The sequence below is a fragment of the Pseudoalteromonas luteoviolacea genome (genome assembly GCF_021654285.1).
Taxonomy (GTDB): Bacteria; Pseudomonadota; Gammaproteobacteria; order Enterobacterales; family Alteromonadaceae; genus Pseudoalteromonas; species Pseudoalteromonas luteoviolacea_J.
The window spans coordinates 1-115343 of sequence record NZ_JAKFZS010000014.1 but is presented as its reverse complement, the minus strand read 5'-3'; the positions used below and the strand labels follow the sequence as shown (position 1 = coordinate 115343).

The window sequence follows — 115343 nt, the reverse complement described above, 5'->3', positions numbered from 1 at the left end:
TGATTTCCATGCCGGTCTTAACATGGCCGCAGTGCATAAAGCCCCTGTTATCTTCTTTGCCCGTAATAACGGTTACGCAATCTCGACACCTGCAGATGAGCAGTTTAAAGGTGATGGTATTGCTGCACGTGGTGTTGGCTATGGCATTAAAACTATTCGTGTTGATGGCGCTGATACGCTAGCTGTGTACGAAGCGACTAAAAAAGCCCGTGAAATTGCAGTCACAACAGGTGAGCCTGTGCTCATCGAGTCAATTGCATATCGCCTTGGCGCTCACTCTACTTCTGATGATCCGTCGGGTTATCGTACTAAAGACGAAGAAGCTGAGTTTAAAAATAGCTGCCCAGTTGCCAGATTTAAAGCGTGGTTATTGAAACAAAATTGGTTAGACGAAAAAGAAGACGAAGCAATTAAAGACAAAATCCGTGAAGAAATTTTGGCGGCACTAAAAGTGGCTGAAAAAGTACAAAAACCAGCACTTGAAGAACTTGTTTCTGATGTTTATGACACGCCAATTCCAGCGCTAAAAAAACAATACGAAGAATTAAAAGAGCATATCAAACAATACCCAGATGCCTATCCAGTAACAGCAGGGAGAATTAAATAATGGCTAAAATGAATATGTTACACGCCATTAATTCGGCGCTTGATATTAGTATGGCAGAGCACCCTCAAGCTTGTATCTTTGGTGAAGATGTTGGCTATTTTGGCGGGGTATTCCGTGCAACATCTGGATTGCAAGAAAAGTATGGTAAGCATCGTGTATTTAATACACCATTGACAGAGCAAGGCATTCTTGGTTTTGCCAACGGCCTTGCAGCATTTGGTGCGCCAGCGTTAGCTGAAATTCAGTTTGCGGATTATATCTTCCCGGCATTTGACCAAATCGTGAATGAGTCAGCGAAATTCCGTTACCGCTCTGGTAATGAGTTTAATGTTGGTAATCTGACTATTCGTACACCGTACGGTGGTGGTATTGCCGGTGGTTTGTATCACTCTCAATCTCCAGAAGCGTATTTTGCACATACACCAGGTTTGAAGTTGGTTGTGCCTCGTAACCCTTATCAAGCAAAAGGCTTACTAAGAGCTTGTATCAAAGACGATAACCCTGTGATTTTCTTTGAGCCTAAACGTTTATACCGTGCATCGGTTGGTGAAGTACCAGAAGAAGATTACACAATTGAAATCGGTAAGGCGGAAGTTGTTAAAGAAGGATCTGACATCACAGTACTTGCTTGGGGTGCACAGATGGAGATCATTGAACAGGCTGCTGTGAAAGCAGAAGAAGCAGGTATCAGCTGCGAAATTATCGATCTTCGCTCAATTTTACCTTGGGATGCTGAAACACTAATTAAGTCTGTGACTAAAACAGGCCGTTTGGTGATAAGTCACGAAGCGCCAATTACAAATGGTTTTGGTGCTGAAATCGCTGCGACTATCCAAAAAGAGTGCTTTTTGCACTTAGAGTCACCTATTGAACGCGTATGTGGTCTAGATACCCCGTATCCTTTAGCTCTTGAAAAAGAATATGTACCAGATGCTTTAAAAGTGTTTGAAGCAATCAAGAAGTCAGTGGAATTTTAAGGATAAGTCATGTCTAAAGAGTTTATTTTACCAGATATCGGCGAAGGCATCGTTGAATGTGAAGTTGTAGAGTGGTTAGTCGCTGTAGGTGACACAGTCAAAGAAGATCAGCCAATCTGTGATGTGATGACAGACAAAGCTTTGGTACAAATCCCGGCAGTACATGATGGTGTAATTACTCAATTGCATTACGCTAAAGGTGATATTGCAAAGGTGCACGAGCCATTGTTTGCGATGAATGTGGAAGGTGATGCCCCTGTAGAAGAAGTGACAACAGAGGCTTCAGCAGCAAAAGAGCAACCAGCAGCAACACAAGGCGCTCACTTAGAGGATTTCATCTTGCCGGATATTGGTGAGGGTATTGTTGAGTGTGAGATTGTTGAGTGGCTGGTAAGCGAAGGTGAAGAAATTAAAGAAGACCAAGCTGTTTGTGATGTAATGACAGACAAAGCGCTTGTTCAAATTCCAGCGAAGTATGATGGTGTTGTGGAAAAATTATATTATCAAAAAGGTGATATAGCACAAGTACATAGCCCATTATTCCAGGTGCGTTTAGCACAATCTAATGGTGCGCAAGCAGTACCTGCTAAATCTGTTGAAGAGGAGCTTGCAATCCACAAGCCTCAACCTGTTTCTTCTTCAACGCATTCAACTTCGTCTTCACAGCCTGTTATTAACGGTAAAGCGGTCGCTTCACCTGCCGTAAGGCGACGTGCACGTGAAATGGATATTGATATTCGCCAAGTGCCTGGAAGTGGCAAGAATGGTCGTGTCTATAAAGAAGACCTTGAAAAGTTCTTGAGTGTGGGCGTAAGTCCAGCTGCACCAGTTGCTAGCGAAGCGGCTCCTCAGCCTGCAACAACCACAGTGAGCACTGTAACTGGTGGTGCAAGAGTTGAACCGATTCGTGGTATGAAAGCCGCTATGGCTAAGCAAATGGTTGCGTCTGTATCCACAATTCCTCACTTCACTTACAGTGATGAAATTGACTTAACAGAACTCATTGCACTGCGACTTTCTTTGAAAGAGCAATATGCAAAGCAAGGCATTAAGCTCACTATGATGCCTTTCTTTATTAAAGCCCTGTCTCTTGCCATTAAAGAATTCCCAATCTTAAATTCGCAAGTTAATGATGAATGTACAGAGCTTACATACTTTGATGATCATAACATTGGTATGGCCGTTGATAGTAAGTTAGGTTTGTTAGTGCCAAATATTAAGGGTTGTCAAAATAAGTCTATTGTTGATGTTGCTGAGGCGGTAACTAAGTTAACTGACGCAGCAAGAGAAGGGCGCGTATCGCCAGATGACCTGAAAGGCGGCACAATTTCTATATCGAACATTGGCGCAATTGGCGGCACAACTGCGACACCAATTATTAATAAACCAGAAGTAGCCATTGTTGCGCTTGGTAAATTGCAACATCTTCCACGCTTTGATGCTGATGGAAACGTGGTTTCACGTTCGATTATGCAAGTGAGTTGGTCTGGTGACCATCGAGTTATTGATGGTGGTACGATTGCTAGATTTAACAATTTGTGGAAATCATACCTTGAAGAACCTGCGAAAATGATGATGGCGATGCGCTAAGTCAGATTTGTAAAGGTCCTTTACATGCCCTAAAAGTTCACGCTTTTGGGGCATTTTTGTGTTTGAGTTAAATATTTATGTGATGTAAATTGTTTATCTGCATTGATATGTTCCAACCTAGTCTAAAAGCCCGTATAATTCACACCTTAAAATTTTTACCCGTAGCAATTAAAAAGCCGTCCGTTTTAGGCTTGAGAAGTCGTGATGAATCAAAAAGACGATAGAAAAGAAATACTTGAATTTAATAAGTTGCAGAAAAAACTGCGTAGAAATGTTGGTAACGCAATAAAAGATTACAACATGATCGAAGAAGGTGATGTTGTGATGGCTTGTATTAGCGGTGGTAAAGACTCTTTCGCAATGCTTGATATATTACTTAACCTGCAAAAAGCGGCGCCCATTAAATTCGAAGTCATCGCAGTAAACTTGGATCAAAAGCAACCAGGTTTCCCTGAGCATATTTTGCCTGAATACTTTGAAAGTTTGAATATTCCTTATTATATCGTTGATAAAGATACGTACTCAGTTGTTCGTGAAAAGGTGCCTGAAGGCAAAACAACATGTGGTCTATGTTCTCGTTTACGTCGAGGCACATTATATTCATTTGCAGAAAAAATTGGCGCCACTAAGCTTGCCTTAGGACACCACATGGATGATATTGTTGAAACCATGTTTTTAAATATGTTCCATGGTTCGCGCTTAAAAGCGATGCCACCTAAGTTGAGGTCTGATGATGGCCGTAACGTGGTTATTAGACCGTTAACATACTGCCGCGAAAAAGACTTAATAAAATACGCAGAGCATAGAGAATTTCCAATTATCCCTTGTAATTTGTGTGGTTCTCAAGAAAACCTACAAAGACAAAATATCAAAGCAATGTTGGTTGAATGGGATAAAAAGACACCAGGTCGTGTAGACAGTATTTTTAAATCACTACAGAACGTTAGCCCAAGCCAGCTAGCAGATACAAACTTGTTTGATTTTGAAAACCTGCCAATCGACAGGGAAAATGATCGAGATGAGTATCAATTTAGTGAAGCGACAGTGTCATCAACAAATATTGATGAGTCTTTGTTTATTGATGTGACAAATATCTAATTAATATTGTGCCAAGTATTGCGGTCAGCGGTACTTGGTGCATTATTATCTCGCTTCCTTATTTTTCATTAATTTACTGAGCTTTATCTCCAAATAGCTTGGCAACCATTTTTGCATCACTGTTTTAAACTCTTGGCTATTAACTACAGTATTAGCAACAGAATCAATTTTTTTGATGATCTGTCTGCCTGCTTCATTGTCTGTGCAACCAACATACCCATGAACAATAGGGTCTACGTCTTCGAGCAGCAGTTGCACTACGTCTTTGGTATTCGTTTGTTTGTGAAGATAAAAATGTTCGCTGGGATAGCCAATGACTGCATCGACACGACCTTTTTTGAGCATGTAGGTTAAACTTTCAAGTGCATCCTGACCAGGCCGAATAACTACCTGATTTTTTTGAATTGAAGTGATAGCTTGGTCCAACACTCTGCCATATGAACGCTGCATTACAACGCCAAGTACTAGCTTGTTTTCTTCAATGAAGGGTTTTAATTGGATTTTTGCTGTGTCTTTTAAACCTAATGCTTGAAGTGTTTTAGTTGTGGTTGCGATGGTGGGTGACAACCCGATGGTGGTATAGTTTTCACTAAAGCGAATGAATTTTTGGCGTTGTGGCGTTTTGTACAATGATAACATGCAAAACGTATTACGTTTATCGCTCAGAGCCCTAATAGCACGGCTGGCCGGAAAGTAGACTTTATTATTTTCATAAGTAGGTAGATATTGGTGAAATAAATCAATGATTAACTCATCTCTGCCAGTACCTTCGTCTGCATCATTGATCATGTAGTAGGGAGGAAAATCAGTGATGATCCAGTCAATGCTCTTGCTTTCTGCCACACCGGTTAACAACATTAATAGTAGCAATGCTTTGCGCACATTTCACCCTCTTATAATTGTCACCATTAAAGCTTAGCAAAGATCATTAAATTGCCAACCGGTATAAGAGTAATTAAGTTAAAATCTTTGTTTATTATTTGTGATTTATTTTACAACTTGTGTCTTTTTGCTACATTAGAATACGAACACCAACCTTAAAGCAATTTAAAGTGGTGGCCAATGGATTTTGAACAAGGATTGGTCTTTTATTTGTGATTACAAGTGTTTTAAAGTCGTACTTAGGTTAGTATGCAAGGTTGGCGAGCTAAGTTAATTTCAAAAACAAGAGAAAAACTATGAATACGCTTATCGTCAGTGATATTTTTGGGCAAACCAAATGCTTAGAAAGCTTCGTTAATGAATTAGATGGTAGTACCTCAATTTGCTCTCCTTACCCGTTTAGACAAGGTCACTTGAATAGGGATGAAGAAACGGCATATAAGCAGTTCATGGATTCTGTTGGGCACGATAAATATTTTCAAAAAGTAGTTGAAGCAATTTCTGATAAACAGCCGGACTTGGTCATCGGCTTTTCAGCCGGTGGAGTTGCATGTTGGAGAGCGTTAGCTGCGATGCCGATTAAGAGTACTACAAAGTTGATTGCATTTTACCCGGGCCAGATAAGGAACTATTTGCAGCTGAACCCTAAGTGTGATGTTGATATATATTTTCCTTATCAAGAGGCTCATTTTGATATTAAGCCGGTCATACATCATTTGTCGAGTATGCCGGGGATTAATTGTTATAGAACCCGCTATGAACATGGGTTTATGAATTCTCTCTCGCGTAATTTTGATACGGCAGCTCTGGAGCATTTTACGGCTTTGTGCCAATACAATATTGATGAAGCAATTAAGTTGAAATTAGCCAACCGAAGGATAAAAAGTGGACTAGAATTGACTATGTAAATCATAATGAAAAGGAGTTATGTATGTCAGATCAGCCTCGTATTCCTTACAGACACTTCCCTGGTAACCCAATCGCAAAGCCGCCATGCAGAATGCTAAACGCAATGATGTATGGCTTTTTTGTTAAAGGGGACTTGGAAATCATTCAAAGCTATATAGATTCAACACTTAACAGCGTACCCAGTGAAACAATTGCGTTTAGGGCATTATCATCATATTGTCTATTAACGTTCACAGATATAGAAAATATTGCGTCTAAAGTACCGCCATTTAGTAATTACGGCTACATGCAAGAGACGGACATCATTGTTTGGTTGCCGATTGCACAGATCAGCAAGCAAGAGAATAAGATGACGCATTTATATTGGTATCCAGCATTTATTACGGTCAACAATATCAATGCGTTAGTGAATGGCCGCGAGACTTGGGGATATAACAAATATTTGTGTAAGTACCAAATGCCAGATAACCAGCATCGTGCAGACCACTTTTCTCTTAGCCTCGAGACGTTTCAACCATTTGAAGCAGACAAAAAAATGGCTTGGTATGAGCTTTTGTCTATTGACCGGGTAGCGGATGATGACACTTGGTTCGAAGAAGCGATAGAGATTGGCAAAGAAGTAGCTGAACTCATTCAAGGCAGTGTGCATGATTTAGGCGTTAGTATAGACTTTTTTAAACAGCTATTTAGTGGCTTTACTAACCCGCAACTTGCCCAAATTTTATTTAAACAGTTTCCTGATGGATTTGCAGAAAACAGCGTGTATAGTGCGGTTGTTCACTCCCCTTCAACAGTGAAAAAGGTACATAAACTCGGTTTTCTTAAAGATGAATATAAAGTCACTTTTAACCAAGTTGATGCATTTCCCTTAGAAGAGATGTTTGGGATCAAAGTGGGCGAGCAGTTCGCCAGACTGCCTTACTTTTTGTGTATGGATTTTGATCAAGACGGTGCCCATGAAATCGTCACTGCCGATCTGTGAAGTGAGTAAGGACATAACATGACTAAAGAACGTATCGCTATATTAGGTGGTGGCGTGTCTGCGATGACTGCTGCTGTTTACTTAACTGAAAAAGAAAATTGGCAAGATCTTTATGATATCACTGTTTATCAGTTAGGTTGGAGGTTAGGAGGGAAAGGAGCAAGTGGCAGAAACGCACATTTTGGCGAAAGAATTGAAGAACATGGCTTGCATGTATGGTTTGGCGCATATGTTAATTCATTTCGCGCGATTGAGACTGTGTATGATAAATTAAACAGGCCGGCCACCGTGCCAATTCATACTTGGCAGCAAGCGTTAAAGCCCCATAGTTTTGTTGTTTTACAAGAGTATATTGACAATCAGTGGGAGACCTGGCCCGTTGATTTTCCGTTGATTGATGGAAACCCCGCTGATGGTACATTAGACCTTCACTTTTGGCAGTTGATAGAGCTGGTTGTTGCATGGTTACACAAGTGGATTGATGAGTTAGAAGAGGCGATAGAAGCGTCTAATCGTCAAACGCAGCTGCAAACTCGTAAGCAACGTGATAGAAGTCTATTACAACATTTGGCCGCAGAGATCTCGGACGCATTTGACAGCGTTGAAGACTCTGTTAAGTCTTTTTTTGATAGTGCTATCGATGAAGCGCAAGACATCTTGTCGACCCCTAAACTACTTATATCTCAGCTACATGATTTGATGAGCTTGCGAGCGAAGGATAAAAATCTATCAAATTCAAAAGATAGACTTGTCACTTGGTATATTGTCAGAAAGTTAAAGCGTTGGCTGCGCTCAGAGGCGTTAGAGCTGATTGATGATAATCCTGCTGTGAGACGTGCATATATCTGTGCTGATTTAGCCATTGCGATGACAGTTGGCATGATTAGGGACAGAGTACACGCTAATGGATTTGGTGTGCTGAATAAGTACGACTTTAAGTATTGGCTTGCTAGAAACGGTGCAGATAAAAAATACGCTGTTGAGTCTGCGCCCGTGCGTGGCTTCTATGATCTTGTTTTTGGTTTTGTCGATGGGGACTTTAAAAATGGCGACGTAGAGGCCGGCGTTGCTTCTTTGGCTATGTTGCGCATTATGCTTTGTTACAAAGGCGGTGTGATGTGGAAAATGCAGGCGGGGATGGGTGATATCATCTTTTCACCAATCTACGAGTTACTTAGCCAAAGAGGTGTTAAGTTTGAGTTCTTCAATCAAGTTGAAGGGCTTAAACCTGGACAAGATGAAAATGGCAACTATGTCGTAGATGAGATTTCTATTATTGAGCAAGTTGATCTTAAAAATGGTCAATATCAGCCATTTGTAGATGTGAAAGGTTTACCTTGCTGGCCTTCACAGCCAAACTTGGATCAAATTGTTGATGAGCAGGCCGACCTTATTCGACAACACAAGGTGAACTTAGAATCATTCTGGACTGACTGGCCAGCAATATACGAGCAACATTATCAGCGGCCTTTGCCGCGTAAGACTCTTACAAGAATGCGTGATTTTGATAAAGTCGTTTTTGGTATTTCTGTTGGGTCGTTAGAACACCTTTGTCCAGAGCTCCTCGAGTTAGACTATGGCTTTGAACAGCAAAGCAGTAAGGTAAAGACTGTCGCAACTCAAGCGTTTCAGGTTTGGTTAAATAAAACGGATGAGCAGTTAGGCTTTAACTATACACCGACCAGTGAAGAGCGCCCTATATTAAGTGCGTTTTCTCAGCCATTTGATACATGGGCGGCAATGTCTAATTTACTTGGCGTAGAGGATTGGCCTTCATCGGGGCCTTGTAATATCGCTTATTTTTGTAGTGCTTTTACTTGCGACTATTATCCGCCAGCATCAGAGCATACTTTTCCTACAGAACAAACAGCCAAAGTTAAGGTTAATTCACTCAATAAATTGAACCATGAAATGCAGCCGTTGTGGCCATCCGCATACAATGATGTAGGTCAGTTTATTTGGGATGTCATTTACGACCCAAGTGCTGCTCCAACTGAGCAAAGGTTTGACTCACAATATTGGCGCGTCAATGTTGACCCAAGTGAACGATATGTTCTGTCAGTGACAGGTAGCAGTGATTTTCGCTTAGCGACTGATGGTACAGTGTTCAAAAACTTATTTATAACAGGTGATTGGATCAAAACGGGTGTTAATGCAGGGTGTGTAGAAGCTGCTGTGATGGCCGGTATGCAAACATCACGTGCTATTTGCGGTTTGCCTGAGGAAATAAGTGGTGAAAATGGCTTTGAGCCAGATGGGACATGATAGATAATATTAGGTAAGTTACAGAAAAGACCTGCAATTTTATTGGAGGTCTTTTCTTTTGGGCTATACTCAGTAGTGCAAAGTGAATACTGCAATAACTAACGAGAACGGACATGTTTAAACTCTCTGCCATTTCTATATCCATAATGCCTGTGCTTCTAAGTTCATTTCTATCTTATGCAGCAAATGATTCAATCGAGATTATTGAGGTTCATGCACAAAAACGAAAGCAAAACATCGAAGATGTGAGCGTATCGATTTCAACAATTAGCGCCGATCGTATTGCCCGTCAGGGTATCAAAGATGCGACAGAGCTGGGTCATTTTGTCGCAAATTTAAAAATTAGCCAAAATGCAGCTGAAGGCACGCCGCCAGCAATTAATATCCGTGGTATTGGCTTGCTAGATTACAACACAGCAAATACCTCACCAATTGCCATGTATGTGGATGGTGTATCTGTCGGTTCGGCCAACAACCAAATAGCTAACTTGTTTGATATTGAGCAAGTTGAGGTTTTAAAAGGCCCACAAGGAACTTTATTTGGTAGGAATAGTACCGGTGGTGCATTACTTGTAAGAACTAAACGTCCTGATGCGGGCAACTATGGTTATGTTAGCTTGGGAGCGGGTACTGATGATTGGCGAAGAGCGCAAGGCGCTTATAACGCAACAATTAATGATGAAAGTGCCATTCGTTTCGCTTTTAATCATGCGGACTATGAATATACAAGTTATAACCTGTTTGAAACCTCTCCAGAAGCGGGCTTAGAACAAAGTGATTTACGACTAAGTTACTTGGGAGAGTGGGATAATTGGAGCGCCTTTGTGAAAGGGTATTACGGTCATTGGGAGGGCATAGTACAGCCGGTAGGTAATATTGGCATATTCAAAGATCCAAACCCGGCAGCCCCTGTAAAATGTTCACCTAGTCAGGCTGGAAGTACAGGGTGTGTAGACAGTTTTGGCTTTAATGATGGCAGCGATGATTTTTGGGCTGTAAGTGTAAACAATGACTCTCCACATTTAAGTATTTATAAAGGTTGGACAGCTGAACTACAGTGGCAACTACAAGAAGATGCGTTTGTAACTTATTCAAATGGTTTTAATCGTCTTGATAGAGACCATACATTTAATTGTGATGGCAGCCCTCAGCGTTTATGTGAAGGCGAGCTGGGCTTGAAAAGTGAGCTTGTAACTAATGAGCTTAGATATCAAAGCCAATTAGGTGAGGACTATTGGACGATTGGCCTCTTTCAATATCAAGAGCGCATCTATCAAAATAATCACAATGATATCTTAAGAGACTTCAGAGGTGTTCTTGCGCCGGAGTTAACAACAACCTTTTTTTACGACAATGAGATTGTCACAAAATCGATTGCTTTGTTTTCCCAATATGAGTGGCAGCTGAACGAGCAGCATATGCTAACGATTGGCGCGCGCTATTCAGACGAGTCGGTTGAATATGACTCTGTTTCACGATTAAACTTTATCACAACGCCAGGGGAGCTTGCGGGCTCATTGATTCCTTTTTATACAGTCAATGGAGAGGTCAAAGACGATGGTTTTTCGGGGAAAGTTGCCTGGAATTATACACCGCATAATGATTTGTTAATTTATTATGCCCTGGCAAATGGCACCAAAAGTGGAGGCTATAATGGAGGCCTACTGTCATCTAAAGAACAAGCTGAGTTAGCGGATTATGGCCCTGAAGAAACACTCTCTCATGAAGTCGGTTTTAAGCTCTCTGAAGAAGATGCCTATTTACTTTCTGGCGCGATTTTCTATTACGATTATAAAAATCAGCAAGTGTTCATGAATCAAGCCTCTTCAACACCCAATGCGCCACCTTTGCAGCTTTTGGAAAATGTTGGTGAGTCGACCATTTATGGTGCTGAGCTTGAGCTAGAATACCTCTTCAGTGAGGCATTAATTTCGCGACTAGCCATTGGCTATATCCCGGAAGCAAATTTTGAAGAGTTTATAGATCCGCTTGGTAACCGATTAACTGATAATAGACTCCCTTTTACGTCTGAATGGAATATTACTGCAGAGCTTGCATACTCTTTTGAATTAAATAGTGGTGAGTTGGCAACCGTTATTGGTGTTGATTATCAATCTGAATATTACTTTGATCAAAACCAGAACCCATATGCGATGCAAGCTAGCTATGCATTGTGGCGTGCAAATGTCACCTATCAGTATCAGCAATGGCAGATCGGTTTATGGGGTAAAAATTTATTCGATAAAGAGTACAGTCATTTAAAGTTTGATCTCAGTTCTTTCCTTGGCATGTTAGAAGACTTTAAGGGTGAGGGGCAAAGAATTGGTGTTGATGTTACATATAGCTTTTAGAGCGCTCTCAGCTTATTAATATGGGTTTTAAGTCAATAATGTATCTGATAAGACTGACTCTTAGCTTAATTATTTTAGTTATGTCGCACTCAGTGAGTGCTCAGCAGTACGTGTACAATGGTATTGAAAAAGGTGTCAATCTGCATGACAAGGGGTTGGTGCTTGCAGCAAAGGATGACACCCGTTTCCCAGAATCATTTGATGATGTGGTGAACTGGGCAAGTCGTCTAGAGAAACAAGAAGAACGAGCATTATTTTCTGGGCGCTATTGGCTTGTTACTCAAATCAAAAATGTTTCTAACTATGAACAGTTGGTTTTGTACCCTTACAACACTGTTTTATCCAATATTGAGACAAGGATATACTCAAAAAATGATATTAAGCGCTACTATTCCGGTGGGATGGTACCTAATGAGTTTGCGTTCCATTATGGTAACACCGTAGAGCTGTTACCAGACAATGACTATTATGTCGTTACTTTGTTTGAAAGTGATTATTTTTATACGCCTATTAAGTTAGAACTAGTCCCTGTCAAAGACTTTAAAGAGCAAGTTGTGATTGATAACTTAATCATGATTATTTGCTTTAGTGTGGGTATTGTATTGGGCCTCTATAATTTACTCATTTATATTGGCTCTAAAGATTTAACACACCTCTATTATGCGATATTTGCAGCAACTATGGTGTTTGCATGGAGCCACTTTTTTCATATATCAGATCAGCTTTTTGGCTTCTATTCGGCCCACTTGCATTGGTTAGGTTTTACATTATCTCCAATCAGTAATGCATTGTTTTATAATTGCTTACTTAAATTGAAAGAAAAGCACCCAAATTTATCTTCGGCCTCTATTTGGGTTGGGGTAATTGCTGCGATAGGTACGCCTTTCAGTATTTTATTTCCTGGATTTGGTTTTCTATGGGCGACACTGTCAACAGGTGTTGCACTGTGTTTAGGTCTTTATATTGGTATTTTAAGGATCTCAGAAGGGTTTAAGCCTGCTCGCTACTTCATCTTAGCTTATGTATGCATGGCAGTACCCAACATGATTGGTAATTTCACCAATTTGGGGTTATTACCACCGATAGCGGTTAATTTGTATCTACTCGGTTTGGTGGGTGTGGCACTGGATGCAATGTTCTTGGCATTTGCCGTTGCTGATAAAGTGCGTTTAACCAGTGAAGAAAATATCGAACTGAATAAAAACTTAGAAGCGAAAGTATTGAAGCGCACTTATGAGTTAGAACAGTTAGCATCAGAATTACGTGACGCAAGTGAAGCGAAAAGTCGTTTCTTGGCCAATATGAGCCACGAGATAAGAACGCCCATGACTTCAATTATTGGTTATGCAGATGGCATTATTCTCGGGGATATTAAACCACACGAACGTAATCATGCGATTACCGTCATATTACAAAACTCTCGGCATGTACTCGGATTAATTAATGACATTTTAGATATGTCGAAGATTGAGGCAAACAGACTTGAGGTTGAATTGATCGAGGCCAATTTATTTCAGTCTATTGCGCATGTTGAATCCCTACTTGGCAAACAAATAAGAGATAAAGGGTTAGAGTTTGATTTAAATTATCAATTCCCTTTGCCAGATTATGTTGTTATTGACCCAACGCGACTTCGGCAAATACTGCTGAATTTGACATCAAATGCGTTGAAGTTTACCTCGGTTGGTAAAATTTCAATTGAAGTAAGCTGCAAGGACGACAGGCTATTTATCAGTGTTAGAGATACCGGTATTGGCATGACAACAGAAGAACAAAAAGAATTGTTCAGTGCATTTTATCAAGCGGATTCATCTACAACACGTAAATATGGCGGAACGGGACTAGGACTTAATATCTCAAAGAGCTTAGCTCAAAAGTTAGATGGTGATATTGTCGTTGAAAGTGAAGTTGGATCTGGAACTTCATTCACCTTGTCATTGAGTTTATTCACCACTGAACGAACTAAGTGGGTAAACTCGTTTGAAGAGATACATCATCAAAATGAGCCTTACATACAGGCTGATCCAGAGTTAGATTCTGAGGAGCTTAAAGGTGAAGTATTATTGGCAGAAGACCACAGTGATAATTGTCGCCTGATAACTCGGATTTTAGAAAGAATGGGCTTGAATGTAACGGCGGTAGAAAATGGTCAGTTAGCAGTACAAGCAGTTTTAGACTTTGAATTTGATCTGATCTTGATGGATATTCAAATGCCCGTTATGGATGGTGAGCAAGCATTTAACTTTATTCAAGCAACAGGGTGTACTGCGCCTGTAATTGCTTTGACAGCAAACACCATGAGTCATGAAGTTGAAAGGTATATTAAACTCGGGTTTACTGACCATCTCGCGAAGCCAATAGACAGAGCACAGTTTGCTAAGAAAATTTCACATTATTTGAATATAACAGTAGACGATGACCTTAATTTACCAGATGAAGAGTTTAAGCAGCTCAAAATGCAATATATTGATGGTTTGCATGAGCAGTTAGTTCAACTTCAAAATCAGTTAAAATATAAAGATTATGAGGGCCTTGCACGTTCTATTCATGCGCTCAAAGGTACTTCGGCGATGTTTGATTGTCATGAAATATATCAAACGGTATCCCAAATCGATGCCTTATTGAAACAAGAAAACTGGCAAGATGTAGAAAGGGCACTTTCTAGGTTATTTGAACTGATTAATAAGGTGATCGATGAATCTGATTGTGGTCAAGCAGTTTAGGGTTTGACTCACAACTTGAAGAATTCGAATTTGAGGTTTTCATCACCAAAACTTTATAATTGCTTAAAAATAATGACAATAAAATAGGGGATAGATTATGAAGTATTTAACGTTATTGTGCGCGCTTGCAAGTCCACTTGCCTTGTCAAATCCTTTGATGGGGACTTGGGAGTTTGTTAGTGGTGAATATGCGACTAAAGACGGCAGAGTGAAAGCGTCTGCGCCTCAAGTCACTTCAACTAAAATCATTAACAATACACATTTTAGCTATATCACCAGTAGCGACAACAAGTTTCATTATGCTGGCGGCGGCACTTATCAGCTTAAAGACAATTATTTTATTGAGACGGTAACACTTGGCAATGTTGAGAGTTTAATCGGTCGTAAGATGGCATTCACTTATGAAGTCAAAGGTGATCTTTGGCATCATAAACTTGTTGAAGATGGTAAATTTGTTGAATATGAAATCTGGAAACGAGTGAAGTAACACCTCCTGATTTAGATACGACAAGCAGCATTTAAAAATGACAACGTGAGTTAAGCTACGACGAATATAGCTTAGCTTAACGTCTTTTTCGCTTTAAACGAAATTTCTCTCCATAAAGTTCAATTTTTGATGTAAAAAACTGTATTAAGCATGTTCTGATGAACTAACATTTAGATTAGTTGGAAAACGTAGTTATTTCTGCATTTTATGATTGAGTTGCAATTAATTATCAATTTGTTTGAATAATTATTCTTGTTTAGCGCCTTAAAACTCATCCTAAAGTGGGTCATAGATCAACAGTAACTGACAAGTGTTAACGTCAATTACTTTGTCCAATTGTATTTTTTCGCATAAGTTATTTGTACAGGTTAGGCAAAGAAGGTATGCAATTATGAAATCTTACACCTCCTTATTTATGGTGTCTTTACTAGCTGGCTGCTCATCATCTGAAAGTGATAGCCCCAGTCAAGTGAACAATTCATCTCAGCAAGAAACATCGACTCAGGAAACTGAAAACAGTCAGACAAATGCATCGACAGATAATAGTAGTGATACAAACTCAAATGTGAATAATGATTCATCAGGGCAAACAGATACCGGTGATAGTAGTGGCAGTACAGATAATGATGTGACGAATAATCGTGGCGTATATTTCCCGCAATCATTGGCTGTCGCATCTCCGTTTTCAGATAGCAGTGATGAACAAGATAGGCAGTATGTTTACAGAGTACTAGAGGCGAGAGGCCCAGCATCACCAACATATTTTTGGGCTACGAGAAGAATTGATGCATTGTTAAGTGGTGAAACACCCTTGAGAGATGTATTTCGAGTTCGTTCTTTTTATAGAAATAGTGAAAATGCGGATTGTTTTGGACCCCAAGTGAGCTATCAGGGCCACCCTGATGCCACTGATCCTAGTATGAGCTCAGGTACTTTACCGACGGGGGATCTTGGTTTGTGGCTAGCCAGTGCAAAAAATGGAAATGCGTGTGCTGTTGCTCAAACTAATGCTCAACTGCGAGCAGTGAGGGAGCGATCAAGAATGGCATTGATGACTTTGGCTAGTATGGTGTCTGCTGCTATTGATGACGGTTCGGGTTTACCATCTGACGGCAGCTCGATTGATTTGACCACGCAAATGAATAGTAAGGGATTAGCTGATATCAATTTTGATACTGCGAGCATAGAGTTGACGTCTGGTGTGTGGGAATATCGCGTTAATCTAGCCTATACAGTGTCGGGGTCGGATTATGGAATTACGTTATCTATGATACATACACCGGGTAGTGATACCATGAATTATACTGGGCTATTAAACTTTACAGTTGAAGGCGAAGTCGGCGTAACAGGAATAGAGTTCCCCGGTGGTAATTGTAGTCAAAATGAACGCACATTGGTGGGTTCCCTAGCTTACGAACGAAGTGCAGAGCAGATGTCTTTGCAATCAAGATCGGCAATCAATTGTGGTCATGGTATTAATGGGGCATTTAACAGTGACCAACAAGTGGATGTGAAAAACAAATACCATAATACCGATAACCCAGATGGTTGGAGTGAGAATTTTGCAATTTTCGGTGCGAATTTTAATCTAACGAGTTTAGCGGGTGATTATGCATACGCATGGCAAGCGGGTGTGAATGATTCAAATAGTCGGATCTTAAATATTGGATTTAATGATGCATCTTTAGAAAACGGCGAAGCGCATTTTGGCTATGGTACTGATATTGATGTGACAGATGGCATGGTACAAGGGTTTATTTGTAATTGGGCTGGGCCTAATAATAACCACACCTTACAAGATTTTACTCAAAGACAATTTTTTGAATATGATTCATCGACGAATACGTATTTAGGTACCGATCATCGTGCAAATATTGAATATGCACCGACTAATTCTTGTGAATATGATGGTACAGCTAGCTTTGTATTCGATATTGATGCAAGTGGTGTTTTAGGTGACATTGCCAGTGAATCAGCAAGCGTTACTTTCGTAACAGACTTGTGGTCACCCACGGACCCTTCGCTATCAGTTGCTGAATCTGTGTTAGCAAGAGGGCTATCAGTTCCTGATGTGCCATTCACTTGGCCAGTAGATGAATAATTTTGATGAGAAAGAGAAGGCTGAGCCTTCTCTTTTTATATGCATTTAGCGGGTTTAGGCAAACCTGCAATCTTAGTAGCTTGCTTCGCAGGGCCTTTCGGAAAAAGTTTGTACAAGTAGATGCTCTTGCCTTTATCTTCACCCAGCTTTTTGGCAATCGCTTTTACAAGCATTCTAATTGCTGGACTAGTGCCATATTCTTCATAAAAGCTACGTACAAATCGAATGACTTCCCAGTGAGCATCGGTCAATGTAATATTTTCACCAGATGCAATGACTGGTGCCAGGCTTTCATCCCAGTCTAAGTGATTTAATAAGTAGCCTTCTTTATCTGTTTCTATCGTTCTATCGTTTACTTCTAACATAATTACCACGTTAAAGATTTGTCACTGCATTCAATGAGGTCAACCCAACTTAAGTCATCAACAAGTGTGATGGAGTTGTCAGGTAAAACGCCACGGGCTAAAGCGCACGTTTCTAGCATAAATATAGGGGCAGGGCAGTTAATTAAGAATTTTGATTGATCATAACAGGCGTCTTGCTGAAGCAACACTTTATCTGTTTCGCTAATTAGACCCATATCAACATTGTTATAATAGCTTATCGGTTTAGAAAAAATATGTACTATTGAATTCATAACTTAACCACGTGATCTTGTTCGCTTAACAGTGCTTGTTGTTGATTTATGTTTAACGCATCTGCGTCTATGGCCAATTGTTCTTTTGATATGGACAAGTCACTAAGTGCGTTCTCGCACACAAATATGCTATCCACATCATAAATCTCGAGTGTTTTAAGTTGTTTCAAAAAGTCTTTTATGCCAAGTTGGTTAGGCTTTTGACCTTCTTTCAATGCAAGCACAGAAGGGCCTCTGAACAACCAACTTACCTCTTGATCAATGGCTGCAAAAATCAGAGCCATATCTAAACTGTCGCGGATAATTTGTTTGTCAAACGGTGAAGCGTCACAGATAACTAATACTTTTTTTGTCATTTGAATTGCACCCACTTATCGGCTTTGCATGTTTCCATAGCGAATTCTGCTAAGCCAGCGACAGTGAATATGCCTGTGTCAGATGTATTGATACCGCGTTTTTCAGCTGCAGTAACGCAGAGTTTTAACGGAATACCCAAGTCATGGAGGTTTTGCCAGACTGTGCTTACTTGCAGCTCGTCGCTTGCAAGCGCAAAATACTGATTTGCATGAAGTACTGCATCTTGATACAGAAAAATGCATTTAATCGAGTGCTGTTGTTGGAGTGTAGCGCGTGCAAAGCGCTCAATACATTGCAAAGTATCATGATCAGCAGGACCGCAATGTACCGAAATAATAAATTGGCTCAAAGAAAACCCATAAAAAAAGCCCCTAATGGGGCTTATTTTATCAGAATGATAAGATTAGTCATCACTTGACATAACGCCTAATAGCATTAATAGAGAAGTGAATAGGTTGTAGATAGCAACGAACAGGCCTACTGTCGCTAAGACATAGTTAGTTTCGCCACCATTTACGATTCTGCTTGTTTCAAACAAGATCATTGCAGACATAAGTAATACAAACACAGCGTTGATAGCAATGAATACAATTGGGCTACCGATGAAGATATTTACGATAGAAATACCAATAGTTACTAAAATACCAATTGTTAAAAAGCCACCCATGAAAGAGAAGTCTTTCTTAGTTGTCAAAGCATAAGCTGATAAACCGAAGAAAATCAATGCAGTTGAACCAAGTGCTTGTGCAATCAGTAATCCACCATTTGGTAGGTTTAAGTACGAGTTAAGCATTGGACCTAAGCCAAAACCTAGAATACCAGTGAATAAGAAAACCAGGCCGATAGCAGAAGAAGAGTTTGCCTTCTTTTGGATAACAAAAATAAGACCCATAGCAACAAGAGAACAGACAAGACCTGTAAATCTAGGTAATGCCATAGTCATAGAGATTGCAGCAGTTAAGGCACTGAATGCCAAAGTCATTGCTAAAAGAAAGTAAGTGCTCTTAAGCACTTTATTTGTTTCAGTCGTTGACATTACTGCTTTTTCAGTAGTGTACGAATGATTGAACGCCATATTATAGCTCCTTAATAGAAACACGATGTTCCGATAATTAAACTTTCCAAAGATTACCAAGAGTTACATAGTTGAGCAAACCTTTCTCGAATAGTAGACCATTTTTTGAGGTAAATAGTTCAAAGATAACAAAAGATTGATAAAAAATTCGTCAAGCTAGCTGGAATTGTCGTCAAACGAGCTGAATTTTAGCCAAACGATAAAAAAAGCAAAAAAAAAGCTTCACATTCTCAAAAGGTTTCCCTATTATTCGCCCCGCTGCGGAGAGATGGCTGAGTGGTTGAAAGCACCGGTCTTGAAAACCGGCATACGTTAATAGCGTATCTAGGGTTCAAATCCCTATCTCTCCGCCACTATTTGTATTGTGCTTATGCATAATAAAAGTTTCGGAGAGATGGCTGAGTGGTTGAAAGCACCGGTCTTGAAAACCGGCATACGTTAATAGCGTATCTAGGGTTCAAATCCCTATCTCTCCGCCACTATAATGATTGATTTGCAGTGATAAAGTAAGACAGTTCAATCAAAAATTTCGGAGAGATGGCTGAGTGGTTGAAAGCACCGGTCTTGAAAACCGGCATACGTTAATAGCGTATCTAGGGTTCAAATCCCTATCTCTCCGCCACTACAATAAACATCACGTTTAAAATGTGTTGTTTTACAAACTTGGAGAGATGGCTGAGTGGTTGAAAGCACCGGTCTTGAAAACCGGCATACGTTAATAGCGTATCTAGGGTTCAAATCCCTATCTCTCCGCCATATTAAGCCCAAGCTAAGTTAGCTTGGGCTTTTTTACATTCAAAATATATTTAGCTTAATTTAGTAGCATGCGACCAAAGTCTTATTGATGGGATTTCACTAACAAAGAAGACTTCACTAACGACATATTCTTGTAAGGAATTTGAAATGAAAAAAGTCGCAACTGCAATTGGCGTTTCAATGTTATCGCCTCTTATCATTGGCAGCGTATTAGGTGCATACTTTTATATTTCGACAGGACAAGGGCAGCTTTTTTTTCAGCTGCTAACCACTGCGATTTCAAATGCACATATTGTGGGTATGGTCATGGCGTTATGTGTTTTACCGGCGTATTTATTTTTGTATAAACGCGACAAGCTATCGTATTCGGCCTTAACAACAACAGCTCTACTAGGCGGAACTGCATTTACTTACGTGCTTGCAGTCTCTACGGGGCCAATACTCATTGCAAATGCGGTTATGAGTGCGTTTGCATCCGCACTTTTTTTATACAGTCTCAGAAGGCAATAACATTTCCTTTGAGTGTAAATTGAACAGTTGCAGTTAGATTGAGGATAAATTGGGACTTTTTCCTCTGAAAAGGTTTCATTTATTGGCTTGAAAGAGTACCTTTACTGTTTATATGTAAGAATGTTCAGTATTAATAATGCAAAAGCAAAAATTTTATGAGCTGTTAAATCAACAGGCAAAAGGGTTAATTGAAGGCGAGCACAACCACATTGCTAATATGGCGAATTTAAGTGCCTTGCTGTTTACCAACATGGAAGATATTAACTGGTCTGGTTTTTATCTTATGGATGGTGACAATGAACTCGTATTAGGCCCATTCCAAGGTAATCCTGCATGTATTCGTATTCCGGTTGGTAAAGGCGTTTGTGGCACCGCAGTGTCAGAGGCTAAAACTCAACTAGTTGAAGATGTGCATGCCTTTGCAGGTCATATTGCATGTGATGCGGCGTCTAACTCTGAAATTGTAATACCTATATATAAGCAGGGTAAAATATTTGCTGTGCTGGACATTGACAGCCCTAGTTTGGCAAGGTTTGATGAACAAGATAAACTGGGCTTAGAGGCGTTAGTTAAAAGCTTCGAGGAAACACTTTAAAATGAAAGATATGCTTAATGTACAAGATTACTTGTTTTCTAATTTTGATGTTGGGGATTGGGAAGGTGACGAAGAGCAAGTAGCAGAAACGCTCAACGAACTTATCCACTTCGCTTGGGAAAGATTACCGGAAGATCTTGGAAGTGAGCAAATTGATCAAATTATTAATGGTATTTGGGAACATCTACGCGGTGACATGGCTTTAATTGAAACCGAATTGGATGAACTCTTAGACTGGGTTACACACTATATTAATTCATCACTAGATGAAGATATTTAAATAGGTTTAGACATGGAAACCACAAACAAGCTAAAAGATATTAATGAGGTTCTGGAGTTTTTATACTCAGAATTCCCTCAGTGTTTTAAACAAAAGGATGGTATAAAGCCACTTAAGGTCGGGATCTTTAAAGATATTGCTGAGAAGATCGAAGGCTCTGATAAAGTGAGCAAAACACAAGTAAGACAAGCTTTGAGAAAGTACACGTCAAGTTGGCGCTACTTAGAAGCTGTGACTAAAAATGAGTTTCGTGTCGATTTAGAAGGTGGTCAAGCTGAGAAAGTTGAGCAAGAGCACGTTGAGCACGCACAAAAAGCATTAGAAGAAAGTCGTGCGAAAATGGCTAAGCGCAAGAAGCAGCAAAGACCTCGCAATGACGGTGACACAAAATCTTACAAATCAAAAGGGCCTGGTCAACCACGCCATGCTAACAAAAAGCCTAGAGTTAATAAGAAACCAGCTCAACAACAGCAGCGCAGAAGCTCTGGAAAAGTTGAACCTCTTCCTGCAAATGAGGTCAAGGTTAATAACAAAGTAAAAGTTAAACTTGGTCAAGCGCTAGTTAACGCAACGATTACTGAAGTCAATAAAGACGAGGTACATGTTGAACTTGTAACTGGTATGCAGGTTAAGACAAAGGCTGATAGTCTATTTATTCTATAAGGAGTAGTGTATGAGTAAAAGTTTACCACTCATTGGGGCAGTTGCATTGTTTGTTGCAAACACGTGTTTTGCAGCTAATAGCGTTGTAACAGAAAAAGACATACCTGTGCTAAAACCTGAATTACAGCACGCAACAGCTACGAAAAGAGTGACAGATAAATTTACTCAGAACCACTACAAACGTTTTAAACTGAATTCAACGTTGTCAGAAGAAATTTTTGATAGATATGTAGAAACCTTAGACTACAACAAGTCTATTTTTTTGCAGTCGGATGTTGATAGTTTTGAACAACATAAAGCAAAGTTTGATGAAGCCCTCGCTGATGGTAAGTTAGACTTTGCTTTTGAAATGTTCAATGTGAGCTTACAGAGACGCTTTGAGCGATTCCAATATGCCATTTCTTTATTAGATAAAGAGATGAAATTTGATACGCCAGATGCGTTTTACTTTGACCGTGAAGAGGTCGTTTTTGCTAAAGACCAAGCCGAACTCAATGAGTTTTGGCGACAAAGGGTCAAATCTGATGCCCTGCGATTAAAGCTAACGGGTAAGGATTGGGAAGGCATTAAAGAGATTTTAACTAAGCGCTACAAAAACGCTCAAAAGCGATTAGTTCAAACCAATAGTGAAGATGCATATCAAATTGTTATGAATGCATTCGCTAGAAGCATCGAAGCACACACATCTTACCTTTCTCCTCGTAGAGCTGAGCAATTTAAGATGGATATGGACCTTGAACTTGAAGGGATCGGTGCTGTATTAAGTTACGATGAAGATTACACCGTTATTCGCAGCTTGGTTCCAGGTGGGCCTGCTGATAAAACGGAACAGATAAAAGCAGACGACAAAATCATAGGGGTAGCCCAAGATGGTGAAGAGTTTGTAGATGTGATCGGTTGGAGACTAGATGACGTGGTCGATCTGATAAAAGGGCCAAAGGGCACTAAAGTCAGATTGCAATACCTTAAAGGAAGCGATTCACACGGTACTCCGAAAGTTGTTGAAATTGTTAGAGACAAGATCAGGTTAGAAGATCGCGCCGCTAAGTCATCGGTTTTCGAAGCGCAGTACTCTGATTTAACGAGTAAGATAGGTGTGATTGAAATACCTAGTTTCTATAACAACCTTTCTGAAGATGTTCTTAAAGAAATCAATTCCCTTAAGGCAGAGAAGGTTGACGGTATTATTATTGACCTTAGACAGAATGGTGGTGGCTCACTTTACGAAGCTAAGAAGCTGTCTGGACTGTTTATTGATAAAGGGCCAATCGTACAAATTCACACTGCGCAAAATCGTTTAGACGTACAAAAAGATCAAGACGGTAAAACATATTACAGCGGCCCGATGACAGTGTTAGTTGACCGCTATAGTGCTTCAGCATCTGAGATTTTTGCAGCTGCAATGCAAGATTATGGCCGTGCAATTGTTATTGGTGAGCAAACATTCGGTAAAGGTACTGTGCAGCAACATAAAGGGCTGAGAAGAACTTACGATTTGTTCGAAAACCCACTTGGTAGCATTACCTACACAATTGCTAAGTTTTATAGAATAAATGGTGGCAGTACTCAGAATAAAGGTGTGATCCCAGATATTTTATTGCCGTCTTTTATTGAGCCAGAAGAGTGGGGCGAAAGCCAAGAAGACAACGCATTGCCATGGGATAGCATTGCCCGTGCCAAGTACAATACCATTGATGATTTGTCATCGGTCATTGCGCACTTAAATGAAAAGCATATTAAGCGTATAGCCAAAGAACCCGAGTTCTCATACGTTTACGACGACATTAAGCGTTATAAAGAGCAAGAAAACGAAGTGTCAATTTCATTAGTCGAAGGGCAAAGAAAGAAAGAGCGTGAGGAAAGAGATCAAAGAGCGCTTGCCAGAACCAATGAACGTTTGAAGCGTTTAGGCCTAGAAGCAATCAAAGATTTGGATGATGTACCGGACGTTATTTCGGAGCTAGACCCTTATTTGGAAGAGACAGCATTAATCACGCAAGATATGATCAACTTTGGCAAGATTGTAAAGAACGATATTTGACCTATTTAATGGTTTGGTATTACGAAAAAAGGCGCAACAGCGCCTTTTTTCGTTACTCCTGAACGCAAATTTGTTATTATCGTCAGCCGCAACAAGACAACATAGACTATGTTTATCAATCCGTCTTGATAATCGATACTGACAAGTACGCGTTTACTTATTATCAAACCGGATTGGTAAAAGAGTGGAAATACTCGGTCAAATAATAATACGCACCAAAATGAGTGCGAGGGGTACATAAATTTGAAACAACCAAAAACAGCATCTTCGTGGGATGCTTTTATACCAATCATTGTATTGGTCAGCTTATTGGGCGCCGCAGTTTATCTGTATGGAGACAGTTCATCGTCTGGACCTAACCAAATCGCGTTATTGTTCGCAACGTTTACAGCAGCATTAATCGGCTTAAAAAATGGCTTCACATGGAAAACGCTTGAAGAAGCGATGATCAAAGGTATCACGATTTCGTTGGGCGCGATTTTGATCTTGCTCATGGTTGGTGCTTTAATCGGTACTTGGCTTTTATCTGGTACGGTCCCGACATTGATATATTATGGATTGCAGATCATTAACCCGTCTTGGTTCTATGCTGCAAGCTGTTTAATCTGTGGTATTGTCGCGATGAGTATTGGTAGCTCTTGGACCACAGCTGCTACAATTGGTGTTGCATTGTTAGGCGTGGCCAACGGTTTAGGGCTTGACCCAGTTGTGACCGCGGGTGCCGTGATATCTGGCGCCTATTTTGGCGATAAACTCAGTCCGTTGTCAGAGACAACTAATCTAGCACCAGCAGTGGCAGGAAGTGACCTGTTTGACCACATTCAACATATGCTATGGACAACGGTACCAAGTTTTGTGATTGCATTGATTATTTTTATTGTGATGGGCTTTAACGCAGATGTTGCAAGTGATGCGAGTAAAATTGACGCAATTAGCACTATTTTACAAGACAACTTTAATATCAATATTTTGATGTTAGTACCACTGGTTATCCTACTTGGACTTGCAATTAAGAAGATGCCAGCCTTTCCTGCGATTTCAATTGGCGCTGTTGTTGGCGCTGTGTGGGCATTACTTTTCCAAGGAGATTTAATTGCGAGCCAAATAGATGCGTCTCAAGGTGAACTTGTTGGGCAGTTTAAGCTGATTTGGGCAACTTTTTTTGATGGGTTTAGTGTTCAAACTGGCGATGCAAAAATGGATGATTTACTCAGTGGTGGAGGTATGTCAAGCATGTTGACAACAACATGGTTGATCATGACAGCCCTGATGTTCGGTGCCATCATGGAGAAAACAGGCTTACTAGAAGTTTTTGTTCGTAGTATTCTTCGCATAGCGAAAAGCACCGGCTCACTTATTGCTTCAACAATAGCAACATGTTTTGGTACGAACCTTGTTGCAGCCGACCAATATATCGCGATTGTGGTCCCTGGTAGAATGTTCAAAGAAGAATACAAAAAGCGTGGTCTTCAGAGCGTTAATTTATCTAGGACGCTTGAAGATGGTGGAACGATTACTAGCCCGTTAATACCATGGAATACCTGTGGTGCATATATGCAAAGTGTACTATTGATTAACCCATTAGATTATGCAGTTTACGCTTTCTTCAATTTAATCAACCCGCTTTTAGCAATCGTTTATGGCTATCTTGGTGTCAAAGTCTTAAAGCTAAAACCAAGAGAACAAGATTAAAATAGGCAGGCTCCAAATATTGGGGCCTTTTTTATTGTCTAAACAGTCAGATAACCCATCTAAACTTATTTGCAAGCTACATTTCCCTCATTTAATATTATAAAATCTCGTTTAACTTATGTATGTGTCCTTAATGGATGCATGTGTATATATATTAGACACTTGCATGATTTAGGTAGCAAAGATTGGCGGATAGGTGGTGTTAATCATATTGCGCTATTTTATGCGATGAAGGAATTTTAATGACACAAAAACCGCAAGCTAAATTATTGGCAGATTATCAGCCACCAAGTCACCAAGTGGATCATATTGACCTCACATTTAACTTATCACCGTTAAAAACCCGTGTAATCGCAAAGTATGAATTGCAAGCGAATGGTGCGCAATCATATGTTCAGCTTGATGGCGTTGATTTAACGCTTATTTCACTCAAAGTTGATGGCCAGCCACACTCTGATTTTACCCAGCTAGTTGATGGAATAAAGATCAACTCTGTGCCTGCATCCTTTTCCCTCGAAATAGAAACTGAGATTGCCCCTGAACAGAATACGTCACTTGAAGGGTTATATCTTTCTGATGGTGCATATTGCACGCAGTGTGAAGCTGAAGGCTTTAGGAAAATAACCTACTTCTTCGATAGGCCTGACGTATTAACGACTTATAAAGTTACCGTAATAGGGGATAAATCATTTCCGTTTTTACTTTCCAATGGTAATCAAGTTGATTCGGGAGAGCTAGAAGGTGGGCGACACTTCGTTGCTTGGGAAGACCCGTTTAAAAAGCCATCTTATCTATTTGCGCTGGTTGCAGGTGATTTTGATACCCTTGAAGATAAGTTTGTGACTAAAACAGGTCGTGAGGTTAAGCTGCAGTTATTCGTCGACAAGGGCAATTTATCAAAAGCCCCTCATGCGATGACGTCTCTGAAAAAGTCGATGAAATGGGATGAGGAGCGTTTCAATTTAGAATACGACCTTGATATCTACATGATTGTTGCAGTCGACTTCTTTAATATGGGCGCAATGGAAAACAAAGGTCTGAATGTTTTTAATAGTGCTTGTGTACTTGCTAATCAAGAAACAGCGACGGATAGAGATTATCACGTTATTGAATCCATTGTTGGTCATGAATACTTCCATAACTGGACCGGTAACCGTGTAACTTGCCGCGATTGGTTTCAGCTGAGTTTAAAAGAAGGTTTGACTGTTTTTAGAGATCAAGAGTTTAGCAGTGACTTAGGCTCTAGAGCATTAAACAGAATTGACGCTGTTAATGCGATGCGCACGCATCAGTTTGCAGAGGACGCGGGCCCTATGGCGCATCCTATCCGCCCTGAAAAAGTGATAGAGATGAATAACTTTTATACGGTGACTGTTTACAATAAAGGCGCTGAAGTGATCCGTATGATGCATACCTTGCTGTCGGAAGAAGGCTTTCAGCAAGGCATGAAGCTATACTTTGAACGTCACGATGGTCAAGCTGTAACGTGTGATGATTTTGTCAACGCTATGGCTGATGCAACAAATACCGATCTGAGTCAGTTTAAATTGTGGTATCAACAATTTGGTACGCCAACATTACATGTTAAAACCAAATATGACGCACAAGCAAAAACATATCAAATAGACATCACCCAGACTCACGCAAAGAACGATCCGGTGACCGAGCCTCTACATATCCCCGTAGCGATTGAATTACTTGATGAGAATGGTAAAGCGATTGCACTCAAGGGGGCACCTTTAAAGCAAGGTAAAGTACTCGAGTTAACTGAAGAGAAGCAAATTTTTGTGTTTGAGGATATCGGTTCTGAACCAACTCCTGTTCTATTAGAAGACTTTTCTGCGCCGTGTTTACTTGACTATGAGTACTCTCTGTCTCAGCTGAGTCATATTGCGAAATATGCATCAAGCTATTATGCAAGATGGGAAGCGATGCAAATCTTGTTTACTCAGCAAATACGCGCTTATGTCGATTCTGAAGAGAAAAACCAAGCTATGTTTGGTGAGCTATCTTCTGTTCTAGTAAGTCTATTCGCAAATAAGCCAGATGATTTAGCAATTTTGGCAGAGTACATTTCAGTGCCAAACTTTGACACATTGTCAGGTGGTTACGATATTGTGCCTGTCGATGCTTTATGCCAAGCGATCGAACGTCTTGAACGACAAATTGCAGACCTATTAGAAACTCAGTTAGTTCAGTTTTATCAGAGTGTTAAGGACAGCGGTGGACTAAGTGCCGAAGACGTTGCGGTCAGAGCGTTACGTAATAAAAGTCTCTACTACCTGTCACTTACGACTGCAAATGTATCTGATTGGCTGAAAGAGCAGGCTAGCTCCTCGAATATGACAACGAAACTGGGAGGGCTAAAGAGTGCCCTAAACGCTCAGCATCCACAGTCAACAGAATTAATGCAAGAGTTTGATACACAATGGAATCATGATTTACTTGTCATGGATAAATGGTTTGCACTGCACGCAACAAGTCAGTCAGATAAGTGCATAGACGTGATCCTATCATTGTATGAACACCCATGCTTTGATAAGTCCAACCCGAATAGAGTGAGATCTTTGGTTGGTACTTTTGCAAGGATGAATCCTAAACAATTCCATAGACCTGACGGTAAAGGCTATGAATTATTAGGTAACTTAATCGCTGAGCTTAATGAACTTAATCCACAAAATGCATCAAGAATTATTACTCCACTCTTATCTTTTAAGCGGTTTGATGAAAGCCGACAAGGAAAGATGCGAACACAACTTGAGCGTTTAGCAGGAATTTCAGACTTAAGTGATGATCTGTATGAGAAAATTGATAGAGCATTAAACTGATACATGCAAGAATATTACTTTTATTTAAGACTGACCTATGAGCAATGCCTTGCTTATTATGAAGGGGATATTGAATCTATTCAGGTTGTGGAAGATGGTGGGAAGAGTATTCGCTTCCCAGCAGCACACATCAGAAGGTTTGTATCCAGCATTGGTGTGAATGGGCGTTTTAGATTACAGCTTGACGATAGCAACCGATTTATCGCACTTGAAAAGGTGACATAAGCTCTAAAAAGGCTTTGTGAGATAAAGTATTTTTGTTAATTCGGTTTGTTTTAAACTTAAATTACGTGTTATAACTATTCTGGTAAGACGTCTTACCAAGGTTAAAAGACGGGCTAAAAAGTTAAAAATGCACCGAACGAACGCGTAAAATTTGTAATTTTCGATTTTCGCTTCTATCGTTACGACAACAAAAAACAATAACTTGATTAGATTTACCCGCCATAAGGGGGAGAAATAATGATAAAAAAAGCGCGCTTTACTAAGAACAAGATTATGCTTGGACTTGGAGCAGCCATTTTCGGAACGGTTGGCATGCATGCGCAAGCCGCTAATTTCCAAGTCGGTGATTTTGAGATAACGTTCGATTCAACGTTCTCATATGGACAAAGTATTCGTGTTGAAGACCGAGACTTTGGAATTATCGGTAAGAGTAACCACCCTAGGTTTAATTGGAGTGGGTACAATGCCTCAACTGGCAATACCTTGTATTCTTCTTCACAAGTTTGGAGCCAAGAAGGTGCTTACTCTAACAATGGTGATGCAGGCAACTTAAACTTTGACGCTGGTGATACTTTTTCTCAACAGTTAAAAGGCACACACGAATTTGCCATCACTAAAGATAATTATGGTTTCTTCTCTCGCTTTATGTACTTCTATGACTTTGCGATGGAAGACGGTGATTTTGCTTACCGTAACCCAGTGTCTGGTCAACATGTAGACCCATGTGCAGATGACGATACGAAAGAACAGGTTTGTTCTGACGCTAGATTGTTAGATGCCTTTGTGTGGGCTGATTTTGATTTAAACGACGGCAATAATCCGCTGTCTATTCGTCTAGGTCAACAAGTAATCAACTGGGGTGAAAGTACATTAATATCGCATGGTATTAACGTAAACCCTGTTGATATCGACCGTTTGAAAGCGCCGGGCTCTGAGTTAAAAGAAGCATTTATCCCTGTCGGTATGCTTTGGGCTTCATTGGGCATTACTGAAAATGTCACTCTAGAAGCATTTTATCAATACCAGTGGCACGAGACTCGCTTGCCAGCGACAGGTAGTTATTTCTCGACGAATGATTTTGCATCAGCAAATGGTTATTCGCAAAATGTACAACTTGGTTTCACGTCAAACCCAGATATCGACTTACATCATCTAACTGAAGCTTTAAATTCTTTGCAGTCTAACTGGGTTGGTGCACTTGCTGCACAAGGTTTAGACGTCACAGATCAAAACGTATTGAGCAGTCCTGATGCATTGCAAATGCTATCGTCTATGTACCTTGCTTATCCAACAAGAGTTGCGTTAAAAGGTAAGGGTGACGCGGGTAAAACAGATGCTGATGACAGTGGCCAATTCGGTATTCGTTTAGGTATGTTTGTGCCTGAGCTGAATGATACTGAGATTGCGCTTTATCATATTAATTATCACAGTCGTCGACCGCTGATTTCTGGTAAGGCATCAGACTTCACTACTGGCGCAATTATGCAGGATCTTGCTTATATTCAAACGAATGAGATCACTGAAGACAATATCACCAACCTGAACGCGTTCACGCAAGCGGTTATTGTTTATCCTGAAGACATTAAACTTTATGGCTTGAGCTTTAACACAGCAATTGGTGAAACTGCTTTCTCTGGTGAATTTGCTTACCGTCAAGACGAGCCACTTCAAATTGATGATGTAGAGCTTTTATATGCTGGTATGGTTGAGCAGTTAGCTGCAGCAGGCATTCGCGAAGATTTTGAAGGCTTCTCTCAATTAAGCCAAGGTAATGATGTTTCTTATGTTCAGCCTGGCGAAGTGGCACAAGGTTTCGTATTGAAAGATACGATGCAGCTACAATTCACAGCAACGCATTTATTCGGTCCATCACTTGGCGCGGATAGCTGGGCGGTTGTTGGTGAAGTTGGTGCTGTTACGATTAAAGACATGCCTTCTTATGATGAATTACGTCTGAATGTTGCGGGTACTGGTCGAAGTGGCACAATTGAGGGGATAGAAGGTCGTAACTACGATTTGATCCATCAAGCAGTGTCTAATGGACCTGAAGTTAACCCATTCCCAACGGCTTCTTCATGGGGTTACCGTCTTATCGCGAAAGGTGAATACAACAATTTATTCTCAGGTGTAAACTTCTCACCACGAGTTGTGTTTTCACATGACGTAAACGGAACCACACCAGATCCAATGTTCTTGTTTGTTGAGGATAGAAAGTCGATGGGTGTGAACCTTAACTTTAGCTATCAAAATGCATGGTCATTTGATTTAGGGTACAACACGTTCTGGGGCGGTGGTGCAACAAACACATTCTCAGATCGCGATTTTGTATCATTTAATATTAAGTACTCAATTTAAGGGCTTTCGATATGTTTAGAAAACCTACACTACTAGCAGCATCAATAATGACAATAATGGCTGCACCAATTGCTTTAGCGAAAATGACACCTGAAGAGGTTGATCGCTTAGGTAAAGACTTATCACCAATCGGCGCTGAAGTTGCGGCTAATGCTGATGGCTCAATCCCTGCTTGGACTGGTGGTATAACCAAGCCACCTGCAAACTTTAAGCCTGGTATGCACCATCCAGATCCGTATGAGGACGACAAGATCTTATTTACTATCGATAAGAGCAATCTTGATAAATATAAAGATAACTTGAGCCCTGGCCAAATTGCTTTATTTGAAACGTACCCTGATACGTTTAAGATGAATATCTATCAAACGCGACGCAGCGCAGCTTATCCGCAGTTTGTATACGATGCGACTAAAAAGTACGCATCAACGGCTGAGCTGATTGAAGGCGGTAACGGGATTAAAAATACAGCGATTGGTATTCCTTTCCCAATTCCAGAAAATGGCTTAGAAGCGATTTGGAACCACTTATTAAGATATCGTGGCTTGTCTATTGAGCGTAACGGTGGTCAGGCAATGCCAACGGCTTCTGGCTCTTATAACATCATTGGTTTTGATGAGAAGCTACTGGTTAAGTATTCAGATCCAAGTGCAACACCAGAAGAGCTACAAAAATCTAATGTGTTATTTAAGTTCAAGCAGAAGGTAACTGAGCCTGCGCGATTGGCGGGTACAGCATTACTTGTGCACGAAACAATGGACCAAATATTAACACCACGACAAGCATGGACGTACAACACAGGTCAGCGTCGAGTTCGTCGTGCACCTAATGTTGCATATGATGCACCGGGAACAGCGTCTGATAGCTTACGTACAACAGATGACTTTGATATGTTCAACGGTTCTCCTAACCGTTATAACTGGACATTAAAAGGCAAAAAAGAGATGTACATTCCGTACAACAGCTATAAATTACATAGCGACTCTTTGAAGTATGAAGATATTTTGAAGGCCGGTCACATTAATCCAGAGCACGTACGTTATGAAAAACACCGTGTATGGGTTGTTGAAGCAAACCTCAAAGAAGGCACACGTCACATTTATAAAAAGCGTGTATTCTTCATTGATGAAGATAGCTGGCAAATTCATGTAGCTGACTTATATGATAACCGTGATCAAATGTACCGCGTTGCGATGGCACATGGTATTAACTATTACGACGTACCGACACATTGGAGTACACTAGACGTATACCACGACTTAAACTCTCGTCGTTATCTAGCAATCGGCCTAGACAACGAAGAAAAAATGTATGACTTCACACAGTCATTCCAAGACAATGAGTTTACTCAAAGTGCACTTCGTCGAGAGGGAAGACGTTAATATAACGTCTTTCGGGATCAATTAATTTGGTCTTTCTACACTCTATTAAAACTGGACATCAATATGTCCAGTTTTATCCCCCCAGTCATTCACGACATTTTTATTTGAGTATTCATAATGATTAAGAAGTTAATTGCAACCTCGATTGCAGTGTTCGTTATGCAAAGTGAAGCTATTGGCAGCGCCTCAGAAGCGTTGAGAGTTGCACACCCAGAGAAAACCTTGCTAACTGATATCATCAATAGCGGAAAGAGACTTGTTGCCGTAGGGAAGCATGGGACAATAGTGTACAGTGATGATGGTTCAAGTTGGGAGCAAGCGCATGTACCAATCCAATCTCTCTTAACTGCTGTGGAATTTACATCGGCAAAAAGAGGCTGGGCGTGTGGTCATGACGCTTCGATTTTAAATACCACCGATGGTGGCGTCTCTTGGCAAATCCAACAGTACTTGCCTGATCTAGAAAAACCTTGTTTAGATATTGAGTTTGTAGATGATAAGCAAGGATTTGCAATTGGTGCATACGGCATGATGTATCAAACACAAGATGGTGGTAAAAGCTGGACTAAACGCTTTTTAAATGAGTTTGTACACCCTGATGATGTTGAGTATTTAGCTGAACTAAAACAAGACGATCCGCAGGCTTATGAAGAAGAAACGCAATTTATTTTACCTCACTTCAATCGAATGCTGATTGATGGCAACGATATTTTTCTTGTTGGCGAGATGGGTCTATTTGCGGTAAGCCGTGATTTAGGCACAACATGGACAAGAATTGACGAATTTTATTCAGGCTCACTGTTTGCTGTAAACAAAAACAAACAAGAACAGCTTATTGCAGCAGGCTTACGTGGCAACACATTTATTTCTGATAGTAAAGACGTGTCTTTTTCACCTATCAATGTGGAAAAAGCCGCGACGATTAACAGTATTGTTTCAACTGATACTGCACAAATTATGCTGGCGAACAGCGGTTTCGTTTTTACTATAGAGGGTAAAAATGTGAAAACAAAACAGCTGAAAAACGGTAAATCTATTCTTTCAGGTGTGCTGCACAATGGTCAATTAGTGCTTGCTACAGAAGAGGGTATTCAAACAATCGAGGTTGATCGCTAATGCAGTCTATTTTAAATCAGCTAGTGTATGTCGTTTTTAGGCATCGTTTTATGGTTATAGCACTGTTTGCGCTAGCGACGGTCTTTTTAGGTTATAAGTCTACACATATCCAGCTTGATGCATCTTTCAATAAAAATATACCTTTAAACCATGATTACATGAAGGTGTATTTAAAGCATGAAAAACAATTTGGTGGTGCGAACAGTATTTTAATATCTGTATGTGATGCCGACGGTGATATTTTTAACCCTGAATTTTTTACACAGTTAAAAGCCGTTCACGACCAACTTTATTTTATCCCTGGCGTGAATCGCCCATTGGTAAACTCTATTTTTGCACCGAGTGCACGATTTGTAGAAGTTGTTGAAGATGGCTTTGCAGGTGGCCCAATTATTCCTGCGAACTTCACAGCTGATGCAACAGGTCTTGCTGTGGTGAAGCAGAATATTGAAAAAGCCAAAGTGGTTGGCCGTATGGTTGCGAGTGACTATTCTTGCGCCATGGTATCTGCTCAGCTTATGGAGACAGATCCGCAAACACAGCAAAAGTTGGACACGCTCGCATTTGCAAAAAAATTAGAATCGGAGATCCGCGCACCTTTAAGCACAGATAAAGTATCAATTCATATCATTGGTTTTGCCAAGATGGCAGGGGATATTGCTGATGGTGCAAAAGATGTTGTGTTCTTTTTCGCAATCGCCATTTTATTTACTTTCATCATGGTTTGGCTATTTTGTAAAAGCTTTAAATTGACATTGCTACCTATTGCCTGTTCGTTGATTGCGGTAGTTTGGCAGTTAGGTTTGTTATCTGTACTTGGCTTTGGTCTAGATCCAATGTCTATTCTTGTGCCATTTTTGGTCTTTGCAATTGGTGTAAGCCATGGTGTGCAAATGATTAACGCCATTGGTAAAAAGGTGTCTGAAGGCGTGAGCAGTAAGGTGGCTGCTGAAGCAAGCTTTAAAGCGTTGCTTATTCCGGGCGGTATCGCGCTGTTATCTGATACGATTGGTTTTATGACTTTACTCGCTATCGATATTGGTATTATCAGAGAGCTTGCCATCACAGCAAGTTTAGGTGTTGCGGTTATCATCTTTACGAACCTAATTTTACTGCCTGTCCTTGCTTCTTACTTTAAGTCGTCAAAAATGCATCGCGTTGATGATGGAAAAGCCAAAGCGAATAACGTGTTCACTAAGCTAAGAGAAAGCCTTGTTTTAGCCACGGATAGACGCTATGCCGCGGTTATTTTATTGGTATCAGCTGGGCTATTTGCATTTGGTTATTGGCAGTCAAAAGACATGCGTATTGGTGATTTACATGCTGGTGCACCGGCTCTGCATGAAGATGCGCGCTATAACCTAGATACTTTCTTAATTTCAGATCGCTATGAGATATCTTCGGATATTTTAAAAGTATTAGTAGAAGCGTACCCAGCGGCATGTACTGAACACGATACAATGGATCGAGTAAGTCGATTTCAGTGGCGAGTGGAAAACTTAGACGGTGTGCAATCCGCAGTTTCGTTGAGCTCTGTAGCACAAGCGGTCAATGCTGGTTACAACGAAGGTAACTTAAAATGGCAAACCTTGCCAAGAAATGGTGCGTCTTTAGTTCAAGCGACTTCTCGCGTTGAAACGAGCACGGGCTTATTGAATGGCGACTGTTCTGTTATGCCGATCATCATCTTTATGGACGACCACAAAGCTGAAACTATTGACCATGTTGTGTCGCAAATTAAGCTGTTTGCTAAAGAAGAAGGGACAGATCGTGTTAGCTTCAAACTCGCATCTGGACCAATTGGTGTGATGGCTGCAACAAATGAATCTGTCGCTGCTGCACAATTACCAATGATGATCTATGTTTATGGTGCGGTGATTATTTTATGCCTTATCAGCTTCAGAAGTATAAGAGCAACAGTTGCAGTTGTTTTACCTCTGTATATTGTTTCGACCTTGGCGCAAGCGCTGATGGTTAAGCTTGAGATTGGTTTAACTGTATCCACATTACCTGTGATTGCATTGGGTGTAGGTATTGGTGTCGACTATGGTATTTATATCTTGTCGTCAATGATGACCCAATTAAAACAGGGCATGCCATTGTCGGCTGCGTATCGCAATGCTTTGGCTGAACGAGGAAGCGCTGTATTGTTCACAGGAATTACCTTGGCCATAGGTGTGAGTACGTGGATTTTCTCTGCATTAAAGTTCCAAGTAGACATGGGCATACTGCTCACCTTTATGTTCTTGGTAAATATGTTGGGCGCAGTGCTTTTATTACCTGCGATAGGGACTTTTATCTGGCCAGACCAGAAAAAAAAGTGTGAATAATTGTGCTCTTAAATGGCCTTAATTGGCCATTTATATCTACAATTTGTGAATATATGACCAACTGGCTGAAAAGCCTCAAATGTTTTTGTCAAAAAAGCTTTTTATTAGCGCCAGAAAGGTTAAAATCCTCTGGACTCCACGCTAATAATTGGCTGTACAAATAATCTACCGTTCAAAGGTGGTATAGATTAAGGAACACATAATGACACAAAGTGAAGGTCCAGCATCGGTTATCCTTGATAACGTTTGCAAGTTGATCCAGAAAAAAGTTCATGCCGATAACGTGTCGCTCGTTGAAACATTCGCCAAAGCCTTGTACAGCAACATGTCTAAAGAGGACTTGGCTAATCGTAACGACAGCGACCTGTACGGTGCTGCTCTGAGTCTGTGGAATTCTCTTGAAAAGAATACTTCAGAAGACGCAGTTATCCGTGTATTCAACCCTGAAGTTGCGAAAGATGGCTGGCAATCGTCTCACACGATTGTAGAGATCATTTCAGATGATATGCCATTCTTGGTTGACTCAGTACGTATGGCGTTAAGCCGTAAGAATATTGCTTCGCATCTACTTTTACACTGTCCTCTCAAGATCAACCGTGACCAAGAAGATAAAATCTCAGCTGTTTCAGGTTTAAAAACTGAACAAGAATCTTCATCTACTAAAACTGTTTTTTTTATTGAGATTGACCGTCAAACAGACGAGTCGGTCATTGCTGACTTTACGCAAGAATTAGAATCAGTGTTAAAAGATGTTTCTGTTGCGGTTGAAGACTGGTTACTTATCAGAGATAAGCTGGTTGCAGTTGGTGAAGATATTCCTAATCGCAAACACAGCTCTTCTGAACAAGAACTCAGTGAAGCGGTTGAATTCCTTGATTGGCTTGCACGTGATAACTTCACGTTCATGGGATACCGTCAGTATGACCTTGTGCCAGTTCAAGGTGACTACGAGCTTAAGCCTGTAGCAGGTTCAAGCTTAGGTCTAATGAAAAACTCTTCTGAAAGTAGTCGTCTGTTATCAGAACTACCAGAAGTTGCGCGCCTTGAAGCTCGCAGTAAAAACTTATTGATCTTAACCAAGACAAACTCTCAATCTCGCGTTCATCGTCCAGCACATATTGATTATGTTGGTATTAAGCGTTTTGATAAAGAGGGCAATGTGATTGGTGAAGATCGTTTCATCGGTCTTTTCTCTTCAAGTTTTTACAACAACAGTGCTTCTGACGTTCCTGTATTAAAAAGTAAAATTGCGCGCATCATGGAGCAGTGTGATTTTGCTAAAGGAACTCACGCTTACAAAGCAGTGCTTAATATCTTAGAGACGTATCCACGTGATGAGCTAGTGCAGGCTCGTGAATCTGAGTTATTAGATGTTGCAACGGGTGTATTGCAAACCCAAGAGCGTGATATGTGTCGTCTGTTCGTTAGAAGAGACGTATATGGACGTTTCTTCTCTTGTATGGTCTATGTACCGCGTGAGAGATACAATACCGCGCTTCGTCGCGAAACTCAGAAATTGTTAGGCGATGCCTTTGGGTCTAACGAAAAAGTTGAGTTCACTACATTTTTCTCAGAGTCTACATTAGCAAGAACGCATTATATTGTTCGTGTAGCTGACAACAACATTAAGTACAACGTGAAAGAAATCGAAAATAATTTAGTAGAAGCTGCCCGTACTTGGGAAGATAAACTACAAACAGCTTTGCTTGCGGGCGAAGGTGAAGCACGCGGTAACGAGTTAAACCGTAAATATGCAACGGCTTTCCCTCGCGCATATAAAGACGAAGTTTTGCCAAGCGCTGCTGTCGTTGATATCTCAAAACTTGAGAAGTTGAGCGATGAGAACAAGCTTGAAATGTTGTTCTACAGACCTCAAGAAGAAGCGAATTCACAAATCGTTCGCTTAAGCTTGTTCCATAAAGATGAGCCAATTCACCTGTCAGACGTGATGCCAATGCTAGAAAACTTTGGCTTACGCGTAATCGGTGAAACTCCGTTTGCGGTTAAGACAAGTGATGGTCAAGTAAATTGGATCATGGATTTCTCTATGCTGTTAGACAGCAAAGGGTTAGCAGATTTTGATAAAGTATCAGCACGTTTTCGCGCTGCACTTATCAACGTTTGGAACAACCGTCTTGAGAATGATGGCTTTAACCGTTTAGTTTTAAAAGCGGGGTCTACTGGCCGTGAAGCATCTATCCTTCGTGCATACGCTAAATATATGCGCCAGATTGGTGTGACTTTCTCACAGTCTTACATTGAAAATACGTTCGAGCATTATCCTCACATCGCAAACCAATTGGTTGAGTTGTTTGAGAAGAAATTCTGCCCACAGAAGAAAGTTGCGCAGAAGTCACTTGATAAGCTTGTAGAGAAAATCTACCACGAGCTGGAAAGTGTAGCGAACCTTGATGATGACCGTATCATTCGTCTTTACGTAGCAATGATTGATGCGACGCTAAGAACGAACTTCTATCAAAAAGAAGCGGATGGCTCTAACAAATCATACGTTTCATTCAAAATTCAGCCAAGCGCAATTCCAGAAATGCCGTTGCCATTACCTGCATTTGAAATCTTTGTATACTCTCCACGTATCGAAGGTGTTCACTTACGTGGTGGTAAGGTTGCGCGTGGTGGTTTACGTTGGTCTGACCGTCGTGAGGACTTCCGTACAGAAGTGCTTGGTCTTGTTAAAGCACAGCAGGTTAAGAATACTGTAATTGTACCTGTTGGCTCTAAAGGCGGCTTCGTATGTAAACAGCTACCAAATGACCGCGAAGGTTTCTTCCGTGAAGGTCAAGAGTGCTACAAGATTTTCATCCGTGGTCTGTTAGACATCACTGATAACATCATTCACGGTGACATTGTGCCACCTGTAGATGTAGTTCGTCATGATGAAGATGACCCATATCTGGTAGTTGCTGCCGATAAAGGTACGGCGACATTCTCAGATATCGCCAACGGTATTGCTGATGAATACAACTTCTGGCTAGGTGATGCATTTGCATCTGGTGGTTCAATTGGTTATGACCACAAGAAGATGGGTATCACAGCTAAAGGTGCTTGGGAGTCAGTTAAACGTCATTTCCGTGAAATGGACATTGACTGTCAAACAACTGATTTCACAGCCGTTGCTATTGGTGATATGGCAGGTGATGTATTCGGTAATGGTATGTTGCTATCTGAGCACACGCGCTTAGTGGCTGCATTTAACCACATGCACATCTTCATCGATCCAAATCCAGATGCAGTGAGCTCTTACAAAGAGCGTGCACGTATGTTCGAGCTACCACGTTCATCGTGGGAAGACTATGATGCAAGCTTAATCTCTCAAGGTGGTGGTATATTCTCTCGTGCAGCGAAGTCAATCACACTAACACCAGAAATTAAGAAAATGCTTGGTACTAAGAAAGCAAGCATGACACCAAATGAGTTGATTAAAGCGCTTCTAATGATGCCAGTTGATCTACTTTGGAATGGTGGTATCGGTACTTACATCAAGGCGAAAAACGAAAGTGACGCTGATGTAGGTGACAGAGCGAATGATGCACTACGTATCAATGGCTCTGAGCTTGGTGCTAAGATCTTCGGTGAAGGCGGTAACTTAGGTGCTACGCAACTTGGTCGTATCGAGTTCGCAGCTAAAGGCGGTCGTATTAACACTGACTTTATCGATAATGTTGGTGGTGTTGCGTGTTCAGATAACGAAGTAAACATTAAGATTTTACTTAATGGTCTAGTTGCTGAAGGTGACCTTACGAAGAAACAGCGTGACGAATTGCTATATGCAATGACTGACGAAGTGTCTGAGCTTGTACTTGCTGACTGTTACCGTCAAACACATACATTGTCTGTGACTAAGTCAAAAGGTCCTGCGACACTTAAAGAAAAGATCCGCTTCATCCACGCACTTGAAAAAGACGGTAAGCTTGATAGAAACATTGAGTTCTTACCAAGTGATGAAGAGCTAGCAGAGCGCGCAGCAGCTGGTCTTGATTTAACTCGTCCAGAGCTTTCTGTTCTAGTTTCTTACTCTAAGATGGTACTTAAAGAAACATTAGTGGTTGATGAAATCACTGAAAACCCTTATTACCGTCAGTTATTAGTAAACTCTTTCCCTGTGCCTCTTCGTGACCGCTTTAACGCGGCAATGGATGAGCACCCGCTGAGAAAAGAGATCATTGCTACTAAGCTTGCTAACAACATCGTAAATGATATGGGCTTGAACTTCATGATCCGCATGCATGAAGAAACAGGCGCAACAGAAGCTGAAATTGCACTTTGTTACTCAATTGCATGTGCGACATTTGAGATGTCAGAAACATGGGCTGAAATTTCAGCGCTTGATAACAAGATCCCATCAGCAGTACAAACAGAAATGTTGTATCAGTTACGTCGTACAGTTCGTCGTGTTACGCGCTGGTTCTTACGCCACCGTAACAAAGCGCTTAGCATTGAAGAAACAATTGAGTTCTTCGCACCGACATTTGCAGACTTAAGCGCTAATCTGACAACTTACATGGTTGAAGAAGAAAGTGCGCGTCTTGCTGAGAAAGCAGCTGAGTTAACATCAGAAGGTGTTCCACAAGCATTAGCGGATCGCATCGTATCGCTATCTAGCTTGTTCTCAGTGATGGATCTTGCTGAAGTTGCAAACAACGCGAAGCGTGATATCTCAGTAGTATCTAACACCTACTTCAAGTTAGGTGCAAACATGGGTCTACACTGGTTCCTAGACCAAATCACTGCTCAACCAGTAGCTAACCACTGGCAGGCACTAGCACGTGCTTCATACCGTGAAGAGCTAGACTGGCAGCAGCGTGCATTGTCTGAAGTTGTTTTAAACAGCTTTGAAGGAGACGGTGAAGTTGACGCACTTATCAATCAGTGGATGGATAATCAGTCTTCACTTCTACACCGTTGGCAGCAAATGCTAGCGGAGTTTAAGACTTCTCAGAACCACGACTTTGCGAAGTTCTCAGTAGCGTTAAGAGAATTAATGTTACTAAGTCACAACTGTGACACTTCCAAATAAAAATTAACACGTTAAAATACCCCGGCAATTGCTGGGGTATTTTTTTGCCTCAAACTGTTACCAGGAACTTAAGGAGTCTCGATGTTTTACGATTTAGCACGTCGTTATATGTTTAATAAAGATGCGGAATGGGCCCACGATTTTGCTTTAGGCAACTTGCGCCGTTTCAAAAATACCCCATTAAGTCTTGCTTGGTCACAGTCTCTTCCTAAAAAGCCAGTTAACTTTTTAGGCTTAGAATTTGATAACCCAGTGGGATTGGCCGCTGGTTTAGACAAAAATGCTGAATGTATTGATGCATTTGGCCAAATGGGTTTTGGGTTTATTGAAGTAGGTACTGTTACACCTAGGCCTCAAGCTGGTAATGATAAGCCACGTATATTCCGTCTTCCAGAAGCACATGCTGTGATTAACAGAATGGGCTTTAACAATAAAGGCGTAGATAATTTAGTTGCTAACGTAAAAGCTTCAAATTATACCGGGATCCTTGGGATCAACATTGGTAAAAACAAAGATACACCAAACGAGCAGGGCAAAGATGATTATATCCATTGTATGCGCAAAGTTTTTGAGCATGCATCGTACATCACAGTAAACATCTCTTCTCCGAATACCCCAGGTCTTCGTGATCTACAGTATGGTGAAGCGCTAGATGGCTTATTACAAAGTCTTAAAAATGAGCAGGTAGACTTGATTGAAAAGCACAAAAAGTCAGTCCCAATGCTTGTTAAAATTGCGCCAGATGTTGATGCGGTGCAATTAACGCAAATAGCTGAATCACTTGTAAATAATCGTATTGATGGTGTTATTGCGACGAATACAACGTTAGCAAGAGACGCAGTGCAAGGCTTAGAATTTGCAAATGAAGCTGGCGGTTTATCAGGACGCCCTGTGCGTGAAAAGTCAACGCATGTTGTTCAAGAACTAAAACGCCTTACAGAAGGCAAGTTGCCTATCATTGGTGTGGGTGGGATTGACAGCGCTGAAGCTGCGCAAGAAAAGCTCAACGCAGGCGCAGATCTCGTTCAATTGTATACCGGTTTTATTTACGAAGGACCACAATTGATCAAAAGGATCGTAAATTCTTTATAAGGATCAGTCATATTACAAAATGATCCTAAACAAATTGTTATTATAAATATTTTTACACTTGCAAAAATCGCGATATACTTCGCGTTACTGGATGAATTAATTTAATAGTAACGCGGAGGGCGATTTTGCAAGCATCAAAAGAGTGGCGTTGGCTCCAATGTCGCGCACAAAACCGTTTGCTTGTTGATTTAGGCGACGAGCTTCAACTCTGCACGCCGTATCGTCTGCGCCAGCTTACTGCCGATTCTGATTCCAGCCCCACATTCAGCGTAGAAGAAGCTGCATTTTATCAAAGTGTGTTTGATTACTTGTGCACTTATTCTGTTTGGTCAGAAGCGCAATGCTGTCAGATTGCACTTAATGCTACCGCTGCTAAATTCCATTTGTTACCAGTTCAAGCCAAGAGTTGGTTTTTCCAAGCTTATATTGGTAATGAAGTTTTGTGTAATGCGGTTATTAGTCTTAAATCTAAAGTCATGACAGGCGAGTGTTTGATAGTTGACCATGAACGCGATGCAAGCTTGTGTATCAATCTAACTGCGAACTTTCAGTTAGATGAAAATATCAGTTTAGAGCAGTTTCAGGCCATCAAGGTTTTAAACGATCGCATTCACCCTGTATTGGCGAATAATAAAGTCAGTAGAAGGGCTTAATCCAATCCCAGTCTGTACATAGCTGTGTTATACTCGCGTCAATTGAAATTACAGGGTTATCACATTGCAGTTTATTGCGCTTACATCGATTGGCATCGAAAATCTACTAGTCGAAGAACTTCAATCTTTCGAAATTAAAGTTACTAAGCAAAGCATTGGTTCGGTTCGCTTTGAAGCAGACAATCTTACCGCTCAGAAATTTTGTATGATGACGCGATACTCAACACGCGTTATGTTATTAATTGATGAGCACGAAGATATTAAAAATAAAGATGACCTGTATAAGTTTGCTCGTTTTCAAGGTTGGCAAGAGTGGTTTGGCCCGTCACAGACGTTTGCTGTTGAGTTTAATGGCACGAATAAAGAATTAAAAAACACACAGTTCTCCGGCTTGGTCATTAAAGATGCAGTTGTTGATTATTTCCAAGATCTTTATGAGCAACGCCCATCTGTTGATAAACAAGACGCTAACGTTCGAATTATTGCTAAGCTCAATAAGCAAAAAATTGCACTATATCTTGATTATTCAGGTCCAAGATTGTCTGACCGAGGCTATAGAACCAAACAGGGTAAAGCCCCAATTCGTGAACACTTAGCAGCAGCGCTTGTTACTCGAAGTGGCTGGTTGAATGATACTTCAAAGCCTTTGTTTGACCCTTGTTGTGGCTCTGGTACATTGTTAATTGAAGCCGCGAGCATGGCTTTAAACTTGCCTACAAACCTGCATAAGGCATTTGCTTTTAAGCGTCTTCCTAGCTTTAGAGAAGCCAAATTCAAAGAAATCCAAAAAGAACTTAAAGCGGAAAAAGTCGATTCAAAATTGTGGCTAATTGGTCATGATATTGATGGCAGAGTGTTAGACACAGCTAAGTCAAATGCAAACCGTGCAGGTGTTGGCGAACTCATCCAATTTAAAGAAGCGGATGCGGGCAAGTTGCAGTCTGTTGCAAAACGCCCTGGTACCATTCTAAGTAACTTACCGTATGGTGAGCGTTTGGGTTCAATGGCTGAATTGATTAACCTATATCGTAATATGGGTGTGAGCTTCAAAAAGCATTATCGCGATTGGAACGCTGCACTGCTTGGTACTGATGATGAGTTATTTAGATTACTTAAGCTCGCGTCTAAAAAGCGCTATAAGTTTAAGAATGGTCCAATTGATGTCACCTTGTATATGTATGAGCTGAATGAAAAGCAAGTTGCTCAGAACCAACAAGCTTCAGAACTGCATTTTGAGCAGTCTCGTGCATTTGCTAACAGACTTAAAAAGAATAAGCAGGGCCTAAAAAGTTGGTTGAAAAAAGAGTCTGTTGAAGCTTATCGTTTGTATGATGCTGATATCCCTGAATATAACGTCGCCGTAGATGTATATGGCGACAACGCAGTGATCTTTGAGTATGCAGCACCAAAAGAAATCAACGCCGACGTTGCTGATAAACGTTTACAAGATGTGATTTCTTTAACTGCCGAAACTCTAGATATTTCGCCGAGCAACTTAGCGGTTAAGGTACGCAAAAAGCAGCGTGGTGATGAGCAATATACTTCATATGAGAAGCAAAATCGTTATCAAGTTATTGAAGAGTTCGGTGCAAAATTTAAAGTTAATTTGTATGACTATTTAGATACGGGTCTGTTTTTAGATCACCGCCTTGCACGTCGATTTATCCAACAAAACTCAAAAGACAAACGCGTTTTAAACTTGTTTGCTTATACGGGCTCTGCGTCGGTTCACGCAGCACTCGGTGGGGCAAAGTCGGTTACTACTGTCGATATGTCAAAAACTTACCTTAAATGGGCCGAAGAAAACTTTGCACTTAATAACCTTAAAAATCCACGTTTTAGGTTCGAGCTAGCAGACTGCTTAAAGTGGTTAGAACATGCGAAGGGTCAATACGATTTAATTTTCTTAGATCCGCCTACTTTTTCAAACTCAAAGAGAATGAAAAATGTGTTTGATGTTCAACGTGACCATATCCAATTATTAACTTGGGTTAAGAACATTTTAAGTCCAGATGGCGTGCTGCTGTTCTCTAACAACAAGCGCGGTTTTAAAATGGATGAAGTTGCACTGATGGGGTTGGGCTTGAAAGCGGAAAATATCTCAACGGAAACATTATCTCCAGACTTTAAACGCAATAAACAGATCCACAATAGCTGGCTTATTACACATGGCTAAAGTGGTTTTATATCACACTGATGGATGTCATTTATGTGAACAGGCACACGGTTATGCTGTGTCTGTGCTTTCAAGCGGTGACATTCACCTTCAAGATATCTTGGATGATGAAAGTTTGATGTCGCAATTTCAAACTTCTATTCCAGTAATTAAAAATATAAAAACAGGTAAATTGCTCTACTGGCCATTTACCCAACAACAAATTCAAGAGTTAATACAAGAAGATGGATTTAATTAGAATTGCTAAAGCACAACTTGCTTTTGGTTCTCATCCGCTACTAGACAATGCAGACGCCTTGATTGAAGCCGGTGAGCGGGTCTGTATTGTTGGTAGAAACGGTGCTGGTAAGTCAACCTTACTAAAAGTACTTGATGGGCAGGTGTTATTGGATGATGGTGAAATAAACCGTCTTACAGGTCTTAAAGTATCACGTCTTGAACAGGATCCACCAAAAGGGGCGCAGGGCAGTGTTTTTGATTACGTGGCTCAGGGCTTACCGGATGTCGCGAGTCTTTTAATTGAATATAACCATGTCAGCGAAGCGCTCCAAACAGACCAATCTAACAGTTTATTGAATAAGCTTGAGCGCTTATCAGCTGAAATTGAAGCAGCAGATGCGTGGCGCTTTGAAAGCCGAATTAATTTGGTCCTAAGCCAGCTTCAGTTGACCGCACAAATGCGCCTTGAAAAGCTTTCTGGTGGCTGGCTTAGAAAGGTTGCGCTAGCCAAAGCGCTTGTCAGTGACCCAGACTTATTACTACTTGATGAACCGACTAACCACTTGGACATGGCAAGTGTGGAATGGTTAGAGTCATTTTTGAAAGATTTCAAAGGTGGCATCGTGTTTATTTCTCACGATCGTGCATTCATTAGAGCCGTAGCGACACGTATTTTAGATTTAGATAGAGGTAAGCTGGTTTCTTACCCTGGTAATTATGCTAAGTATCTCGAGCAAAAAGCTCATGATTTAAAAGTCGAAGAGGCGCAAAATGCGTTGTTTGATAAAAAACTCGCTGAAGAAGAGACTTGGATAAGGCAGGGGATCAAAGCGCGTAGAACACGTAATGAAGGTCGTGTTCGTGCGCTAAAAGCGCTACGTGTTGAGCGAAAACAGCGAATTGAGCAAGTAGGTAAAGCGGACTTTAACATTGAATCTGCTGAGCGCTCTGGCAAGTTAGTATTTGAAGCAAACTTTGTTAATCATGCATTTAAAGATAAGCCAATTGTGAAAGATTTTTCTACATTGGTTATGCGTGGTGATAGAGTCGGCTTAGTAGGCCCGAATGGCATTGGTAAAACGACGTTATTAAAGCTACTTTTTGGCAAATTATCAGCAGACAGCGGAAAAATTAAACAAGGTGTTAATTTAGAAGTTGCTTATTTTGATCAGTATCGAGAAAAACTTGATGAAGAAATGACTGTTCAAGATAACGTTGCTGAAGGTAAGCAAGAGGTATCTATTGGTGGTCGAAGCCGACACGTATTAGGCTATTTGCAAGATTTCTTATTTCCACCAGCACGGGCTCGTACACCTGTTAAGGCGTTATCAGGTGGTGAGAAAAATCGACTTCTCTTAGCTAAGCTGTTTTTAAAGCCATCAAATGTATTGGTGCTGGATGAGCCAACCAATGATTTGGATATTGAAACGTTAGAACTATTAGAGGAAATCATTACTCAATATCAAGGCACAATATTAATTGTTAGCCATGATAGGGAGTTTATTGATAACACCTGCAATAGTGTTTGGGCTTTTGAAGGCGATGGCGTTGTAACTGAGATTGTTGGTGGTTACAGCGATTTTGAGGCGTATCGTGATAACAAACTTGCTCAACAAAAAGAGCTCGAAAAATTAGACAAAGAAAAGTCTGTAACCTCACCAGCTAAGCGCGATACAAGCAAAAACAAATCTAGTAAGCTCAGTTACAAATTAAAACTTGAATTAGAGGCTTTGCCGGGTAAAGTAGAGGAACTTGAAACCGCGCTAGAAAATCAGCAAGAGTTAGTGAACTCGCCTGAATTTTTTAAACAAGAATCTGATGTAACACAACAAGCATTGAACCAACTTGCGGATTTGGAGTCCAAGCTCGAAGCCGCGTATGAACGTTGGGAAGAATTAGAAGCTTTACAGAATCAGCAGTAAGGATTGAAATGAAATATTCACTTTTAGCAGCCAGTATTGGATTGTGCTTTTCAGGGCAGCTGTTAGCTGCAACATATCAATTGACGGAGTTGCCATCACATAATTCCTCGACGGATACCAGTTTAAATGACGCCAACGAATCTGGTGAAGTCATTGGTAGAGCTGCTGGGCTATTTAACATTAAAATTGATACCAGCTACATTGATTTTAATGATGATAGTATCAAAAATGCCTACAATGATTTAAAAGAGTTTCGTGAGAAAATTGAAGACCCAATTGAATTCACATTAGATGATATACAAAACAATAACGCTGTAGAGACAGATGCTGACGCACATGAATTTATGCGTTCGTATTTAAATAACCGATCTGGTAATGGCGAATTTCAAAAGATTAACTCTGGTATATCGTTAACTTTCTCAACCACTACTGCAGATGAAAAAGTCCTTTTTGATGTTCAAAGAGAGTATACAGACAATGAACTTTCTCGTTCTGTGGTTACCTATTTAAGTGGCATTGCTTCTGATGGTGCTATGGTGGGCTGGGGAAGCGCCCCTTATTCTAAGAGGACTGACTTTGTAAAAGATGGTGAGTCTGAACCAACTGTATTTTTTGAACGCGCATTTTCTTCTCGTGCAGTTTTCATAACCCCAGGTGGAGAAATCGTTGAGTTACCGCCCGCTTTTGTCGGTGAATATGGTGGTTACAGTGTAGCGAACCATGTAGAAAAATTGGATGATGGCACATATTTGGTCGTTGGGCAAAGTTCTACTGATGTTGCAATAGACGGTCAACAACGCTTTGATGATATTTGTAACGGCGAGAATAAGCCAGTTAATGTATGTGTTTGGGAACTTCAAAATGGCTCAATCTACTATAATCGTCATGCCTACCAGTGGAAGCTAGATGCAAACTTCAACCTGATTGAGGGGGAGTCAAAACTTTTAGGGTTAGGTATTGAGCGTGAAGAGAATGAAGAGAGAGTTCATTTAGGTACTGCTTTGTCAGCGAATCAGTCTGGTTATGTTGTAGGTCACTCGCAAACTCGTAAAGATGGTGACTATATCAGTAGGCAAAGAGCGGGTTATTATAAGGATGGAAAGTTTACTCAAATCATAGAACACGATAAGTATTACGAGGCCAGCCGTGGTGTCGATATCAATAACAATAATATCGTAATTGGCTATCGCTTTGACGAGCTGAGTACTTTTCAGCAAGTAAAAGGGTATTACTATGATATTAATAGTAAGTCTTTTACAGAAATGAAGTCTTTCTTTAACAGCTCTAATATGTTTCCGAGAGATGTAAATGATGCAGGCTTTATTGTTGGTCAGGCTGAGGTGGGCACTATTGGTGACAGCCCAAGACGAGAAGCTTTTTTATATAATATTGCAAGTTCAGAGCTTCAAAACTTAAATGATTTGCTACCATGTCCAAGTGATGATTTTAATTATCGAGTTGGCGATGCAGTTAAGATCACAGAAGACAACCGTATTTATGCTCTAGCGACAAAAACTGCAAAGCGTAGAGACAGTCTTGGTAATGTTACTAAAGACAGCCAAGGAAACGACGAGTATGAGTCTATATCTGTGCCAGTATTATTAACTCCGATTACAGGTGAACCAGACCAATGCCCAGCTGAAGAAGCTGAAACTTATGAGCGAAGCTCTGGTTCTTTTAGCATGCTTAGCTTCTTTGCTTTGCCATTGCTAATGTTAAGAAGACGCAGAAAGTAAGTATAATAAAAAAGGGCCATAAGGCCCTTTTTTATTATGAGAAAATATTATTGATTTCTAGCTTCCCAAGCTTTATTGACTGAGCGTCTCCAAAGGTAATCAATACCGAAAAATCCGATAACTGCAGCAATCGATGCACATATAAGTGAGCCAACAATAAAAGCAGGACCAATAGTGGAAATACTCTGTGTTAACCATTCCCACGTAGGTTCGAATTGGAAAGGCTGAATCTCTTGACCTAATGCAAAAACACCGACAAGATATGAGCAATAAAATATGGGTGGCATTGTTAATGGGTTAGTTATCCAAACCAGTGCGATTGATAAAGGCAGGTTAACTCGGAAAGGAATTGCGAGGGCCGCCGCTAAAACCATTTGAAAAGGGACAGGGATGAACGCAAAAAAGAGTCCAACTGAAAATGCGCCTCTAGCTGAGCGTCGATTAAGGTGCCACAGGTTTGCATCATGCAATAAACTTCCAAAAATTCGTAACGATTTTTGTTCTTTGATCTTGTTGTGATCGGGTAAAAAGCGTTGGATCGTTTTTTTCGCCATATGGAGCAACCATCTACTTCAATTTTGATTTGCTGCGGCATCATTTTCGGGTGTGTTATATCCGTATTCTTCATGGATACATGGCAATTACCCGTCAGTTTTGCCTTGCTCGTTATTGTTAAGAGCTATTTTAAGCTTTTTTCGAACGTTTTGGCAGGTTTTATTTTAGGTATTTTTGTTACAAGCCTGAATTACTTCATGTTCTACCACATATCTTGGCAAGATTTAGTTGTTGATAAACAAGTTAAAGTTGTAGCAACAGTGTCTCAAGTTATTAAGTCTGGAAAACAGTCTTATATTAAAGTTGACATTAAATCGATTGACAAATTTCAAGTCCGAAAGTGGCAAACTGTTAGCGCAAATTTGTCTGTGAGTAATCATACTTTGCAGCTGCGAGAAGGCGACATGATTGCAGGTAAAGCAAAGTTGAAACAGTTTCGATCACGAAAAAACTTATATACATTTGATAGTGAGCTATTTGCGTTTCAAAATCATGTTTATTTTAAAGGCAAGATAGAGATTGAACGACATGATAGTAAAGATCGAGCTTGGCAAACTAACTATAGGCACTATATTTCAAGTGTTTTTCAAAAGTATGAGTTGAGCTGGCTATATTACACATTGATGACTGGTGATAAATCTAAAATCCCCAAAAAAGATAAAGAGCACTTTCGTATGTTGGGACTCAGTCATTTACTCGCCATTTCTGGGCTGCATATAGCGATTTTCTTTTCATTAAGTTTTATGCTTTTAAAAGTTCTTCTAATACCACTGCAAAGCTTCCTAAAACAAGATGCCAATACCCATACCCTTGGGGTTTTATGTGCGCTCATTAGTGCCGGGTTATATGTTACTGTGAGTGGCATGCAAATATCAGCACAACGCGCTTGGTTAATGGCACTGATAGGTGTGGTTTGTTATTTATTAGGAACTCGCATTAGTTTCTTTAGGCTTATTTTGTATGCGCTCACAGTGATTATCTTAGTTTCTCCATTTTCATTATTAAACATGGGATTGTATTTTTCATTTGTAGCCGTGAGTTGCATCCTATGGTTTATTTCAAAACAGAAGAGGGCGAAAGGAGAGTCCTTGAAATGGCGAGATAAATTGGTCTGGATTACAAAGATACAGCTACTTATATTTGTATTTTTATGCCCATTGACAATCTTTGCATTTCAGGGAGTGAGTATTAGTGGCTTGGTTGTAAACATTGTGGTGATCCCATTATTATCTTGTGTGATCTTTCCGGCAATTTTATTGCAGTCTGCAATTTTTCACGTCTTTGATGTGAGTGCTATTTCACTGCTTGATATTTGGCTCTTTGATGCCTACAGATGGCTATTGAAATTAAATTTTCACTGGTTAGACATTGCGCCAATCACAGTGAGCCAACTGATCGCAGTGATGCTTGTTATTGTGTTGTTATCTAATCCGTTAACGCGTTTTTATTCATTAATTCCATTAATCGCCACTTCGCTTCATTGGTGGATGAGCCCCAAACCTATTTGGCAAATCAATATTTTTGACGTTGGACACGGCAGTGCAGTGTTGGTGGAGCACAATGGAAAAGGTTTTTTGTATGATTTGGGCGCCAGTTACTTTGGTACGTATTCTATGTTCAAACATGTTGTGATGCCTTATATCAAAGCGAATAATATTGAGCTTATACATACCATTGTGAGCCACGATGATGGCGATCATGCTGGAGGGTTAAAAGATTTAAACTTGCTTGGTTATAGAGAAACATTACGAACTTTTCATAGAGAGGAATATGCACAGCCATGTTTGCTAAAAACGATTGAATTAGGCAGTTTGACTATTCAGTCTATATGGCCTGAGCAGCTACAGGGCAATGATAATAATAGTTCATGTGTTGTTATGATAAGCGATGGCGAATTCACACTTTTGCTACCTGGTGATATTGAAACTGACATTGAATCGCGCATTATTACCAAATATGAAGAGCATCTAAACGCTTCATTTTTACTTGCTCCACATCATGGTAGTCGTACATCTTCCAGTGCCGAGTTTATTGAGCAAGTAGACGCAGAATTAGCCATATTTTCTCGCAGCTTTAACACGCCTTGGGAGCTGCCTCATTCAGATGTTGTAAGGCGTTATCACCATTTTGGATATAAAACATACGACACGGCATTGGATGGTCAAGTTCAGATCCGCGTTTTTAAACAGCACTTTGAAGTTTACACCGCCAGAAACGCGAAAAATCTATGGTTTTTAAGATAATGCATTCAGTTTTTGCTTGATGGCAGATACAATAAGGGGGTTTTGAAGTTTTAGAGTAACACTATGCAACAGTCTGCAAAGCAAATATATAAAAGGCTTTTGACTTACACCTATGAATTTAAAGCAGCGTCTTTGTTTGCAATAATTGGCATGCTTGGTTATGCGGCAATGGATGCGCTGTTTATTCAGTTAATGAAACCATTTATGGATGATGGTCTCACGCAAGGTAATCAAGAAGTACTCGCCATGGCTCCTATTGTGGTCATTTTATTGGTCTTAGGGCGCGGTATCTTTAATTATATGTCTTCATATTGTTTAAGCTATGTAGGCTCTCAAGTCGTCAGAAAGCTAAGACAACAACTGTATGAGCATATGTTGTTTATGCCAGTTTCTTTTCATGATAAACACTCTAATGGTGAACTGGTTTCAAAAATCACATTCGATACAGAGCAGGTTCAACAGGCGGTTACACGTGCACTTCAAGTTGCTATCCGCGAAGGGGCGTTTGTTGTCTTTTTATTATGGGGCATGTTCGCAATTAGCTGGAAGTTATCTCTTTTATTTTTAGTTATTGTGCCATTTGTTGCCATTGTAGTGAGTATAGTTTCTAAACGTTTCAGAAAGATTTCAAAAAGCATTCAGGATGCTATGGGCGCGGTGACAAGAGGCTCAGAACAAATGCTGTCTGGCCACAAAGAGATCCATGGTTTTGGAGGTCAGGAAAAAGAAATTACACATTTTGCTAAGGTGAATAACCATAATCGTCAGCAGCGGGTCAAAATGGATGCAACAAGGGCGCTCAGTGTTTCAGTCATTCAACTGATTGCAGCCAGTGCCATGGCCGTCGTTTTGGCGATTATCGCAATGCCAGATGTACATGAGTCTTTAACACCAGGTGTTGTTGCATCTTTGATCACGGCTATGGTTATGATGCTTCGTCCTTTGAAGCAGCTTGCAAACGTAAACAGTGATTTTCAAAGAGGTATTGCTGCTGCGAAGAGTATCTTTGATGTACTTGATGAAGAAAAAGAAAAGGATACAGGCACGTACTCTGTCGATAGTGTTAAAGGTGCAATTTCCGTACAAGGTGTTACTTTCACCTATCCTACAAAAGATGAACCAGTCATTGAAGACCTTTCGATTGAGATCCCAGCGGGTAAAAGTATTGCGTTAGTGGGCCGCAGTGGCTCTGGCAAGTCGACATTGTCTAGTTTACTACCGAGGTTTTATGAATTGGATAGCGGCTCTATTAAATTAGATGGTGTAGATCTAAGCGAATACACTTTAGCTAGCCTCAGAAACCAATTTGCGCTTGTTTCTCAGCATGTCACTTTGTTCAATGATACGATTGCAAATAACATTATGTATGGGTTGGATGAAAAGCTCAGTGAAGCGGAACTAATTGAAGTTGCTAAAAAAGCGCATGTCTGGGAATTTGTTAAAGACTTACCAGAAGGTTTAGACACTGAAGTCGGTGAGAATGGTGTCATGCTTTCTGGCGGTCAAAGGCAGCGTATAGCGATAGCACGTGCGATTGTGAAAGATGCGCCTGTATTAATATTAGACGAGGCTACTTCGGCTTTAGACACAGAGTCTGAGCGATTGATCCAAGAGGAGCTTGATAAGCTGATGGTTAATAAGACCTCGATAGTCATTGCACACCGCCTATCAACCATAGAAAAGTCCGATCAAATTTATGTACTCGATAAAGGTCGAGTGCTTGAGCAAGGGAAACATGACGAGTTGCTAGCCAACGATGGAGCGTACTCTGCACTTTGTAAGATGCAATATGGTGAATAACAATGAACAAAGTGGAACAAAGTTGGTATAAACCAATCAGCCTTATCAATATTGTTTTATTACCACTGAGCGGACTTTTTTGGTTAGTAAGCTCTGTAAGAAGGTGGATGTTTCGTATTGGCATAAAGTCATCATACAAGGCATCTGTGCCAGTTATGATTGTAGGTAACATTGGTATTGGCGGTAACGGCAAAACACCATTTGTACTTTGGCTTGTGCCTTATTTACAATCACTTGGTTTGAAAGTCGCCGTGATCAGTCGTGGATATGGTGCCAAGCCGCCACACACACCATACAAAGTAAGTGATGACAGTACCGCAGAGTTGGCGGGAGATGAGCCGTTATTAATTTATAAACGGTTAGGCTGTGATGTGGTTATCGGTGGCGACCGCAAAGCGAGTATCGAATATCTAATCACGCATAATGAACCTGACATCATTGTAAGCGATGATGGGCTGCAACATTATCAGCTTGATAGAGATATTGAGATTTGCATCGTTGACAACGAGCGTCGTTTTGGCAATGGATTATTATTACCTGCTGGGCCACTGAGAGAAACGCCAAAGCGCTTAAAGTCAGTTGACCTCACTGTGTTTAATGGTTCCATCAAAGAGGACGGTTACTCACTCAATACAACAGGTATTTACAGTGTGAAAACGGGGGCACGGGTTACACAATTTGAGCCTAAAGGTATCGCCGTAAGTGCAATAGGCAACCCATCTCGCTTCGAGAAGTCGCTTAGTGCAAATGGAGTGACAATTACACAAAGCAAACACTTTGCAGATCATCATATGTTTACTGAACAAGATTTTGAGATCTACAACAAAAGCAACATATTTATGACAGAAAAAGACGCAGTGAAATGCCAGTCTTATGCGAAAGACAACTGGTATTTTTTACGCGTAGATGCTGTTCCGTCAGAAGGGCTTGTTAACAAGCTCCACAACTTATTAGATAGAAAGGGGATTATTACCCATGGCGTTTGATACTAAATTACTTGAAATTATTGCGTGCCCAGTATGCAAGGGCAAATTAGCATATGATAAAGATAACAAAGAGCTTATCAGCACAGCAGCAAAGCTTGCCTATCCAGTAAGAGATGATATTCCTGTTTTGCTAGAAAATGAGGCAAGAGAATTATCTCTTGAAGAGGTAGAAAAGTGGAATTCATAGTTGTCATACCTGCAAGGTATGCATCAACACGCTTGCCAGGCAAGCCACTTGTGGATATCTGCGGTAAATCAATGATCCAAAGAGTCTTCGAGCAAGCGCAAAAGTCAGGTGCAAAAGCAGTTTATATCGCGACTGACCACCAGCTGGTTTTTGATGAAGCAAAGCGTTTTACTGATAACGTATTGATGACTCGTGAAGATCACCAGTCTGGCACTGAACGCTTAGCTGAGGTTGTTGAGTTACTTAACTTGGATGACGATACATTAATGGTGAATGTACAGGGTGATGAGCCTTTGCTTGAACCAGAAAATATCTCTCAAGTGGCGGAGTTACTGTTCAACTCTTCTGCACCTATGGCAACATTGAGCGTTGACATTGAAGATGTGGAAGAAGTACTCAACCCGAATGCTGTGAAAGTAGTCAGCGATATTAAGAATAATGCGCTGTATTTTTCTCGCTCACCGATCCCGTTTCAGCGTGACAGCATGATGTCGTTGGATAAAAAGAGTATTCCTCTTACACACTTTAAGCGTCATGTAGGGATTTATGCTTATCGCGCTGGGTTTATAAAAACCTATCTAGATCTGAGCGTATCACCGCTGGAAGTGCAAGAGTCTTTAGAGCAGCTTCGAGTACTTTATCACGGTCACTCAATTAAAGTGACTAAAGCGTGCAAACCGGTGCATGCAGGCGTTGATACACCTGAAGACTTAAATCGCGTGATTGAGTTTTTAAATGGCTGATATTAAAGTCATTGCGCAGCATGAGGATTTTGTTGTTGCTTATAAGCCGTGTGGCTTGAGTTTTCATAGCGAAGAGCAAGCTGGGTTTGTCGCTTTGCTGGAGCAGCAACTGGAGATCAGTTTATTTCCAGTGCACCGATTAGATAAGGTCACATCTGGCTTATTGGTGTTGGCAAAATCTAGTCAAGCGGCTGCTAAACTGACAGAGATGTTCACAAGTCGCGAGGTAGATAAATATTATCTCGCGCTGATTTCAGATAAGCCAAAGAAAAAACAAGGGTGGATAAAAGGTGATATGGCTAAGTCTCGACGTGGCACATATAAACTTTTAAAAAGCCAAGAAAACCCAGCGATAACCCGGTTTTATTCTACAAGCATTGAGCCGGGTCTAAGGGCTTGTTTACTGAAACCGTACAGTGGCAAGACTCATCAATTACGAGTTGCCTTGAAAAGCCTGTCGGCACCCATTTTAGGTGATGATAGCTACGGTGGTAAACAGTCCGATAGAGTGTATTTACACGCTTACTATCTCTCGTTTAATTGGAATGACGAGCGTGTGGCTTTTAGTATCGAGCCTGAGGAAGGCAGTAAATTTATGCAATTAATTGAGCATGAAGTATTTTTATCATGGCGTCAGCCTGAGCAGTTAGAGTGGTAATATGACAGATCAAGATACGTCACTTCGATTTGGTGGCATCGGCAGATTATATGGTGACCAACAATTAGCATGGTTAAGTGACGCGCATTTTTGCGTAATAGGCATCGGTGGTGTGGGCAGTTGGGCTGCTGAAGCATTAGCAAGAACTGGTATCGGACATATTACGCTGATCGATCTTGACGATATTTGTGTGACGAATATCAACCGTCAATTACACGCAGTGACGCAAACAGTGGGTGAAATTAAAGCTGAGGCAATGAAGTCTCGTCTTGAAAGCATCAATCCAAATTGTCAGGTCACGGTAATAGACGATTTTATTACGCAAGAGAATATCAAAGAGTACATTCAAGGCTTTGATTATGTGATTGATTGTATTGATGCTGTAAAAGAGAAAGCGGCACTGATAGCGCATTGTAAGCGTAACAAAATCCCTGTCATCACAACTGGCGGAGCAGGTGGTCAAACGGACCCAAGTCAGATTAGTTTTGGAGATGTTGCTAAAACAACCCATGATCCGCTACTTGCAAAAGTACGATATTTACTGCGCAAGCAATATAACTTTACCACTAACCCCAAGCGTAAATTTGCCGTAGATTGCGTGTATTCTACAGAGCAACTGGTTTACCCAACAGGGGATGGCGAAGTGTGTAAAGCGAAACAACAAGCTGATGGCAGTAAAAATATGGATTGCGCAACAGGCTTTGGCTCAGCAACCATGGTGACTGGCAGTTTTGGCTTTTTTGCCGCAGCAAAATCTATTCGAAAATATTTAGATAAAAAAGCTCGAACAAGTAAGTAGCTCCAATTACTGGAGCATATTTACCTGTTGTTGAATACGTTCAACAATCGCTTTGACACCATTGCCTCTAGATGGGCTTAAATGTTTAATTAGGCCCATGTCTTCAAATAGCAGATAAGCGTCTATGTCTTTTGCTTCATTTGGTAATGTATGGTTGTAGCAGGCCAGAATAATCGCCAATAACCCTTTTACGATACGCGTATCTGAGTCAGCAATAAGCACGAGGCGTTGCTGAGACTCGTCTAGGTCAATGTGCAACCATACATTGCTTTCGCAGCCTTTTACAAGCGCTTCAGTGGTCTTCAGCGGTTCTGGCAAGCTTGGCAGTTGTTTACCAAGCAACATGATCTCACGGTATTTTGCTTGCCAGCCAGATAAACTGTTTAGCTTTTCTTGGATTTGATTGATATCCATTATTCTTCCAACATCTCAATGGTTTCTATAAGTGCACTGATAAAAGTGTCGATGTCTTGCTGATTATTATAAAACGCAAGACTTACGCGAATTGTGCCGGGAATATTTAAATGTGCCATTAAAGGCTGTGTGCAGTGGTGGCCACTTCTTACTGCGACGCCGTATGTGTTTAATAGGGTAGCGATGTCAAAGTGATGCTCGTTTTTATACGTAAAACTGACAACACCAATATTATGTGTTGTGTCGCCCCAAATTTTAACGCCTGCGATATTTTTTAGATTTGATATTAGATATTGATACAAAGCATGCTCGTGCTCAATCAACGCATCTCTTTCAATATTATTGAGATAATCAAGTGCCGCTCCAAAGCCGAGGACACCACTGATATTAGGTGTACCAGGTTCAAATTTTTCAGGTGCTTGTCTAAACGTTGTGCCTGAGAAGCTAACAGTGTCGATCATTTCGCCCCCGGTCTGGTAAACAGGCAGGCTATTGAGCAGTTCAAAACGACCGAAGAGTCCACCAAGGCCCGTTGGCCCAAGCGTTTTATGAGCCGAAAACACAAAAAAATCACAATCAAGTTGTGTTAAGTCTGGTTTTAAATGCATAAATGATTGGGCACCATCAACGACAGTGATTGTTGAATAGGCTTTTGAGGCCTCAATCAATGATTTGACGTCATGAATATTGCCTAGCGCATTTGAGGCATGGCAAATACTTAAAATCGTTGGTTTAAGGTCGTGTATGAGTTCAATAGAGGCATTGTGGTCCAATACACCTTCTTTTGACGCGGGTAAAACAACGATTTTAGCACCTGTTCTGGCAGCTGCTTGCTGCCAAGGCACAATATTGGCGTGGTGCTCAAAAGGAGAGAGTACAATCACATCATCTTGAGTTAACTTTTCTGATAGACCATGGGCGATTAAATTAAGAGAGTCAGTTGCGCCTTTAGTCCAAACTACTTCGTTTCTATGAACATTTAAGTATTGAGCAAGTTTGTCGCGAACAGCTTCATATTTTGTGGTTGCATCAGCGCTAAGCGTGTGTGCACCGCGGTGTACATTGGCATTCTCGATCTGATAAAAATGGCTTACTGCATCAATTACACTTTGTGGCTTTTGTGTTGTGGCAGCAGAATCAAAATAACAAAGTGGCTGCTCATCCACCAGTTGGTGTAATAAAGGAAAGTCTTTACGAAGTTGCTCAATCAAGATAATTGCTCATTAAGAACCGGAAACCGCCGAATTTTACCTAATTGAAATTCCCTTGCAAGTCTGAACAATGAAATCAGTAGGGTAAATCTAAAAAGGCAGCTTGTTGCTGCCTTAATTGTGCCTTTAGTGCTCAACCTTTGGAGGGAAGTTGGCGAGAATATCTTTGACGGTATTATTAACCGACTCGGTGCGTTTTTCAGGCGATTGCTTTTTGCGTAAGCGACCTTCTTTTGCGCCGCGCCAAACCAGTTGATTTGACGCACTGTCGATAATATCAATGACTAAAGTACCGACTTCATATTCGCGCGCTTGCGTTTGTGTATGCCAGCCAACACCCCAATAGTTCCAGCGTGCAGAATAGCTGGTATTAAAAGTGTCTACGTCAAGCTTTGTATCTACTGCCGCGTGGAAGTTTACCATTACATCCGCTTTAGTGCCTTCAACAAGAGTGATACCATGCTGTGCCATCTCAGTAATAATTGCGTTGCGTACACGCTTTTCCATCAGCTCACTGATCTGATAATTGTCAGCACCTTTATCAAAATTGGCAGTGTCAGGAGACCAGGAAAAGGTTTTGTAATTGGCAAACTCAACAGATTTATCGTAGTCCCAATCCGGTGTGTTAGAACAAGCACTTAAAACAATTAAACTTAGCGCTACAAGCAGGTTACGAGTCATTTTTTACTCCTTAATTAAGGCTTTTGGCCTTGTAATACTAACTGGACCCTAATGGATAAGCAAAAATGCTCTAAGATCCAGTTATTAAGACCATTTTAAACTACGAATGTTCCACTTCAATCCAGTCTTTTTCGTCTACCCAGTTTTGGCTGCCTTTATTCACACTGCGAATTGGCACTAGGTAATCACAACTTATCTGTGGCTTCACCGAAGCAAAGATAGGCACAAATCCAAAGCTTAAGGCAGTCTCTATAATTGCTTTTTGGTTCTGCGGGTCGATATCAGCCGCTTCATCAATATAAATAGGTATACGGTACAACGCTTGCTCTTGATCAGAAAGCAGGTAGCGAATAAACAACATGCCACACAGTAGCTTAATGGTGATACGTGTACCGTTTGAGCCGGCAGAGTCAATTTTATCGAAGTGCTCGGTTTCACCAGCGCGGTTGACGACTTCAAAGCGGATGTCGAATAAATCAGTTAGCGTCAGGCCAGCTTTTTCACTTGCCAGCTTGATAATGTGATCTTTTGCTTCATTTACCGCTTTTTCGTCTGCTTGTGCTTCACTTAGTAAATCAAAACTTTCACCTTGCTCGTAGACTTCTGAGGTACTGATAATAGTATCAATACTGTCAACCAGCATCTTGCGAGGGATCACATTTATCTTAAACGCTTTTAAGTTTGAAATACGGTGTTGGCTGATCCCACGGTTAAAACTGTTCATTTCACGGCGTAAGCGATCTAAGTCTTCTCTCAGACCTTTAATTGTTGCCGCAACCTCAGTAAGTGCAACACGTGCTTGACGCTCTACCGCATCGCGCTCGTTATCAATATTATGATAGGCGCTGATCAATTTAGCGTATTTTGTTGATTCATCGGTTTCGTTATCAAACTTTGTGATGCCTGCATTGTAAATATGCAAATAAGTGTTTCTGACATTCACATCAAGATTTCTCAGTTCTTGGCAGTCTTTATTAAATTGATGCACAATTTCTGACAGGTTATCAAAGTCAATTTTAACATCGATAGGGTAAGGGGTTTGCTTACCCTCATAAATCGCCAATGTATGGTCGATACGTTCAGACTTAACTTGCTTTAAACGATCGCTTTGTCTCAGGATGAGATCTTGTTTGCTCTTGATGATCGAGCGACGATCTGAAATAGATCCCGCATTGCGTTGCACATCTTGTAAATAGTCATCAACTTGCTCGCGCTCAGCCGTTAATTGGTCTTTAAGCGCAAGCTGTGCTTCAGCTGATTGCTGCATAGTTTGGAATTGCTCAAAGCGCTTGAGTGCTTCTTCGGTTGCCATCAGCTCCTGATATAGCGCATCGCGTTCTTGCTGCTTGTCGGCGACGTTTGCAGCAACTTCTCTTTGTTGTTTAAGCTCTGTGAGCGAGCGCTGCAGGGCTTCAAGCTGGGCTTGTAGCTGTGCTTTATTCTCTCCACTTTGCATTTGCACAGGCGCTAGCTTTTTCAGCTTAATGCTGACACCTGGCAGTTTAAGTTCACCGCCTTTTACAGCGTTTGATAGAAGCGCTAAGAAGTCTGCAAATGCGTCTTCATCTTCAATTGTGACTTCACCCTGTGAAGTGGTGGCAAAAGAGAGCAGATCAGGATTTAAAATTCGTGAGATCTCTTCAACTTCTTTTAAAGAGAGATCCTCACGCATACGCGTAAATAAATTAAATTCTAAGTTTTTAAGCTGAAGCTTTAAGCTCTTGATTTGCTTTTGCGTTTCACCAATTCGGTAGTCAAGTGTATGTAAGCTTTGACCTTGCGCACTGTTAATTGAGAACGACAGTTGCTCATACTCTTTTTTCAACAGTGTTAGGTTGGTCTTCAAAGTAGCGTGATTGGTCAGCTCAAACTCTGATTTAAGGGCTTGGTAGTCTGTAAACCACTGCTCAATTTGTGTTTGCTTACGCTCGATATCACGAGATTGCTGAACATAAAGCTGCTGTTTTTGCTCAAAATCACGCTTTTCTTGTTCGATGTTTTCAAGCTGTTCGTTAAGCTCATCGATCTGTGTCGTTTGATATTCATCAAAGGCGATAATGGCTTGGTCAATCTTAGGCGCATAAGCAGCTAATTTGCCTTTAATGGTTGCTTCACTTTCGATCATCTGCTCAAGTGCAGCAATGGGCTCTTGCATTGACTCTAGTGCATTGAGCTCCCGTTTTGAGCGGTTAACCTTGTCAAACGCGCGGCGCCATACTTCATAAAAGTCGACCTTTGAATTTGACATATGACGTTCAAAAACTCGTAACATAAAGCGTTTAACATCATGAGCACCAAGTTTGTGCAAATTTAAGATACGTCTAAAGATCTCTTTATAGATCGCGGCATCTTGCACATTGTTAAGCGGGATCATTTTAAGGTTAATGTCGCCGTCGTAAGGCGTCGCACCACCAGTTAATAATGCGTTTAATTCGGCAGCTTTAAGCTCAATGGGCTTGAAACCTTTTTCACCAAGGTGATTAAATAACTTGGTGTATTTGATGATGCTTTTGCCTTCAGTAAAGTCATCAAGGTTTAATTTGCCGTTGTAGCAAAAAAACTGATGCGCATAGCCTGCAATTTTACCGAGGCCTGCGACACCAATCACGACGTCGCCATGAGGGAGGTTTGCTTCGAGTAAAATATAAGATTGATCACTAGAGAAGTAGAATTTTCTGGTTTCTTCTAAGTCGTGACCATCCCATTCAGTCAAACGTAAGTCATTGACTAATGGAAATTGTAGCGCATTGATAACAGAGCTTTTACCCGTGTTGTTTGGGGCACAGATAGATGCACTTTTATCTAATGGGATAACACACTTGGCGTAGCCTGCCGTGTTTAAAAGCGCCAGTTTGCTTAGTCCATATAATTCGCTCATACTTCTTCCTCTAGCGCTTCAAAGTTATCTTCATTGACTTCCATCAAGGCGTCGATATATCTATAAACCGGTGCTAACAATATAAAACCACGCTCGGTTTCTTTACAAAGCCCTAATCTCAGCATTCTTAAAAAGACATCTTTTCTTAAATCTGATCCTGAGAAGATCTCCAATTGATCAAATAAGTGTTTGTTAAGTTGGATGAGGGTTTGCATTAGTTCTAAATCGATTTGCTCGTCAAAAAGCGCACGTAAAGGATCTTTGCCTTGGTTTGCGTAATACTCGATAAGGATAAACACCGTTAGTGCAATGGCGCGGCTGATTTTGCCCATATTAGGTGTGCTTTCGTCACTGGCAAGATAATAGAAGCCGCGAGCATCATGCTGAAGATCGTGACCAAGTGCTGCAAATAGCGCTTGGTAAGCTTCAATGTGCTGATCAAGTTCTTGCCAAAGCGTCGTGTCTTGTTCACTAATGTGGTAACCACCAGCAAGCTTTTTATTGATAGCTTGCAACTGGGATAAGTCGTTTAGATTAATTTGTGTCATGGTGTCGTACTTATTGCTTTGCTTTTTCAGCGTCAGACTCAGTGTGCTCTGAAGCGCTAAATGGATACAATTTAATTTTGGTATTTGCCAGCTGCATTGATTCTTGAGAATCAGACTGCGTGACCGAGAGGTCAGGGTCGCTGATAAGCTTCTGGTACAAAAACAGCATTTCATCAGCTTCAAGCTTCGGGTAGCTATCACTTAAGAAGCCAAGTAGGGCGGTGCGCTTTTTACCGCTGCTGGAAAATGATTTCCTAACATCTTGATAGTCTGGGATATTAGGGCTTTGGTATGCGGGTACATCGTCGTGATCAGGCAGCTGATATTCTTCATGTTCAAATTCTGCCAGACTTGCCATATAAGCAACCATGTGGCGTTTTTGTCCAAGGTTAAAACGCTGTATATCGGATACAAAATCGGGTTGTACAGGACTTAGCATACGGTCAACGCCATTTTTACGAATAAGCCCCAATACTTTGGCAGCCTGACGTGTAATTAAGGTATTGCGTCTAAGCTCTTCACGCAGTGGCATGAGCATATCGGCACTTTTACCTAAGCTTTCACGACCAATTAAATGCATGTCTAGAATGCGCGTTCTTAATTGCTCTAACATACGTTTGTCGTGTGCACCGCGCCCAAGCTGTTCAATTTGAGTTATCTGCTCACTTATCTGTAATTCAATTTGGCTAAAACAGGCTTGGAATGGTCCGTGAATGTCGACCATTTCAAGCATAGGCTCAATGTATTCGTCAAAGGCTTCAATGACAGCTTGATAACGTCGTTTTAATGATAAATTACTGTGATCAGACTTTGCTTGTTCAACTAGGTTGAGGATGGCGCTTTCATTGTGTTGAAAAAGCTTTACAATTTTTCTGACGCGTTCATCCATTATGCGGCTGAATCGTCTCAACTCACTGTGGTCACCCTCATTGCCTGCCTGAGAAAGGCGCTCGCCTAGGCGTTGCAAATCTTTCACTAGTACAGTAATTTCTTCAGCCAATCCTAAGTGCTCTTCTTGTAATAAAAAGCTTGCAAAATCAGCGACTGCACGATTGATTTCAAGTTGAGAAGATTTGGCTAATGGAATAATAATTTCTTGATTTAATAATCTATTTGTCTCTTTATAAACCCGTTCACTTGACCAGTTTGGGTTTTTTAGTTTTATGAAGTTTTGTACATCTTTTATACTGAAATCGGACATTTTAAAGCGTTTAAATAACAACTCTAAAACACTCCAGTGCTCATTTAATGTATTAAGAACTTTTTTAGCTGGGATCATAACTTTCCAGTTTGTATCATTTTTGTGACATCACTAGTTCACTAATTTGTCATAAAGTGTAATTAGCGATAGCAGTCACTTGCCCATAGTGTTAGACTCCGCGCCGATTTACATCGCCCTTTACAAAAATTACATTTTATTACAGGTTGTTTACGCGTATGGTCACTTCCATAATCCTAACCCTAATAGCGCTAGCTTTTGTGCTTATCGTTATAGAGGATATTATCCATGTAAACAAGGCCAAAACGACGCTTTTTTTTGGCACTTTATGTTGGATTATCGCTTTTATATCTCCAATTCATGGTGAAAGCTCAGAAACTATACAACATCAGCTCGATCACAACATTTTAGAAATCGCGACCTTATGGCTTTTTTTAATGGCTGCGATGACCTTTGTTGCTTATTTAAACTCCAAAGGTTTTATTCAAAATATTGTGCACCGAATAATGCCTGAGCAAATCAGCGAGAGAAAGTTAATGTTTCTTGTCGGTGCATTTGCCTTTGTTTTTTCTTCGATTTCAGACAATATTACAGCGACTTTAATTTCGCTGGCGGTTGTCATGTCTTTGAAGTTGGATGCTAAAAAGCTTGTTAAGTATGCCACATTAATCATATTTAGCGTAAATTCTGGTGGTGTCTCTTTGATCACAGGTGATGTAACGACCTTAATGATATTTTTAGCTGGTAAAGTCACCATTCCTGATCTGCTGTTACTGGTGTTGCCAGCGATTGTGAGTGTGTTTGCACTGGCAGCCATGTTGTCTATTGGCATGAATGAACAGCTTTACTTTGCAAGGCAAGAAGTAAGAAGAATAGAAAAAACCGATATCACCATTGCTGTGATTTTCATGTCGACTGTATTGGCAACACTGTTTTTAAGTGTGCAATATCAAGTACCACCCATGCTTACATTTTTGTTCGGCTTGTCATTTATGTTTTTAGTCGCGCAGTTTCTTATGCGTAAAAAGGACGTCAACAAAAAGATTATTGATTACATACGAGAGATAGAGTACGACACATTACTGTTTTTTGTCGGTGTACTTTTGTTGGTCGGCGCGCTTAAAGAAGTTGGCGTATTGAGCATGTTTACAGAGTTATATCAATTTTTGGCACCAGAATATGCAAATTACCTGGTTGGGTTGTTGAGTGCAGCGGTAGATAATGTGCCACTTACGGCAGCTTTACTTAAAGCACAGATTGAAATGACACCTCAGCAGTGGCTCACGTTTACGTATGCAACAGGCGTTGGTGGCTCGATGCTTATTATTGGTTCAGCTGCGGGGATCATTGCAATGAGTAAAGTTAAAGCGCTTACATTCATGAGTTATTTAAAGATGGTGTTATATCTTCTTGTCGCTTATTCCATTGGTTATGCAGGCTCATTTTACATGGGGCAACTTATCTAAATAAATTTTTTGACGTCTAGGTACAAAATTGCTTGACACCTAGACGTCTAAAAGATAGTTTTTAAAAGCCTGCTCCAGTAGCAGGTTTTTATTTTGCTATTGTTCAGGTTAGAACACGCAAAATAGACAGAAGAGGTGCGATGCTTAGGTAGCTTGTTCGAGGACACGACATCCAACGACAGCAAGTGAGGGAAGTATTCGCCGAGGAAAGTGATTGGTCGTCACAATGACTTTTCGGTTTACGGGGTTGAATCCCCGGAACTGTCACCGATTATTGGTGGAGAGCTTCTGGCAGTGGTTTTTCAATGTATTTCAATATCCTCTTGCCAATGAGTTCTCCTTATTTTTTGACAGCACCGATGTTGTCACAAGGAGATAAAATGAATTCCCAGTATGTAGTTGCTAAGTTTGGTGGTACCAGTGTTGCCGACTTCACAGCGATGCATCGTTGCGCGCAAATCATAAATGATGACCCAAATGTTCGAGTAGTCGTAGTGAGTGCCAGTGCCGGCGTCACTAATCACTTAGTTGAATTGGTGCAACAAAAAGCAGATGAAACTCAGCGACAAGCACTTGTTGATGCTGTGATGCAAATTCAGCAACGTATATTGGAGCATGTGACGCTCGATGCTGACTTGCAGTCTGGTTTTGATGGCACATACAGGGAGTTTAAAGATATAGCACTTCTGCCAGCATTAAGCACACAGCAATGCGATGAAGTATTGAGCTTTGGTGAGCGCTTTTCATCATTTATCTTTACTCAAGTACTGAGAAACTTAGGTGTCAGCTCGGTTCGTTTCGATGTAAGAGAGGTATTGAAAACTGATAGCAATTTCTCTAAAGCGACGCCTGATATTTTAGCAACAGCAATTGCTGCTTCAGAACACTTGCAGCCATTGCTTGAGGAGCAGGTAGTCGTCACACAAGGTTTCATCGGCAGCGATAAATATGGGCAAACGACGACACTTGGTCGCGGTGGTTCTGATTACAGTGCTGCGCTTATTGCAGAAGCAATCAATGCGCAAAGTGTACATATATGGACGGATGTCGTTGGCATATTTAGTACAGATCCTAGGTTGTGCAGTAAAGCAAAACCAATTGCAAGGCTTAGCTTTGACGAAGCTGCTGAAATGGCGACTTTCGGTGCAAAAGTGTTGCACCCAGCAACGATTCTACCAGCAAGTCGCAAAGGCATTTCGGTATTTGTGGGTTCGAGTAAAGCACCTGAACAGGGTGGAACTTGGATTGAAAAAGAAACACAATCTCAATCTGGCATAAGAGCTGTTACACAGCGAAAAAATCAAATTTTATTGACCTTGAAGAGCCCTGAAATGTTGTTAGCTAGTGGCTTTTTAGCAAAAATATTCACCATACTCAGTAACTATAATATCTCCGTTGACCTTGTCACGACTTCTGAAATTAGTGTTGCCCTTACATTGGACAATGCACCTAATGCTTCACGACCTGAGCTTGAACAAGCATGCCTTGATGAGTTAGGCGAATTTTGTCATGTGTCAGTTGAAAACAACCTAACGCTTGTTGCCATGATTGGTTCTGAGATTCAGTTAAGAGGTGGAGATGACTGCTTGGTTGATGTGTTGTCTGAGTTTGATATTCGTTTAATTTGCCATGGTGCAAGCCGACATAATCTGTGCTTTTTAGTAGAGCAATCAAATTCTGACGCGGTTGTGCAGGCAATTCATCAGAAGTTGCTCGAAGCAGCTTAATCATTTTGCTTTGGCAGGGGCTAGTTATATTCTCTATGCCCCTTTGATTCTCTTTCTAAGAAGAAATAATTCTATAACAAAAATTAATGATAAAGTTGCAATAAAAGGCGGATGGTGACAAGCTTAGGTTAGAGGAGTACATAACACTAAAGGTTACTTATGCAGTATCAAGATATCTATGAATTTTGGTTTGTGACTTGCTCTGAGCAAGATTGGTGGCAGAAATCAGCTACATTTGATCAAAAGGTTAAAAGCCAATTTTCAATCCTCCATAAGATGGCACATAGCGGTGAACTTGAAAAGTGGCGTGAAACACCGGTTGGCTCTTTGTGCGAGATAATCGTGTTAGATCAGTTTCCAAGAAATATGTACCGAGATACGCCGCAAGCCTTTGCAAGTGATGCGTTAGCACTAAGCTTGTCACAACAAGCTATTGAAAAAGGGTTTGATAAAGCACTAAATGATACAGAGGTGGGGTTTTTATACATGCCGTTTATGCACAGCGAAAGTGCAGTGATCCACCGTCATGCAGAGGTGCTGTTCAGAGATTTACCTGGATATGAATTCGAATTAGCACATAAAAAAATCATCGATCGCTTTGGTCGTTACCCTCATAGAAATGACATTCTGGGCCGCGTATCAACAGATGAAGAGCTAGAATTTTTGCAACAGCCAGGCTCAAGCTTTTAACTGTTGCCATTAATTCATTAATAAACCGTATAAGTTCCTGTAAGAGGGTTCTTGCACTCGCATTTTTCGCTCGAAAAGGTATAATCGCTGGCCAAAACAATAATTATATTTGTGTTCAATTATGGCTCAGGTACGTGATGGTTTTCAAAGCCGACTTGGTTTTGTTCTAGCGGCGGCAGGTGCTGCTGTTGGTTTAGGTAATATTTGGGGTTTCCCCACGCAAGCTGCTAATCATGGCGGTGGTGCTTTTTTACTCGCATATTTTATCGTTATCTTTTTGTTGGCTTTACCTGCTTTGTACACTGAGCTTTACCTCGGTCATCAAGCACAAGCTAATCCAGTAAAAGCATTGAAGCAAGCATGGCAAGAAAAACAGCCAAGTGTAGGTGCTGCAGCTGGTTACATTGGTTTGGCTGGCGCGATTGTGATGCTGAGTTTTTATTCAATTGTGGCCGGGTGGATGCTCGCCCATTCCATTGAGCCCGTTACGTCTTTATTAGGTATGGATGCTGCGAGTCAGTTTCTGACAGGGGATTCTACACATAGAAACTTTATCTTCACGCCTTTGATGTTGCTACTGACTGCTGCAATTATTTTGAAAGGGGTGAAATCAGGTATTGAGACATGGTCACGTCGCTTAATGCCACTTTTATTGTTATTACTATGCTGTTTGATTGCTTACATGGCGACACTTGAAGGAGCATCAGACGGATTCAGAGCATATTTAGTTCCTGATTTTAGTAAAATTACAGACCCAGATTTGATTATTGCAGCAATGGGCCAAGCGTTCTTCTCTTTATCGCTCGGTGTTGGCTGTATGATGATTTACGGCTCATATTTGAAACCAAATGAAAACCTACCAAAACTGACTTTCAGTGTTGCTATGTTAGATACTGGCGTGGCATTTTTAGCTGGTTTGTTGATTATACCTGCTATTTTTGTTGCGCAGCAAAATGGCGTAGAAGTGTTTCAAGATGGCAAGCTGGCTGGGGAAGGGCGACTCATTTTTGCAATTCTACCTGAGCTTTTCTCGAGCATGGGACAAATTGGTATTTGGGTTGGTTTGACATTCTTTGTATTGATGTCAATCGCCTCTCTGACTTCAACGATTTCATCCACAGAAATTCCGGTGTCTTTTTTAGTTGAAAATCACGGCATGGAACGTAAAAGTGCAACTTGGGTAGTGACGCTAGTGATACTTGTGTGTTCTAGTCTTATTATAATGAACTTTGATTGGCTGTTTGGCTTGGTTATCTCAGTATTTACTCGCTATCAGTTACCGCTAATGGGGTTATTCTATTTTGTTACTGTAGGCTGGATGTGGAAACGTGGAAATAAGCTGATTGAGAACGCCTCAGGTATGCATTATTGGTTTGCGCAATATTTACGTTTTATCTGTCCAATTTTAATGACAGCTGTATTCGTAAATGTTGTTGTAAATAAATAAATTGGTTTAAAAAGAAAAAGCGCAGCTCGACTGCGCTTTTTTTTTGCCCAGCTTTAGACAATGTTTGGTGTATGGGTTTTATTTTTGAGTGCGTATAAGTTTTTAACCGTTGTCATGGCAATTTCGGTTAGCGCCTCTTGGGTAAAAAAGCCTTGATGGCCGGTGATTAAGACGTTAGGAAACCCGCTAAGTCTGACAAAAGTGTCATCTTGAATGATTTCTTCACTCCGGTCTTTGAAAAAAAGCTCTGACTCTTGTTCGTACACATCAAGACCTAAATAACCAATCTTTTTTGATTTAAGTGCTGTGATACAGGCTTGTGTGTCAATCAATGCACCGCGACTGGTATTGATGAGCATTACACAGGGTTTCATTTTACCAAAGGCTGTTTCATCGATTAAATGATGTGTTGCTTCAGTTAATGGGCAGTGTAGTGAAATGATATCGCTTTGTTCTAGTAACATATCTAACGAGACTTGTGTGTAAGAGCCTTCACCGATATTTGGATCATACACAAGCGTGTGTGCACCAAAGCCATTTAAAATTGAGACGAGTGATTGACCTATTTTGCCGCAGCCAATGAGTCCAACCGTTTTGTTATGGATGTTAAACCCTAATAAGCCATTAAGATCAAAGTTTTCTTCTCGTACGCGGTTATAGGCTTTGTGGGTTTTTCTCGTTAGGGTCAGAATAAGTGCCATGCAATGTTCAGCGACGGCTTCTGGACTATATGAGGGGACTCTCACAACCTGTATGCCAAGTGCATGTGCTGCCTCGATGTCAACATTGTTGTAGCCTGCACACCGTAAAGCAACAAACTTGATACCTAGTTCGGCTAAATCACCTAGCACACAAGCATTGAGATCATCATTAACGAATATACAAACGGCATCATACCCAGATGCTAAAAAAACGGTTGCGCGTGTCAAGCTGTTTTCTATGTGGTCTATCTCTATGCCATTGAACTTTGAGATAGCATCTGAAAAAAAAGCGTGTTCATACTTTTGCGAACTGAAAAGTGCTACTTTCATCTTGTAACTGACCCTCAATAATTTGCTTCAAGGACTCTGGTTTGGTGCGAGGTGCATAGCGTGATAATAGCTCACCATCAGTACCAATTAAAAACTTTGTGTAGTTCCACTTTATCGCACGATTTTGAGCAATACCACGAGTATGTGACTTAAGATAATTAAATAATGGATGGGCATCAGGTCCATTGACTAAGGTTTTTTCAGCAATGTTAAAGCTTAAGTTGAAGTGCGATTGATAAAACTCTTTAAGCATTTGATTCTCTAATGGTTCATTCTTGCCGAACTGATTACATGGGAATGCGATGATCTCTAGACCTTTTTTGTTATATTTACGATACATTTTTTCAAGGGCAGTTAGCTGTGGTGTAAAGCTGCATTTGCTGGCGATGTTGACTAGAATAACAGGCCTGCCTTTTAACGACTTTAACGAAAGCGTTTCACCTGTGAGTAATTTAACACTGTATCTGTAAATATTTTCCATGCTGCAAGGTTCCGTGCATATAACAAGTTCTATTAATGATCTTCATGTGGAGTTTGTATATGTTCCACTGACTGCTCTTGAGGTGAAATCCCCTCCATTGTTCAAGCATAGCAGTCATTTTGGTCAATTTTATGTCAAGTTGATTTAAATTTAACGCAACGTACACATTAGGGTGGAAGATTGGAGAAGGTGTTGATAGAGAAAAGATGGGTGTCACGAGTGTGACACCGAAAACCTTAATTAAACTAGGCGCTTTAGTAAACTCGAAGTGTCCCAGCGATTGCCTCCCATTTTTTGTACATCAGCGTAAAATTGATCAACCAATGCGGTTAGGGGCAGGGTAGAGCCGTTCTTTTTGGCCTCATCAAGGGCGATAGACAAGTCTTTGCGCATCCAATCAACGGCAAAACCATGCTCATAGTGATCGTCCAACATGCTTTTATGGCGGTTTTCCATCTGCCAACTGCCTGCCGCGCCTTTAGAAATGACTTCAACGACTGCTTCGCAATCGATATTTGCATTTTGACCAAACTGGAGTGCTTCTGCAAGGCCCTGAACAACGCCAGCAATACAAATTTGGTTCATCATTTTGGCTATCTGACCAGAGCCGACGTTGCCAAGTAACTTGGAAAAACGTGCGTAAGCAGCCATCACAGGTTCAATGTGTGTGTAGGTATCAAGGTCACCACCACACATGATGGTTAGTTGGCCGTTTACCGCACCAGCTTCACCGCCAGAAACGGGCGCGTCAATAAAGCCAATTTGCTTATTTTGACATACAGAATTTAACTCTCTTGCTACATCTGCTGAGGCTGTTGTATGGTCAACTAAATAACTATGCGCTTTCATGCTTTGCAGTACACCACTATCGCCAGTGGTAACTTCGCGTAGGTCATCGTCATTTCCAACACAAATAAAAACAATATCAGCGTTTGCTGCTGCAAGTGCGGGTGTTAAGGCAAGTTGCCCTGAATAGGTTTCTAACCATGACTCTGCTTTGCTGGTGGTGCGGTTATAGACAGTGACGTTGTGGCCTTGTTCAGCCAAGTGTCCAGCCATGGGGAAACCCATTACACCTAGGCCAATAAAAGCAACATTTTTTTTATTTGAAGTCATAATTTACAATCCAGTTGTGTCGTTTAACTCGATTGTAACTGAAGTAGAAGTGTTATGGATGAATATTTTGCATGATGGTGCGAATTATTCATGCTTATAATTTGAATGGTTAGTGTAGAGTAGTGCTGTAAATCATTCTACTCTACACTCTTTAGGATTAAGCTTTAGAAGTACTTAAGTTTTCTTCAAGTTCTTTTGCAGCATTTGGGTCATTGAAAACAGCTTGGTCCAATTCACCTTCAGATTTTGCAACTACACAAGTTACCATACAGTCACCAGTTACATTCACAGCTGTGCGCGTCATATCTAGTAATCTGTCTACACCCATGATGATTGCTATGCCTTCAACAGGCAAGCCGACTTGATTAAGTACCATTGCCAGCATGATCAAACCAACACCTGGCACACCCGCCGTACCAACGGACGCTAGCGTCGCTGTTAAAATAACCATTAGGTAGTCGCTCAATGTTAAGTCAACAGCAAATACTTGTGCAATAAATACGGTTGCAACGCCTTGCATTATTGCTGTGCCATCCATATTAATAGTAGCGCCTAGCGGGACAGTAAAAGAAGCAACGGTGTTATTTGCACCGAGCTTTTTAGTTGCTGTTTCAAGCGTTACTGGCATGGTTGCACTAGAGCTTGAAGTACTGAACGCGAACATGCACGCATCTTTCATTTTCTTAAGGAAGGTAACAGGATTCAAGCCGGTAAGCGTTTTAAGTAAAATTGTGTAGTTGACCAATGCATGGAAGAACAGGGCTGCAACGACAACCAAAAAGTACTTACCGAGTTCAACAATTAAGCCCATTTGGATATCGGTAAATAGTTTCGCCATCAAACAAAATACGCCGTATGGCGCTAAGTTCATCAGTAAGGTAACAAGTTTAAGGATAACTGTGTTTAGATCCTCAAATACAGCCGCAACGCGTTTACCAGGCTCGCCACTGAGCGCCATTGCAATACCAAATAGTAATGCAAAAACGATTACCTGCAACATATTACCGCTAGCCATTGCATCTATTGGGTTAGTCGGAAACATACCGATAATGACTTGCGCAAGCGTTGGGGCTTCTTTTGCATCAAAGCTGCTTGTCGTTGGCATATCTATACCTGCACCAGGGCTTACAAGTAAAGCCAGAGAAATCGCAACTGTGATAGCGATAGCCGTAGTCGTCAAATATAGTAGTATTGATTTTCCACCTAAACGGCCTAGCTTTTTGGGGTCGCTTAAACTACACGTACCGCATACAAGGGAAATGAAGACTAGCGGTACAACCAGCATTTTTAAGCTTGCTATAAAGATTTGTCCACCGACATGGAATAAGCCATCGACAAAAAAGCCTCTTACAGGAAACTCAGCAAACCCGAGTGGGATTAAAAACTCTGGCTCACCAGCCAGAATTTGCTGCAATATTATACCGACACCAATACCCGCAATCATGGCAATCATGATGCGAGTTGTCAGGCTAAATTTATTATTATCAGTCATTGTTTTGGAGACGCCCTAAAACTTCTTGTTGTTAAAATGGTTATAGCCTAACAGGATGGCTCAAAATGAACAAAAAAAATTGCCGGATACTACGAAAAAATTGTGATTTTTTGTCCAGATTTGAGTTAACATTGTGCAAATAACTCTAATTTTAAATTGTGCGAGGGAGAACGGCGGATGTTTTCAATACGTTGGTTTAGCACCATATTTATGATATTCCTTCTGACGGCCTGTGGCGGTGGAGGCTCGATTGAAAAAAACTCCTCTGGTGATGGCGGTTCTGACTCAGATGACTATGCGTTAGCATTGACTCTTAATTCTCAAAGTGGTTCTTCCGAACTAAGTGTTTCTAATCCTATTCAAATCCAAGCAACTGTAACCAAAGATGGCGAGGCTCAAGCTGATAGGTTAGTTAAATTTGTTGGTGATGAATTCTCTAATTTTAACGGCGCGTCATCTGCCTTTACAAATAGTGAAGGTGTGGCTTTGGTTGGTATTGTAGCCAATAGTAATCAAGGGGTAGGCACCATTACAGCGTCATTTGATGCCGAGAGCCAAACTGTCTCGAACAGCATTGAATATAAGGCAACGGGTGATGGTGGGGTGCAAATATCTTTAACGTTTAAGGATGCGAATGGTGAGGATATTAGTTCGCAAAACCCGCTTGAAGGCGATGCGGATGCAACCATTATGGCGACCCTAACAAATAATGGTATACCAATGGAAGGTGAGATTATTACCCTTACCTTTGATGAGCTTTTGTTTTCATCCAGTAATGGAAGAATTGTCACTGATGCGAATGGACAAGCTAGTATCAACGTTAAGGCGACCAAGGAGATTGGTGCGGGGGAAATAGCTGCAACTTATGATGAACAACCACCGTTCGTTTTCGCGTTTAAGTCAAATGGTAATGAGTTTTTCGGAGAAGAAACATATGTTTTAGAGCTTATTGGACAAAATGCTCAAGGTGACGCAACGAGTAGTCTATCATTGGGCGCTCCAATTTCTGTTGTGGCATCACTTTCGCTTAACGGCAGTCCATTAGCTGATCAGCAAATTTCTTGGAGTATTGATGACAAAGCGGCTCTAACCACTGGGGCTACACAAAAGACCAATGCGGCGGGTCAAGTAACAGCGATAATTACAGATAATAATATTGCTGGTTCTGGCACGCTAACAGCTACTTATAATGTATCTGAAACCTTAACGCTTACTCAGCCATTTTCTTTTGCAAGTGCAGGTGACGGCGGTTTGCAGATGAGCATATCAGTTCAGGACCAAAATGGCGCGGTGATTAATGAAGCAAACCCACTGAGTGAAACAAAAAGTGGTCAAGTAGTTGTCACTTTAACAAATAATGGTGAGCCTGTTTCTGTTGGTGAAGTTACCATTTCGTCAAAGTATAATAAAATTCAAACCTCTCCATCTGATGGTATCGATTTTACCGATGAAAATGGTGTTGCTTCTGTCAGCATTTTGCCAAACAATCAAGAGGGGGCTGACACTGTCATTGCTACTTATAGTAAAGAAAGTACAAACGAACAGGTTCAAGCAGAAGCGCCTTTATGGTCCCTAGGCGATGGTGATACTCAAATTCAAATTATTAGTATCATTGATGATATTACGGGCAACCCTGTAACAGATGTCAATACTATTGCTCAAGGTAAAAGTGCAACGGTCACAGCGCGGGTTATTATTAATGGTACGCCTGCGACTACAGGTGCGGTATTTTTCGAAAGTACCGATCAAGGCTCACTTCCAGATAGTGTTAAAGGCTTAGACGGGAATGGAGAGGCAAAGACCAAACTATTTGCGACGACGACAAAAGGTCTTGGCCGAATCCGAGCTGGTTATGCAACTGATAGTGAGCTGGCGCCAAGTTCTTACTCAGAGTACTCTAACTTCTACTCAGAAGGGGATGCCATTGTATTTGATGGTGATTACGCTTTTGATATTCAGCTACTGACAGGGTGTAATGACGGGTGGGATGACAACCGAGATACTGAAACATTAAATCCTATAAATGGCGGATGCCAGACAGTTACTAATATTCGTTCAAGTGAATTACCTGAACTATTTGTTGCTATTACACGACTCGATGGTGATGCGACGGAACCAAATGAACAAATTGTTGAAGTTCAAAGTGATAAAGGTCAGGTTCTACCAAGCACGGGTCGAGCTCTTACAGATAAAAAAGGCGTAGCGTTACTTAAATTGCAGCCCGGAGATGTCGACGGTGCAGGCACTGTTACAGTGACATTTAACGGTAGTACAGGTTTTCGTAATTTCAGTGTGGGTGTTGATGACCTTTATTTGCAACTAACAGCAACTTTAAATGCATCAGATACACCTGATACACAACCTTTACCTGAGTTAGATTCCGGTGACAGTTTCATAATTACGGCTAAAGTATCGACAGTAGAAGGTGATTTCTCTGAAGAGGCACTTTACACACAGCCAGTGGACGTAGGCTTTTCGTCTATTTGCGTAAATGAAGATCCAAATCTGGCGTCAATTGATGCGACGGTCAGAACTAAAGAAGGGATCGCAACGTCCACATACAGAACTACCGGTTGTAATGGCAATGAAACGATCACAGCAAGTATTGCATCTGCAGACCCTGCTGAATTTGACTTTTTCATTAATGATGCGCCCGTGCAAGCCATTCAATTCTTAGGAGCAAGTGAATCATTTATTGGTATTCCACCGAGCACAAGCGGCGTACCGGTTACATCTGAAGTCAGGTTTTTATTGGTTGATACAGATGGTAACCCGATGCAACAAAAGCAAATCGAATTCAGGTTGGCTGACTTGTCAGGCGCCGCGTCATTAACCAGCTATCGAGGAAATACAACGAGTGAAGGTCAGGCTGTAACGATAATTAAAGGAGGAGTTGTTCCTGGCTCTTTAGTTGTTGAGGCATGTTATTTATCAGATGACCAGATTGCGCAAGCCGCACTAAGCAGCTCATTTCCAACATGTTGGCAATCTAAGATTGATCAATGTACTGCAGACGCCACATTAGAATTTTGCGATCTACCAGATGGCATTACTAACTTCACACTTATCCCAGCAGATGAGCAAGTAAATGCGGTTTCTTCTGGCGTTGTCTTATCATCAGGTGTTCCTGATCAAGATAGTTTTGGTTCTGCTCCAGCGGGGACAATTCTTAATGCTCAAGGGTACTCAGGCGTAAATGTAGACATTTTTGTTTATTTTGGCGACCAATTTAACCAGCTCACAGCAAATAACTTAGTTGCAAACGTGCAATCGGAAGCTGGAATTATTGGTAATATTGATGGCTCAGGTAGCGGTAATTCTTATGAATGTTCGGCTGTGAATGGTGTTTGTCGAGTTCAGTGGCGTTCTCAAGGTGATTTACCATTTACGGATCCTAAATGGCAAAATCGCATTGGAGACGTGTGCGATACATATAATGGAGAACCTGTTCCATGCATTGGTACTTACCCAACCACTGTAAATGGGAGAACCATTGTAAGAGGTGCCAGGGTATCAATTTTGGCAACAGCTAAAGGTCAAGAGAACTTTCATGATAAACCATCAAGCGGCGGTATCGAAAGACGAAATGGTATCTTTGATATTGGAGAGTTTCAGCCACGCAATGATGATTTAGCGGAAGCTTTTATCGACTTCAACCAAGACAACGTGTTTGATCCCAAAGACTGTGGAGGCGATGAAGCAACTGATCCATGCGAGCCAGCAAATAGTGACGGTGGACATAACGAGGTATATGTAGACGGTAATAATAATGGGCTTTATGATGCTGCTGACGGTATCTACAATGGGCTTCTTTGTGGTAAGACTGCTGAAGACGCGGGTCAATGTACAAAAGATTTGGTTGATTTAAGAAGGCAGTTTGAGCTGATAGCTTCTAGTGATGTTGTGTATGCACGTTTTGTCGTCAATAAGTCTCAAATTGGCGGCGCTGATTGTACTAACACTGTTAATGGCACACAGCAGTTAGTGAATGGATTAGATGGCTTAGAAGATACCGAAGATGCAAATTACTGTGATATCGGCAGCGTAACGCTTGGAAGCGACCCTAATGACGCTGACAGAGTTGAAGTTGAGATATATTACTCCGATTTATACGGAAACTCGCTTCCTGCAGGGACACAAATAAGTATTGCTACTACCAATGGTGTTGTAAATGTTCGTGAGCTTACCAGTACTATATACACGAGTGGAGGGTTTGAACGCGGTAAAGCGGTAGTGGAAATCTCACAGGAAACGACTTCAAATAGTCGGGATACAGGTAACTTGATAATCACTTTTGAAATCCCTGGGCCATCCGCTGACAGTGAAACCATAACTCGAACTAAATCCATTATTATTAGGGACGACGGTTAATATTCACATCGAAAAAAGGGCCTTTTTTAGGGCCCTTTTTTATTAACGCTTGAATTTCCTCGCATATCCGCTATATTCGCCTTTTTAACGTGTTCAGAGTTACGTTTGTTTAAAATAGCAACAATAGTTGCTTAATAAATCGCTGTTCAGATAAAAGTTAGAATGAAAAGCTTGTAACAATAGGTGTTTGTGGATATACCTATAAATAATAACGCCCAATGGGGCACAACAGACAGAATTAGTCAAAATAGGCAGATATGGGCAAATCGCTAGTAATTGTAGAGTCTCCCGCAAAGGCCAAAACTATTAATAAGTATTTGGGAAAAGACTACATTGTGAAATCCAGTGTGGGTCATGTTCGTGATCTACCGACGTCAGGGGCAGGCAAAACCAAAGGGCTTGCGACAAAATCTCCGGCTGAAGTACGTAAAATGTCACCAGATGAAAAGGCGGCATATCGCAAACAAAAGGACTACGCTAATTTAGTTGCAAGAATGGGCATCGACCCAGAAAAAGGCTGGGAGCCACATTATGAAGTGCTACCCGGTAAGGAAAAAGTTGTTCAGGAGCTAACTAAGCTTGCGCAAGATGCAGACCATATCTATCTCGCAACCGATTTGGATAGAGAGGGAGAGGCAATTGCTTGGCACCTTGAAGAGATAATCGGTGGTGATGCATCAAAGTACAAACGTGTGGTATTCAATGAGATAACAAAAAATGCTATCCAGCAGGCGTTTGAAGCGCCGGGGCAGCTCAATACTGACATGGTTTATGCACAACAGGCACGTCGTTTCTTAGATCGTGTAGTTGGTTTTATGGTTTCACCATTACTTTGGCAAAAAGTAGCTCGAGGGTTATCTGCAGGTCGAGTGCAGTCAGTTGCTGTTCGCCTGTTGGTTGAGCGCGAACGTGAAATTAAGGCGTTTATTCCAGAAGAGTTTTGGGATATCCATGCTGACACTAAACTGGCGACAACCGATGTAAGATTTGCTGTTACCAAATACCAAGGTCAAACGTTTAAGCCTGTTAACGAGCAAGAAGCGCTTAAAGCAGTTTCAGAAATTGAAAATGCTAGCCTGTCTGTTGTTAAAGTAGAAGAAAAGCCAAGCAAAAGTAAGCCGAGTGCACCATTTATTACTTCTACAATGCAGCAAGCGGCAAGTACACGTTTAGGTTATGGCGTAAAGAAAACCATGATGTTAGCACAGCGTTTGTACGAAGCTGGCTACATTACTTATATGCGTACAGACTCAACAAACTTGTCTAATGACGCTGTTGAAATGTGTCGTGACTATATTCAAGGGAACTTTGGTGATAAGTATTTACCTAAAGCACCGATTAAATATAGTGCGAAAGACAATGCACAAGAAGCGCACGAGGCAATTCGTCCTTCGGATGTTAATGTATTATCTGGTCATGTTGAGGGCGTCGATGCCGATGCTAAAAAGCTTTACGAATTAATTTGGCGTCAGTTTGTTGCATGTCAGATGACACCAGCGGAATATGACCTAACCAATATTACATTAGGTGCGAATGACTACACGCTAAAAGCACGCGGTCGTGTACTTAGATTTGATGGTTGGACAAAGGTACAACCTGCTGTTCGTAAGAAGAGCGAAGAAGAACAAGCATTACCTGCAGTGGCTGTTGGTGACAGCGTTGACCTAGTTGCACTAGATCCAAAACAACACTTCACTAAGCCACCAGCAAGATTCAGTGAAGCAAGTTTAGTTAAAGAGCTTGAAAAACGAGGAATTGGCCGTCCTTCAACATACGCGGCAATTATTTCAACTATTCAAGACCGCGGGTATGTGCGTGTTGAGAATAGACGATTCTTTGCAGAGAAAATGGGTGAAATTGTCACAGATCGTTTAGTTGAAAACTTTAACGATTTAATGAACTTTGATTTTACTGCAAAAATGGAAGGTCGACTGGATGATATTGCTGAAGGCGAACGAGAGTGGACACAAGTACTTGATAAGTTCTATGCTGACTTCTCTAGCCAACTTGAATTAGCAGGCCAAGATGAAGCTGAAGGCGGTATGCGTCAAAATGTCATGGTCGAAACAGACATTGACTGTACCACCTGTGGCAGAAAAATGGGTATTCGCACAGCATCGACGGGTGTGTTCTTAGGGTGTACAGGTTACAGCTTACCGCCAAAAGAGCGCTGCACAACAACCATGAATTTGATTTCAGGTGATGAAGCAATTGATGCTGACGTGGAAGATGCGGAAACCGAAAGCTTAAGACAGAAAAAGCGTTGCCCAATCTGTGAAACAGCGATGGACTCATATCTGATAGATGAGACCCGTAAGATCCATGTATGTGGTAATAACCCTGCATGTGGTGGTTATGTCGTGGAGCAGGGTACATTCAAAATTAAGGGCTACGATGGTCCTGTGATTGAATGTGATAAATGTGGTGCAGACATGCAGCTTAAATCAGGCCGTTTTGGCAAGTATTTTGGTTGTACCAAAGAAGACTGTAAGAATACACGTAAATTGCTGAAAAACGGTGAAGCTGCGCCGCCTAAAGAAGATCCTGTTCCGTTACCTGAACTTGAGTGCGAGAAGTCTGATGCACACTTTGTTCTACGTGATGGTGCTTCTGGTATTTTCTTAGCCGCGCATACGTTCCCTAAGTCTAGAGAAACGCGTGCACCTAAAGTTGCTGAGTTAAAGAGATTTAGAGATAGGATCTCTTCTAAGTTTTATTACCTGGCTGATGCTCCTGAAAAAGACAGTGATGGTAACTTAGCAGTAGTAAGATACTCACGTAAAACAAAGACTCAATATGTAATGACGGAAGTTGAAGGCAAAGCCACTGGCTGGAAAGCAACTTTTGTTGAAGGCAAGTGGGTCGAAGAAGAGAAAAAGCGTAAAAAATAAATTATAAGGCCAGCAATTGCTGGCCTTTTTTACAACTGCGTCTCTATATCATGCTCTCTGATAATATAGAAATAGACACTTTAATCATCACAAGCAATATTGACTGACGTATTGCACTTTGTGATACCCACCTCACTTTCTGTTGTTTTGTGTAACCGAATTACAAACATCTCTTGTTGACTTGGTTATTTGTGCCCACTATTCTAACGACCACTGTGTCATACAGTGACTGCAAGACTATTTTAATTAAAAAACAAAACCTTGCTGATTCAAATAAGGAAAAACAGTAATGAATTTATTCGGCAATCAACTGGTTAAGCTATTTGGTATTAGTTTAACGTCCCTTGCCATTGCCTATTCTGGTATATCCTGCGCGCAGCAAGAGGCTGCACTCGAAGCGTGTTATGTGGAAGGTTTAGAGGATCGCCTGATGTGTGGCTCGGTTAGCCAGCCCCTTTCAAAAAAAACATCTACTAATAATGTTGATATTCATTTTGCAGTGATCCCTGCAATTAAAAATATGAATCCTAAAGAAGCTGTATTGGCTTTTGCTGGTGGACCGGGCCAATCAGCGATAGAAGTCGCGGCTATTTTTGCTCGTAACTTGAAATATGCCAGAGAGAGCCGAGACATCATTCTTGTCGATCAGCGGGGCACAGGTAAATCTCAGTTATTGCAATGTGATAGTGGCACGGTTGAAGAGCAATTTAAGTTTAATGATCACGCTTTGTCATTTGTGGCTTTTACAAAAGAGGAAACAAACACCTGTAAAGAGCAGCTTGGAGTAGATCTGTCTCATTATACTACTGTGGCTGCTGCCAGTGATTTCGAAGCCGTTAGGCTTGCACTTGGCTATGAAAAACTCCACTTGTACGGAGCATCTTATGGCACTCGTATTGCGCAAGAATATTTGCGTCAATATCCAGACTCTGTGGCAAGCGCAACCTTAGATGGGGTTGTTCCTATGCAACAGAGTTTAGTGGCAATTGGTGATGCAATTGATAGTGCACTAAATGAAGTGTTCCTTGATTGCATGGCAGAAAAATCATGCTTATCGCAATATCCTTCTTTGGCCGATGATTACCAGAAATTACTGGAGCAATTGAGGGAAACACCAATTACGGTCAAAATCAGACACCCTCGTACTTTTAAAGAAATTCCACTGGTGCTTACTGAGAGTAAATTGCGTGGTGCAGTGAGGATGGCTCTGTATGGTCACACTACACGTTCATTGATCCCATTGGTAATAGATTCAGCTGTGAAAGGTAATTATAGCCCGTTAGCCGGTTTGTTAGGTAATGAACAAACTTTAGGTAGTATCGCAATGGGGATGCATAGTGCTATCACGTGTGGAGAAGACTGGCCGAAGTTAACTGAGGCTGATAGAAAACAGTTTGGTCAATCATATTTTGGCAAGATGATGATTGAATCTTTAGATACAGCCTGCCCAATATGGGATGTTGAACCTGTTGAGCACGATTTCTATAAGCCAGTTAAAACAGATATTCCAATTTTACTTTTATCTGGTGGCCTTGACCCTGCTACGCCACCAAGCTGGGCAGATCTTGCAATGGTCAGTTTTAGCAATGCAAAACATTTAGTCTCACCATCAGCGACTCATGGCGTCGCAGCACAGACATGTGCAAACAAAATCATTGGTCAGTTTATCGATTCTTTGACGTTTGCTGACTTAGACATAGATTGTCTCGATAAAGATAATCGTAAGCAGTATTTTATGAACATAAATGGACCTGTGGCCCATCAGGAAACAGAGCAAAAAAATGATTGAAGTAATCGAATTAGAGAAAAAAATAGGCTCAGTACAGGCACTTGATAAGCTCAGTTTTAAAGCTGAAGATGGAAAAATCACAGGTTTATTAGGGCCAAATGGTGCGGGAAAAACAACGTGTTTGCGCACGATTTTTGGTTTGCTTCAAGCTGATAGCGGCTTTGCTAAAATAGATGATATTGATGTTGTAAAAGACTCAATGCGCGCCAAACAACAACTTGGGTTGTTTCCGGATCCATGCGGCCTATATGAGCGCTTAACGCCCAGAGAGTATGTGCAATTTTTTGCAGAGCTCAGTGGAATGGATAATAAATCGGCACAAGTGTCAACACAAAGCGTGCTTGAACAGTTACAAATGACCGACATCGCTGACAGAAAGTGTAAAGGCTTTTCTCAAGGTCAGAGAATGAAAACGGCATTAGCACAAGCCATTGTGCATCAGCCTACAAATATTATTCTCGATGAACCGACGCGAGGACTTGATGTGATGAGTACGCGCATTTTGCGTGACCTTTTGCTGATGCTCAAAGAGCAAGGACATTGCGTGTTATTTTCTAGTCATGTTATGCAGGAAGTTGCAGCGCTGTGCGATCATGTTGTTGTAATGACAAATGGTAAAGTCGTTGCAGAAGGGTCTCCTCAAGCATTATGTGAACAAACACAAAAAGAGACTTTAGAAGAAGCGTTCATTACATTAATTGGTTCAGATGAGGGACTTGCTGCATGATGAGACTGGTCCAAGTTTTATATAAAAAAGAGATGCTAGACGCGAGTCGTGACAAACGTTCCGTCATGGCTGGTTTATATTATGCGATTGGTGCGCCTATCGTCATGTGTGTGCTGTTTACTATTTTACTCAAACAACTTAGCTCTCCTGACGCACTTGAAATTACCATTGAGAACCCACAAGCGGCACCGAACCTTGTACGCTTTTTAGAAGGGCATGACATTAGTCATAGCGAAAAGTCGAGTGTGAAAGCCATTCGCTTGATCATTGATACTGATTATGCACAAGATATGTCTCAAGGGCGAAGCGCGCTTGTTACGATTGTGGCAGATAAGTCTGACAATAAGTTGATTAAGTCTGTACGCCGTTTAGAAATGTCACTTGCTCGTTACAATTCAGAAGTAGCGGGGTTAAGACTTATCAGCCGTGGTATTGATCCGAGCATCATGCGTGCTGTGAATGTACAGACGCAGGATCAAGCAACACCTGACTCTAAAGGTGGGATGTTCCTTGGGATTGCGACCTTGTCCATCATTATTGCACTGTTTTACTCAGCGATGAATTTAGCCATTGATACCAGTGCAGGTGAAAGGGAGAGAAACTCTCTCGCGCTACTTTTGAGCCACCCAATCAGCAGTACACAACTCGTCCTTGCCAAGGTCGCAGCCATCGCTAGTTATTCAATGGTTGGCTTAATTTTAGTACTGGTTGTTTCAAAATTTGCATATGGCATGGTGCCTTGGGAGCAACTTGGCTTTAGTATTAATTTGGATTTGATGTTCATTTTATTTTGTACGCTGATAGGGCTCCCAATTGCTTTGATGTCAGCAAGCTTATTGGTCTTCGTCTCTTTTATGGCTAAGTCTTTCAAAGAAGCACAATCTTATGTCGCTTTTGTTTTATTTGTACCAATTGGTCTGAGTATGATGACGACTTATGATATTGCGACTGAATACGTGCAATGGGCGCCGATCGCCGCTCAGCAATATGCAATGATTGAAGTGATAAAAGGGAATGAACTACCATTAATGCAAGTACTTTTATCATCTGTAAGTACACTTGCCCTGTTTGCTATTTTTACCATGCTGAGTAGTAGAATGTTGAAAAGTGAGAAAGTCGTTTTTGGGCTTTAATGCTATGGGCTTTGGCTGAGTTTAATCCTGAACTCAGCCATACTTCTTTCCAAAAGATTTTGATTAAACTGCACATACAACGCGGTTTCTGCCGGACTTTTTCGCTTGATAAAGAGCAACATCTAACTTGCTGTAGATTTTATCAAGGCTATCAGGTGATGTGGTGTAGTAATAGGTCGAAAAACTGGCAGTGATATTAATCGTTTCTCCAGACTCTGAAATAATTGCAGATTCACTCAACTTAATTCTAAATTGCTCTACAACATCGTCTTTGTTTGAACTTACCAAGTTTGGTAAGAACAACATGAACTCTTCGCCGCCAAAGCGGGATAAAAGTGCATTTTTACCAAAAAACTGCTTTGCAAGTGCCGCTGTGTGTTTTAAAGCGATATCACCTGTTGGGTGGCCATGTACATCATTGACTTGTTTGAAATGATCTAAGTCGAACAAGACTAGGCAATGTTGTTTGCCAATTGCAGGAATCGCTGAGCGAGAAACCACAGTTAGAAAAGCACTGCGTGTAAGCGCACCTGTTAAGTTATCGTGCTGCGCTCTGTATTTATGTTTGGAGTAGCCACGTAAGCTTATGAATAACAGTAACAGTGAGAAAAGAATAATAATAGCCTGGAATTGTTGCCTTTCTTCTAAAGCAGAGATATGAGCAAGTTGTTGATTATTATGTTTCTCTAGTCGTATGTTTTCCAATTGTTGGGCAGTCACTTCTAGCTCTGATTCAAGCTCAATCATGGCTTGCATCGTTTTCTGTGAATTGAACTGCTCTTTTTGTGCTACTAATTGACTCTGTAGCAGGTAGGCTTGTTGATAATTTGACTCACGTGCGTAGAGATCGGAAAGAAGCTCCAAGCTGTGTATTAAATGCGTTTTGTCGCTGACATTGCTCGATAAATCATGGGCAATTTGAGCTTGCTCAATCGCTTTATCGTACTGGCCAAGCGCACGCATATTTTCGGCAGCTTGCAGTCTAATATCCGTAATTAAATTGATATTATTAGTTAAACTAATTTTAGACAGTGCACGGTCAAGGGCGCTGGTTGCAAGGTCTATGTTTTTGAGATTGGCATAAACTTTTGCCTTTTGTACTAAGGAGTATGCTTGGCGGTATGGATTGTCGAATTTTACATAATACTCGTGAGCTTGATTCAGCCACTTTAATGCGACGTCAAAGTCCTTTGCTTTGTTAGCAACAATACCAAGGTTGAGCATGGTTAGTGCAACTTTGAATTCATTGTTTTGTACTTTTCTCAAGTTCAAAGATTTTTTGAGATATTTTGTGGCATCAGTGTAATTGCCAATCTCCAAATAGGTGAGGGCCAAATTATTATAATAAGGGGCTTTGTTGCCTTCATATTTCGAGTTAGCAATAGCCTGTTTATATATTTTAATAGCTTGGGCATGATCCCCTAAAAAATTTGCATTTAACGCTTTTGCATTGTGTAGTGAATTTAAGCCCCAAAAAGGTTTGCTTAACGTATTTGCATTACGTTCCACTTCTTTAATATGGCGCTCAAGTTGAATGTAATTAGCCAATGTTATTTTGGCATTAATATAAAACAACTCGACAGTTGCAGTCAGTGCTGGGTCGTTAGCGGTATATGCCAGCGTAATTGCTTTTTTAAAGGCTTGCATGGTTTGCTCATATTCATTGTTATGTGCACTCAGCAAGGCAGTGACTAACTGTTGCAAAATAAGGTCATAGTCATTTTTTTCATAACTGATAAGTGTATTCAACGAGGCCTGCTTTTTGAGGGCTAGGGCGGTCCTCGCAAGTGTCGCACCAATGTATACACGTTTTGCACTGGGCTCAGTGGCTTTGACTTGCTGAGCTAAAAATTCGAACGCAGTATGTGTGTCTTGTGCGCGAAGGACATCATAGGTTTGTTGCCATGTGCTGTGTGTACTACTGAATACGGGGAAGTTAACTACTAAAGTAAGTGCGAAAGCAGCAAATAAGCGCAAAGATTTAGCCTTTGAAAGAAAATAATTGCAAATAATAACATAATAGTTCGGTGCTTTTACAGTCAAAACCTTGTTATGATTTGTAACCGCGAAGCGCAGTGTAGCGGTAAACGCCAGAGAGCTGGCGTTTACCGTAAAGGTTAAGCGAGATCTTCCTGTGTTTCAGTGTGATCCCTTTTATGATGCTCGGCTATTTCTTTTGCTAGCTCTTTCTTTGAACGTTTCTCCGTAAATTTCCTAGTTGTTAACCAGTAAAAGAATAACGGTACAAAGAATACAGCTAAGAAAGTGGCCGCCATCATGCCGCCCATCACACCTGTACCAACACTGTGTCTCGCCCCTGCGCCTGCACCTGAGCTTAATACCAATGGTACTACGCCCAGAATAAATGCAAGTGACGTCATGATGATAGGGCGGAACCTTAACCTTGCGGCTTCCAATGCGGCGGCACTAGCACTCCAGCCCTGTTGGTGTTTCATTAATGCATATTCAACAATCAAAATGGCATTTTTACTTGCAAGGCCCAGTAGCGTGACAAGACCAATTTGGAAGTATACGTCATTGGTGAGACCAGCAACCCAAATTGATACTAAAGCACCGAAGGTACCAAACGGCAGAGCGAGTAGGACTGAGATTGGTAATGACCAACGCTCATACAAGGCGGCGAGTATCAAAAATACCATGACAACGGCAAGGCCCAATGCAAGCCCAGTTGTGCCAGAGCTACGCTTCTCTTGGAATGCTGACGCAGTCCATTCGAATGTCATATCAGGCGGTAGAACTTCAGCGGCAATTCTCTCAATCTCTGCAATTGCTTGACCCGAGCTATACCCTGGCGCGGCGTTACCCATCAATTTTACAGCCGATAAATTGTTGTAACGGTGCAAACTTTCAGGCCCACGAGAGAACTCAATATCGGTAAAAGCAGATATTGGCACCATATCGCCCTGGTTGTTTTTTACGTAGATACGACCAACATCCTGAGGTGACATTCTAAATTGTGCCTCTGAAGACATAATTACCTGCCATGAACGCCCAAACTTGTTGAAGTCATTTACGTAGTAATTACCTAAATTCGCAGCAAGGGCATTAAACGCAGAGTTGATATTGACACCCATTGCTCTGGCTTGCTCTCTGTCCATATGTACTTGGAGTTGAGGAGCATCGGGACGCCACAGAGTTTGTAGTCCACCTAAAACAGGGCTTTGCTGTGCTGCATTCATCATCAATTGCATACCCTGTTTTAATTTCTCAGGATCTGCGCCAGTTTTGTTTTGTAGATAAAACTCAAAGCCACCGGTAGAGCCTAACCCGAAGATAGCAGGGGGGTTAAATGCCAGCACGAGTGCTTCTTTGATATGCGCGGTTTTCATAAAGAGCTCGCCAACAAGTGTTTTTGTATCGACTTCGCGCTCATCCCAGTGTTTTTGGGTAATAAATAGAGTAGCGGCATTATTTTTGTAGCCACCACCTAAAAAGTCGAAACCGGTAAATGCGACAACATTTTCATTGGCTGGGTTAGATTGTGCTGCTTCAATGACTTGTTTGGTGACCTCAGTTGTGCGCTCTAACGAAGTACCATCTGGTAAGAATACAGCACTGATGTAAAAGCCTTGATCTTCATCTGGAACCAGTGAACCTGGCGTTTTTTCCCACATAAACAGGGTGGTGCCTACCATTGCTGACATGAGCACAAAACCTAGCGCACCACGGCGGATCATAAAGCTCACCGAGCCGACGTATTTTCCAGTTATGCGCGTGAACCAATCATTAAACCACAAGAAAAAGCGGGCGGTTTGCTTGTCTTCATGTTTTAAGATTAAAACGCACAGTGCTGGCGTCATGGTTAACGCGACAACACCAGACAAGCTCACAGAAATTGAAATAGTGATGGCAAATTGTCTGAATAGCTCGCCTGTTAAGCCACCTAAAAAGGCAATAGGAATAAACACAGAACAAAGCACCAATACAATAGCAACTACAGGGCCACTGACTTCTTCCATTGCTTTGTAAGCGGCTTCACGGGCACTCACTCGCTGTTCATGCATAATACGCTCGACGTTTTCAAGCACAACGATGGCGTCATCGACGACGATACCAATCGAAAGCACCATACCAAATAAGGTGAGTGTATTGATTGAATAGCCGAGCATGTAAAGTCCAGCAAATGTACCTAGTAACGATACCGGCACTGCAAGGGTTGGGATTAAGGTTGCGCGCCAGTTTTGCAAAAACAGGTATACCACCAAGAATACCAACACCATGGCTTCTACTAAAGTGATCAACACTTCACGAATAGATACTTCCACAAAGCGCGTTGTGTCATAAGAGTTGATATGAGCAAGGCCTTGTGGAAACTGTGACTTGAGTTTTTCAATCTCGTTTTCAACTTCTTTGGCAACGTCTAGTGCATTGGCGCCTGGTTGCAAGAATATGCCCAGCAGAACAGCATCTTTACCGTTGATGGTACCGTTGAAGTTATAATCTTTTGAACCGAGCTCAACGCGAGCGATGTCTTTAAGTCTTAAAGAAGAGCCATCGGCGTTTGCGCGAATAATGATGTTGTCAAACTCTTCAGGCGTAGATAGTCGCCCTTGTGCAGTGACACTGTACACTAATTCTTGTGGGCTTGCAGATGTGGGGGTTGCACCAATGCTACCTGCGGCATATTGTGAGTTTTGCTCACGAATTGCATTTGTGACTTCTTCTACTGTGACCTTTAACTGGCTCATAAGATCAGGTCTGAGCCAAATTCGCATGGCATAATCACGAGCACCAAATATTTGAACATTCGTCGTACCAGGAATACGTTTAATGTTGTCCAAGATATTCATGGTGACATAGTTTGATGTCCACAAGCTTGAACGGCTGTTGTCAGGAGAGTAGAAGGCGTGAACCTGCAAGAAGCTGGATGACCCTTTGGCTACAACGACACCTTGACGCCTTGTTTCTTCAGGTAATCGCGCCTCGACTTGCTTTACTCTGTTATTGACATCAACAGCTGCTTGGTCAACGTCAGTGCCAATTTCAAATGTCACTGTGATGGTCGTTGCACCGGCACTGCTGCTGATTGACTCCATATACATCATGCCTTCAACACCTGTGATGGCATTTTCTATGGGGGCCGCAACAGTTTGCTCTAGCACATCGGCAGATGCACCAGGATATACCGCTGTAACTTGAACTTGAGGCGGTGAGATTTCAGGATATTGTGCAACAGGCAAAGTACGCATTGCCGCGAGGCCTGCCAGTACTATCACAATTGAGATCACAAAGGCAAAAATTGGCCTATCGATAAAATATTTAGAGAACATAGGGCTTATTCTCCTTTAGCCGCTACGTTAACTGGCATGCCGGGGAAGAATATACGGGCCATTCCTTCAACAATAACTGGTTGATTTGGTTGCAGTCCCGAGCGAATAACCCACATATTTTGACCATCTAGTTGCACCCACTCGCCAACCTCAACCGGTGCAGGTAGAGCCACTTTCATCCCTTGCTCATTATCTGCTGCGATATAGACGAATTTACCCGTTCCATTATCCAAAACAGCACGTTGCGGCACCACGATTGCTTGGTTTCTAACTGCGCCACTCAGTTGTACACGCACAAATTGCCCAGGTCTTAATTCACCTTTTGGGTTGGCAATACGAGCTTGCAGTTCTGAGGTGCCGGTAAAGCGGTTCACTCTGACATCTGAGAAGTTCACTTTACCTTGCTTAGAGTAGGTGGAGCCATCTTGCAAAATGATGGTGGCGTCAAACTCGTTATTTTTTGGCAGGGTTAACGTACCAAGTTCAACATCTTTTCGCATTGCTAGCTGCTCTCGCTCTGAGAAACCAAAGCGTGCTCTCATAAAACTGGTGTCGGTTAGTTCTGTAAGAAGTACGGTTGGACCAGAGATGTAACTACCTTGAGATTCTTTTTCACGACCAATAATGCCTGATACTGGAGCTTTTACTTGTGCGTATTCAAGGTCAAGTTTGGCTTCGTTTAAAGCCACTTTTGCAGACTCTAAATTAGCAAGTGAAATATCGTAAGCTGAAACGGCATTATCGAAATCGCGCTTAGAGACTGAACGCTCATCTTTAAGTTTTTCTAATCTATCTCTTTCACGTTTTGCTTGTGCCACGTTTGCTTCTGCGGCATGGAGATCAGCTTGTGCTTTTTCAAATTCGAGCTCGAATGGTTTTAATTCGATGGTGAACAGGGAATGTCCAGCTTTTACGTATTGTCCCTCATCAAAGTTTCTGGATTCAATCAGCCCTGATACTCGAGCACGTATTTCAACTTCTTTGTCGCCAAGAAGTGTCGCTGGTAATTCAATTTTAAACGGTACGCTTTGTGTTGAAACATGAGTCACACTGACTTGAGCAGGTTGCATACCGAATCCTGCTTGTTGCTGTGGAGCTTCTGAGCAAGCACTTAACATGCCTGCTGTGAAAAGTGCTAAAGAAAGGTGTTTAACTTTGCTTTTGAATGATGCTGGATACATGAACACTCCAAATCCTATTAACTATCGTGCTTCCAAACTGTCGCTGGTATTGCTCATTACAGTTTAGCTTACTACCTTGTATAAATTATTCCACATAGGGTATTAGTGGGTAGATTGTCCATTTGATACCTTCCTCACACCAAAGCAAAGGTTATAAACTCGACAACTATACAAGTAAACGCTAGTGTATACTTGTTTAATATAAAGGTAAACGATGTCGTGTACTTTTTATTTTGTAGATAAACGCAACCGTATACTTTTTATTGTCCCGATAATTGGTTAAACTGGTGTTAATTGTTAAAAGTGAGAGAAATAAATGACACAATTGTCAGCCAAACAGCAAGCAATCGTTAGTGCCGCGATAGAACAATTTGCGCTAAATGGGTTGCAGGCCACAACAATGGAGGCGATTTGCCAAAAGGCTGAAGTATCAAAAAGGACTTTATATAAGCACTACCCGAATAAAGAGGCGCTATTTGATGCTGTTGTTATTTTACTTATTGAAAGAATAGAACCGTTAACTGCAATTCAGTTTATTCCGAACTATGACTTTGAAGTGCAATTAAAACATTTAGCGACCAGTGTTGTAAGTTTACTGTGCGATCCTGACTATATCCGGTTATCCCGTATTGTGATGATTGAGTCAATGCGAAGTGAGACACAAGCACATCGATTAAATGAAAAATTTAGTCACTGTGAGCAGTCAATGGTAGTGTGGTTTGAAGAAGCATCCAGTGCAGGATGCTTAGGCGATCATGATGCCCATTTTGCTGCCGCCTTTTTTTGGGGTGGCTTAAAAAGGCTCACATTTTGGGAGATGGCCATCAGGTGGCAGCCTCCCGTAGATGAGCAGCAACTTGAAGCATTTATTGAACAAGCCTGTAAATTATTTTGTCGTGGTGTTAGTCCACGCCAATAAAACCACCGGTTTGATGTGCCCAGAGTTTGGCATATATGCCATTTTGCTCAAGTAGCTCTGAGTGTGTTCCTTGCTCTACAATGGCGCCTTGTTCAAGGACAATTAATCTATCCATCTGGGCAATGGTTGATAATCTATGCGCAATCGCAATCACCGTTTTATCTTGCATTAACTCATCTAAGCTTGCTTGGATTGCTTGCTCAGACTCGGAGTCAAGGGCAGAGGTGGCTTCGTCAAGTACTAAAATTGGTGCATCTTTTAAAAGGACTCTAGCAATGGCAATACGTTGCCTTTGGCCACCAGAGAGTTTGACACCACGCTCACCAACTTGGGCATCTAGACCTTGATTACCATGACTGTCCTCAAGGTCCAAAATAAAAGAACTTGCTTGCGCTTTATTGATTGCCTGTAGTAATTCGTCTTCTGTTGCATCAGGCCTACCATACAAAACATTGTCTCTAATGCTGCGGTGTAACAAAGCAGTGTCTTGTGTCACCATAGCAATTCGTTTTCTTAAGCTTTCTTGTGTTACTTGAGAGATATCTTGGTCATCAATCGTAATCTTACCTTGTTGAATATCGTAAAATCTCAGTAATAAATTGACTAAAGTCGACTTACCAGAGCCAGAGCGACCAACAATGCCAATCTTTTCACCGCTTTTAATTTCTAAGGATAAGCTATCAAAGACATAGGTCGTCAACTGCTTATCTTGTCGTTTATATGCAAAAGTGACATCTTTAAAGTCAATGCGTCCCTTTGTGACAATGAGTTCATTGGCATTGGGCTTATCGGCAACTTCTATGGGTTTCGATAGCGTATTCATACCATCTACGACAGTACCAATATTTTCAAATAAGCTACTTATTTCCCACATGATCCATTGCGACATACCGTTTAGCCTTAAGGAAAGGCTGATCGCAATGGCAATTTCACCCGCAGAAATCACATTGTGTGACCAAAGGTACAGTGATAGCCCGGCAATGGAGAAAACCAGAAGGTAATTTAATACTTGGATGCTGACATTAAGGCTGGTAACAAGCCGCATTTGTCGATAAACCGGCTGCATGAACACATCCATGCTGCTTTTAGCATACTCTTCTTCTCGTCTTGTATAAGAAAAAAGCTTAACGGTAGAGATATTGGTATAGCTATCTACGATCCGCCCAGTCATTTCTGAGCGTGCATTGGCTTGCTCTGAAGAGACATGCTTTAAGCGTGGTAAAAAGTAAACTTGAACACAAATGTAGAAAAATAACCAAATAAACAGCGGTATCAATAGCTTTATATCGCTGCTACCAATCAGTACAAGTGTCGCGCCAAAATAAACCACAATGTAAACCAGTACATCGAGCAGCTTCATGACCGCTTCTCTGATTGCTAAAGAAGTCTGCATTAATTTGGTCGAGATCCTGCCAGCATAATCGTCTTGGTAAAATGACATGCTTTGTTTTAGCAAATATCTATGTGCCAGCCATCGGATTGACATAGGGTAGTTACCAAGCAAACTCTGGTGTAAAAAAGCGCTGTGAACAAAAACCAATAAAGGGATAGCAATGAGAGTGATCAGTGCCATGATAAGCAAAGTATCACTTTTGTCATTAAAGAGCTGCTTTGGCTCCATGGTTTGCATCCAATCTACCAATGTACCCATAAAGCTGAATAGGGTAACTTCTAATGTAGCAAGTAAAGCTGCGCACACAGACATAATAATCAGGGGATACTCCATGCCTCGACTATAATGTCTACAAAAAGCATACAGAGAATTTGGTGGCTGGTTGGCATCTTGGGATGGGAAAGCATCGGTGAGCTTTTCAAACAGCTTATACATTATACATCCTTATAGTTTTCATTATGCGCGATTCACTTTGTTAAGTGCATCGAGAGTAACAGATAATGGTGTGTATAAGTATAGGTGTCAATGAAACGGATTAGTCAAAAGGGTGGGCAGAAACAGTTTACAAGGTGAGTGAGTCACTCACCTTAAATAATTAAATCGGTAGAATTTTATGCTTGCTCATCTTCCACGTCGTGGCGATAAGTTTTGCGCATAATTAGTACGTAAGCGTTTGTAAATGCTTGTTCTTGGTACTTTCTTAATCCTGTATCGGCATAATCAACAGGGACTGGGTTGCGCTTTAATTGCTCTTTCACTTCAGTTGCATTTAATAAATGTACTTCAGTGTTAGGAATAAGCTGAAAAGCAGCTTCCATTTTAAAGCCAGCAGCACTGCCTGCAAATTTACCTTTATGCGCTCTTTGACGAATAGCGATGGTATCTATTTGATAGTCTTCAACTAGCTTTGACACATCAAAATGAAACTTGCGCATTGCTTCTTGATCTTGGCCGATGTTTGCCAATGTGAAGCGAGTTTGTCGAATATCCCTAATGTCGAATACGTCGTTCTCTTTTGATAAAAGACAAAGCATTGCTTCGCTACCAGTAATTTCAACACCTAATGTTCTCATTATATTTTCCAATTTATACCTAATGGCAGGGATAATAGCATAGCTTGTTTATTAAATTGTAATTTCTATCGCAATTGCAGCGTGATCTGAATATCTTATGTCCTCTTCGTCTCTTTTTGGGTCCAAATGACTCGCATAATTGTGATAAGTGAGCGAGTTGACTCGGGTATTTGGGTCTCTGGGTGAAAACTCTTTGGATGCTAAAATATAGTCTAATACGTTGCCTTCACCATGAAAATAATGTGTTGGAGGCTTAACCCCGAGTTCTGCCTGATTGTCTGAGATGGCAAAGCTTTCGAATAGACCAACGGTTCCTAATTGACTTGATTCACTGACAACAGGGAATTGCTCGGTCATGAAAGATAGAGCAGGGCTGGTAATGTGTGCATTGAAGTCGCCCATTACTAATGTGGCTGAGCTTTTTTCTCTTTGCGTTTTTAGCGCGTCGTAATACACGATAGAGGCTTCTAAAGAGCGAGAGATTTGAGACTGCATGGTACCGACCGTTTGATTAAGCATAACTAGGAATGGATCTTCTTGATCGGGATCCCCTAATAGTTGTGCCATGGAATGGACGCGCTGAGATTTAAAATGCACCGCATAAATGGTTAAGAGTCCAAACCCCTCTAAATCAAAGGTACACTTAATGGGGGTTCGATTAAATTTAAAGTGTGCGAGGTTATTTAAATACTCTAATAACTCATGGCAAGGCTCTAAAGGCTTGCATTGTTTAAATGGAACTTTAGAAGCAATCGCGACAACCGGGTTGAAAAGTACATTTGGATAGACTGCGTCTGGTTTAGGTGAATCTACGGTGGCAAAGTATTTAAGCCCTAAGTCCTCGCAAATTGAGGCTAAAACATCTGGAGCGAATACTTCTTGAAAGACGATGACTGTGGGGTCTATGTGCTGAATTAGGCCCGTGATAAATTGCGTTTTAGTGGCCCACTGGGTGTCATTATAGGTTTCCTCTGGTTGATAAAATGCATAAGGAGGCGATGCAAAATTCAAAAGATTGAAAGACGCAAATTTGAAAGTTTTTCGCTGCTCCATAAAAATCCCTCTGTTTTCCATTAATAATGACTATTTTATCTTAGTCTTTTCCTTGCAACTCGTCACGCATCAGGTCACAATAGCCGCAGGATTGAAAGACCCCAGTCAAATTTAGCATACCACTGAATAACCAATGCTTATTCGTAAAAGCGTTGATGGGCAACACTAACACTTAAAATTGATAATAGATACATGTGACGCGGCGTAGGTGTCACCACTGTAAATAGGATTAAAAATGCCAGTAATTACTCTTCCTGACGGCAGTCAGCGTATTTTCGAAAACCCTGTTTCTACTCTTGATGTTGCTAAAGACATCGGCCCTGGTCTTGCAAAAGCAACCATTGCAGGCCGTGTTAACGGTGAGCGTGTAGATGCATGTGACATCATTGAACAAGATGCCAATCTTGAAATTATTACCGCAAAGGACGATGACGGTTTAGAGATCATTCGTCACTCATGTGCGCACTTAATTGGCCACGCGGTAAAGCAACTTTTCCCTGAAGCCAAAATGGCGATAGGTCCAACTATCGACAATGGCTTCTATTACGACATCGACATGGACCATTCTCTAACTCAAGAAGATCTTGATGCTATTGAAAAGCGCATGTTACAGCTTGCAAAAACAAACTATGATGTTGTTAAAAAGAAAGTGAGCTGGCAAGAAGCACGAGACACATTTGAATCTCGCGGTGAAAGTTACAAGATGGAAATCTTAGACGAGAATGTTGCTAAAGATGACCGTCCGGGCCTATACCATCACGAAGAATACATTGACATGTGTCGTGGACCTCACGTGCCAAACATGAAGTTCTGTCAACACTTCAAAATTATGAAGGTTGCGGGCGCATATTGGCGTGGTAATGCAGACAACAAAATGCTTCAGCGTATCTATGGTACTGCTTGGGCAGACAAAAAGCAGTTAAAAGCATACCTTAAGCGTTTAGAAGAAGCTGAAAAACGTGACCACCGTAAAATTGGTAAAGCATTAGATTTATGGCACTGGCAAGAAGAAGCGCCAGGCATGGTATTTTGGCACAACGATGGTTGGAGCATTTATCGCGAACTAGAAGACTTTGTTCGTGAAAAATTGCGTGAATACGACTACGAAGAAGTAAAAGGTCCATTGATGATGGACAGAGGGCTTTGGGAAAAGTCTGGTCACTGGGATAAGTATTCAGATGCAATGTTCACGACTGAATCTGAGAAGCGTGAATATGCAATCAAACCAATGAACTGCCCAGGTCACGTACAAATCTTCAATCAAGGCTTGAAATCATACCGTGATTTACCACTGCGTATGGCTGAGTTCGGTTGTTGTCACCGTAATGAGCCGTCAGGTGCTCTACACGGCCTAATGCGTGTCCGTGGATTTACTCAAGATGACGCCCATGTATTCTGTACAGAAGAGCAGATCATGGATGAAGTTTCATCTTGTATTAAAATGGTCTACGATACGTATGAAACATTTGGCTTTGAAAAGATAGTTGTAAAACTTTCTACTCGCCCTGAAAAGCGTATTGGTGAAGACGAAATGTGGGACAAAGCAGAAGCAGCACTTGCTGAAGCGCTTAAGTCTAATGACATTGAGTTTGAATACCTACCGGGTGAAGGTGCGTTCTACGGACCAAAGATTGAGTTCACATTGTACGATTGCCTAGAGCGAGCTTGGCAATGTGGTACAGTGCAGCTAGACTTTGCGTTACCAGGTCGTTTGGGCGCGACATATGTCGCTGAAAATAACGAGCGTAAGACGCCTGTTATGATCCACCGCGCGATTTTAGGTTCGATTGAACGTTTCATCGGTATTTTAACCGAAGAGTATGCAGGTTTCTTCCCAACATGGTTAGCACCAAAACAGGTTGTTATCATGAATATCACGGATAAACAGGCTGATTATGTCCAAGAAGTGGTGCAAAAACTAAATAAACTTGGAATAAGAGCTTGTGCTGACTTGAGAAATGAGAAGATAGGCTTTAAAATCCGCGAGCATACTTTAAAACGTATACCTTATTTACTTGTTGTTGGCGATAAAGAAGTCGAGCAACAAGAGCTAGCAGTAAGAACGCGCAAGGGCGAAGACCTTGGCAAATTCTCTGTTGATGATTTTGTCGCTAAAATTAGCGAAGAGATTAAAAACAGAGTATAACTTTTGAAACCCGTGCGGCAAACATATTTACAACAGTGCCGCACGTTTAATTTTGGATTTTTTGGAGGAACGTACCATTAGAGGCGGCAAAAAAGGGCAAACTACTGCTCAAAAGAATCGTATCAATGATGAAATCACAGCGAAAGAAGTTCGCTTAATCGATGCTGAAGGTGAGCAAGCGGGCATTGTCTCTACGAGAGATGCGCTAGCGCAAGCAGAAAGCGCAGGTTTAGACCTTGTTGAAATCAGTCCAAACGCTGAGCCACCAGTGGCTAAGGTTATGGACTATGGTAAGTTCGTTTTTGAAAAAGCAAAATTACAAAAAGAACAGAAGAAAAAGCAAAAACAGATCCAGGTTAAAGAAATTAAATTCCGTCCTGGTACTGACGAAGGTGACTACCAAGTTAAACTTCGTAACTTGCGCAAGTTCTTAGAAGGTGGCGACAAGGCGAAAATCACCATCCGTTTCCGTGGTCGTGAAATGGCTCACCAAGAAATCGCAATTGACATGCTTAACCGCTTAAAAGCAGATTTGGAAGAGATCGCTCAAGTTGAGTCTTTCCCGAATCGTGTTGAAGGTCGTCAGATGGTTATGATGATGGCACCTATTGCAAAAAAAGCATAAGTCAGGCATAATTCGCGCCGATTTTTGAAAGAATTTAACACAGGTATTGAAAGTACTGAGATTTTTAATCTTGAGTCACCTGTGTTAACCGGTAATAAGTAAGCTGTTTGTTTCATTCAGCTTCGCCGGAATAGGGTGTAAGTTGGGCCTTAAAAGTGATGTTCGCATCCGCCTACTTGCATATATTAAACGCAATATCATTTGGAGTTATTGCAATGGCTTATAAGCTAAAAACACACAGAGGTGCTGCAAAGCGCTTCAAAAAGACTGCTTCAGGCGGTTACAAGCGTAAACAGTCGCACCTTCGTCACATTCTGACTAAGAAGTCTTCAAAGCGTAAACTACACCTACGTGCTAAGTCTATGGTTCATAAGAATGACCTAGGCCTTATCGATCGTATGTTACCATTCGCTTAATAGAGGATATCAGAAATGGCAAGAGTTAAACGCGGTGTTATCGCACGTGCACGTCACAAAAAAGTATTAAAGCAAGCTAAAGGTTACTACGGAGCACGTTCACGTGTTTACCGCGTAGCGTTCCAAGCTGTAACTAAAGCTGGTCAATATGCATACCGTGACCGTCGCGCTAAGAAACGTACTTTCCGTCAACTATGGATTGCGCGTATCAACGCTGCAGCACGTCAAAACGGCCTATCTTACAGCCGCTTCATTAACGGCCTTAAAAAGTCGTCAATTGAAATCGATCGTAAGATCCTAGCTGATATCGCAGTATACGACCAAGTAGCTTTCACTGCTCTAGTAGAGAAAGCAAAAGAAGGTCTTGCAGCTTAATTTATTAATTAAGTATAGCGATGTTTAAAAGGAGCCTCTGGCTCCTTTTTTAGTTCTTATTTACAGTTAACCTATGCGTCTAGCTGCATTAACGTATCTCATTTTACTATCTATTTTTAAGTAGTAACTTGTCCAACCAACGTGAACTTAAAATACGTTTTAAGTAACCCATCAAATAAGTCGGAAATGTCACATAATATCTAGCTTTCGCCTTTGGTGACTCAATCGCATGTAGTAGTTTGTCGTAAACTGCTTCCGGGCCGAGTGTGAACTTTTGTGGTGCTGTTTGTGCTTTAAGCCTCGTTAGCTGCGCTTGATACTCATCTTTATGGTAACTGGACCCGATATCAATATGTTGCTCAAAAGCTTGGCGGGCATTTTTTCTAAAATCTGACAGGATTGGGCCAGGTTCTATCAAGCTGACTTGAATATCAGTCTCAGCAAGTTCCATTCTTAGTGTGTCAGTCAGTCCTTCTAATGCAAATTTACTGGCATTGTAAGCGCCACGGTAGGGAAGCGCGACTAACCCGAGCACAGAGGAATTTTGTATAATTCTACCTTGGCCCTTTTGGCGCATATGTGCAACGGCAAGACGGGTTAATGTGTGCCAGCCGAAAAAGTTGACTTCAAATTGCTGCCTTAAAACATCAGTGGGTAAGTCTTCAACTGCACCAGGCTGGCCATATGCACCGTTGTTAAAGAGCACATCGAGTTTTCCATCGCATAGTTCAAGCGCTTCTTCGAAGCCTTTGTGTATCGAATTATCGTCTGATAAGTCGAGTAAGATACAAGGTATAGCTAATTCTTCAAATATCGAACGGTGTTTTGGGTCCCTGACTGAGGCAATAACTTTGTACCCAGAGTTATGCAGTGTTTTTGCACAATACAAACCTATGCCGGTAGAGCAGCCCGTGATTAAAATACTTTTACTCATTGGTTTCGTTAAACTTTCCTTAAGTTGACCGCGTTATCGTGCGGTTAACTGTGAATTTTTGTTGAATCACCGCACATTGTAAGCCGTTAAATAAAATATTGATATAATCAACTTTATACAAAAAAGACACAAAGAATGTTTATGAGTTTAGGTATTGTTCTGCTTTACGCAACACTTAATTTGAATAGTCATCTCCCTCCTTTGCAGCCATGGCAGGGCCAAAGTGAGCAGCTAATGCAGCAAGAGGGACTTTTAACAACAGACTTTGAGTTAAGTGGCGGATTGGAGTCCCCAAATTACAAGCAAACGAACGCATTTATAAAGCGATTAGTTGCATCAAACCCAACGCAGTTTAAGTCGATTAAAATTGGCACAAGCGATCAAGGAAGAGACATTAATATGCTCTTGGCGGTCGAAGATAGCCAATTTACGCCTGCGATGATGAAAAACAATAATAAGCCAACGGTCTTGATCCAAGCAGGTATTCATGCGGGAGAAATCGATGGTAAAGATGCCATGTTTATGTTGCTTAGAGATATCGCTACAGGAAAGCGCCGCGATATATTGAGCAAAGTGAATATATTGTTTATCCCGATTTTAAATGTCGATGGTCACGAAAGAAGCAGTGAGTTTAATCGTATTAATCAACGTGGTCCAATCAACATGGGCTTTAGAACCAATTCAAAAAATTTAAATTTGAATCGAGACTATACCAAATTAGATACGCCAGGTGTACGCTCGGTCTTGAAAGTGATCAATGATTACGCGCCATCGCTATATGTTGATGTGCATGTAACGGATGGTGCTGATTACCAATATGACGTGACTTATGGATTTAATCCAAGCTTTGCGAGTGAATCTCCAACAATTGCAAAAGTGCTAGAAGACCAGTTTACGCCAATTATTAATAAAAAGCTTACTGAGCAAGGTCATATCCCAGGTCCGCTGGTGTTTGTTATGGACAAACGAAACCTTAAAAAAGGGCTAGCAGGTTGGGTTGCCTCGCCAAGGTTTTCCAATGGGTGGGGAGACCTAAAAGGGCTGCCTACCATATTAGTTGAGAATCATTCATTAAAGCCATATAAACAGCGTGTATTGGGTACTTATGTATTTATTGATGGTGTGATTGAGGCACTGGCACAGCAGTATAAGGCGCTGGATAAGGCAATAGAAACGGAAAAACATAACCATCCAACAGAACTGGTTGTTGCTAGAGGTTACAGTCAAGAAGCGGATTACATAAGCTTTAAAGGGGTTAAATATAAAAGCTTTGAAAGTGCTTTGTCTGGGCATCAGGAAGTAAAGTATCTTGGTGAACCAGTTCAATATGACAATCTTCCGGTTTATTGGCAGAAGGATGTTAAGTTAACGGTTAAAGTACCAGACGCATTTTATATTCCTCCTGAATATTCAGCTTTAGTTGAAAAGCTTGTATTACAAGGTATAGAAGTTGAGAAGCTTGCAGACGACCTGTCATTTTCTGGATTGACCCAGCTTAAAGTTGAACAGCATTCATTCGCAAAAACACCGTTTGAAGGGCGCTTTAGAGTTGAAGCATCTTTCACTTCAACCGTGCTCGAAGATGAGCTTATACTTACCGGTTGGACTAAAGTATCGACTAAACAAGACTATTCAGAACTGGTTACGCATTTGCTTCATCCGGCTGCGCCAGATTCATTTTTTGCATGGGGTGACTTCCACAGTATATTTCAACGCACAGAATATGTTGAAAATTATGCACTTGAGCCATATGCTAGGAAGATGTTAAAAGAGAGTCCTAAGCTTGCTTTGGCATTTGACAAGAAAATCCGTGAGGATAAAAAGTTTGCTAAAAGCGATAAACAAAGGCTTGAATGGTTGTATGAAAAAACACCATACTATGATAGGGCTTATTTAAAGTATCCGATCTTAATGTCGTATACGGAGCAGTAACATGAAAGTTTTAACAATACCAGTAACGCAGTTTACGCAAAACTGTCGAGTTATAGCTTGCGACGAAACAGGAAAAGCTGCCATAGTGGATCCTGGCGGGGATGCTGAGAAGATAATTGCAACAGTCAAACAACATAATCTCAGTGTCGAATTTATCCTGCTTACACATGGCCATTTAGATCATGTTGGTGCGAGCCAGCTACTTGCCACAGAGTTCGGTGTAGAGATAGTTGGTCCGCATGCAGAAGATCAGTTTTGGCTTGACGGTTTACCTATGCAAGCGCAAATGTTTGGCTTTACGCCACATGATGCTTTTTTACCTCATCGCTGGTTAGATGAGGGAGACGTTGTTGTTCTGGGAAAATTGCAGTTACAAGTTAGGCATTGTCCTGGGCATACGCCTGGCCATGTGGTTTTTTATGAACCTTCAAGTGCTACAGTACTGGTAGGTGATGTGCTGTTTAAAGGTTCTGTGGGGCGTACTGATTTTCCTAGAGGAGATGCCTCACAACTTAAGCACGCTATTAATACTAAGCTCTTTACTTTAGATGATGAAACTAAAGTAATGAGTGGTCACGGAGAAGATACCACTATAGGGTACGAAAAGCGTAATAACCCATTTATGAGCGGTCGCTTTGGGTAGTTCTACGTGAATAGCGTAAAATTTAACATTAAAATATAAAGAAAAATATGTCATTAAATCAAGTTGATCGTCAGATACTAGCGTTGTTACAGCAAGATGCGAGTTTGTCCACAGCAGAAATTGCAGACAAAGTAGGATTATCGCAATCTCCTTGCTGGAGACGTATCGCCAAATTGGAACAAGATGGATTTATTAAAGGAAAAGTTGCGCTATTAGATGAAAAGCAACTTGGATTTGATATGTTGGTATACGCGCATGTCAAATTATCCAATCACGGTCGCAGCAACCTTGCTGAATTCGAAAAGCTCATCATGAGCTATGACGAAGTGACCGAGTGTTATACCATGGCTGGTACTATGGACTTTATGCTTAGAATTGTGTCCAAAGGGATTGAAGGTTACGAGCTGTTTGTTCGTGATAATTTATTAAACCTTGAATATGTACAAGAAGTTCACTCTAATGTGACCATGACATGCGTTAAACGCTCAACCGCCTTGCCAATCATATAGTGTCATACAGACATCTCAATTTAACACTATAATGTATCATGTTTGTTAAAAGCGCTGGATTTTGATAGGATCCAGCGCTTTTCTGTCGTAGTAAAAACACTTGGGGATATAAATGTTTAATCTTATAGGCAAAGCGCCAAGCTCTGCTAAGAACGACGTGCTTTCTGGTTTAACCGTTGCATTAGCATTGGTGCCAGAAGCGGTCGCATTCGCATTTGTTGCACAAGTCGACCCATTGGTTGGTTTGTATGCAGCATTTATCGTTGGATTGATAACGTCAATTTTTGGCGGTCGTCCAGGAATGATTTCAGGTGCAACTGGTGCACTTGCAGTAGTTATGGTAAGCCTTGTGGTTGAACATGGCGTTGAATACCTCTTCGCCACCGTCTTATTGATGGGTATTTTACAGATATTGGCCGGTATATTTAAGCTAGGTAAGTTTATCCGAATGGTTCCGCACCCGGTTATGCTTGGTTTTGTAAATGGTTTGGCCATTGTTATTTTCTTAGCGCAATTAGGCCAATTTAAAGTCATGGACGAGTCAGGTACTCTTCAGTGGATGCAAGGCTCAGAACTGTATATTATGGCTGGTTTAGTTGCATTAACTATGGCCATTATTCATTTCCTGCCAAAGCTGACAACGGCTGTGCCATCAAGCTTGGCAGCTATCCTAGTTGTGACGGGTATTGTAATTGGTTTTGACTTAGATGCGCGTAATGTACTTGATTACCTTAAAGACATGAGTGGTAATGCAGATGCAACAATCGCTGGTGGTTTCCCTGCTTTCCATATCCCAGATGTTCCTTGGAACCTTGAAACACTTAAAATTATCTTCCCATATGCACTTATCTTGGCTGCTATCGGCTTAATTGAATCACTATTAACATTAACACTGATTGACGAAATCACAGAAACTCGTGGTAACAGCAATCGTGAATGTGTTGGTCAAGGTGCTGCAAACGTAACATGTGGTGTGTTTGGTGCGATGGGTGGTTGTGCGATGATTGGTCAATCTATGATTAACATTAATTCAGGTGGTCGTAGCCGCTTATCTGGTATTACAGCAGCTTTATTATTACTTGGCTTCATTTTATTTGCGGCGAGCTTAATCGAGATGATCCCACTTGCGGCACTTGTTGGTGTTATGTTTATGGTTGTACTTGGCACATTTGAATGGTCAAGCTTCCGTTTAATGAAGCGTATCCCTAAGAGTGATGCGTTTGTGATTGTGTTGGTATCTGGTGTGACTGTGATCACGGACCTTGCAATTGCGGTATGTGTGGGTGTGATTGTCTCTGCGCTTGTATTTGCTTGGGAGCACGCGAAGCACATTTACACAAATAACTATATCGATGACGAAGGCTCTAAAGTATATGAGCTACACGGCCCACTATTTTTCGGTTCAGTGAAAAACTTCGCAGAATTGTTTGATGTTGCTAACGATCCAGATGATGTGATTGTTGAATTCAAGCATAGTCGCGTTGCGGATCACAGTGCTATTGAAGCCATTGATACGCTAGCTGAGAAATACACTAAAGCAGGTAAAAAACTGCACTTACGTCATTTAAGTGAGGACTGTAAGCAGCTACTTGATAACGCATCAGATTTGGTTGAAATCAACGTGATTGAAGATCCTAAATACAAAGTGGCTTCAGACAAGCTAGCCTAAGTATTAATGAATTAGACAAGCCCGCTCAATGCGGGCTTTTTTATTGTGATCACATTACTATCTCGGCATTTTATGTATTGGATGAGCTTTACCAATACACGTGTACATGTTTGCAGCAATGATCTAAAGTAGCCTGTAATTAAATATTAAAAGCACAAACCATGAAAACAAAATTTGTACTCTCTATAATTGCTATGACATGTTTTCTCTGTGGCAATGCGATTGCTGATAGTAATACAGTGACGGTAAAAACCTTAACAAAAACATCGCAAAGCTGGGATGGCACACCTTTACCAGCATACCCTCAAGGCAAACCTGAAATTACACTGCTAGATATTCATATTCCAGCAGGCACAGAACTGCCGCAGCACCTTCATCCAGTCATTAATGCGGGGCTTGTGTTATCTGGTGAGTTACATGTTACTAAGCAAACTGGTGAACAGCTCATTCTAAAATCAGGAGAGCCTATTGTTGAGCTAGTAAACCAGTGGCATAAGGGCAAAGCGGTGGGGAAAGAAGATGTGCGCATCATTGTGTTTTATGCTGGTGAGCAGGGTAAAGATATTACGGTGAAAAAACACTAGCTATACTGTTTGAAAACCGAAGCACTTATACCGTTGATAAGTGCTGAGTGTGCTCAACTAAATACTCATAAAGTGCACGTATTTTTGCATTTTGCTTGAGATCCTTGTGGTAGGTATACCAAAGGGCGCCAACGTTCTCTGTACAAAGTAGCGGGCAGCCATCTAATCTCACTAAATTTGGATGCTTAATGGCATCATTCTCAGAGAGTGGTCCTATGCCCATGCCGCTGACAACAGCCGATTGGATATCCGAAAATTGATTGCTAGTGTACACAATGCTGTCGTTTTTTAAGTGTTTGATCACTTGGCTGATAAACGGAATATGATGTTTTGAACTGTCGGGCATTAGCCAATGGAATCGATTAAACTCATCTTCGCTTTGCGGTAAGCCATATTCTGACATGTACTCTTTTGATGCAAAGTAAGACATTTTTAATGAAAGCACATGCTTTGCAATTAAATCAGGCTCTTTTGGCTCGGGACCTGCCCGTAATGAAACATGAATGTTGCCACTTTGCGGTGGGATAACTTCATCGGTGGCCAGTAGCTCTATCCTAACTTTTGGGTATTGCTTTCTGAACTGTTGCATTGCTGGTACTAGCAGGGGAGAGTAAGAGGTCACGGTTGTGATGCGAATTTTGCCGCTAAAATCTTGTTGAATGCTCTGGAGTGTGTCTTCCAAAGCGATAAACTGGGTGTTTAAGTCTTCGAGAGTTTCACTCATTATCTGGCCAGCGTCCGTAAGCTGATATCCTCTTTGATGGCGGATAAACAAAGTCACATTGAGTGCGTCTTCCAAACGATTGATATGCCGCAATACGGTGGTATGGTTACACTTTAAGATAGTCGCAGCTTTTGCAAGCGAGCCTGCCTTTGCAACGGTATGGGCAACTTTAAAGTCATCCCAATTCAATTTCTGCATAAATATAATATTTTTCACTTCGTCTAGATCTTGAGTATATATTTTTTTGCACAATAGTTCTTTAATTTGTGCACTACTCAATGTCACTTAGCCGCGGTAATCTAGTCTCAGTTTTTCAAAGGTGTGGGCTTCATATGTTAAAAAATAGCGATCAGGGGTATGGTTGGGTAAGCATCGCCGTGCATTGGCTCATGGCCGTGGCCATCTTTTTCATGTTTGGTCTTGGATTGTACATGGTCGAGTTAACCTATTATGACGCTTGGTATAAAGGGTCATTAGATTTACATAAATCGCTGGGCATCATATTGATGGGAGTGTGGTTACTTAGAGTGGCGTGGCGACAGCTAAATACAAAACCAAAAGCGCTACCTGGACCAAAGTTAGAACAGATTGCTGCGAGAGTAGGACATCAGCTTTTATATGTGTTGATGTTGCTTCTTTTACTCAGTGGTTATTTTATTTCAACCGCAGATGGTAGGCCGATAAGTGTATTTGAGCTGTTTGAAATCCCAGCAGTGCCTTGGTCTTTTGACAACCAAGAAGACATTGTGGGCGATATACATTTTTGGCTTGCATGGAGTTTAATCGGATTTGTGGCTGTGCACATGTTAGCAGCACTGAAACATCAATTTATCAATAAAGACGGCGGCTTAAGTCGTATTTTAAAAGCATCAAAATAACGTATTTTAATTTATTTATAGAATATTTAAGGGCAAATTATGAAAAAGGGTATCGTGAGTGCGGTGTTAGCAACAGGCTTATTAATGGCTGGAACAGCGGACGCTGCAGAGTACAAAGTAGATAAAGCCGGTGCACATGCATTTATCAACTTTAAAATTAAGCACCTAGGCTACAGCTGGCTAACAGGTCGGTTCAATGATTTTGATGGTAAATTTAGCTATGACAAAAACAAGCCTAATGAGTCTAAAATCGATATAGTGATCAACACAGCTAGTATCGACTCAAACCATGCCGAGCGTGATAAACACCTACGTGGAAAGGATTTTTTGAACGTAAAGAAATTCCCACAAGCAACGTTTGAAAGTACTAAGTATGAGCAAGTAAACGACAAAGAAGCTAAGTTAACAGGCTTACTAGAGCTGAACGGTGTAAAAAGAACAATTACATTCCCAGTTGAAAAAATTGGCGAAGGGCAAGACCCTTGGGGTGGCTACCGTGTTGGCTTTTCTGGCGAAACATCACTAAAACTAAAAGACTTTGGGATAGACTATAACTTAGGTCCAGCATCAACACATGTGACGCTTGAATTACATATTGAAGGTATTCGCCTTTAAGCCTTAAGTGCATTTGGATAAGTTGGGTTAGCTGAGATCGTGTAGCTGAAGTTTTTGGTGAAATGATCTTTGCAACTCAGAAATGCACAACTGCATTAAACTGGGTTCCAAGGCCCAGTGGAGGGAAGGCAACAATATCTTGGATCGTAAAAAACTTTTCTCAAAGTGTTTTAAGGCAGATAGAATCAAAGCAATCATTAACTTGTGCTAAAGAGGTAGTTCGTAATTATAGGACTAAACTACAGATTGCAGCATCAGACATATAAAATGAACATAATAATTTCTTTTTTGTTATTGATTATATCTAGCAATGCACTTGCAAGTGCTATATTGCAATTCCCAAAATTAAAGTGCTCAACAGGTACCTTACAGTTAAATATTGTTGATGTGTCTTTTTGCCCACTGACAAGCAACTTAGAAAGAATAAACTTTCTTGGGTTGTCTGAACAAACGGTAACCATACTAAGTAATGGTGAGGAATTAACGATTGGTCTTAACCCTCCAGATATTTCAATCTCAAATCTCCATAAGAAATTTAACCTGACTGTGCATGAGTTTTTTTTGAGCTTGTATGAAGGCACATTAAAAACTGATAATTTGGTGTTAATAAAAGAAGCGTTTGATATAGATAAATCAAATAAGATGAAAGTTTATAAAAAAGGCAATTTATTCGCTTTTACTATTACAGGAAGTAACGCCGAGTATGACAGGATTTATCTAAATAAAATAGATAATGATGTGATTTATCAAATAACAGGTGAGTTTGATGAAAAGGGTGTTTTAGATATTCTTTCAAGGATAGAGTATTAAGCCTGAGGGTAAAGTAAATTTGATAAATATGTCACTCCTTTACCCCAAATTAAGAAAGTTCGATTGGGCAGTTATTACTACCTCTTTACTTTTATCTTGCTAAATATCAGTCGCATTTCAGTGAGCCTGAATCCAGCTGAAAAGTATGACATTCCCCAATATCAAAACAGCCGCTGATAAGCTTGCAAGATTAATGTTAATCATGTGTTTTTTCTGTAAAGTAGTGACGATTCAATATGAAGTAAGCATGCAAGTGCGCGTTTTAACTGCTTATGCAAAGCAGAATCTATCTTTTTGATGGCTATTAAAAAATGTGGGATTACCAGCTAAGTATATTCTCCCATTTATTGGACCTAGCTAATGGTATTGTATTAGTTCAACTACGTGTTCTGTATAATTAGAGCAGTTAAGTACACTGCTTTTATCAATTAAGGAGAAAGATGCATGAACGAAGCTAATTCAGTCAAGGATGCCATTAATGCTTTTTACAAAGGCGCTGGAATTAATCTAAAGTTCACCGGTGAGGTTAATGAAAAGGTAGCTGAAATATTTGGGAAAATGGTAATTGAAACTCAAAAGTGTACAACCGCACTAAAGTGGGTGCCTACTCCAACAGGCGGAAAAGCGACCATTACATGGGTTGCGAAAAACTTTACAAAGAGTGCGATTACCCAATTAAAGGAAGAGCAATCTTTAACTTGTGCTAAAAAAGTAGTTTTAGACTATAAAACTTCATTGAAATTGGCGTCCTTAGGTATTTAGCTATGAGGTTAATATTAATACTATTATCCATTTTCACTTGTACCGCTAGTGCTAGCCAATTTCCACAGTCATCTTGTAGTGGCACCCCTTATTGGCTAGAAGTTTCTGCTATCAAATTGTGCTTGGAGCCAGAAAATGTAAGTTATCTGAATGTGTTAAATTCAAAATACACATCTATGTCAATAGTATACGATGGGCGTGAGTATATTTTTCAAGTACAAACGGTAGAAAATGCAACGGGTGGACTTCATAAAAAATATGGTTTATCAGCATATCGTTACTTTCTAGCCCTAGCATTAAAAAATAATCTTAAAGTAGACTACCCAATTGCTTACGAGATACATGAGTTGAAGTCCGAACATGAAATAAATGTTTATGAGTCTTCTGAATGGGCAGTTTTTACCTTAATAAGTAACCATAGAAGTTTTGACGAGGTATTTATTATAAACAAAAAGAGTCAAAGCATATTTCAAATAGGAGGAGAATTTGACCAAAAAACGATTATGAGTTTGCTTTCTAAAGTGAAGTTACCATAAAAGAGAGTTAAATAGGACAGGGAGAGTTAAATAGGACAGGCACAAATTATTGCTCAAATCGCGTTACTTGACTACTGTTTAAATATCCAGTTTTAAGTTGAGTTGAATGGAAATGACAAGAGCAAGGAAAGCCCTGGTAGATTTGTCGTCGACGTCTTATTACCACTTAATGGGAGAGTTAAATAGGACAGGCACAAATTATTGCTCAAATCGCGTTACTTGACTACTATTTAAATATCCAGTTTTAAGTTGAGTTGAATGGAAATGACAAGAGCAAGGAAAGCCCTGGTAGATTTGTCGTCGACGTCTTATTACCACTTAATAGCGCGATGTGTACGCCGTGCTTTTTTGTGTGGGGGGGATAAATATACAGGTAAAAACTTTGACCATAGACGAACATGGTTAGTCGAGAGAGTAAAACTGCTAAGCAGTATATTTGCGATTGAAATAGCCGCGTATGCCATTATGAGTAATCACTATCATTTGGTGGTGAAAGTGAATAGACAGCAAGCACTTAGTTGGTCAGATAACGAGGTAATATCTAGGTGGTATAAGTTGTACAAGGGCAGTCCAATTATAGACAAGCAGCGAAACGGTGATACTCTTAGTGAGGCAGAGCAACTACTTGTATCGGAACTGATTGAAGAGTGGCGAGCTCGCTTATACGACATCAGCTGGTATATGAAAAACCTCAATGAATTTATTGCTAAGAAGGCAAACAAGGAAGACAAATGCACCGGAAAATACTGGGAGGGGCGGTACAAGTCTCAAGCCTTGCTAGATGAAACGGCATTGCTCAGTTGTATGGCTTACGTAGATTTAAACCCAATCCGAGCCAACATGGCAAATAATCTAGAGGATAGTGATTTTACCTCGATTCAAGAGCGCATAAGGCACTTTAAAGACGCCAAACCAAACGCACAAAAATCTAATCAAAATAATGAAAATGCACATCAGAAAAAACAGCCAAAAATACTAAAATCGTTTGGTACAAGAGAGTATGAAAACACATTACCTTTCTCTTTGTTTGATTACCTCGAGCTAGTTGCTTGGACGGGGCGTCATGTTCATCCGAAAAAGAAAGGGGTCATACTAAAGAGTGTGCCCGATATTCTGGTATCACTGAAAATTGAAGAAGCAACTTGGTTAGGTAGAGTGCAAAATTATGGTACTGACTATGGAAACTTTGTAGGCTCGAAAACGGTATTAAGAGCTTATGCGGCTAAAAATGATGTAAGTTGGTATAAGGGAGTAGGTTAGTAAAAAGTTGTTTTAGCCTTGCTTATAAATCTAGTTTTTTCCTACTTAATAAAATGAAAATATTCCTATTTGAAGTTATTATCTAATATAAGATGCTTCTCGATATTTATATAGTGACAAACTTATTGTTTTGGAATGGCATCTCGAAAATTGTTTATTTTTTTAAGATGTGCCTGTCCATTTTTGTGTTAGTTTTAGCCTTGCTTATAAATCTAGTTTTTTATTGTTTAATGAAATGAAAATATTCCTATTTGAAGTTAATATCTAATGTAAGTTGCTTCTCGATATTTCTATAGTGAAGAGCCCATTTTTTGGAATGATATCTCGAAAATTGCTTATTTTTTAAAATGTGTCTGTCCATTTTTGTGTTGTGCTATAACGTTGGCTTTGGCTTGTATATGAAAGCGTTTTAATAACACACAAAAATTAGACGAATGAAACCAGTGTTAAAAAATCAAAAAGCAGGTGGTAGTAACAGACGCAAATTTATCCTCACAGGACACAAAAAAGGTCGCAGGAGGGGCTGGGCTAAAAGGTGCCACCTCCACGTCGCTCTGATGAGGTTGTGTTAGAACATCTATTATTTTAATTAGGAGTATATAGCTGATATTAAGCTGGCATATTAAGAATCCCCTTTTTTCAACTACTTTCTTTTACTGTTGAATTAGAAAATTCAACTGCAGAAAAAGCTGCTGACCACCTATTACGTTACCAGTGTCAGTTAGGTTAACCCTGTACCGCCACTTTTCGAGTGCTAAGATGGCCTCTTTCTCAAATACCCCTTGTGGTTTTGATTTTAAAACAGTGATATTAGTTGGCTCACCTAGTTTATTTAAGTCAAAGGTGAGTTGTACATAGCCATTTATACCTTGTTTAACTGCTTTTTCAGGGTGTTTTGGCGCTACACGGTGAGTTAAAGTTGGTGAATTAGCTTCGTTTGGTTTTTCGCTATTAATCTTGCTTAGGTATTGGTCAAAATGATGCTGTTGGGTGATTTCCATATAGTCATAATATTTAAGGATATGGATCTTCGCAGCATCATAGTGACCCAGAGAAAAGCTAAGTTCAGCTAAGTTTTGCAAAGTTATCTTATGCTCATTCGGATTTAGGTGAGCGTTTTTAGCAGCATGTTCAAAGTATATTAACGCTTCATTTTTCATGTCACTCTTCAAATAGAGTGAGCCAATGTGGTAGTTGATCAACGCTGTGTCATATACATGTTGGGTTTCTATCTTTTTAAGAGCGTTTACTGCGTCTAGGCTACTGTCTATTCCTAATGCGTCGATAACTTGACTACCACTATCTAGGCCTAGAGTGGATATAAGTCGTTTGTTATGACAAGAAAAATTTAATTTTATTTTATTGCATTCTTTAAATTCAATATTTCTATCCACTATTGGCGTACTCGTGACACAGCCAAATAAAGCAGATGATAGAGCAATGGGGTAGATTAGTTTTTTCATGATTTAGTAAATTTTATTATTTAAAATTATATATTAACACCTTTTTTATATTAAAACGCGTTTAAATCTACAGCTGTCAGAGGGATGAAGAATATAAATGTGTGAATCTAGAACTATATTCGAGAGAGATACAATCGAGAAATATTGAAAGGGTTCAGGGTGTTATTTATCGCATAGCAGTGAGAGTAGCATGAATTTCACATGAAGATTTATCATAAATATCTCTTTGTGTCATGGTGTTTTTCGTATTTTTAAGTGCTAAAAGGGATGTTTGTAGGCTATGGATTATCCTCAGAGGTGGGTTAGGTAACAAAGCAATTCTATCCATTTAATTTTATTTGAATAAGAGCAACTGCGTTATAAGCAGTTATGAGAGAGTACGTCATTTTTTGGTTGTCTTATGGTTAAATTAGGGAGCACTGATTTTAATTGGCGTCAATTACTTTTCCTATATCTCCGAATTTAAGTCAAGCTGTTTGCCAAGTAGCTCTATTTCTTCCTGAATTTTTTATTTATGAGTTCGATTTCCTAAACTAAAAAAGTGGAAAACTATTTGCAATCAATAAAGTTATCTCTATAGTCTACGCCAGTTAAATTTTAACTCAAGTTTGTATTTCCACTTGGTTAATACATATACATTTTTTAGTTCTACCAATTAAAGAAGAAAACAATGAGAGCACTATCTATACTCGTTTTTACGCTCCTACTGAGTGCGTGTAATAGTACACCAATGTATCAGGGGTACTTTGTTGATCTGGAAAAAAATAAAGTCTTTTATGGAGATGGCAACCCCTTTGCTCAGCTAGCAAATAGACCTCAGAAAGTTATTAGTCGTCCATTATTAAATGCTGATATTAATACTTTTGAAGTCTTAGAGGTTAAAGGGTATGCAAAAGATAAAAATTTTGTTTATCATTATGGTAGAACAGTACCATTCGCTGACCCTTCAAGTTTTGAATTACTCACTGACTACTTCTCGAAAGATAAAAATTACATTTTCTTTAAGGCACAGCCTATAGAAGGTGCACCATCCCAAGGTGCAAAAGTTATTAATCCATCAGCTATAATATTTGACGAAATGTATGTATTAAGTCAGGGTAAGGTATATATTAACCAAGGTGAGTCTAGCTTTACACCGTGTGATATTAATAGCTTTAAAGTCCTAAAGCGCTCAGAGTATAGCAAAGACAACAAGTGCGTATTCTTTAAAGGAGTAAAATTAGAGGGAGCTAACCCTAAAACTTTTAAAACAAAAGGTTGGTCTTATTCTGTAGACAGCAAAAGTGTTTACTTTGAGAGCACAAAGTTAGATCAAGTGAACCCAAAGGGGTTTAAAGTACTGGATAATGATTACGCTAAAAATAAACACAATGTTTTTTTTAAGGGAGAACTTTTAGTTAATGTAAGTACCAAGTACTTTGACTCTATCCGTTATAGCTACGCGAAGAATATTCAGGGGGTTTACTTTGAAGGGAAGCTATTAGAAGGTGCTAACCGTAAGCTGTTTCGACTTAGTGGATATGAGAAAGGTACTGACACTCAAAACTGTTACTATAAGTCAGAGAAAGTTGATTGTGATACTTATGAGTTACCATCAAATAAAAAGGAAGAGAGTAAGCTATCGGTATTTGACGGCGTTGACCTAGGGAAACGCATGACTCCACAAGAGAGAAAAGATAGCGTTTCTAAAATGGTAAGTAATTTATTAAAAATGAAAAAGCTAAACTTGGAAGCGCTAAATGATAAATTAGAAATTATCCTTGAAGAGCAAAAGTCTAAATATGAAGGTAAATATTTGACCCCAAATATGGTTAAAAACATTGATCTTTCTAAACTTGATGTAGGTTTTCATTTCGAGTTATATACACCCGCAACCCCGGGTAGAAATTTGTTTTATGAATTTAGGGGGATTGAAAATAACAAAGCAAACTTTGTAATTCACACAATGGAACACTTTGGTGCACGAACCCAAAGTAGAACATTAAAAGGAAAAACACTTTCAACTTCGAAGCCATTATTAAGAAGTGGTTTAAATATTGAATATGCACCATTTGAGTGTACTTTCCAGTTGGGAGAGTGTATGCATAAAGCAGCGTTCGAACATAGTAACAACATCACAAATCACGAGTTTGAAATTAATTACAAAGATGGCTATTGGATTAGAACAAGCCTAACCTCAATGGGTGATGGGAAAGAAGAGCTATTTTTATTTGACCAATATGGCTTTGTATTAGTGCATGCTATTAAAGAGAATGAGAGCTTAAGCCAATTGTGGCTAAGGTTTGAAGATTCTAAAAACTAAACATTAGGTAGAGAAAAGTTTATTTTGAAAGGATCCGTCTTTAAGTCTTGAATAGGGTGGGGCTACTTATATTTATGAGAGGCTCCATCCGTTTTGATTATATGCAGTTTATGTTTTTTCCTATATGGTAGCAGCCCGACTGTATGAACGTAAATCGACCTCATGGGCAACCTACAGCAGTTTCAGGATGAAGAGCACCACCAATTTTATTTTCTGATTCTTAGCTTGATTTTTATTCGCTGTTAAGTTTTTATTATTGCACTCATTTTATGTTTTTTATAATTTTATTGTGATAACTACATTGCTGTTTTTATAGAAATTAGAGAATAGCTTTTAGATCATAATATGAAACATTTACTTTCTATGTAGCTTATATTAAATCACTTAAATGATTATTTAACTTCGATAGTGGGTTTTTTGGGGAGTAAATAGGGTTTTGTATAATGAAGGATGCTAAATAACAAGCGGTATGCAAAGGTAGTTGTATTTATGTTGGTTTTATTACAATAGGGTAGTGTAAATGGGAGGGGTTATTATTTTTAATGGTGCATTAAAAATTTTTCAGACATGAATTTTTTGCTCATAAATAGGTTGAGTATTGTGAAAATGAGTTCTTCTTGTTTACTATTACTACCATCAAAACTAGCGGGAAAGGCTACATAACCTTGTTTTGTGCTTCATCACTTTCATTTTTCTGCTAATATTTTCCTTTTTATACATGAGGTACCGACGATTATTGCATATATAGAAGACAGGCACTGGAACAGCATTTTGGCAATTCAGAATAGCTCATATCATGAACTAGATGCTGAAAATTTAGAGGTGCTGAGAAGTAAATATGAGATATCTCCTGATACATGTTTTGTGTGCTTAGCAAACAATGGAGCAGTATTAGGCTATTTGCTATCTCACCCGTGGAGTGGCATTTCGCCTCCAAAGTTATTCGAGCCTTTAAACGCTCCCGAGAACAGTGATCATTTGTATCTTCACGATCTGGCTATTAGCCCTGATTTAAAAGAGCAAGGGTTAGGTCGTTCGCTCGTTTTGAAGCTTTTTGAGGTGGCTCGATTAAAAGGGATATGCAGGATAAGCCTAGTGGCGGTGCAAGGCGCTGATAGTTTTTGGTCAAGGGTTGGCTTCTATGAAGTTGCAGGGGTTAATGTTTGTTCTAGCTATGGTGAGAATGCGGTTCTGATGGAAAAGTGCTTATAAATGCCCTCAGCCATGTCATGTGATATGTGAGGGCGCTCTTATGAAAAACCGTACTTAACCCCAGCGATATATAATATCGTTCTTTGATTGTTTTTTTAATTCAATGACCAA

At 40.7% G+C, this 115343-nt stretch carries 90 protein-coding genes, 4 tRNA genes and 1 riboswitch (1 of these 95 running past the window's edge); of the genes, 68 read left to right on the top strand and 26 right to left on the bottom strand.

Translation table 11 applies throughout. The features are described from left to right. From L1077_RS14770 to ttcA, 4 genes are all read left to right on the top strand, one after another. Window positions 1-607: the 3' portion of a thiamine pyrophosphate-dependent dehydrogenase E1 component subunit alpha gene (locus tag L1077_RS14770; RefSeq protein WP_237137535.1), read on the top strand. The gene continues 611 nt to the left of window position 1, outside the view; 607 of the gene's 1218 nt are visible here — the last part of the coding sequence; its start codon lies off the left edge, out of view; it ends in the stop codon at window positions 605-607. Beyond that, the gene (locus L1077_RS14765) at window positions 607-1584 is read left to right on the top strand and encodes an alpha-ketoacid dehydrogenase subunit beta (protein ID WP_237137533.1); all 978 of its coding nucleotides are present in this window, start codon (window positions 607-609) and stop codon (window positions 1582-1584) included. The genes L1077_RS14770 and L1077_RS14765 overlap by 1 nt, the downstream gene beginning before the upstream one ends. A gap of 9 nt (window positions 1585-1593) precedes the next feature. Next, window positions 1594-3174 carry a dihydrolipoyllysine-residue acetyltransferase gene (locus L1077_RS14760; RefSeq protein WP_237137531.1) on the top strand — a complete coding sequence of 527 codons (1581 nt, stop codon included), beginning with the start codon at window positions 1594-1596 and terminating at the stop codon, window positions 3172-3174. Window positions 3175-3378: 204 nt separating this feature from the next. Then, window positions 3379-4272 (top strand): tRNA 2-thiocytidine(32) synthetase TtcA, encoded by an 894-nt coding sequence (gene ttcA / locus L1077_RS14755; protein ID WP_063363933.1) that lies wholly within the window; start codon window positions 3379-3381, stop codon window positions 4270-4272. 45 nt (window positions 4273-4317) lie between these two features. Here the strand turns inward: ttcA and L1077_RS14750 are convergent, their stop codons facing one another. Continuing rightward, a complete protein-coding gene (locus L1077_RS14750; protein ID WP_237137529.1) occupies window positions 4318-5154 on the bottom strand; it encodes a transporter substrate-binding domain-containing protein in 837 nt (278 codons plus the stop codon). Window positions 5155-5450: 296 nt separating this feature from the next. On the opposite strand from L1077_RS14750, the gene L1077_RS14745 reads away from it, so the two are divergent. From L1077_RS14745 to L1077_RS14715, 7 genes are all read left to right on the top strand, one after another. Then, window positions 5451-6062, top strand: coding sequence for a hypothetical protein (locus L1077_RS14745; protein ID WP_237137527.1), 612 nt, complete (start codon window positions 5451-5453; stop codon window positions 6060-6062). A gap of 23 nt (window positions 6063-6085) precedes the next feature. Further along, a complete protein-coding gene (locus tag L1077_RS14740; protein ID WP_237137525.1) occupies window positions 6086-7045 on the top strand; it encodes an acetoacetate decarboxylase in 960 nt (319 codons plus the stop codon). An 18-nt stretch (window positions 7046-7063) separates the two neighbouring features. After that, window positions 7064-9310, top strand: coding sequence for an NAD(P)-binding protein (locus tag L1077_RS14735; protein WP_237137523.1), 2247 nt, complete (start codon window positions 7064-7066; stop codon window positions 9308-9310). A 113-nt stretch (window positions 9311-9423) separates the two neighbouring features. Then, a complete protein-coding gene (locus L1077_RS14730; protein WP_237137522.1) occupies window positions 9424-11661 on the top strand; it encodes a TonB-dependent receptor in 2238 nt (745 codons plus the stop codon). A gap of 80 nt (window positions 11662-11741) precedes the next feature. Next, a complete protein-coding gene (locus L1077_RS14725; RefSeq protein ID WP_237137521.1) occupies window positions 11742-14384 on the top strand; it encodes an ATP-binding protein in 2643 nt (880 codons plus the stop codon). 97 nt (window positions 14385-14481) lie between these two features. Then, on the top strand, window positions 14482-14871 hold the full coding sequence (locus L1077_RS14720; protein WP_237137520.1) for a hypothetical protein: 390 nt from the start codon (window positions 14482-14484) through the stop codon (window positions 14869-14871). A 391-nt stretch (window positions 14872-15262) separates the two neighbouring features. Beyond that, entirely contained in the window at window positions 15263-16972 is a 1710-nt protein-coding gene (locus L1077_RS14715; protein WP_237137518.1) for a hypothetical protein, read from the top strand. A gap of 35 nt (window positions 16973-17007) precedes the next feature. On the opposite strand, the gene L1077_RS14710 is transcribed toward L1077_RS14715, so the two are convergent. Genes L1077_RS14710 through L1077_RS14690 form a run of 5 tightly spaced genes read right to left on the bottom strand, consistent with a single transcriptional unit; the run spans window position 17008 to window position 19041 of the window. Next, window positions 17008-17337 (bottom strand): TusE/DsrC/DsvC family sulfur relay protein, encoded by a 330-nt coding sequence (locus L1077_RS14710; RefSeq protein ID WP_237137517.1) that lies wholly within the window; start codon window positions 17335-17337, stop codon window positions 17008-17010. Window positions 17338-17339: 2 nt separating this feature from the next. Beyond that, the gene (locus L1077_RS14705) at window positions 17340-17609 is read right to left on the bottom strand and encodes a hypothetical protein (protein WP_237137516.1); all 270 of its coding nucleotides are present in this window, start codon (window positions 17607-17609) and stop codon (window positions 17340-17342) included. Further along, the gene (locus L1077_RS14700) at window positions 17606-17965 is read right to left on the bottom strand and encodes a DsrE family protein (protein ID WP_237137515.1); all 360 of its coding nucleotides are present in this window, start codon (window positions 17963-17965) and stop codon (window positions 17606-17608) included. Before L1077_RS14700 ends, L1077_RS14705 begins: the two co-directional genes overlap by 4 nt. Then, window positions 17962-18315 carry a sulfurtransferase complex subunit TusD gene (gene tusD / locus L1077_RS14695; RefSeq protein ID WP_237137514.1) on the bottom strand — a complete coding sequence of 118 codons (354 nt, stop codon included), beginning with the start codon at window positions 18313-18315 and terminating at the stop codon, window positions 17962-17964. The genes L1077_RS14700 and tusD overlap by 4 nt, the downstream gene beginning before the upstream one ends. Before the next feature lie 54 nt (window positions 18316-18369). Then, on the bottom strand, window positions 18370-19041 hold the full coding sequence (locus L1077_RS14690) for a Bax inhibitor-1/YccA family protein (protein ID WP_237137513.1): 672 nt from the start codon (window positions 19039-19041) through the stop codon (window positions 18370-18372). Window positions 19042-19303: 262 nt separating this feature from the next. On the opposite strand from L1077_RS14690, the gene L1077_RS14685 reads away from it, so the two are divergent. From L1077_RS14685 to L1077_RS14575, 23 genes are all read left to right on the top strand, one after another. Beyond that, window positions 19304-19394, top strand: a tRNA-Ser gene (locus tag L1077_RS14685). Between the two features lie 35 nt (window positions 19395-19429). Further along, window positions 19430-19520: transfer RNA gene (locus L1077_RS14680), tRNA-Ser, on the top strand. A 52-nt stretch (window positions 19521-19572) separates the two neighbouring features. Further along, window positions 19573-19663 (top strand) — tRNA-Ser (locus L1077_RS14675). Window positions 19664-19706: 43 nt separating this feature from the next. Next, window positions 19707-19797 (top strand) — tRNA-Ser (locus L1077_RS14670). A gap of 147 nt (window positions 19798-19944) precedes the next feature. Continuing rightward, window positions 19945-20307 (top strand): hypothetical protein, encoded by a 363-nt coding sequence (locus L1077_RS14665; protein ID WP_063360862.1) that lies wholly within the window; start codon window positions 19945-19947, stop codon window positions 20305-20307. A gap of 136 nt (window positions 20308-20443) precedes the next feature. Next, window positions 20444-20902, top strand: a complete 459-nt coding sequence (locus tag L1077_RS14660; RefSeq protein ID WP_063360861.1) for a GAF domain-containing protein — start codon at window positions 20444-20446, stop codon at window positions 20900-20902. 1 nt (window position 20903) lies between these two features. After that, a complete protein-coding gene (locus tag L1077_RS14655) occupies window positions 20904-21182 on the top strand; it encodes a hypothetical protein (RefSeq protein WP_063360860.1) in 279 nt (92 codons plus the stop codon). Between the two features lie 12 nt (window positions 21183-21194). Then, window positions 21195-21845, top strand: a complete 651-nt coding sequence (gene proQ, locus L1077_RS14650; protein WP_237137512.1) for an RNA chaperone ProQ — start codon at window positions 21195-21197, stop codon at window positions 21843-21845. Between the two features lie 10 nt (window positions 21846-21855). Beyond that, window positions 21856-23886 carry a carboxy terminal-processing peptidase gene (prc, locus tag L1077_RS14645; RefSeq protein WP_237137511.1) on the top strand — a complete coding sequence of 677 codons (2031 nt, stop codon included), beginning with the start codon at window positions 21856-21858 and terminating at the stop codon, window positions 23884-23886. 243 nt (window positions 23887-24129) lie between these two features. Further along, window positions 24130-25578 (top strand): Na+/H+ antiporter NhaC, encoded by a 1449-nt coding sequence (gene nhaC, locus L1077_RS14640; RefSeq protein ID WP_063360857.1) that lies wholly within the window; start codon window positions 24130-24132, stop codon window positions 25576-25578. Between the two features lie 242 nt (window positions 25579-25820). Further along, window positions 25821-28406 (top strand): aminopeptidase N, encoded by a 2586-nt coding sequence (gene pepN / locus L1077_RS14635; RefSeq protein WP_237137510.1) that lies wholly within the window; start codon window positions 25821-25823, stop codon window positions 28404-28406. A gap of 3 nt (window positions 28407-28409) precedes the next feature. Then, on the top strand, window positions 28410-28631 hold the full coding sequence (locus tag L1077_RS14630) for a DUF2835 domain-containing protein (protein ID WP_237137509.1): 222 nt from the start codon (window positions 28410-28412) through the stop codon (window positions 28629-28631). Between the two features lie 237 nt (window positions 28632-28868). After that, the gene (locus L1077_RS14625; RefSeq protein ID WP_237137508.1) at window positions 28869-30986 is read left to right on the top strand and encodes a DUF1302 domain-containing protein; all 2118 of its coding nucleotides are present in this window, start codon (window positions 28869-28871) and stop codon (window positions 30984-30986) included. Window positions 30987-30997: 11 nt separating this feature from the next. After that, a complete protein-coding gene (locus L1077_RS14620) occupies window positions 30998-32365 on the top strand; it encodes a DUF1329 domain-containing protein (protein ID WP_237137507.1) in 1368 nt (455 codons plus the stop codon). A 117-nt stretch (window positions 32366-32482) separates the two neighbouring features. Beyond that, window positions 32483-33481: a YCF48-related protein gene (locus tag L1077_RS14615; RefSeq protein WP_237137506.1), complete on the top strand. Its 999-nt coding sequence runs from the start codon at window positions 32483-32485 to the stop codon at window positions 33479-33481. Next, window positions 33481-35811 (top strand): efflux RND transporter permease subunit, encoded by a 2331-nt coding sequence (locus L1077_RS14610; protein WP_237137505.1) that lies wholly within the window; start codon window positions 33481-33483, stop codon window positions 35809-35811. Before L1077_RS14615 ends, L1077_RS14610 begins: the two co-directional genes overlap by 1 nt. 202 nt (window positions 35812-36013) lie before the next feature. Then, on the top strand, window positions 36014-40846 hold the full coding sequence (locus L1077_RS14605) for an NAD-glutamate dehydrogenase (protein WP_237137504.1): 4833 nt from the start codon (window positions 36014-36016) through the stop codon (window positions 40844-40846). An 81-nt stretch (window positions 40847-40927) separates the two neighbouring features. Further along, window positions 40928-41938 (top strand): quinone-dependent dihydroorotate dehydrogenase, encoded by a 1011-nt coding sequence (gene pyrD / locus L1077_RS14600; RefSeq protein ID WP_237137503.1) that lies wholly within the window; start codon window positions 40928-40930, stop codon window positions 41936-41938. A gap of 122 nt (window positions 41939-42060) precedes the next feature. Next, window positions 42061-42591 (top strand): cell division protein ZapC domain-containing protein, encoded by a 531-nt coding sequence (locus L1077_RS14595; protein WP_237137608.1) that lies wholly within the window; start codon window positions 42061-42063, stop codon window positions 42589-42591. Window positions 42592-42655: 64 nt separating this feature from the next. Next, window positions 42656-44767: a bifunctional 23S rRNA (guanine(2069)-N(7))-methyltransferase RlmK/23S rRNA (guanine(2445)-N(2))-methyltransferase RlmL gene (gene rlmKL / locus L1077_RS14590; RefSeq protein WP_237137502.1), complete on the top strand. Its 2112-nt coding sequence runs from the start codon at window positions 42656-42658 to the stop codon at window positions 44765-44767. Continuing rightward, entirely contained in the window at window positions 44760-45005 is a 246-nt protein-coding gene (locus tag L1077_RS14585; RefSeq protein WP_237137501.1) for a glutaredoxin family protein, read from the top strand. Before rlmKL ends, L1077_RS14585 begins: the two co-directional genes overlap by 8 nt. Further along, complete coding sequence (gene uup, locus L1077_RS14580) at window positions 44992-46908, top strand: ATP-binding cassette ATPase Uup (protein WP_237137500.1); 1917 nt, start codon at window positions 44992-44994, stop codon at window positions 46906-46908. Before L1077_RS14585 ends, uup begins: the two co-directional genes overlap by 14 nt. An 8-nt stretch (window positions 46909-46916) precedes the next feature. Continuing rightward, complete coding sequence (locus L1077_RS14575) at window positions 46917-48644, top strand: DUF3466 family protein (RefSeq protein ID WP_237137499.1); 1728 nt, start codon at window positions 46917-46919, stop codon at window positions 48642-48644. Window positions 48645-48691: 47 nt separating this feature from the next. Here L1077_RS14575 and L1077_RS14570 read toward each other — a convergent pair whose 3' ends face one another. Beyond that, window positions 48692-49198: a DUF2062 domain-containing protein gene (locus L1077_RS14570; protein ID WP_039609880.1), complete on the bottom strand. Its 507-nt coding sequence runs from the start codon at window positions 49196-49198 to the stop codon at window positions 48692-48694. On the opposite strand from L1077_RS14570, the gene L1077_RS14565 reads away from it, so the two are divergent. From L1077_RS14565 to tcdA, 7 genes are all read left to right on the top strand, one after another. After that, a complete protein-coding gene (locus L1077_RS14565; protein ID WP_343222192.1) occupies window positions 49199-51442 on the top strand; it encodes a DNA internalization-related competence protein ComEC/Rec2 in 2244 nt (747 codons plus the stop codon). It begins immediately after the preceding gene. A 63-nt stretch (window positions 51443-51505) separates the two neighbouring features. Next, on the top strand, window positions 51506-53242 hold the full coding sequence (gene msbA / locus L1077_RS14560; protein WP_237137497.1) for a lipid A export permease/ATP-binding protein MsbA: 1737 nt from the start codon (window positions 51506-51508) through the stop codon (window positions 53240-53242). Window positions 53243-53244: 2 nt separating this feature from the next. Then, window positions 53245-54228, top strand: coding sequence for a tetraacyldisaccharide 4'-kinase (gene lpxK, locus L1077_RS14555; protein ID WP_237137496.1), 984 nt, complete (start codon window positions 53245-53247; stop codon window positions 54226-54228). Beyond that, on the top strand, window positions 54218-54415 hold the full coding sequence (locus tag L1077_RS14550) for a Trm112 family protein (protein WP_046355029.1): 198 nt from the start codon (window positions 54218-54220) through the stop codon (window positions 54413-54415). The genes lpxK and L1077_RS14550 overlap by 11 nt, the downstream gene beginning before the upstream one ends. Continuing rightward, on the top strand, window positions 54403-55158 hold the full coding sequence (gene kdsB / locus L1077_RS14545; protein WP_237137495.1) for a 3-deoxy-manno-octulosonate cytidylyltransferase: 756 nt from the start codon (window positions 54403-54405) through the stop codon (window positions 55156-55158). The genes L1077_RS14550 and kdsB overlap by 13 nt, the downstream gene beginning before the upstream one ends. Next, the gene (locus L1077_RS14540; RefSeq protein WP_237137494.1) at window positions 55151-55816 is read left to right on the top strand and encodes a TIGR01621 family pseudouridine synthase; all 666 of its coding nucleotides are present in this window, start codon (window positions 55151-55153) and stop codon (window positions 55814-55816) included. The genes kdsB and L1077_RS14540 overlap by 8 nt, the downstream gene beginning before the upstream one ends. Window position 55817: 1 nt before the next feature. Next, window positions 55818-56615: a tRNA cyclic N6-threonylcarbamoyladenosine(37) synthase TcdA gene (gene tcdA / locus L1077_RS14535; protein WP_237137493.1), complete on the top strand. Its 798-nt coding sequence runs from the start codon at window positions 55818-55820 to the stop codon at window positions 56613-56615. 6 nt (window positions 56616-56621) lie between these two features. Here the strand turns inward: tcdA and L1077_RS14530 are convergent, their stop codons facing one another. The 6 genes from L1077_RS14530 to L1077_RS14505 form a co-directional block, all read right to left on the bottom strand. Next, window positions 56622-57029, bottom strand: coding sequence for a SufE family protein (locus L1077_RS14530; protein WP_237137492.1), 408 nt, complete (start codon window positions 57027-57029; stop codon window positions 56622-56624). After that, entirely contained in the window at window positions 57029-58246 is a 1218-nt protein-coding gene (locus L1077_RS14525) for an aminotransferase class V-fold PLP-dependent enzyme (RefSeq protein ID WP_237137607.1), read from the bottom strand. The genes L1077_RS14530 and L1077_RS14525 overlap by 1 nt, the downstream gene beginning before the upstream one ends. Before the next feature lie 120 nt (window positions 58247-58366). Further along, the gene (locus L1077_RS14520) at window positions 58367-58921 is read right to left on the bottom strand and encodes a DUF4136 domain-containing protein (RefSeq protein ID WP_237137491.1); all 555 of its coding nucleotides are present in this window, start codon (window positions 58919-58921) and stop codon (window positions 58367-58369) included. 100 nt (window positions 58922-59021) lie between these two features. Continuing rightward, window positions 59022-61799 (bottom strand): ATPase, encoded by a 2778-nt coding sequence (locus L1077_RS14515; RefSeq protein ID WP_237137490.1) that lies wholly within the window; start codon window positions 61797-61799, stop codon window positions 59022-59024. Further along, complete coding sequence (locus L1077_RS14510; protein ID WP_237137489.1) at window positions 61796-62347, bottom strand: condensin complex protein MksE; 552 nt, start codon at window positions 62345-62347, stop codon at window positions 61796-61798. The genes L1077_RS14515 and L1077_RS14510 overlap by 4 nt, the downstream gene beginning before the upstream one ends. 10 nt (window positions 62348-62357) lie before the next feature. Further along, on the bottom strand, window positions 62358-63626 hold the full coding sequence (locus tag L1077_RS14505; protein WP_237137488.1) for a hypothetical protein: 1269 nt from the start codon (window positions 63624-63626) through the stop codon (window positions 62358-62360). 158 nt (window positions 63627-63784) lie between these two features. Here L1077_RS14505 and nhaD point away from each other — a divergent pair, with 158 nt between their 5' ends. From nhaD to L1077_RS14485, 4 genes are all read left to right on the top strand, one after another. Then, window positions 63785-65032, top strand: coding sequence for a sodium:proton antiporter NhaD (gene nhaD, locus L1077_RS14500; RefSeq protein WP_237137487.1), 1248 nt, complete (start codon window positions 63785-63787; stop codon window positions 65030-65032). Between the two features lie 122 nt (window positions 65033-65154). Continuing rightward, window positions 65155-65328, top strand: a riboswitch (Lysine riboswitch). Window positions 65329-65412: 84 nt separating this feature from the next. After that, entirely contained in the window at window positions 65413-66759 is a 1347-nt protein-coding gene (gene lysC / locus L1077_RS14495) for a lysine-sensitive aspartokinase 3 (RefSeq protein ID WP_237137486.1), read from the top strand. 159 nt (window positions 66760-66918) lie between these two features. After that, window positions 66919-67449 carry a DUF924 family protein gene (locus L1077_RS14490; protein WP_237137485.1) on the top strand — a complete coding sequence of 177 codons (531 nt, stop codon included), beginning with the start codon at window positions 66919-66921 and terminating at the stop codon, window positions 67447-67449. Window positions 67450-67570: 121 nt separating this feature from the next. Further along, entirely contained in the window at window positions 67571-68896 is a 1326-nt protein-coding gene (locus L1077_RS14485; protein ID WP_063360827.1) for a sodium-dependent transporter, read from the top strand. Window positions 68897-68949: 53 nt separating this feature from the next. Here the strand turns inward: L1077_RS14485 and L1077_RS14480 are convergent, their stop codons facing one another. From L1077_RS14480 to L1077_RS14465, 4 genes are all read right to left on the bottom strand, one after another. Next, window positions 68950-69927, bottom strand: coding sequence for a 2-hydroxyacid dehydrogenase (locus L1077_RS14480; protein ID WP_237137484.1), 978 nt, complete (start codon window positions 69925-69927; stop codon window positions 68950-68952). Continuing rightward, window positions 69893-70408 carry a glutathione peroxidase gene (locus L1077_RS14475; RefSeq protein ID WP_237137483.1) on the bottom strand — a complete coding sequence of 172 codons (516 nt, stop codon included), beginning with the start codon at window positions 70406-70408 and terminating at the stop codon, window positions 69893-69895. Before L1077_RS14475 ends, L1077_RS14480 begins: the two co-directional genes overlap by 35 nt. Window positions 70409-70648: 240 nt before the next feature. Further along, a complete protein-coding gene (locus L1077_RS14470; protein ID WP_237137482.1) occupies window positions 70649-71524 on the bottom strand; it encodes an NAD(P)-dependent oxidoreductase in 876 nt (291 codons plus the stop codon). A 157-nt stretch (window positions 71525-71681) separates the two neighbouring features. Beyond that, window positions 71682-73016 (bottom strand): dicarboxylate/amino acid:cation symporter, encoded by a 1335-nt coding sequence (locus tag L1077_RS14465; protein WP_237137481.1) that lies wholly within the window; start codon window positions 73014-73016, stop codon window positions 71682-71684. 177 nt (window positions 73017-73193) lie between these two features. On the opposite strand from L1077_RS14465, the gene L1077_RS14460 reads away from it, so the two are divergent. The 5 genes from L1077_RS14460 (at window position 73194) to L1077_RS14440 (ending at window position 83927) form a co-directional block, all read left to right on the top strand. Next, window positions 73194-77387 (top strand): hypothetical protein, encoded by a 4194-nt coding sequence (locus tag L1077_RS14460; protein WP_237137480.1) that lies wholly within the window; start codon window positions 73194-73196, stop codon window positions 77385-77387. A 257-nt stretch (window positions 77388-77644) separates the two neighbouring features. Continuing rightward, window positions 77645-80278, top strand: coding sequence for a type I DNA topoisomerase (gene topA / locus L1077_RS14455; RefSeq protein ID WP_237137479.1), 2634 nt, complete (start codon window positions 77645-77647; stop codon window positions 80276-80278). A 289-nt stretch (window positions 80279-80567) separates the two neighbouring features. Then, window positions 80568-82067, top strand: a complete 1500-nt coding sequence (locus L1077_RS14450) for an alpha/beta hydrolase (protein ID WP_237137478.1) — start codon at window positions 80568-80570, stop codon at window positions 82065-82067. Next, a complete protein-coding gene (locus L1077_RS14445) occupies window positions 82060-82794 on the top strand; it encodes an ABC transporter ATP-binding protein (protein ID WP_237137477.1) in 735 nt (244 codons plus the stop codon). The genes L1077_RS14450 and L1077_RS14445 overlap by 8 nt, the downstream gene beginning before the upstream one ends. Continuing rightward, window positions 82791-83927 (top strand): ABC transporter permease, encoded by a 1137-nt coding sequence (locus tag L1077_RS14440; protein ID WP_237137476.1) that lies wholly within the window; start codon window positions 82791-82793, stop codon window positions 83925-83927. The genes L1077_RS14445 and L1077_RS14440 overlap by 4 nt, the downstream gene beginning before the upstream one ends. 63 nt (window positions 83928-83990) lie before the next feature. Here L1077_RS14440 and L1077_RS14435 read toward each other — a convergent pair whose 3' ends face one another. The 3 genes from L1077_RS14435 to L1077_RS14425 form a co-directional block, all read right to left on the bottom strand. Next, the gene (locus tag L1077_RS14435; RefSeq protein ID WP_237137475.1) at window positions 83991-85904 is read right to left on the bottom strand and encodes a diguanylate cyclase; all 1914 of its coding nucleotides are present in this window, start codon (window positions 85902-85904) and stop codon (window positions 83991-83993) included. A 140-nt stretch (window positions 85905-86044) separates the two neighbouring features. Further along, on the bottom strand, window positions 86045-89218 hold the full coding sequence (locus L1077_RS14430; RefSeq protein WP_237137474.1) for an efflux RND transporter permease subunit: 3174 nt from the start codon (window positions 89216-89218) through the stop codon (window positions 86045-86047). Between the two features lie 5 nt (window positions 89219-89223). After that, window positions 89224-90399: an efflux RND transporter periplasmic adaptor subunit gene (locus L1077_RS14425; RefSeq protein ID WP_237137473.1), complete on the bottom strand. Its 1176-nt coding sequence runs from the start codon at window positions 90397-90399 to the stop codon at window positions 89224-89226. Between the two features lie 316 nt (window positions 90400-90715). On the opposite strand from L1077_RS14425, the gene L1077_RS14420 reads away from it, so the two are divergent. Beyond that, window positions 90716-91318 carry a TetR/AcrR family transcriptional regulator gene (locus tag L1077_RS14420; protein ID WP_063360815.1) on the top strand — a complete coding sequence of 201 codons (603 nt, stop codon included), beginning with the start codon at window positions 90716-90718 and terminating at the stop codon, window positions 91316-91318. On the opposite strand, the gene L1077_RS14415 is transcribed toward L1077_RS14420, so the two are convergent. The 3 genes from L1077_RS14415 to L1077_RS14405 form a co-directional block, all read right to left on the bottom strand. After that, a complete protein-coding gene (locus L1077_RS14415; protein ID WP_237137472.1) occupies window positions 91302-93146 on the bottom strand; it encodes an ABC transporter ATP-binding protein in 1845 nt (614 codons plus the stop codon). The two genes, L1077_RS14420 and L1077_RS14415, sit on opposite strands and share 17 nt — an antisense overlap. Window positions 93147-93322: 176 nt before the next feature. Continuing rightward, on the bottom strand, window positions 93323-93784 hold the full coding sequence (locus L1077_RS14410; protein WP_237137471.1) for a DUF3010 family protein: 462 nt from the start codon (window positions 93782-93784) through the stop codon (window positions 93323-93325). 51 nt (window positions 93785-93835) lie between these two features. Next, on the bottom strand, window positions 93836-94837 hold the full coding sequence (locus tag L1077_RS14405) for an endonuclease/exonuclease/phosphatase family protein (protein ID WP_237137470.1): 1002 nt from the start codon (window positions 94835-94837) through the stop codon (window positions 93836-93838). A 235-nt stretch (window positions 94838-95072) separates the two neighbouring features. On the opposite strand from L1077_RS14405, the gene thrS reads away from it, so the two are divergent. The 4 genes from thrS to rplT all read left to right on the top strand — a co-directional run bounded on the left by thrS (window position 95073) and on the right by rplT (window position 98399). Then, window positions 95073-96983: a threonine--tRNA ligase gene (gene thrS, locus L1077_RS14400; protein ID WP_237137469.1), complete on the top strand. Its 1911-nt coding sequence runs from the start codon at window positions 95073-95075 to the stop codon at window positions 96981-96983. 61 nt (window positions 96984-97044) lie between these two features. Then, window positions 97045-97608 (top strand): translation initiation factor IF-3, encoded by a 564-nt coding sequence (gene infC, locus L1077_RS14395; RefSeq protein WP_080672567.1) that lies wholly within the window; start codon window positions 97045-97047, stop codon window positions 97606-97608. Between the two features lie 215 nt (window positions 97609-97823). Continuing rightward, window positions 97824-98024, top strand: a complete 201-nt coding sequence (rpmI, locus tag L1077_RS14390; protein WP_023398350.1) for a 50S ribosomal protein L35 — start codon at window positions 97824-97826, stop codon at window positions 98022-98024. Window positions 98025-98039: 15 nt separating this feature from the next. Continuing rightward, window positions 98040-98399 (top strand): 50S ribosomal protein L20, encoded by a 360-nt coding sequence (gene rplT, locus L1077_RS14385; protein WP_023398349.1) that lies wholly within the window; start codon window positions 98040-98042, stop codon window positions 98397-98399. Between the two features lie 106 nt (window positions 98400-98505). Here rplT and L1077_RS14380 read toward each other — a convergent pair whose 3' ends face one another. Then, window positions 98506-99333: an SDR family oxidoreductase gene (locus L1077_RS14380; protein ID WP_237137468.1), complete on the bottom strand. Its 828-nt coding sequence runs from the start codon at window positions 99331-99333 to the stop codon at window positions 98506-98508. 141 nt (window positions 99334-99474) lie between these two features. Between L1077_RS14380 and L1077_RS14375 the strand changes: the two genes are divergently transcribed. From L1077_RS14375 to L1077_RS14355, 5 genes are all read left to right on the top strand, one after another. Beyond that, complete coding sequence (locus L1077_RS14375; RefSeq protein WP_440589546.1) at window positions 99475-101265, top strand: M14 family metallopeptidase; 1791 nt, start codon at window positions 99475-99477, stop codon at window positions 101263-101265. 1 nt (window position 101266) lies between these two features. Beyond that, complete coding sequence (locus tag L1077_RS14370; protein ID WP_237137466.1) at window positions 101267-101908, top strand: MBL fold metallo-hydrolase; 642 nt, start codon at window positions 101267-101269, stop codon at window positions 101906-101908. Window positions 101909-101955: 47 nt separating this feature from the next. Further along, a complete protein-coding gene (locus tag L1077_RS14365; protein ID WP_023398345.1) occupies window positions 101956-102417 on the top strand; it encodes an Lrp/AsnC family transcriptional regulator in 462 nt (153 codons plus the stop codon). A gap of 112 nt (window positions 102418-102529) precedes the next feature. Continuing rightward, window positions 102530-104086 (top strand): SulP family inorganic anion transporter, encoded by a 1557-nt coding sequence (locus L1077_RS14360; protein ID WP_237137465.1) that lies wholly within the window; start codon window positions 102530-102532, stop codon window positions 104084-104086. Between the two features lie 161 nt (window positions 104087-104247). Further along, window positions 104248-104670 (top strand): cupin domain-containing protein, encoded by a 423-nt coding sequence (locus L1077_RS14355; protein ID WP_237137464.1) that lies wholly within the window; start codon window positions 104248-104250, stop codon window positions 104668-104670. A 25-nt stretch (window positions 104671-104695) separates the two neighbouring features. On the opposite strand, the gene L1077_RS14350 is transcribed toward L1077_RS14355, so the two are convergent. Then, window positions 104696-105592, bottom strand: a complete 897-nt coding sequence (locus L1077_RS14350; RefSeq protein ID WP_237137463.1) for a LysR family transcriptional regulator — start codon at window positions 105590-105592, stop codon at window positions 104696-104698. Between the two features lie 134 nt (window positions 105593-105726). Here L1077_RS14350 and L1077_RS14345 point away from each other — a divergent pair, with 134 nt between their 5' ends. The 6 genes from L1077_RS14345 to L1077_RS14320 all read left to right on the top strand — a co-directional run bounded on the left by L1077_RS14345 (window position 105727) and on the right by L1077_RS14320 (window position 110255). Beyond that, window positions 105727-106272, top strand: a complete 546-nt coding sequence (locus tag L1077_RS14345) for a cytochrome b (RefSeq protein WP_237137462.1) — start codon at window positions 105727-105729, stop codon at window positions 106270-106272. A 39-nt stretch (window positions 106273-106311) separates the two neighbouring features. After that, the gene (locus L1077_RS14340) at window positions 106312-106887 is read left to right on the top strand and encodes a YceI family protein (RefSeq protein ID WP_237137461.1); all 576 of its coding nucleotides are present in this window, start codon (window positions 106312-106314) and stop codon (window positions 106885-106887) included. 246 nt (window positions 106888-107133) lie between these two features. Continuing rightward, the gene (locus tag L1077_RS14335) at window positions 107134-107697 is read left to right on the top strand and encodes a hypothetical protein (protein WP_237137460.1); all 564 of its coding nucleotides are present in this window, start codon (window positions 107134-107136) and stop codon (window positions 107695-107697) included. Window positions 107698-108141: 444 nt separating this feature from the next. Next, the gene (locus tag L1077_RS14330) at window positions 108142-108459 is read left to right on the top strand and encodes a hypothetical protein (protein ID WP_237137459.1); all 318 of its coding nucleotides are present in this window, start codon (window positions 108142-108144) and stop codon (window positions 108457-108459) included. Between the two features lie 2 nt (window positions 108460-108461). Beyond that, window positions 108462-108995 (top strand): hypothetical protein, encoded by a 534-nt coding sequence (locus L1077_RS14325; RefSeq protein WP_237137458.1) that lies wholly within the window; start codon window positions 108462-108464, stop codon window positions 108993-108995. A 264-nt stretch (window positions 108996-109259) separates the two neighbouring features. Continuing rightward, entirely contained in the window at window positions 109260-110255 is a 996-nt protein-coding gene (locus L1077_RS14320) for a transposase (protein WP_237137457.1), read from the top strand. Between the two features lie 653 nt (window positions 110256-110908). On the opposite strand, the gene L1077_RS14315 is transcribed toward L1077_RS14320, so the two are convergent. Continuing rightward, entirely contained in the window at window positions 110909-111718 is an 810-nt protein-coding gene (locus L1077_RS14315) for an energy transducer TonB (RefSeq protein ID WP_237137456.1), read from the bottom strand. Window positions 111719-112388: 670 nt separating this feature from the next. On the opposite strand from L1077_RS14315, the gene L1077_RS14310 reads away from it, so the two are divergent. Further along, entirely contained in the window at window positions 112389-114020 is a 1632-nt protein-coding gene (locus tag L1077_RS14310) for a DKNYY domain-containing protein (RefSeq protein WP_237137455.1), read from the top strand. 771 nt (window positions 114021-114791) lie between these two features. Then, complete coding sequence (locus L1077_RS14305) at window positions 114792-115232, top strand: GNAT family N-acetyltransferase (protein ID WP_237137454.1); 441 nt, start codon at window positions 114792-114794, stop codon at window positions 115230-115232. Window positions 115233-115343: the final 111 nt, after the last annotated feature.

Coding starts and splice junctions, on each gene's coding strand:
- L1077_RS14765 (WP_237137533.1), top strand. CDS start 607: ATGGCTAAAATGAATATGTTACACGCCATTAATTCGGCGCTTGATATT.
- L1077_RS14760 (WP_237137531.1), top strand. CDS start 1,594: ATGTCTAAAGAGTTTATTTTACCAGATATCGGCGAAGGCATCGTTGAA.
- ttcA (WP_063363933.1), top strand. CDS start 3,379: ATGAATCAAAAAGACGATAGAAAAGAAATACTTGAATTTAATAAGTTG.
- L1077_RS14745 (WP_237137527.1), top strand. CDS start 5,451: ATGAATACGCTTATCGTCAGTGATATTTTTGGGCAAACCAAATGCTTA.
- L1077_RS14740 (WP_237137525.1), top strand. CDS start 6,086: ATGTCAGATCAGCCTCGTATTCCTTACAGACACTTCCCTGGTAACCCA.
- L1077_RS14735 (WP_237137523.1), top strand. CDS start 7,064: ATGACTAAAGAACGTATCGCTATATTAGGTGGTGGCGTGTCTGCGATG.
- L1077_RS14730 (WP_237137522.1), top strand. CDS start 9,424: ATGTTTAAACTCTCTGCCATTTCTATATCCATAATGCCTGTGCTTCTA.
- L1077_RS14725 (WP_237137521.1), top strand. CDS start 11,742: ATGTCGCACTCAGTGAGTGCTCAGCAGTACGTGTACAATGGTATTGAA.
- L1077_RS14720 (WP_237137520.1), top strand. CDS start 14,482: ATGAAGTATTTAACGTTATTGTGCGCGCTTGCAAGTCCACTTGCCTTG.
- L1077_RS14715 (WP_237137518.1), top strand. CDS start 15,263: ATGAAATCTTACACCTCCTTATTTATGGTGTCTTTACTAGCTGGCTGC.
- L1077_RS14710 (WP_237137517.1), bottom strand. CDS start 17,337: ATGTTAGAAGTAAACGATAGAACGATAGAAACAGATAAAGAAGGCTAC.
- L1077_RS14705 (WP_237137516.1), bottom strand. CDS start 17,609: ATGAATTCAATAGTACATATTTTTTCTAAACCGATAAGCTATTATAAC.
- L1077_RS14700 (WP_237137515.1), bottom strand. CDS start 17,965: ATGACAAAAAAAGTATTAGTTATCTGTGACGCTTCACCGTTTGACAAA.
- L1077_RS14690 (WP_237137513.1), bottom strand. CDS start 19,041: ATGGCGTTCAATCATTCGTACACTACTGAAAAAGCAGTAATGTCAACG.
- L1077_RS14665 (WP_063360862.1), top strand. CDS start 19,945: ATGAAAAAAGTCGCAACTGCAATTGGCGTTTCAATGTTATCGCCTCTT.
- L1077_RS14660 (WP_063360861.1), top strand. CDS start 20,444: ATGCAAAAGCAAAAATTTTATGAGCTGTTAAATCAACAGGCAAAAGGG.
- L1077_RS14655 (WP_063360860.1), top strand. CDS start 20,904: ATGAAAGATATGCTTAATGTACAAGATTACTTGTTTTCTAATTTTGAT.
- proQ (WP_237137512.1), top strand. CDS start 21,195: ATGGAAACCACAAACAAGCTAAAAGATATTAATGAGGTTCTGGAGTTT.
- prc (WP_237137511.1), top strand. CDS start 21,856: ATGAGTAAAAGTTTACCACTCATTGGGGCAGTTGCATTGTTTGTTGCA.
- pepN (WP_237137510.1), top strand. CDS start 25,821: ATGACACAAAAACCGCAAGCTAAATTATTGGCAGATTATCAGCCACCA.
- L1077_RS14630 (WP_237137509.1), top strand. CDS start 28,410: ATGCAAGAATATTACTTTTATTTAAGACTGACCTATGAGCAATGCCTT.
- L1077_RS14625 (WP_237137508.1), top strand. CDS start 28,869: ATGATAAAAAAAGCGCGCTTTACTAAGAACAAGATTATGCTTGGACTT.
- L1077_RS14620 (WP_237137507.1), top strand. CDS start 30,998: ATGTTTAGAAAACCTACACTACTAGCAGCATCAATAATGACAATAATG.
- L1077_RS14615 (WP_237137506.1), top strand. CDS start 32,483: ATGATTAAGAAGTTAATTGCAACCTCGATTGCAGTGTTCGTTATGCAA.
- L1077_RS14610 (WP_237137505.1), top strand. CDS start 33,481: ATGCAGTCTATTTTAAATCAGCTAGTGTATGTCGTTTTTAGGCATCGT.
- L1077_RS14605 (WP_237137504.1), top strand. CDS start 36,014: ATGACACAAAGTGAAGGTCCAGCATCGGTTATCCTTGATAACGTTTGC.
- pyrD (WP_237137503.1), top strand. CDS start 40,928: ATGTTTTACGATTTAGCACGTCGTTATATGTTTAATAAAGATGCGGAA.
- L1077_RS14585 (WP_237137501.1), top strand. CDS start 44,760: ATGGCTAAAGTGGTTTTATATCACACTGATGGATGTCATTTATGTGAA.
- uup (WP_237137500.1), top strand. CDS start 44,992: ATGGATTTAATTAGAATTGCTAAAGCACAACTTGCTTTTGGTTCTCAT.
- L1077_RS14575 (WP_237137499.1), top strand. CDS start 46,917: ATGAAATATTCACTTTTAGCAGCCAGTATTGGATTGTGCTTTTCAGGG.
- L1077_RS14570 (WP_039609880.1), bottom strand. CDS start 49,198: ATGGCGAAAAAAACGATCCAACGCTTTTTACCCGATCACAACAAGATC.
- L1077_RS14565 (WP_343222192.1), top strand. CDS start 49,199: ATGGAGCAACCATCTACTTCAATTTTGATTTGCTGCGGCATCATTTTC.
- msbA (WP_237137497.1), top strand. CDS start 51,506: ATGCAACAGTCTGCAAAGCAAATATATAAAAGGCTTTTGACTTACACC.
- lpxK (WP_237137496.1), top strand. CDS start 53,245: ATGAACAAAGTGGAACAAAGTTGGTATAAACCAATCAGCCTTATCAAT.
- L1077_RS14550 (WP_046355029.1), top strand. CDS start 54,218: ATGGCGTTTGATACTAAATTACTTGAAATTATTGCGTGCCCAGTATGC.
- L1077_RS14540 (WP_237137494.1), top strand. CDS start 55,151: ATGGCTGATATTAAAGTCATTGCGCAGCATGAGGATTTTGTTGTTGCT.
- tcdA (WP_237137493.1), top strand. CDS start 55,818: ATGACAGATCAAGATACGTCACTTCGATTTGGTGGCATCGGCAGATTA.
- L1077_RS14530 (WP_237137492.1), bottom strand. CDS start 57,029: ATGGATATCAATCAAATCCAAGAAAAGCTAAACAGTTTATCTGGCTGG.
- L1077_RS14520 (WP_237137491.1), bottom strand. CDS start 58,921: ATGACTCGTAACCTGCTTGTAGCGCTAAGTTTAATTGTTTTAAGTGCT.
- L1077_RS14515 (WP_237137490.1), bottom strand. CDS start 61,799: ATGAGCGAATTATATGGACTAAGCAAACTGGCGCTTTTAAACACGGCA.
- L1077_RS14510 (WP_237137489.1), bottom strand. CDS start 62,347: ATGACACAAATTAATCTAAACGACTTATCCCAGTTGCAAGCTATCAAT.
- L1077_RS14505 (WP_237137488.1), bottom strand. CDS start 63,626: ATGATCCCAGCTAAAAAAGTTCTTAATACATTAAATGAGCACTGGAGT.
- nhaD (WP_237137487.1), top strand. CDS start 63,785: ATGGTCACTTCCATAATCCTAACCCTAATAGCGCTAGCTTTTGTGCTT.
- lysC (WP_237137486.1), top strand. CDS start 65,413: ATGAATTCCCAGTATGTAGTTGCTAAGTTTGGTGGTACCAGTGTTGCC.
- L1077_RS14490 (WP_237137485.1), top strand. CDS start 66,919: ATGCAGTATCAAGATATCTATGAATTTTGGTTTGTGACTTGCTCTGAG.
- L1077_RS14485 (WP_063360827.1), top strand. CDS start 67,571: ATGGCTCAGGTACGTGATGGTTTTCAAAGCCGACTTGGTTTTGTTCTA.
- L1077_RS14480 (WP_237137484.1), bottom strand. CDS start 69,927: ATGAAAGTAGCACTTTTCAGTTCGCAAAAGTATGAACACGCTTTTTTT.
- L1077_RS14475 (WP_237137483.1), bottom strand. CDS start 70,408: ATGGAAAATATTTACAGATACAGTGTTAAATTACTCACAGGTGAAACG.
- L1077_RS14470 (WP_237137482.1), bottom strand. CDS start 71,524: ATGACTTCAAATAAAAAAAATGTTGCTTTTATTGGCCTAGGTGTAATG.
- L1077_RS14465 (WP_237137481.1), bottom strand. CDS start 73,016: ATGACTGATAATAATAAATTTAGCCTGACAACTCGCATCATGATTGCC.
- L1077_RS14460 (WP_237137480.1), top strand. CDS start 73,194: ATGTTTTCAATACGTTGGTTTAGCACCATATTTATGATATTCCTTCTG.
- topA (WP_237137479.1), top strand. CDS start 77,645: ATGGGCAAATCGCTAGTAATTGTAGAGTCTCCCGCAAAGGCCAAAACT.
- L1077_RS14450 (WP_237137478.1), top strand. CDS start 80,568: ATGAATTTATTCGGCAATCAACTGGTTAAGCTATTTGGTATTAGTTTA.
- L1077_RS14445 (WP_237137477.1), top strand. CDS start 82,060: ATGATTGAAGTAATCGAATTAGAGAAAAAAATAGGCTCAGTACAGGCA.
- L1077_RS14440 (WP_237137476.1), top strand. CDS start 82,791: ATGATGAGACTGGTCCAAGTTTTATATAAAAAAGAGATGCTAGACGCG.
- L1077_RS14430 (WP_237137474.1), bottom strand. CDS start 89,218: ATGTTCTCTAAATATTTTATCGATAGGCCAATTTTTGCCTTTGTGATC.
- L1077_RS14425 (WP_237137473.1), bottom strand. CDS start 90,399: ATGTATCCAGCATCATTCAAAAGCAAAGTTAAACACCTTTCTTTAGCA.
- L1077_RS14420 (WP_063360815.1), top strand. CDS start 90,716: ATGACACAATTGTCAGCCAAACAGCAAGCAATCGTTAGTGCCGCGATA.
- L1077_RS14415 (WP_237137472.1), bottom strand. CDS start 93,146: ATGTATAAGCTGTTTGAAAAGCTCACCGATGCTTTCCCATCCCAAGAT.
- L1077_RS14410 (WP_237137471.1), bottom strand. CDS start 93,784: ATGAGAACATTAGGTGTTGAAATTACTGGTAGCGAAGCAATGCTTTGT.
- L1077_RS14405 (WP_237137470.1), bottom strand. CDS start 94,837: ATGGAGCAGCGAAAAACTTTCAAATTTGCGTCTTTCAATCTTTTGAAT.
- thrS (WP_237137469.1), top strand. CDS start 95,073: ATGCCAGTAATTACTCTTCCTGACGGCAGTCAGCGTATTTTCGAAAAC.
- rpmI (WP_023398350.1), top strand. CDS start 97,824: ATGGCTTATAAGCTAAAAACACACAGAGGTGCTGCAAAGCGCTTCAAA.
- rplT (WP_023398349.1), top strand. CDS start 98,040: ATGGCAAGAGTTAAACGCGGTGTTATCGCACGTGCACGTCACAAAAAA.
- L1077_RS14380 (WP_237137468.1), bottom strand. CDS start 99,333: ATGAGTAAAAGTATTTTAATCACGGGCTGCTCTACCGGCATAGGTTTG.
- L1077_RS14375 (WP_440589546.1), top strand. CDS start 99,475: ATGAGTTTAGGTATTGTTCTGCTTTACGCAACACTTAATTTGAATAGT.
- L1077_RS14370 (WP_237137466.1), top strand. CDS start 101,267: ATGAAAGTTTTAACAATACCAGTAACGCAGTTTACGCAAAACTGTCGA.
- L1077_RS14365 (WP_023398345.1), top strand. CDS start 101,956: ATGTCATTAAATCAAGTTGATCGTCAGATACTAGCGTTGTTACAGCAA.
- L1077_RS14360 (WP_237137465.1), top strand. CDS start 102,530: ATGTTTAATCTTATAGGCAAAGCGCCAAGCTCTGCTAAGAACGACGTG.
- L1077_RS14355 (WP_237137464.1), top strand. CDS start 104,248: ATGAAAACAAAATTTGTACTCTCTATAATTGCTATGACATGTTTTCTC.
- L1077_RS14350 (WP_237137463.1), bottom strand. CDS start 105,592: ATGCAGAAATTGAATTGGGATGACTTTAAAGTTGCCCATACCGTTGCA.
- L1077_RS14345 (WP_237137462.1), top strand. CDS start 105,727: ATGTTAAAAAATAGCGATCAGGGGTATGGTTGGGTAAGCATCGCCGTG.
- L1077_RS14340 (WP_237137461.1), top strand. CDS start 106,312: ATGAAAAAGGGTATCGTGAGTGCGGTGTTAGCAACAGGCTTATTAATG.
- L1077_RS14330 (WP_237137459.1), top strand. CDS start 108,142: ATGAACGAAGCTAATTCAGTCAAGGATGCCATTAATGCTTTTTACAAA.
- L1077_RS14325 (WP_237137458.1), top strand. CDS start 108,462: ATGAGGTTAATATTAATACTATTATCCATTTTCACTTGTACCGCTAGT.
- L1077_RS14320 (WP_237137457.1), top strand. CDS start 109,260: ATGACAAGAGCAAGGAAAGCCCTGGTAGATTTGTCGTCGACGTCTTAT.
- L1077_RS14315 (WP_237137456.1), bottom strand. CDS start 111,718: ATGAAAAAACTAATCTACCCCATTGCTCTATCATCTGCTTTATTTGGC.
- L1077_RS14310 (WP_237137455.1), top strand. CDS start 112,389: ATGAGAGCACTATCTATACTCGTTTTTACGCTCCTACTGAGTGCGTGT.